At 63.2% G+C, this 109518-nt stretch carries 115 protein-coding genes and 7 tRNA genes (1 of these 122 running past the window's edge); 73 read left to right on the forward strand and 49 right to left on the reverse strand.

Annotated elements, in window-relative coordinates:
- Positions 1 to 639 precede the first annotated feature (639 nt).
- The 6 genes from rpmG to topA all read right to left on the reverse strand — a co-directional run bounded on the left by rpmG (position 640) and on the right by topA (position 8307).
- Complete coding sequence (rpmG, locus tag AKG11_RS04260; RefSeq protein WP_023512792.1) at positions 640 to 807, reverse strand: 50S ribosomal protein L33; 168 nt, start codon at positions 805 to 807, stop codon at positions 640 to 642.
- A 93-nt stretch (positions 808 to 900) separates the two neighbouring features.
- Positions 901 to 2085: an MFS transporter gene (locus tag AKG11_RS04265; protein WP_023512791.1), complete on the reverse strand. Its 1185-nt coding sequence runs from the start codon at positions 2083 to 2085 to the stop codon at positions 901 to 903.
- Between the two features lie 13 nt (positions 2086 to 2098).
- Positions 2099 to 2761 (reverse strand): NUDIX hydrolase, encoded by a 663-nt coding sequence (locus tag AKG11_RS04270; protein WP_023512790.1) that lies wholly within the window; start codon positions 2759 to 2761, stop codon positions 2099 to 2101.
- The gene (locus AKG11_RS04275) at positions 2758 to 3234 is read right to left on the reverse strand and encodes a DUF983 domain-containing protein (RefSeq protein ID WP_023512789.1); all 477 of its coding nucleotides are present in this window, start codon (positions 3232 to 3234) and stop codon (positions 2758 to 2760) included. The genes AKG11_RS04270 and AKG11_RS04275 overlap by 4 nt, the downstream gene beginning before the upstream one ends.
- Positions 3235 to 3302: 68 nt before the next feature.
- Positions 3303 to 5654, reverse strand: a complete 2352-nt coding sequence (gene rnr, locus AKG11_RS04280) for a ribonuclease R (protein ID WP_037408008.1) — start codon at positions 5652 to 5654, stop codon at positions 3303 to 3305.
- A 4-nt stretch (positions 5655 to 5658) separates the two neighbouring features.
- A complete protein-coding gene (gene topA, locus AKG11_RS04285) occupies positions 5659 to 8307 on the reverse strand; it encodes a type I DNA topoisomerase (protein ID WP_023512787.1) in 2649 nt (882 codons plus the stop codon).
- A gap of 260 nt (positions 8308 to 8567) precedes the next feature.
- On the opposite strand from topA, the gene AKG11_RS04290 reads away from it, so the two are divergent.
- Positions 8568 to 8822 (forward strand): hypothetical protein, encoded by a 255-nt coding sequence (locus tag AKG11_RS04290; RefSeq protein ID WP_050743054.1) that lies wholly within the window; start codon positions 8568 to 8570, stop codon positions 8820 to 8822.
- On the opposite strand, the gene dprA is transcribed toward AKG11_RS04290, so the two are convergent.
- The 4 genes from dprA to AKG11_RS04310 form a co-directional block, all read right to left on the reverse strand.
- Entirely contained in the window at positions 8754 to 9905 is a 1152-nt protein-coding gene (dprA, locus tag AKG11_RS04295) for a DNA-processing protein DprA (RefSeq protein ID WP_050743055.1), read from the reverse strand. The genes AKG11_RS04290 and dprA overlap by 69 nt on opposite strands.
- 2 nt (positions 9906 to 9907) lie before the next feature.
- The gene (gene plsY / locus AKG11_RS04300; RefSeq protein ID WP_088016403.1) at positions 9908 to 10513 is read right to left on the reverse strand and encodes a glycerol-3-phosphate 1-O-acyltransferase PlsY; all 606 of its coding nucleotides are present in this window, start codon (positions 10511 to 10513) and stop codon (positions 9908 to 9910) included.
- 105 nt (positions 10514 to 10618) lie between these two features.
- A complete protein-coding gene (locus AKG11_RS04305) occupies positions 10619 to 11911 on the reverse strand; it encodes a dihydroorotase (RefSeq protein WP_050743057.1) in 1293 nt (430 codons plus the stop codon).
- On the reverse strand, positions 11908 to 12849 hold the full coding sequence (locus AKG11_RS04310) for an aspartate carbamoyltransferase catalytic subunit (RefSeq protein ID WP_023512782.1): 942 nt from the start codon (positions 12847 to 12849) through the stop codon (positions 11908 to 11910). Before AKG11_RS04310 ends, AKG11_RS04305 begins: the two co-directional genes overlap by 4 nt.
- Before the next feature lie 171 nt (positions 12850 to 13020).
- Between AKG11_RS04310 and AKG11_RS04315 the strand changes: the two genes are divergently transcribed.
- Positions 13021 to 14673 carry an acyl-CoA dehydrogenase family protein gene (locus AKG11_RS04315; protein WP_023512781.1) on the forward strand — a complete coding sequence of 551 codons (1653 nt, stop codon included), beginning with the start codon at positions 13021 to 13023 and terminating at the stop codon, positions 14671 to 14673.
- On the opposite strand, the gene AKG11_RS04320 is transcribed toward AKG11_RS04315, so the two are convergent.
- Positions 14655 to 15590 carry an AEC family transporter gene (locus tag AKG11_RS04320; protein ID WP_023512780.1) on the reverse strand — a complete coding sequence of 312 codons (936 nt, stop codon included), beginning with the start codon at positions 15588 to 15590 and terminating at the stop codon, positions 14655 to 14657. The two genes, AKG11_RS04315 and AKG11_RS04320, sit on opposite strands and share 19 nt — an antisense overlap.
- 208 nt (positions 15591 to 15798) lie before the next feature.
- Here AKG11_RS04320 and AKG11_RS35660 point away from each other — a divergent pair, with 208 nt between their 5' ends.
- Together AKG11_RS35660 and AKG11_RS04325 are read left to right on the forward strand one after the other, a co-directional pair.
- Positions 15799 to 15930, forward strand: coding sequence for a hypothetical protein (locus AKG11_RS35660; RefSeq protein ID WP_023512779.1), 132 nt, complete (start codon positions 15799 to 15801; stop codon positions 15928 to 15930).
- Entirely contained in the window at positions 15927 to 16253 is a 327-nt protein-coding gene (locus AKG11_RS04325; protein ID WP_050743058.1) for a DUF6105 family protein, read from the forward strand. The genes AKG11_RS35660 and AKG11_RS04325 overlap by 4 nt, the downstream gene beginning before the upstream one ends.
- Here the strand turns inward: AKG11_RS04325 and ruvX are convergent.
- The gene (gene ruvX, locus AKG11_RS04330) at positions 16199 to 16684 is read right to left on the reverse strand and encodes a Holliday junction resolvase RuvX (RefSeq protein ID WP_050743059.1); all 486 of its coding nucleotides are present in this window, start codon (positions 16682 to 16684) and stop codon (positions 16199 to 16201) included. The genes AKG11_RS04325 and ruvX overlap by 55 nt on opposite strands.
- Positions 16685 to 16695: 11 nt before the next feature.
- On the reverse strand, positions 16696 to 16992 hold the full coding sequence (locus tag AKG11_RS04335) for an alkylphosphonate utilization protein (protein ID WP_023512776.1): 297 nt from the start codon (positions 16990 to 16992) through the stop codon (positions 16696 to 16698).
- 117 nt (positions 16993 to 17109) lie between these two features.
- Between AKG11_RS04335 and AKG11_RS04340 the strand changes: the two genes are divergently transcribed.
- From AKG11_RS04340 to AKG11_RS04375, 8 genes are all read left to right on the forward strand, one after another.
- A complete protein-coding gene (locus AKG11_RS04340) occupies positions 17110 to 17814 on the forward strand; it encodes a metal-dependent hydrolase (protein WP_050743060.1) in 705 nt (234 codons plus the stop codon).
- A 104-nt stretch (positions 17815 to 17918) separates the two neighbouring features.
- Entirely contained in the window at positions 17919 to 18206 is a 288-nt protein-coding gene (gene gatC, locus AKG11_RS04345; protein WP_050743061.1) for an Asp-tRNA(Asn)/Glu-tRNA(Gln) amidotransferase subunit GatC, read from the forward strand.
- Between the two features lie 3 nt (positions 18207 to 18209).
- Complete coding sequence (locus AKG11_RS04350) at positions 18210 to 18674, forward strand: GNAT family N-acetyltransferase (protein ID WP_023512773.1); 465 nt, start codon at positions 18210 to 18212, stop codon at positions 18672 to 18674.
- 18 nt (positions 18675 to 18692) lie between these two features.
- Entirely contained in the window at positions 18693 to 20174 is a 1482-nt protein-coding gene (gatA, locus tag AKG11_RS04355; protein ID WP_050743062.1) for an Asp-tRNA(Asn)/Glu-tRNA(Gln) amidotransferase subunit GatA, read from the forward strand.
- A gap of 255 nt (positions 20175 to 20429) precedes the next feature.
- Positions 20430 to 20503 (forward strand) — tRNA-OTHER (locus tag AKG11_RS04360).
- Positions 20498 to 20574 (forward strand) — tRNA-Asn (locus tag AKG11_RS04365). Before AKG11_RS04360 ends, AKG11_RS04365 begins: the two co-directional genes overlap by 6 nt.
- A 442-nt stretch (positions 20575 to 21016) precedes the next feature.
- A complete protein-coding gene (locus AKG11_RS04370) occupies positions 21017 to 22162 on the forward strand; it encodes a slipin family protein (RefSeq protein WP_050743063.1) in 1146 nt (381 codons plus the stop codon).
- Positions 22163 to 22305: 143 nt separating this feature from the next.
- Positions 22306 to 22818 (forward strand): GNAT family N-acetyltransferase, encoded by a 513-nt coding sequence (locus AKG11_RS04375; protein WP_050743064.1) that lies wholly within the window; start codon positions 22306 to 22308, stop codon positions 22816 to 22818.
- Positions 22819 to 22852: 34 nt separating this feature from the next.
- Here the strand turns inward: AKG11_RS04375 and AKG11_RS04380 are convergent, their stop codons facing one another.
- The 4 genes from AKG11_RS04380 to AKG11_RS04395 all read right to left on the reverse strand — a co-directional run bounded on the left by AKG11_RS04380 (position 22853) and on the right by AKG11_RS04395 (position 25097).
- Positions 22853 to 23110, reverse strand: coding sequence for a YjhX family toxin (locus AKG11_RS04380; protein ID WP_050743065.1), 258 nt, complete (start codon positions 23108 to 23110; stop codon positions 22853 to 22855).
- Between the two features lie 193 nt (positions 23111 to 23303).
- The gene (locus AKG11_RS04385; RefSeq protein WP_050743066.1) at positions 23304 to 24206 is read right to left on the reverse strand and encodes an NAD(P)/FAD-dependent oxidoreductase; all 903 of its coding nucleotides are present in this window, start codon (positions 24204 to 24206) and stop codon (positions 23304 to 23306) included.
- 86 nt (positions 24207 to 24292) lie between these two features.
- Positions 24293 to 24736: an RrF2 family transcriptional regulator gene (locus AKG11_RS04390; protein WP_050743067.1), complete on the reverse strand. Its 444-nt coding sequence runs from the start codon at positions 24734 to 24736 to the stop codon at positions 24293 to 24295.
- A 55-nt stretch (positions 24737 to 24791) separates the two neighbouring features.
- Positions 24792 to 25097: a DUF1294 domain-containing protein gene (locus tag AKG11_RS04395; RefSeq protein WP_023514044.1), complete on the reverse strand. Its 306-nt coding sequence runs from the start codon at positions 25095 to 25097 to the stop codon at positions 24792 to 24794.
- A 129-nt stretch (positions 25098 to 25226) separates the two neighbouring features.
- Here AKG11_RS04395 and gatB point away from each other — a divergent pair, with 129 nt between their 5' ends.
- The 4 genes from gatB to AKG11_RS04415 all read left to right on the forward strand — a co-directional run bounded on the left by gatB (position 25227) and on the right by AKG11_RS04415 (position 28382).
- Positions 25227 to 26729, forward strand: coding sequence for an Asp-tRNA(Asn)/Glu-tRNA(Gln) amidotransferase subunit GatB (gene gatB / locus AKG11_RS04400; protein WP_023514045.1), 1503 nt, complete (start codon positions 25227 to 25229; stop codon positions 26727 to 26729).
- A gap of 68 nt (positions 26730 to 26797) precedes the next feature.
- The gene (locus AKG11_RS04405) at positions 26798 to 27298 is read left to right on the forward strand and encodes a GNAT family N-acetyltransferase (protein WP_050743165.1); all 501 of its coding nucleotides are present in this window, start codon (positions 26798 to 26800) and stop codon (positions 27296 to 27298) included.
- Between the two features lie 153 nt (positions 27299 to 27451).
- The gene (locus tag AKG11_RS04410; RefSeq protein ID WP_023514047.1) at positions 27452 to 27850 is read left to right on the forward strand and encodes an NADH:ubiquinone oxidoreductase subunit NDUFA12; all 399 of its coding nucleotides are present in this window, start codon (positions 27452 to 27454) and stop codon (positions 27848 to 27850) included.
- A 76-nt stretch (positions 27851 to 27926) separates the two neighbouring features.
- On the forward strand, positions 27927 to 28382 hold the full coding sequence (locus tag AKG11_RS04415; RefSeq protein ID WP_023514048.1) for a DUF2155 domain-containing protein: 456 nt from the start codon (positions 27927 to 27929) through the stop codon (positions 28380 to 28382).
- Between the two features lie 70 nt (positions 28383 to 28452).
- Here the strand turns inward: AKG11_RS04415 and aat are convergent, their stop codons facing one another.
- The 5 genes from aat to AKG11_RS04440 form a co-directional block, all read right to left on the reverse strand.
- Positions 28453 to 29067, reverse strand: coding sequence for a leucyl/phenylalanyl-tRNA--protein transferase (gene aat / locus AKG11_RS04420; protein WP_050743068.1), 615 nt, complete (start codon positions 29065 to 29067; stop codon positions 28453 to 28455).
- A 12-nt stretch (positions 29068 to 29079) separates the two neighbouring features.
- Positions 29080 to 30426, reverse strand: a complete 1347-nt coding sequence (accC, locus tag AKG11_RS04425) for an acetyl-CoA carboxylase biotin carboxylase subunit (protein ID WP_023514050.1) — start codon at positions 30424 to 30426, stop codon at positions 29080 to 29082.
- Between the two features lie 10 nt (positions 30427 to 30436).
- Complete coding sequence (gene accB, locus AKG11_RS04430) at positions 30437 to 30907, reverse strand: acetyl-CoA carboxylase biotin carboxyl carrier protein (protein WP_023514051.1); 471 nt, start codon at positions 30905 to 30907, stop codon at positions 30437 to 30439.
- A 22-nt stretch (positions 30908 to 30929) separates the two neighbouring features.
- Positions 30930 to 31367, reverse strand: coding sequence for a type II 3-dehydroquinate dehydratase (aroQ, locus tag AKG11_RS04435; protein ID WP_023514052.1), 438 nt, complete (start codon positions 31365 to 31367; stop codon positions 30930 to 30932).
- Positions 31368 to 31518: 151 nt separating this feature from the next.
- Positions 31519 to 32277 carry a DsbA family protein gene (locus tag AKG11_RS04440; protein ID WP_050743069.1) on the reverse strand — a complete coding sequence of 253 codons (759 nt, stop codon included), beginning with the start codon at positions 32275 to 32277 and terminating at the stop codon, positions 31519 to 31521.
- Positions 32278 to 32484: 207 nt separating this feature from the next.
- Here AKG11_RS04440 and AKG11_RS04445 point away from each other — a divergent pair, with 207 nt between their 5' ends.
- Positions 32485 to 33636, forward strand: a complete 1152-nt coding sequence (locus AKG11_RS04445; protein WP_050743070.1) for a pyridoxal phosphate-dependent aminotransferase — start codon at positions 32485 to 32487, stop codon at positions 33634 to 33636.
- Positions 33637 to 33718: 82 nt separating this feature from the next.
- Here the strand turns inward: AKG11_RS04445 and AKG11_RS04450 are convergent, their stop codons facing one another.
- Together AKG11_RS04450 and AKG11_RS04455 are read right to left on the reverse strand one after the other, a co-directional pair.
- Complete coding sequence (locus AKG11_RS04450) at positions 33719 to 34483, reverse strand: SDR family oxidoreductase (RefSeq protein ID WP_050743071.1); 765 nt, start codon at positions 34481 to 34483, stop codon at positions 33719 to 33721.
- A gap of 132 nt (positions 34484 to 34615) precedes the next feature.
- A complete protein-coding gene (locus AKG11_RS04455; protein ID WP_050743072.1) occupies positions 34616 to 37474 on the reverse strand; it encodes an Rne/Rng family ribonuclease in 2859 nt (952 codons plus the stop codon).
- A gap of 634 nt (positions 37475 to 38108) precedes the next feature.
- On the opposite strand from AKG11_RS04455, the gene AKG11_RS04460 reads away from it, so the two are divergent.
- The 3 genes from AKG11_RS04460 (at position 38109) to prfB (ending at position 43292) form a co-directional block, all read left to right on the forward strand.
- On the forward strand, positions 38109 to 39350 hold the full coding sequence (locus AKG11_RS04460) for an N-acetylmuramoyl-L-alanine amidase (RefSeq protein ID WP_023514331.1): 1242 nt from the start codon (positions 38109 to 38111) through the stop codon (positions 39348 to 39350).
- A 261-nt stretch (positions 39351 to 39611) separates the two neighbouring features.
- Positions 39612 to 42059 carry a penicillin-binding protein 1A gene (locus AKG11_RS04465; protein WP_050743073.1) on the forward strand — a complete coding sequence of 816 codons (2448 nt, stop codon included), beginning with the start codon at positions 39612 to 39614 and terminating at the stop codon, positions 42057 to 42059.
- A gap of 101 nt (positions 42060 to 42160) precedes the next feature.
- A protein-coding gene (prfB, locus tag AKG11_RS04475; RefSeq protein ID WP_165909300.1) for a peptide chain release factor 2 occupies positions 42161 to 43292 on the forward strand; the annotation gives its coding sequence in 2 pieces (ribosomal slippage) (positions 42161 to 42229 and positions 42231 to 43292; 1131 coding nt in all).
- 129 nt (positions 43293 to 43421) lie between these two features.
- On the opposite strand, the gene AKG11_RS04480 is transcribed toward prfB, so the two are convergent.
- The 5 genes from AKG11_RS04480 to AKG11_RS04500 form a co-directional block, all read right to left on the reverse strand.
- Positions 43422 to 43928 carry a hypothetical protein gene (locus AKG11_RS04480; RefSeq protein WP_023514328.1) on the reverse strand — a complete coding sequence of 169 codons (507 nt, stop codon included), beginning with the start codon at positions 43926 to 43928 and terminating at the stop codon, positions 43422 to 43424.
- A 34-nt stretch (positions 43929 to 43962) separates the two neighbouring features.
- Entirely contained in the window at positions 43963 to 44736 is a 774-nt protein-coding gene (locus AKG11_RS04485; protein WP_050743166.1) for an NAD kinase, read from the reverse strand.
- 124 nt (positions 44737 to 44860) lie between these two features.
- Positions 44861 to 45055 carry a hypothetical protein gene (locus AKG11_RS04490; RefSeq protein ID WP_023514326.1) on the reverse strand — a complete coding sequence of 65 codons (195 nt, stop codon included), beginning with the start codon at positions 45053 to 45055 and terminating at the stop codon, positions 44861 to 44863.
- A 315-nt stretch (positions 45056 to 45370) separates the two neighbouring features.
- A tRNA-Thr gene (locus tag AKG11_RS04495) sits at positions 45371 to 45446 on the reverse strand.
- Between the two features lie 53 nt (positions 45447 to 45499).
- Entirely contained in the window at positions 45500 to 46447 is a 948-nt protein-coding gene (locus tag AKG11_RS04500; protein WP_023514325.1) for a LysR family transcriptional regulator, read from the reverse strand.
- Positions 46448 to 46578: 131 nt separating this feature from the next.
- Here AKG11_RS04500 and AKG11_RS04505 point away from each other — a divergent pair, with 131 nt between their 5' ends.
- Positions 46579 to 47202 carry an FMN-dependent NADH-azoreductase gene (locus AKG11_RS04505; protein ID WP_023514324.1) on the forward strand — a complete coding sequence of 208 codons (624 nt, stop codon included), beginning with the start codon at positions 46579 to 46581 and terminating at the stop codon, positions 47200 to 47202.
- Positions 47203 to 47273: 71 nt separating this feature from the next.
- Here AKG11_RS04505 and rlmB read toward each other — a convergent pair whose 3' ends face one another.
- Complete coding sequence (gene rlmB, locus AKG11_RS04510; protein ID WP_050743074.1) at positions 47274 to 48149, reverse strand: 23S rRNA (guanosine(2251)-2'-O)-methyltransferase RlmB; 876 nt, start codon at positions 48147 to 48149, stop codon at positions 47274 to 47276.
- Positions 48150 to 48445: 296 nt separating this feature from the next.
- Here rlmB and AKG11_RS04515 point away from each other — a divergent pair.
- Together AKG11_RS04515 and AKG11_RS04520 are read left to right on the forward strand one after the other, a co-directional pair.
- Positions 48446 to 48530: transfer RNA gene (locus tag AKG11_RS04515), tRNA-Tyr, on the forward strand.
- A 25-nt stretch (positions 48531 to 48555) separates the two neighbouring features.
- Positions 48556 to 48629: transfer RNA gene (locus AKG11_RS04520), tRNA-Gly, on the forward strand.
- A 67-nt stretch (positions 48630 to 48696) separates the two neighbouring features.
- Here AKG11_RS04520 and AKG11_RS04525 read toward each other — a convergent pair.
- Both AKG11_RS04525 and AKG11_RS04530 read right to left on the reverse strand, forming a co-directional pair.
- The gene (locus AKG11_RS04525; protein ID WP_050743075.1) at positions 48697 to 49167 is read right to left on the reverse strand and encodes a hypothetical protein; all 471 of its coding nucleotides are present in this window, start codon (positions 49165 to 49167) and stop codon (positions 48697 to 48699) included.
- A gap of 141 nt (positions 49168 to 49308) precedes the next feature.
- Positions 49309 to 49965: a calcium-binding protein gene (locus AKG11_RS04530; RefSeq protein ID WP_050743076.1), complete on the reverse strand. Its 657-nt coding sequence runs from the start codon at positions 49963 to 49965 to the stop codon at positions 49309 to 49311.
- Between the two features lie 432 nt (positions 49966 to 50397).
- On the opposite strand from AKG11_RS04530, the gene tuf (AKG11_RS04535) reads away from it, so the two are divergent.
- The 11 genes from tuf (AKG11_RS04535) to AKG11_RS04585 all read left to right on the forward strand — a co-directional run bounded on the left by tuf (AKG11_RS04535) (position 50398) and on the right by AKG11_RS04585 (position 65550).
- The gene (gene tuf, locus AKG11_RS04535; protein ID WP_024270433.1) at positions 50398 to 51573 is read left to right on the forward strand and encodes an elongation factor Tu; all 1176 of its coding nucleotides are present in this window, start codon (positions 50398 to 50400) and stop codon (positions 51571 to 51573) included.
- Positions 51574 to 51931: 358 nt separating this feature from the next.
- A tRNA-Trp gene (locus tag AKG11_RS04540) sits at positions 51932 to 52007 on the forward strand.
- A gap of 191 nt (positions 52008 to 52198) precedes the next feature.
- Complete coding sequence (gene secE / locus AKG11_RS04545; protein WP_024270434.1) at positions 52199 to 52399, forward strand: preprotein translocase subunit SecE; 201 nt, start codon at positions 52199 to 52201, stop codon at positions 52397 to 52399.
- A gap of 16 nt (positions 52400 to 52415) precedes the next feature.
- Positions 52416 to 52946, forward strand: a complete 531-nt coding sequence (gene nusG / locus AKG11_RS04550; RefSeq protein WP_023517310.1) for a transcription termination/antitermination protein NusG — start codon at positions 52416 to 52418, stop codon at positions 52944 to 52946.
- Positions 52947 to 53146: 200 nt separating this feature from the next.
- Positions 53147 to 53578, forward strand: a complete 432-nt coding sequence (gene rplK / locus AKG11_RS04555) for a 50S ribosomal protein L11 (RefSeq protein WP_023517311.1) — start codon at positions 53147 to 53149, stop codon at positions 53576 to 53578.
- 4 nt (positions 53579 to 53582) lie between these two features.
- The gene (gene rplA, locus AKG11_RS04560; RefSeq protein WP_023517312.1) at positions 53583 to 54275 is read left to right on the forward strand and encodes a 50S ribosomal protein L1; all 693 of its coding nucleotides are present in this window, start codon (positions 53583 to 53585) and stop codon (positions 54273 to 54275) included.
- Between the two features lie 355 nt (positions 54276 to 54630).
- Positions 54631 to 55149 (forward strand): 50S ribosomal protein L10, encoded by a 519-nt coding sequence (rplJ, locus tag AKG11_RS04565; protein WP_024270435.1) that lies wholly within the window; start codon positions 54631 to 54633, stop codon positions 55147 to 55149.
- 60 nt (positions 55150 to 55209) lie between these two features.
- Positions 55210 to 55587 (forward strand): 50S ribosomal protein L7/L12, encoded by a 378-nt coding sequence (rplL, locus tag AKG11_RS04570; protein WP_023515199.1) that lies wholly within the window; start codon positions 55210 to 55212, stop codon positions 55585 to 55587.
- Positions 55588 to 55839: 252 nt separating this feature from the next.
- On the forward strand, positions 55840 to 59979 hold the full coding sequence (rpoB, locus tag AKG11_RS04575) for a DNA-directed RNA polymerase subunit beta (protein ID WP_024270436.1): 4140 nt from the start codon (positions 55840 to 55842) through the stop codon (positions 59977 to 59979).
- A 154-nt stretch (positions 59980 to 60133) separates the two neighbouring features.
- Entirely contained in the window at positions 60134 to 64345 is a 4212-nt protein-coding gene (gene rpoC / locus AKG11_RS04580; RefSeq protein ID WP_050743077.1) for a DNA-directed RNA polymerase subunit beta', read from the forward strand.
- A 155-nt stretch (positions 64346 to 64500) separates the two neighbouring features.
- Positions 64501 to 65550: a cytochrome-c peroxidase gene (locus AKG11_RS04585; RefSeq protein ID WP_050743078.1), complete on the forward strand. Its 1050-nt coding sequence runs from the start codon at positions 64501 to 64503 to the stop codon at positions 65548 to 65550.
- 15 nt (positions 65551 to 65565) lie between these two features.
- Here AKG11_RS04585 and AKG11_RS04590 read toward each other — a convergent pair whose 3' ends face one another.
- Positions 65566 to 65862: a hypothetical protein gene (locus AKG11_RS04590; protein WP_023514254.1), complete on the reverse strand. Its 297-nt coding sequence runs from the start codon at positions 65860 to 65862 to the stop codon at positions 65566 to 65568.
- 551 nt (positions 65863 to 66413) lie between these two features.
- Here AKG11_RS04590 and rpsL point away from each other — a divergent pair.
- From rpsL to AKG11_RS04750, 32 genes are all read left to right on the forward strand, one after another.
- The gene (gene rpsL, locus AKG11_RS04595) at positions 66414 to 66785 is read left to right on the forward strand and encodes a 30S ribosomal protein S12 (protein ID WP_022719193.1); all 372 of its coding nucleotides are present in this window, start codon (positions 66414 to 66416) and stop codon (positions 66783 to 66785) included.
- 57 nt (positions 66786 to 66842) lie between these two features.
- Positions 66843 to 67313 (forward strand): 30S ribosomal protein S7, encoded by a 471-nt coding sequence (gene rpsG, locus AKG11_RS04600; protein WP_023516514.1) that lies wholly within the window; start codon positions 66843 to 66845, stop codon positions 67311 to 67313.
- A gap of 30 nt (positions 67314 to 67343) precedes the next feature.
- Positions 67344 to 69443, forward strand: coding sequence for an elongation factor G (gene fusA / locus AKG11_RS04605; protein ID WP_050743079.1), 2100 nt, complete (start codon positions 67344 to 67346; stop codon positions 69441 to 69443).
- Positions 69444 to 69511: 68 nt separating this feature from the next.
- Entirely contained in the window at positions 69512 to 70687 is a 1176-nt protein-coding gene (tuf, locus tag AKG11_RS04610) for an elongation factor Tu (protein ID WP_024270433.1), read from the forward strand.
- 189 nt (positions 70688 to 70876) lie between these two features.
- On the forward strand, positions 70877 to 71185 hold the full coding sequence (gene rpsJ / locus AKG11_RS04615) for a 30S ribosomal protein S10 (protein WP_003507767.1): 309 nt from the start codon (positions 70877 to 70879) through the stop codon (positions 71183 to 71185).
- A gap of 159 nt (positions 71186 to 71344) precedes the next feature.
- Positions 71345 to 72028 carry a 50S ribosomal protein L3 gene (gene rplC, locus AKG11_RS04620; protein WP_024270438.1) on the forward strand — a complete coding sequence of 228 codons (684 nt, stop codon included), beginning with the start codon at positions 71345 to 71347 and terminating at the stop codon, positions 72026 to 72028.
- A 12-nt stretch (positions 72029 to 72040) separates the two neighbouring features.
- Complete coding sequence (gene rplD, locus AKG11_RS04625) at positions 72041 to 72661, forward strand: 50S ribosomal protein L4 (RefSeq protein WP_024270439.1); 621 nt, start codon at positions 72041 to 72043, stop codon at positions 72659 to 72661.
- Positions 72658 to 72951 (forward strand): 50S ribosomal protein L23, encoded by a 294-nt coding sequence (locus AKG11_RS04630; RefSeq protein WP_023517274.1) that lies wholly within the window; start codon positions 72658 to 72660, stop codon positions 72949 to 72951. The genes rplD and AKG11_RS04630 overlap by 4 nt, the downstream gene beginning before the upstream one ends.
- Positions 72952 to 72982: 31 nt before the next feature.
- Positions 72983 to 73819: a 50S ribosomal protein L2 gene (rplB, locus tag AKG11_RS04635; RefSeq protein ID WP_023517273.1), complete on the forward strand. Its 837-nt coding sequence runs from the start codon at positions 72983 to 72985 to the stop codon at positions 73817 to 73819.
- Between the two features lie 16 nt (positions 73820 to 73835).
- On the forward strand, positions 73836 to 74114 hold the full coding sequence (gene rpsS, locus AKG11_RS04640; protein ID WP_023517272.1) for a 30S ribosomal protein S19: 279 nt from the start codon (positions 73836 to 73838) through the stop codon (positions 74112 to 74114).
- 2 nt (positions 74115 to 74116) lie between these two features.
- Complete coding sequence (gene rplV, locus AKG11_RS04645) at positions 74117 to 74506, forward strand: 50S ribosomal protein L22 (RefSeq protein WP_023514179.1); 390 nt, start codon at positions 74117 to 74119, stop codon at positions 74504 to 74506.
- Positions 74506 to 75234 carry a 30S ribosomal protein S3 gene (gene rpsC, locus AKG11_RS04650; protein WP_023514178.1) on the forward strand — a complete coding sequence of 243 codons (729 nt, stop codon included), beginning with the start codon at positions 74506 to 74508 and terminating at the stop codon, positions 75232 to 75234. The genes rplV and rpsC overlap by 1 nt, the downstream gene beginning before the upstream one ends.
- A 38-nt stretch (positions 75235 to 75272) precedes the next feature.
- Positions 75273 to 75686, forward strand: a complete 414-nt coding sequence (rplP, locus tag AKG11_RS04655; RefSeq protein ID WP_024270440.1) for a 50S ribosomal protein L16 — start codon at positions 75273 to 75275, stop codon at positions 75684 to 75686.
- Between the two features lie 12 nt (positions 75687 to 75698).
- Positions 75699 to 75899 carry a 50S ribosomal protein L29 gene (gene rpmC, locus AKG11_RS04660; protein WP_024270441.1) on the forward strand — a complete coding sequence of 67 codons (201 nt, stop codon included), beginning with the start codon at positions 75699 to 75701 and terminating at the stop codon, positions 75897 to 75899.
- Positions 75900 to 75911: 12 nt separating this feature from the next.
- Entirely contained in the window at positions 75912 to 76148 is a 237-nt protein-coding gene (gene rpsQ, locus AKG11_RS04665; protein ID WP_024270442.1) for a 30S ribosomal protein S17, read from the forward strand.
- Positions 76149 to 76384: 236 nt separating this feature from the next.
- Complete coding sequence (gene rplN / locus AKG11_RS04670) at positions 76385 to 76753, forward strand: 50S ribosomal protein L14 (RefSeq protein WP_018328276.1); 369 nt, start codon at positions 76385 to 76387, stop codon at positions 76751 to 76753.
- Between the two features lie 12 nt (positions 76754 to 76765).
- Positions 76766 to 77077 (forward strand): 50S ribosomal protein L24, encoded by a 312-nt coding sequence (gene rplX, locus AKG11_RS04675; protein WP_024270443.1) that lies wholly within the window; start codon positions 76766 to 76768, stop codon positions 77075 to 77077.
- A complete protein-coding gene (rplE, locus tag AKG11_RS04680) occupies positions 77070 to 77627 on the forward strand; it encodes a 50S ribosomal protein L5 (protein ID WP_023517484.1) in 558 nt (185 codons plus the stop codon). The genes rplX and rplE overlap by 8 nt, the downstream gene beginning before the upstream one ends.
- Positions 77628 to 77663: 36 nt before the next feature.
- On the forward strand, positions 77664 to 77969 hold the full coding sequence (gene rpsN / locus AKG11_RS04685; protein WP_023517483.1) for a 30S ribosomal protein S14: 306 nt from the start codon (positions 77664 to 77666) through the stop codon (positions 77967 to 77969).
- 12 nt (positions 77970 to 77981) lie between these two features.
- Complete coding sequence (rpsH, locus tag AKG11_RS04690; protein ID WP_023517482.1) at positions 77982 to 78380, forward strand: 30S ribosomal protein S8; 399 nt, start codon at positions 77982 to 77984, stop codon at positions 78378 to 78380.
- Positions 78381 to 78422: 42 nt separating this feature from the next.
- The gene (gene rplF / locus AKG11_RS04695) at positions 78423 to 78956 is read left to right on the forward strand and encodes a 50S ribosomal protein L6 (protein ID WP_024270444.1); all 534 of its coding nucleotides are present in this window, start codon (positions 78423 to 78425) and stop codon (positions 78954 to 78956) included.
- Between the two features lie 12 nt (positions 78957 to 78968).
- Positions 78969 to 79331, forward strand: a complete 363-nt coding sequence (rplR, locus tag AKG11_RS04700; RefSeq protein WP_023515493.1) for a 50S ribosomal protein L18 — start codon at positions 78969 to 78971, stop codon at positions 79329 to 79331.
- Between the two features lie 128 nt (positions 79332 to 79459).
- Entirely contained in the window at positions 79460 to 80026 is a 567-nt protein-coding gene (rpsE, locus tag AKG11_RS04705) for a 30S ribosomal protein S5 (protein ID WP_023515494.1), read from the forward strand.
- 13 nt (positions 80027 to 80039) lie between these two features.
- Positions 80040 to 80243 (forward strand): 50S ribosomal protein L30, encoded by a 204-nt coding sequence (gene rpmD / locus AKG11_RS04710; RefSeq protein WP_023515495.1) that lies wholly within the window; start codon positions 80040 to 80042, stop codon positions 80241 to 80243.
- A gap of 11 nt (positions 80244 to 80254) precedes the next feature.
- Positions 80255 to 80734, forward strand: coding sequence for a 50S ribosomal protein L15 (gene rplO, locus AKG11_RS04715; RefSeq protein WP_023515496.1), 480 nt, complete (start codon positions 80255 to 80257; stop codon positions 80732 to 80734).
- A gap of 414 nt (positions 80735 to 81148) precedes the next feature.
- A complete protein-coding gene (secY, locus tag AKG11_RS04720; protein WP_024270445.1) occupies positions 81149 to 82489 on the forward strand; it encodes a preprotein translocase subunit SecY in 1341 nt (446 codons plus the stop codon).
- Positions 82486 to 83070: an adenylate kinase gene (locus tag AKG11_RS04725; protein WP_024270446.1), complete on the forward strand. Its 585-nt coding sequence runs from the start codon at positions 82486 to 82488 to the stop codon at positions 83068 to 83070. The genes secY and AKG11_RS04725 overlap by 4 nt, the downstream gene beginning before the upstream one ends.
- Positions 83071 to 83298: 228 nt before the next feature.
- A complete protein-coding gene (rpsM, locus tag AKG11_RS04730; RefSeq protein ID WP_024270447.1) occupies positions 83299 to 83667 on the forward strand; it encodes a 30S ribosomal protein S13 in 369 nt (122 codons plus the stop codon).
- Between the two features lie 248 nt (positions 83668 to 83915).
- The gene (gene rpsK / locus AKG11_RS04735; RefSeq protein ID WP_023513823.1) at positions 83916 to 84305 is read left to right on the forward strand and encodes a 30S ribosomal protein S11; all 390 of its coding nucleotides are present in this window, start codon (positions 83916 to 83918) and stop codon (positions 84303 to 84305) included.
- A 103-nt stretch (positions 84306 to 84408) separates the two neighbouring features.
- Entirely contained in the window at positions 84409 to 85419 is a 1011-nt protein-coding gene (locus tag AKG11_RS04740) for a DNA-directed RNA polymerase subunit alpha (protein WP_024270448.1), read from the forward strand.
- A 46-nt stretch (positions 85420 to 85465) separates the two neighbouring features.
- On the forward strand, positions 85466 to 85891 hold the full coding sequence (gene rplQ / locus AKG11_RS04745) for a 50S ribosomal protein L17 (protein WP_023517174.1): 426 nt from the start codon (positions 85466 to 85468) through the stop codon (positions 85889 to 85891).
- A gap of 161 nt (positions 85892 to 86052) precedes the next feature.
- Entirely contained in the window at positions 86053 to 87255 is a 1203-nt protein-coding gene (locus tag AKG11_RS04750) for a GGDEF domain-containing protein (protein WP_050743080.1), read from the forward strand.
- Positions 87256 to 87276: 21 nt separating this feature from the next.
- Here the strand turns inward: AKG11_RS04750 and msrQ are convergent, their stop codons facing one another.
- A complete protein-coding gene (gene msrQ, locus AKG11_RS04755; RefSeq protein WP_050743081.1) occupies positions 87277 to 87933 on the reverse strand; it encodes a protein-methionine-sulfoxide reductase heme-binding subunit MsrQ in 657 nt (218 codons plus the stop codon).
- Positions 87933 to 88871: a protein-methionine-sulfoxide reductase catalytic subunit MsrP gene (gene msrP / locus AKG11_RS04760; protein WP_024270449.1), complete on the reverse strand. Its 939-nt coding sequence runs from the start codon at positions 88869 to 88871 to the stop codon at positions 87933 to 87935. The genes msrQ and msrP overlap by 1 nt, the downstream gene beginning before the upstream one ends.
- 205 nt (positions 88872 to 89076) lie before the next feature.
- Here msrP and AKG11_RS04765 point away from each other — a divergent pair, with 205 nt between their 5' ends.
- Both AKG11_RS04765 and AKG11_RS04770 read left to right on the forward strand, forming a co-directional pair.
- Positions 89077 to 90480, forward strand: a complete 1404-nt coding sequence (locus tag AKG11_RS04765; protein WP_050743082.1) for a DegQ family serine endoprotease — start codon at positions 89077 to 89079, stop codon at positions 90478 to 90480.
- Positions 90477 to 91784, forward strand: coding sequence for a replication-associated recombination protein A (locus tag AKG11_RS04770; RefSeq protein ID WP_050743083.1), 1308 nt, complete (start codon positions 90477 to 90479; stop codon positions 91782 to 91784). Before AKG11_RS04765 ends, AKG11_RS04770 begins: the two co-directional genes overlap by 4 nt.
- A 15-nt stretch (positions 91785 to 91799) precedes the next feature.
- Here the strand turns inward: AKG11_RS04770 and AKG11_RS04775 are convergent, their stop codons facing one another.
- Positions 91800 to 92117 (reverse strand): DUF1883 domain-containing protein, encoded by a 318-nt coding sequence (locus tag AKG11_RS04775; RefSeq protein ID WP_050743084.1) that lies wholly within the window; start codon positions 92115 to 92117, stop codon positions 91800 to 91802.
- Between the two features lie 265 nt (positions 92118 to 92382).
- Between AKG11_RS04775 and AKG11_RS04780 the strand changes: the two genes are divergently transcribed.
- Complete coding sequence (locus AKG11_RS04780) at positions 92383 to 93327, forward strand: alpha/beta fold hydrolase (protein WP_050743085.1); 945 nt, start codon at positions 92383 to 92385, stop codon at positions 93325 to 93327.
- A gap of 111 nt (positions 93328 to 93438) precedes the next feature.
- Here the strand turns inward: AKG11_RS04780 and AKG11_RS34395 are convergent, their stop codons facing one another.
- The 7 genes from AKG11_RS34395 to gpt form a co-directional block, all read right to left on the reverse strand.
- Positions 93439 to 93615, reverse strand: coding sequence for a hypothetical protein (locus tag AKG11_RS34395; protein ID WP_023513765.1), 177 nt, complete (start codon positions 93613 to 93615; stop codon positions 93439 to 93441).
- A gap of 99 nt (positions 93616 to 93714) precedes the next feature.
- Complete coding sequence (locus tag AKG11_RS04785; RefSeq protein WP_050743086.1) at positions 93715 to 94353, reverse strand: alpha/beta hydrolase family protein; 639 nt, start codon at positions 94351 to 94353, stop codon at positions 93715 to 93717.
- A 48-nt stretch (positions 94354 to 94401) separates the two neighbouring features.
- The gene (locus AKG11_RS34400; RefSeq protein ID WP_023513763.1) at positions 94402 to 94572 is read right to left on the reverse strand and encodes a hypothetical protein; all 171 of its coding nucleotides are present in this window, start codon (positions 94570 to 94572) and stop codon (positions 94402 to 94404) included.
- Positions 94573 to 94634: 62 nt separating this feature from the next.
- Positions 94635 to 95627 carry an endonuclease/exonuclease/phosphatase family protein gene (locus AKG11_RS04790; RefSeq protein WP_023513762.1) on the reverse strand — a complete coding sequence of 331 codons (993 nt, stop codon included), beginning with the start codon at positions 95625 to 95627 and terminating at the stop codon, positions 94635 to 94637.
- Between the two features lie 795 nt (positions 95628 to 96422).
- Entirely contained in the window at positions 96423 to 100241 is a 3819-nt protein-coding gene (locus tag AKG11_RS04795) for a vitamin B12-dependent ribonucleotide reductase (RefSeq protein ID WP_050743088.1), read from the reverse strand.
- Between the two features lie 625 nt (positions 100242 to 100866).
- On the reverse strand, positions 100867 to 101448 hold the full coding sequence (locus AKG11_RS04800; protein WP_023516880.1) for a cache domain-containing protein: 582 nt from the start codon (positions 101446 to 101448) through the stop codon (positions 100867 to 100869).
- Positions 101449 to 101632: 184 nt separating this feature from the next.
- Positions 101633 to 102130 (reverse strand): xanthine phosphoribosyltransferase, encoded by a 498-nt coding sequence (gpt, locus tag AKG11_RS04805; protein WP_023516881.1) that lies wholly within the window; start codon positions 102128 to 102130, stop codon positions 101633 to 101635.
- Positions 102131 to 102328: 198 nt separating this feature from the next.
- Between gpt and AKG11_RS04810 the strand changes: the two genes are divergently transcribed.
- Entirely contained in the window at positions 102329 to 102940 is a 612-nt protein-coding gene (locus AKG11_RS04810; RefSeq protein WP_050743089.1) for a GNAT family N-acetyltransferase, read from the forward strand.
- Between the two features lie 35 nt (positions 102941 to 102975).
- On the opposite strand, the gene AKG11_RS04815 is transcribed toward AKG11_RS04810, so the two are convergent.
- Together AKG11_RS04815 and AKG11_RS04820 are read right to left on the reverse strand one after the other, a co-directional pair.
- The gene (locus AKG11_RS04815) at positions 102976 to 103818 is read right to left on the reverse strand and encodes a universal stress protein (protein ID WP_050743090.1); all 843 of its coding nucleotides are present in this window, start codon (positions 103816 to 103818) and stop codon (positions 102976 to 102978) included.
- A gap of 65 nt (positions 103819 to 103883) precedes the next feature.
- Positions 103884 to 104639 carry a competence/damage-inducible protein A gene (locus tag AKG11_RS04820; protein WP_023516884.1) on the reverse strand — a complete coding sequence of 252 codons (756 nt, stop codon included), beginning with the start codon at positions 104637 to 104639 and terminating at the stop codon, positions 103884 to 103886.
- Positions 104640 to 104809: 170 nt separating this feature from the next.
- Between AKG11_RS04820 and wrbA the strand changes: the two genes are divergently transcribed.
- Both wrbA and AKG11_RS04830 read left to right on the forward strand, forming a co-directional pair.
- On the forward strand, positions 104810 to 105409 hold the full coding sequence (gene wrbA, locus AKG11_RS04825; protein WP_023516885.1) for an NAD(P)H:quinone oxidoreductase type IV: 600 nt from the start codon (positions 104810 to 104812) through the stop codon (positions 105407 to 105409).
- A 21-nt stretch (positions 105410 to 105430) separates the two neighbouring features.
- Complete coding sequence (locus tag AKG11_RS04830; RefSeq protein ID WP_197283955.1) at positions 105431 to 105979, forward strand: NUDIX hydrolase; 549 nt, start codon at positions 105431 to 105433, stop codon at positions 105977 to 105979.
- A gap of 15 nt (positions 105980 to 105994) precedes the next feature.
- Here the strand turns inward: AKG11_RS04830 and AKG11_RS04835 are convergent.
- A tRNA-Leu gene (locus AKG11_RS04835) sits at positions 105995 to 106079 on the reverse strand.
- A 290-nt stretch (positions 106080 to 106369) separates the two neighbouring features.
- Between AKG11_RS04835 and AKG11_RS04840 the strand changes: the two genes are divergently transcribed.
- Complete coding sequence (locus AKG11_RS04840) at positions 106370 to 107182, forward strand: hypothetical protein (protein WP_050743091.1); 813 nt, start codon at positions 106370 to 106372, stop codon at positions 107180 to 107182.
- A gap of 72 nt (positions 107183 to 107254) precedes the next feature.
- Here AKG11_RS04840 and AKG11_RS04845 read toward each other — a convergent pair whose 3' ends face one another.
- From AKG11_RS04845 to AKG11_RS04855, 3 genes are all read right to left on the reverse strand, one after another.
- A complete protein-coding gene (locus tag AKG11_RS04845) occupies positions 107255 to 108262 on the reverse strand; it encodes an inorganic phosphate transporter (protein ID WP_023516132.1) in 1008 nt (335 codons plus the stop codon).
- Positions 108262 to 108906 (reverse strand): DUF47 domain-containing protein, encoded by a 645-nt coding sequence (locus AKG11_RS04850; RefSeq protein ID WP_023516133.1) that lies wholly within the window; start codon positions 108904 to 108906, stop codon positions 108262 to 108264. The genes AKG11_RS04845 and AKG11_RS04850 overlap by 1 nt, the downstream gene beginning before the upstream one ends.
- 115 nt (positions 108907 to 109021) lie before the next feature.
- On the reverse strand, positions 109022 to 109518 hold the 3' portion of the coding sequence (locus AKG11_RS04855) for a hypothetical protein (protein ID WP_050743092.1). The gene runs 82 nt beyond the window's last position; only the last 497 of its 579 coding nucleotides appear in the window; the start codon falls outside the window, past its right edge; it ends in the stop codon at positions 109022 to 109024.

Here is a 109518-nt window from a genome sequence, read left to right on the forward strand (position 1 = left end):
TTCGGGCATTTGACTTGGAAATCCGCAGGTTGCACGGTTCGTGCCGGTTGCTGACCGTACGTGAACCGTGTCGCCCCCGGAATCCGGTCACGTGGTGAAAATTGGCTATAAGTCGTACTATTCGACTTTGGTGAAGCCTATCAATGGGTTGTATCGTGTATCGCCTTCCCGTACGTCAACCGGGTATTTTGCCATGGTTGCACATTTCTCTTGCTATGGTTGAAATTGATGTTGCCAACCATTGTTGCGATCCATGACGGAACCGCTGCTCAATGGCACACGTCTCCTCGGCGCGGTTAACTATGAGACAAGGCTCCGGCGGGGGAGCGTTAAGAATTCGTTGATTTTTTTTCTTTTTCGCGCGATGCTCAACTCATGCGCGGCAAACGAGGCCGCACAACCGGTTACCCCATGATGCTAGGTCCGCCGCATCTCCTGGGTCGTGGGGTCGGTCGGTCAGCTACGACAAATACGGAATCCTCGTGCCGTCGTCGTGTCTGACCGACCCCCATTCAACGCCGCTCCCTCAGGGGAGCGGCGTTTTTGATTCGGGGCAGGAGACACGAAGGCTGCCGACAAAAAGAAAAGGCGCCGGACGTTTCCGTCCAGCGCCTTTGCGAACCGAAGCGGCTCCCAAGATTACTTGATCTTGGTTTCCTTGAATTCGACGTGCTTCTTGACGACCGGGTCGTACTTCGTCTTGGTCATCTTGTCCGTCATCGTACGGCTGTTCTTCGTGGTCACGTAGAAGAAACCGGTGTCGGCCGTCGACAGCAGCTTGATCTTGATGGTGGTAGCCTTGGCCATGGTCGTCCTGCCTTTATCAAAAACGAAGCCGCGGACAGCCAGTCTGCTCTACGGCTTAAATCTGGGCGGAAACTACAAATCGCGCCCGAAAAGTCAACCCCGTTTCGGCCGGAAAACCATCCGGGCGAGAGAAAGTACGAGGTAAAACCCGAAGAAGCCGACGATCGCCCAGGCAAAACCGTCATTGCCGGAAACATCCATCGCCGCGCCGATGGCCTGCGGACCGACGACGGTGCCGACGGCATAACAGAAGATGAAGGCGGCATTGGCCGCCGCGAGGTCCGCGCCGACGAGGCGCGAGCCGAGGTGGCTGAGGCCGACCGTGTAGAGGCCGGCGACGCAGCCGCCCCACAGGAACAGCACGGTCGCCATCAGCACCCAGCTGTGCGAGATGAGGGGCAGGCAGAGCGCGCCGACGAGGCCGATGACCGCCATGATCGTCAGGAGGCGCCTGCGGTCCTTCATGCGGTCGGAAAGCATGCCGAGCGGGATCTGGAACGCCATGTTGCCGATACCCATCACGGTCAGCAGCAGGGCGGCCTGCGGCTCGCTGAAGCCGGCCCGCGTCGCGTAGATGGGGAAGAGCGAAAGGCCGCCGACCTCCACCGCGCCGAAGATGAAGACCGCCGCTGTCGCCGTCGGTACGAGAAGGATGTAGCGCATGAAATGCAGCTCGGGCTTCTCGTCGATATCAGGGCTTTCGCCGCGGGCGATGAAAATGGGAACGGCGGCCAGAAGGATGATGGCGGCACCCACCGCGAAGGGCAGCACGCCGTCGCTGCCCAGAAGTGAGAAGAGCAGGGGACCGGCGGCGAAGCCGAGCGACAGCACCGTGGCATAGATGCCCAGCACGAGACCGCGCCGGCGGGGCGGGGCAGCGGCGTTGATCCAGAATTCGGAGAGGATGAAGAGCGTGGTGATCGCGCCGTGGAAGACCAGGCGAAGCGGGAACCACAGCCAGAAATTCTGGATGTAGTAGAAGCCGAGGCCGCTGATCGCCGCCAGAATGATGGCGGCGATCATGATCGTCGAGGTGCCCCAGGCATGCGCAAGGCGCGTGGTGAAGGGGGCGGCAGCCATGGCGGCGACGCCGGCCATGGCAGAGTTGATGCCGATCATGGTGGGGGAAATGCCGCGCTTCTCCATGATGATGGAGAGCAGCGGAAGACCGAGGCCGATGGCGATGCCGACGGCGGAAATGGCGGCGACGGCTGCAAAGAGAGACCGCCAGTGGATGCTCTCCACCGGGCCCGAGGTGCCGGATTGCGGCTGCGTCATATGCGATAGATCCTCAAAGAAGGTCCCGAAGGAAGCGCCCGCGCTGGGTGTGATACAGCGGCACGGTTCTTCCGAAGGGCAGAGACTTGTCTTCCTGAAGGCTTTTTTGAAGCTCTTCAAGGATCAATACGGTTATGTCGGGCATCTCGATGCCGCCGCGGTCAAAAATATTCACCCAGCGCAGGTCTTCCAGCTCATGGCTCGCCGTTGCGCCGGCGGGGTCGATGCCCGCCTCGTCGGTAAAGAGCGCGAAGAAGCGCGTATCGAACCGCCGGACCATGCCGGCCGGCGTGATGGCGCGGGCAAGGAAACGCAGGTTGGAAAGGTCGGGGCGGAAGGGCAGGGCGTTTTGTGAGGCAGCCTCGATCGACGTGCCGACGGAAATACCGGCCTCTTCGTAGAGTTCCCGCAACGCGGCAACGCCCAGCGCTCGCAGGCGCGAATCGGAGCAGCGGGTGCCGCTGCGCAGCGCCAGCCGTTCGCAGGCCAGCGGGTTCAATGGATGGGAGACGGGAACGAGGCGGTCCGTCGCATCGCGCCGGCCACCGGGAAAGACATAGACATCCGGCATGAAGACATGCTTGCTGCTGCGCCGGCCGACGAGCACCCGCATGCGCTCGCCCGACCGGTCGAGAAGCAGGATCGAGGCTGCATCGACGGGTCGGACGGGTGTCATGCCGTCCGGTCGCCGTAGGCGGACGCCGTGTCCACTTCCCTCTCTTCCGGCTTGTCGCCGAAGCCGTGCATCTTCAGCGCCCATTGCAGGCCGATGGCGCCGCCCTTGATGGGCTGCAGCAGAAGGAGCGACAGGATGAGCGTGATCGGGGTCCAGATGGCGAGGTGCTGCCAGGTGGTGAGCGGCCAGACGAGGTCCGTCGCCATGTAGCCGCCGACCACGATATGACCGACGATGGTGATGACGAGATAGGGCGGCAGGTCGTCGGCACGCTGGTGCGTGTAGTCCTCGCCGCAGGCGGCACAGTTTTCCACGGGCTTGACGAAGGACTTGAACAGGCGGCCTGAACCGCAGGCGGGGCAGCGGTTCAGCATGCCTCGCTTGATGGCACGGCCGAGCGGGCGCTCCACCGGCCGGGCGGCCGGGCTGTCGCCGAAATGCTGCGTGTTGCCGCTGGTTTCGTTCGCCTGCATGTCCTGTCCTTCCCGCCGGCACTTCGCGCCGGCCATTTCTCTTCGCGCCGGGGGCGGCGCGATACCGCTCAGCGTCTGCCGCGGGGCGGGCGCGTACCCGGCTGGTGCCGCGGCGCGCTGCCCTTGCGCCGGCCCGACTTGTGGAAGGAGCGCACCGCCGTCGGCATCTTGCGTCCCTCGCTGATCATGTCGAACCGGAGCGAACCGGCAAGCGGCACCGCTTCCGCGAGTTTGACGCGCACCTCGTCGCCGAGTCGATAGCCGAGCCCGGTTTTTTCGCCGGACAGGGCCTGATGCGCCTCGTCGTAGATGAAGTAGTCGCGTCCGAGCATAGATATAGGCACGAAACCATCGGCACCATATGCCGGCAGGGTGACAAAAAGTCCCGCCTTGGTGACGCCCGAAACACGCCCGTCGAATTCCTCGCCGATGCGCCCGGCCAGGTGATGGGCGATCAACCGGTCGACCGTGTCGCGCTCGGCCGCCATGGCGCGCCGCTCGAAGGTCGAGATCTCGGCCGCGATATCGTCGAGCACCGCTTCCTCGTCCGGCGTGATGCCGCCCTCGCCAAGGCCGAGCGAGCCCACCAGCGCCCGGTGCACGATGAGGTCCGCATAGCGGCGGATCGGTGAGGTGAAATGGGCATATTTCATCAGGTTGAGGCCGAAGTGGCCGATGTTTTCGGGGCTGTAGATCGCCTGGCTCTGCGAGCGCAGCACCATCTCGCTCACCATCTGCTCGAACGGCTTGTCCTTGGCCTTCGCCAGGATGCCGTTGAAATGGTTGGAGCGCATGTTGCCGCCCTTCACCAGGGATATGTCGAGCGTCTGCAGGAACTCGCGCAGCACCTCCTGCTTGGCGAGCGAAGGCGCGTCGTGCACGCGGTAGATCAGGACCTGCTTCTTCTTTTCCAGCGTCTCTGCGGCCGCGACGTTGGCCTGGATCATCATCTCCTCGATGAGCTTGTGGGCATCGAGCCGCGGCGGCACGACGACGCGGTCGACCGTGCCGTCCTCCTTCAGGAGGATCTTGCGTTCGGGCATGTCGAGTTCGAGCGGCTGGCGGCGGTTCCGGCCGACCGTCATGATGCGGTAGGCTTCCCAGAGCGGCTTCAGGATCGTCTCGAGGATCGGGCCGGTCTTGTCGTCGGGCGCGCCGTCGATGGCGGCCTGCGCCTGCTGGTAGGAGAGCTTTGCCGCGCTCTTCATCATGATGCGGTGGAAGGTGTGGCCCGCCTTGCGGCCCTCATGCGAGAAGACCATGCGCACGGCGAGCGCCGGGCGGTCGACGCCTTCCTTCAGCGAGCAGAGGTCGTTGGAGATGCGCTCCGGCAGCATGGGCACGACGCGATCCGGGAAATAGACCGAGTTACCGCGTTTCAGCGCCTCGCGGTCGAGCGCCGATTTCGGCCGCACATAGTAGCTCACATCGGCGATAGCGACGGTGACGATCACGCCGCCGGGATTGTCGGGCGACGGGTCGGGCTCTGCGAAGACAGCGTCGTCATGGTCCTTGGCGTCGGCCGGGTCGATGGTGATGAGCGGCAGGCTGCGCCAGTCCTCGCGGTGCGCCATGGTGGCGGGGCCGGCGGCCTCCGCCTCGCGGATGACGGCATCGGGGAAGATGTAGGGAATGCCATGCGCATGGATGGCGATCATGGAGATCGCCTTTTCCGAGGCGACGGAGCCGACCACGCCCTTGATCTGCGCGCGTGGCAGGCCGTAGCGGCCCATGCGCACGACGTCGATCTCGACGAGGTCACCGTCCTTGGCGCCCGCCGTGAAGTCCGCGTCGACCTCCATCTCCTCGCCGCGCCGGTCGATCGGCATGATGCGTCCGCCGCCGCCTGCCATGGAGCGGAACACGCCCATGCCGGAATTCTTCTTCTTGTCGAGCACCTTGATGATGCGCGCCGTATAGGCCGGGCCGCCGCGCTCCTTCGCCGGGAAGATCTTGGCCAGCACCCGGTCGCCGAGCCCGGCAACGGGCGCCTTGTCCTTGCGCGCACCGCCCGACTGACGGATCAGGACGGCGGGCGCGACGCCGGCATCGTCGAGCCATTCCGCCGGGCGGCCGATCAGTTCGCCATCGACGTCCCGCGTGGTGATGTCGAGCACGGTGACCGGAGGAAGGGCGCCGGGCCGCACCAGCGACTTGCGGCGCTTTTCCAGAAACCCGTCTTCCTCGAAGGATTTCAGCAGCGCCTTCAGCTCGACGCGCGCCTCGCCCTTCAAGCCGAAGGCCTTGGCGATCTCGCGCTTCGAGGCCTGTTCCGGGTGGTCGGCGATGAAGCGCAGCAGCACGTCGCGCGGCGGGATGGCACCATGGATAATCGGGGTATCGTCTGCCGGCGGCAGGTCATGGCCCGCGCGGCCCGGCCGCATGGATCGTCCTGCCCGGCCGCGTGGTTCTCTCGTCATGCCGTCAGGCCTTCTTTGCCTTGGTTGCGGTCTTGGCCTTGGGCGCTGCCTTCGGCTTTGCGGCCTTGGCATCGTCCGACTTCGCCGCCTTGGTGGTCTTCGTCGCCTTGGCCTTGCCCTTGGCGGGCGTCTTGCCGGCCTTGTCGGCGATCAATACGAGGGCCTCTTCCAGCGTCACGCTGTCAGCGGCCTTGCCCTTGGGCAGTGTGGCGTTGACCTTGCCCCAGTTCACGTAGGGGCCGTACTTGCCGTCCCGCACCGTGATGGGGCCGCCGTCCGGATGGTCGCCGAGCGTCTTCAGGGCCGCAGGCGTGCCGCGCGAGCGGCCGCCGGGGCCCTTCGACTGCTTGTCGGCAATGACCGAAACGGCGCGGTTGAGGCCGATCGAGAACACGTCCTCGACACTTTCAAGGTTCGCATAGCCGCCGTCATGCAGCAGGAACGGGCCGTAGCGACCGATGCCGGCGGAGATCATCTTGCCGGTTTCCGGATGCTGGCCGATATCGCGCGGCAGCGAGAGCAGGGCGAGCGCCTTCTCGTGGTCGATGCTCGCCGGCGTCCAGCCCTTGGGCAGGCTGGCGCGCTTGGCTTCCTTGCCGTCACCGCGCTGCACATACGGCCCGAAGCGGCCGTTACGCAGCGTGATCTCTTCGCCCGTATGCGGATCCTTGCCGAGGCTCTGCGGCTCGTTGGAGGCAGCGGCCTCCGCATCCGAACCGTTGTCGGCGGAAAGCTGACGGGTGAAGTTGCATTCCGGATAGTTCGAGCAGCCGACGAAGGCGCCGAACTTGCCGAGCTTCAGCGAGAGCTTGCCGGTGCCACAGACCTGGCAGATCCGCGGATCGCTGCCGTCCTCGCGCTTGGGGAAGACGAGCGGGGCGAGCTCCTCGTTGAGGGCATCGAGCACGTTGGTGACGCGCAGTTCCTTCGTGTCCTCGATCTGCGCGAAGAAGTCCTTCCAGAAATCGCGGAGAACCTGCTTCCAGTCGAGTTCGCCGGCCGAGATCTTGTCGAGCTTTTCTTCAAGGCCCGCGGTGAAGTCGTATTCGACATAGCGGGTGAAGAAGCTCTCGAGGAAGGCCGTGACGAGGCGGCCCTTGGCCTCCGGGATCAGCTTGCGCTTGTCGATGATGATGTATTCGCGGTCGCGCAGCGTCGCAAGCGTTGCGGCATAGGTCGACGGACGACCGATGCCGAGCTCTTCCATCTTCTTGATGAGCGAGGCTTCCGAGTAGCGCGGCGGCGGCTCGGTGAAGTGCTGGCTGGCATTCACCTTCTGCTTGGCGACCGTCTCGTTGGCGTTGATCTCCGGCAGGCGGCCGTCGTCGTCACCGTCGTCCGACTGTTCGCCATCTTCCTTCTGGTCGGTATAGGCGGCGATGAAGCCGTCGAAGCGGATGACCGAGCCGGTGGCGCGCAGGCCTGCCTTGCGCCCGCCATTGTCCGCCTCGATCTCGACCGTCGTGCGCTCGATCTCGGCCGAGGCCATCTGGCTGGCGATGCCGCGCTTCCAGACGAGATCGTAGAGTTTCAGCTGGTCCGGATCGAGATAGCGCTTCACCTGGTCGGGTGTGCGGTCGAAGGAGGTTGGGCGGATCGCCTCGTGGGCCTCCTGGGCGTTCTTCGCCTTGGTGGAGTAGATGCGGGCCTTTTCCGGTACATAGCGTGCGCCGAACTGCTCGCCAACGGCCTTGCGGGCGGCGTCGATCGCCTCCGGCGCCATCTGCACGCCGTCGGTACGCATATAGGTGATGAGACCGACCGTCTCGCCGCCGATGTCGATGCCCTCATAGAGCTTCTGCGCCACCTGCATGGTGCGGGAGGCGGAGAAGCCGAGCTTGGAGGAGGCGGCCTGCTGCAGGGTGGAGGTGGTGAAGGGTGGCGAGGGATTGCGCTTGGTGGGCTTGGCCTCGACGCTTTCGACGCGGTAGGCCGCACCGTCGAGCAGCGCCTTGAGGCGGTTCGCCTCCTCGCCGTTGCCGATCGCCTTTGGTTGGAGACGCTTTCCTTCGGCCGAAACGAGGCGCGCCTCGAACTCGTCGCCGCGCGGCGTCTTCAGGAGGGCGGAGAGGTTCCAGTATTCCTCCGAGACGAAACGCTCGATTTCGGATTCCCGGTCGCAGACGAGGCGCAGCGCCACCGACTGAACGCGGCCGGCCGAGCGGGCGCCCGGCAGCTTGCGCCAGAGAACCGGCGAGAGGTTGAAGCCGACGAGATAATCGAGGGCACGGCGGGCGAGGTAGGCATCGACCAGCGCGATGTCGATGTCGCGCGGGTTGCGCATGGCATCGAGCACGGCCGACTTGGTGATGGCGTTGAAGACGACGCGCTTGACCGGTTTGTCGCCGATGACACGCTTCTTCTTCAGGACGTCGAGTACGTGCCAGGAGATGGCTTCGCCTTCGCGATCCGGGTCGGTCGCGAGAATGAGGCCGTCGGAGGATTTCACCGCGTCTGCAATGTCCTTCATACGCTTGGCCGAGGCGCTGTCCACTTCCCAGGACATCTCGAAGTCCTCGTCCGGGCGCACGGAGCCGTCCTTGGCGGGCAGATCGCGCACGTGGCCAAAGGAGGCGAGCACCGTGTAGCCGGGGCCGAGATACTTGTTGATCGTCTTGGCCTTGGCAGGCGATTCCACAACTACAACATTCATCGTCATTTTTCTCTGAGTACGGGCGCCGCACCCTTGGACGCACGGCGAAACGGGCGCCTTGCGCCGAAAAGTCGTGTCTCGACATGAACAGACAAAGCGTTCCGGTCAAGAGGTAGGGGTGAAATTAGTGGGATGCAACGCGATGCAACCATTACGAGATTAATCGGAGATTGCAATTATGAATAATCATTGTATCTTTTCCTAGGTCTAGGAATTGCAACCTTTGGGCGATTCCGAAATGTAGATGCAACGGAGGCGCTATGAGCCCGAAACCAGCCAAGTCCGCCCTCCCGCCCCATACCGCAGAGGAGAACCTTGCCTACACCCGGCAGATGCTGGGCGAGCTGCGCACGGTCGTGAACGCCGAGGGGGCGGACATGCTGGGCTATCTGATCGAGATGGCCTATGTGGAGGCGGGGGACATTCTGGCCGGTCTGCGGCCGCTTTCAGTCCGGGGTCATCGAGACCCGGCCATCGGCATGCCGTTGAAGCCGGCCGGCAAGATCAAGCTCTAGAAGAACGAGATAGACGGTTGCCGCGGTGATGCCGGTATGGCGGATGATCTCGTCGATTTCGGCCGGTACCTGGCTCAATGCATTGGTGATGCGTTCCCGTTCGCCGTCGCCCGGCGGCAGACGCAGCGCGGGCGGCGTGTCCCCTGCGGGTTCGCCGGCGCCGGGGCGGGGAGTGAAAAGGTCGGGCTCGGACAGCGGGCGCAGGCTTTCCAGCACATCCTCCGGCGTCGTGGTGATCGTCGCCCCATCCTTCAGGAGGCCGTTCGTGCCCTCGCAGCGCGGATCGAGCGGGGAGCCCGGCACGGCGAAGACCAGCCGGCCGAAATCCGCCGCATTGCGCGCGGTGATCAGCGAGCCGGAGCGCACTGCCGCCTCCACCACCACCAAGCCGAGTGACATGCCGGCGATCAGCCGGTTGCGGCGCGGAAAATCCCGCGCCCGCGGCTCCCAACCGAAGGGCATTTCGCTGATGGCAAGGCCGTGCCCCTCGGTGAGTTCGGCAAGAAGGCCGATATTTTCCGGCGGATAGGGCTTGTCGAGACCGCCTGCCATGGCCGCGACGGTGCCGGTGTCGAGGCTGGCGCGATGGGCGGCCGTATCGATGCCGCGGGCAAGGCCCGAAACGATCGTGTAACCCGCCCGCCCGATCTCGCGTGCCAGCAGGCCGGCGAACTTGGTACCCGAGAGAGACGCGTTCCGCGCTCCGACGATGCCGACGGCCGGTGCCGCCGCGACAGCCCGGTTGCCCTTGACGGCGAGCAGCGGCGGCGCGCCGTCGATCTGGCGCAGGAGAAAGGGATAGTCGGGTTCGCCGATGCCGACAAAGGCGGCGCCGTGCCGGTCGGCAATGGCAAGTTCGCGCTCGGCCTCCGCCTGGCTGGCGACGCGGATGGCGCGCGAAGCGCCGCCACGGCGCGAGAGTTCCGGCACCATCTCCAGCGCCGTTTCGGCGCTGCCGAAGTGATTGATGAGCTCGCGAAAGGTGACCGGCCCGACATTGTCGCTGCGGATGAGGCGCAGCCAGGCGATCCTCTGTCGTTCCGTCAGCGCAATTCCTCGTGTCCTTGCGCTGTGGTCGTCCATCGCTATCCCTTGCTGCCGATCTTGCTTTCCGTGCCGTTCAGGAGACGACTGATGTTGGCACTGTGTTTCCACCAGGTGATGAGCGTCAGCAGCAGGAAGAGGACCGCCACCTTCTCGTGACCGAGGAACCACAATACAACCGGAGATACGGCGGTTGCAACCAGGGCCGAGAGCGACGAATAGCGCGTCAGATAGGCAAGGCCGATCCAGACGACGGCAAAGACCGCGAGCATGACGGGCACGAGGCCGAGCAGCAGCCCGACATAGGTCGCGACCCCCTTGCCGCCCTTGAAGCCGAGCCAGACGGGAAAGAGATGGCCGAGAAAGGCGGCAAAGCCCGCCGCAAGGCCGGCATCCAGCCCCCAGCGCGACGCGATGGCGGTGGCAGCGGTGCCTTTGAGGGCGTCGAGCAGCAGGGTGGCCGCGGCAAGCTTCTTGTTGCCTGTGCGCAGGACGTTCGTCGCGCCGATATTGCCGGAGCCGATCTGGCGCACGTCGCCGAGACCGGCCATGCGGGTGAGGATCAGGCCGAAGGGAATGGAACCGAGAAGGTAGCCGAAGGCGAGGGCGGCGAGCGTCGGCAAGGCGCCGAGCTGCCAGGTGAAGATGTCGGACACGTCAGTTCCCCCGTTCCGTTATTCTGCATCCATGGTGGTGGATCCTCGGGCTTGGCCTGAGCATCCACCCATGGGCTCACAGGACCGACATCCCTTTCAGTCCAGCGAATAGACCCGTTTTCCGGCAACATAGGTGCTAATCGCGCGTCCCGTAAAGCGGGCATCTTCGAAGGGCGTATTCTTCGAGCGCGAGACGAAGCGGTCCTTGGTGGCAAGCCACGGCTCGTCGGGGTCGATCAGCACGATGTCGGCGCGTGCACCGGGCGCAAGCGTGCCGGCGTCGAGGCCGAAGATCTGCGCCGGGCGCGTCGAGAGCGCATCGAGGAGCCGCATCAGCGGAACCTCGCCGCTGTGGTGCAACCGGAGCGCTGCCGCCAGCATGGTCTCGAGGCCGATCGCGCCGTCGGCGGCATCCGCGAAGGGCAGGCGCTTGGTGTCGACGTCCTGCGGATCGTGCGAGGAGACGATGATGTCGATCTCGCCGCGGGCGAGCGCATCGACCATGGCCTTGCGGTCGTCCTCCCCGCGCAGCGGCGGGGAGAGCTTGAAGAAGGTGCGGTATTCGCCGATGTCGTTCTCGTTCAGCGTCAGGTGGTTGATCGAGGCGCCGCAGGTGACGTTTGCACCGCGTTCCCTGGCGGTCTTCACGGCCTCGGCCGATTCCGGCACGGAGATCTGTGCGGCATGGTACTTGCCACGCGTCAGGCCGGCGATGCGCAGGTCCCGTTCGAGCGGGATCAGTTCGGCCTCGCGCGGGCTACCGGAAAGGCCGAGCCAGCTGGCGAGCAGCCCCTCGTTCATCACGCCGCCGGCGCCGAGATGTTTGTCGCGGGTTTCGAGCGCGATGACGCTGCCGAATTCGCGGGCATAGGTCATCGCCCGGCGCAACACCTGCGCATTGTGCAGCGGGTTGCGGCCATTGGTGAAGGCGACGGCGCCGGCATCCTTCAGGAGGCCGAACTCGGTCATCTCTTCACCTGCAAGGCCCTTGGTGAGGGCTGCGGCCGGATGAATGTTGACGATCGCCTTGTCGCGCGCGTTCTTCAGCACGAATTCGACAAGCGCGATGTCGTCGATGACGGGATCGGTGTCCGGCATGGTGATGAAGGTGGTGACGCCACCGGCCGCCGCTGCGCGCGAGGCCGATTCGATCGTCTCGCGGTGCTCGGCGCCCGGCTCGCCGACGAAGACGCGGGCATCGACAAGGCCGGGAGCGGCGATGAGGCCGCGGCCATCGACGATTTCGGCGCCCTCGGGCGCGCCCTGGTTCTGCGCGCCGCTGCCGATGGCGGCGATCTTGCCGTTCTCGAGGACGATGGAGCCCATTTCATCGAGGTTGCGGGAGGGATCGAGGATGCGGAGGTTCTTCAGGACGGTGGTGCGGGTCATGCGCGAACACCCTGGTTCTGCGAAACAAGAAGCGTTTCCATCACGGCCATGCGGACGGCAACGCCCATCTCGACCTGCTGCTCGATGACGCTCTGCGGCCCGTCGGCGATCTCGGAGGCGATCTCCACGCCACGGTTCATCGGTCCGGGATGCATGACGAGCGCATCCTCCTTCGCTGCCTTCAGCTTTTCCGCATCGAGCCCGTAATAGTGGAAATATTCGCGCACCGACGGCACGAAGGCGCCGGACATGCGTTCACGCTGCAGGCGCAGCATCATCACGACGTCGGCATCCTTCAGGCCTTCCGCCATCGAATGGTAGACCTCTGCGCCCATGTCGGCGATGCCCGACGGCAGCAGCGTTGCGGGCGCCACGACGCGCACGCGGGCACCCATGGCGTTGAGCAGCAGGATGTTCGAGCGGGCGACGCGCGAATGCAGTACGTCGCCGCAGATGGCGACGATGATGCGCGAGAGCTTGCCCTTGGCGCGGCGGATGGTCAGCGCGTCGAGCAGGGCCTGCGTCGGATGCTCGTGCTGGCCGTCGCCGGCATTGACCACCGAACAGGAGACTTTTTGCGCGAGAAGCGCGGCGGCGCCGGCGGAGGAATGGCGCACGACCAGCACGTCCGGGTGCATGGCGTTCAGCGTCATCGCCGTGTCGATCAGCGTTTCGCCCTTCTTCACCGAGGAATTGCCGACTGACATGTTCATCACGTCGGCGCCAAGGCGTTTGCCGGCAAGCTCGAAGGAGGATTGCGTGCGGGTGGAGGCTTCGAAGAACAGGTTGATCTGTGTCAGGCCCCGGAGGGTCGACGTTTTCTTCTCCCTTTGCCGGGAGATTTTCACCGCCTCGTCGGCGCGGTCGAGCAGGTGTGTGATCTCCTGCTCGGTCAAACCCTTGATGCCGAGAAGGTGGCGATGCGGAAAGAAGTCCATGAAACTCCGCCTCAACTGTCGTGGATACGCGGGGTCTATAGAGTGTCGGTTCCCCCGCGGCAAGGCGAAGCGGCGGCAAGGCCGCGCATTCCCACGCTTTTGTGAAGCCGAGCGCGCCGGCAACCGCACGGCCCCGTTTCGCCCCGCCGCGACTTGGGCTAGAACCCGCTCATGACTCGCGACAAGACGACCGAACAGAAACTCGCCGATCTCAACCAGCCGCCGCTCTGGTCGGGCATCAATGCCTATCGCTCCGACCCGCTGCTGGTCGATGCAACCGACGCCATGCCCAAGGGGCTGCGCGACGAGTTCGACGCGATCGGCCGCTACGTGACCTCGCCGGAAGCGCAGGAGCTCGCCCGCATGGCGAACGAGGGCGTGCCGCAGCTGCGCACCCACGGCCCGCGTGGCGAGCGCCTCGACGTCGTCGATTATCATCCCGCCTGGCACGCGTTGATGCGCCGCTCCATGGCGAGCGGCCTGCATTCCTCGCTCTGGGAGAATGTGCCGGAGGAGAAGGGCAGGGCGCACAAGGCGCGTGCCGTGCGCTTCTACCTGACCGCTCAGCTCGAATGTGGCCATCTCTGCCCGCTGACCATGACGAGCGCCTCGGTCGCGGCCCTGTCCGTCTCGCCGCAGGTGCAGCGCGAATGGGGCCGGAAGATCCTGTCGCGCAAATATGACAGCACGAACAAGCCCGCCATGCAGAAGAGTGCCGTCACCATCGGCATGGGCATGACGGAAAAGCAGGGCGGCACGGATGTGCGCGCCAACACCTCCACCGCCGAGCGTGTCGGCGAGGGCATCTACCGGCTCTCCGGCCACAAATGGTTCATGTCGGCACCAATGAGCGACGGGTTCGTCATGCTCGCCCAGACCCGCGAGGGCGTCGGCTGTTTCCTCGTGCCGCGCCTGCTGGAGGACGGCTCCAGCAACGGCCTGCGCTTCCAGCGCCTGAAGGACAAGATCGGCAACCGCTCCAACGCCTCCTCGGAGGTCGAGTTCTCCGAAACGTTCGGCTTCCTGCTTGGCACGCCCGATGCCGGCATCCGCACCATCCTCGACATGGTGACCCTGACGCGGCTTGACTGTGCGCTGGCCTCGTCCGGCATCATGCGCGCCTCGCTCGCCGAAGCGGTGCACCATACGCGCGGCCGCAGCGTCTTCGGCAAGCCGCTGGTCGCCCAGCCGATCATGACGCGCGTGCTCGCCGACATGGCGCTCGACGTTGCGGGCGCGACCGCGCTCTCCCTGCGCCTGGCGGAGGCCTTCGACAAGGCGCGCGACAGCGCCGAGGACGCTGCCTACGCCCGTATCATGACGCCCGTGACGAAATACTGGTGCTGCAAGATCGCGCCCGCCCTGATCTACGAAGCGATGGAGTGCATCGGCGGCAGCGGCTATGTCGAGGAGCGGCCGATCGCGCGGCATTATCGCGAGGCGCCCGTCAATGCGATCTGGGAAGGCTCGGGCAACGTCATGGCGCTCGATCTGATGCGCGTCACCAGCCGGGGCAGGGACCTGTTCGAGATGCTGTTTGCCGGGCTTGCCCGCGATCTCGGTCCGGCTGGCAAGAAGACGGTCGACGTGCTGCGTGCTGCGCTCTCGCTCTGCGAGCGCGACGAGGGAGCGGCCCGCATGCTCGTGGAGCAGCTGGCGCTCGCCGCTGCCGCGGCCGAACTCTATCGCGCCGGTGCCGGGCGCATCGCCGATGCCTTCCTCGAAACGCGCCTCGCCTCGGGCTGGCGCTCGACCTACGGCATGCTCGATTCGCGCTTCGATTCGGCCTACATCGTCGACCTGCTCTATCCGCCGGCAAGATAGGCGGTTGCCGCCAATACGACCGGGATCGTGAAGAACGAGGCGATCGTTTGCAGCGTGGCGACGGCGGCATAGAGCGGCGCGTCGCCGCCCATCTGCTTGGCCAGCACGTAACCGTTCATCGCTGTCGGCACGCTCGCCCCCATGGCGATCGTCAGGAGCGGCTCGCCGCGCATGCCGAGCGCATAGGCCGCCGCCGTCATGACCAGCGGCATGAACAGGAGCTTCAGGGCGACCGGCAGCAGCGCCAGCGGCCGGGGTTTCAGCGCATCGGCCAGCTTCAGTCCGGCGCCGACCATGATGAGGCCAAGGCTGAGCGAGGTGTCCGCGACGAGTTCCGTCGCCTGCATCAGCGGCGCGTAGATCGGGATTTCCAGAAGGTTGACGGCGACACCGAGCACCGAGCCGATGATCATCGGGTTGGTGACGATTTTCTGGGCGAAGGTCTTCAGGCTGCGCGTGCCGCCGCCGAACCAGACGAGAACGGCGATATTGTAGAAATTCAGGGGAATGATGATCAGTGTCGCCACGAGGGCGACGAGGGCAAGGCTGCCCGGGCCGTAAAGTTTTTCACCGATGGCGAGTGCGATGAAGGCGTTCCAGCGTGTCGAGGTCTGGAAAACCGAAGTAAACGACGCGCCTGAAACCTGCGCGGCGCGAAAAAGCGGCCAGGAGAGCGCCAGAATCGCTGCGATGAGCGTCACCGAGCCGATGGAGCCGAGCGCCACGCTGCCGGCGGCAATGCCCGAGAATTCCGCCTTGGCGAGCGTCGTGAAGAGCAGGCAGGGAAACAGCACGAAGAAGCCGAGCTGCTCGAGCCCGTTCCACATGTCGCGGTCGATCAGCCGCCAGCGCTTGAGGAAGACCCCGAGCACAACGAGCAGGAAGACGGGGAGAATGCTTTCGAAGATGGCGAGCATGGGAACCGGGCGGGCGAGGAATGGTGGCTGCTCATTCCACGCCTTGCGCAGGCTTGCAAGCCTGCGCTGCCGTGCGGCCCGTGTGGAAATTAACCTTAATGGAGGGTTTACGTTGCGTGCACAGAGTTAACGGGCGAAGGTTCCGTTTACCTGGTGTTAACCATGCGAGCGAGTGCAGCCTATGGCCAGAACGGCCCGGATTTCGGTCATGACGACCCTGTTTTGTTTTGCGGCGGTGGATATCGTCGTCCCGCTCCTCGTCATCGCCACGGGCGTGGCGGTCAGCGAGATCGTCTTTGCAACCGGCGATCTTCTCGCGCCGAAGAGGAGGGTGGCATGAAGTGGTTCCTGATCCTCTGGGCCGGCCCGATCGCGCTGCTCGGCAGCTGGTACGGGCTTTCCTACTACGACATGAGCTTCGGCATCTTCATGCTGACGCGCGATGCGCATGACCTGGTGTTCCAGATCTACGGCCATATCCTCGGCATTCCGCCGGAAGACCTGCCGCCGCTGGTGCTGCGCGCCATCGTCGTGGACAGCTTCCTGGTGCTGGGCCTCATCGCCTTCCGGCGCCGCAAGAGGATTTTTGCCTGGTGGCAGGCGCGCCGTCAGTCCGCGTCCGCCGCCCTTGCCAGGGACGAAAGCCTGTCGAGAGCCCCCTGAAGAATGAAGGAGGCGGCCGCCGAATCGATGCGTTCGGCGCGCTTCTTGCGCGACACGTCCATCTCGATCAGCGTGCGCTCCGCCGCCACCGTCGATAGCCGTTCGTCCCAGAAGACGAAGGGGATGTCCGTCTTGTCGGCCATGGAGCGCACGAAGGCGCGCGTTGCCTGGACGCGCGGCCCGGCACTGCCGTCCATGTTCATGGGCAGGCCGATGACGAAGGCGACGACCTTCTCCTTCGCCGCGAAGGCGAGCAGCAGCTCGGCATCCTGGGTGAACTTCACGCGCTTCAGCACCGGTCGCGGCGTCGCCAGCCGACGGCCGAGATCGGACACCGAAAGTCCGATGGTCTTGGTGCCGAGGTCGAGGCCGGCGATCGGCTGGCCGGGGGCGAGGGTTTCGGCCAGGTCTTCCAGTGTCAGCGTTGCCATGGGGTAACCTCTCAGCGCTTGCGCACGAATTCCGTGCGCAGGACCAGACCCTTGATCGTCTCGTGCCGGCAGTCGATCTCGTCCGGATTGTCGGTGAGGCGGATGGACCGGATTACCGTACCCTGCTTCAGGGTCTGGCCGGCACCCTTCACCTTCAGGTCCTTGATGAGCACGACCGAATCGCCATCCGCAAGCACGGTGCCGCTGGCGTCCCGCACCTGGCTCCGGGCGGCCTTTTCCGCGGCGATTTCCGATGCCGGCCGCCATTCGCCGGTTGCTTCGTCATAGATATAGTCGTCGTCGCTCATGACGGCTCCTTGCATGTTGCTCCATCTCGAAAGCCACGCTTATAACGATCCGGCGATGGATGGAAACGGCCTTCGCCGGTTCTATATTGCGCCAAGGACCCCAACGGGAGAACAAGCATGAAAATCACCTGGCTCGGCCACTCCGCCTTCCGGATCGAAACGGCGAAAGCCAGAATCCTGATCGACCCGTTCTTCACCGGCAATCCCGCGTTCGACGAGGCCACCCGCAAGGACGCGGTGGCGGGCCTCACCCATGTCCTGCTGACCCACGGCCACGGCGACCATGTCGGCGATACGATCCAGATCGCGAAGGAGACCGGCGCGACCGTGCTCGCCAACGCGGACCTTGCCGCCTGGCTCGGCGCCAAGGGCGTGGAGAAGGTCGATATGGGCAACACCGGCGGCACCGTGCATTTCGACGGTTTCTCCACCACCTTCGTCAATGCGCTGCATTCCTCCGCGCAGATCACCGAGGACGGTGTCTCCCATTCGCTCGGCAACGCCAATGGCCTTGTGCTGCATTTCGAAGACGAGCCGGCGCTCTATCACATGGGCGATACCGACATCTTCTCCGACATGGCGCTGATCCACGAATTGCACCAGCCGGAAATCGGCCTTGTGCCGATCGGCGACCGCTTCACCATGGGCGGCGCCGTCGCCGCGCTCGCCTGCCAGCGCTTCTTCAATTTCGATACGGTCATCCCCTGCCACTACGGTTCCTTCGGCATCATCGCGCCGACGGCCGATCTTTTCGTGCAGGCGATGGACGGTGCTTCGGCCAAGATCGAGGTGCCGGGCGCCGGCGGTGTCGTCTCGCGCTGAGCGGCCGGAAAACGGGCGAGGGGGCGTGGAAGGGACCATTCCCCCGTTGCGCCCCTTGGGCTTGGTCAGTATAGCGGGTAGAAATTTCTGAGCGGAGACCACCCATGTCCGTAGATCTAGCCACCGTGAAGCGCGTCGCGCGTCTTGCCCGCATCGCCGTCAGCGAGGAAGAGGCAGACCGCATGACCGGCGAGCTGAACGGCATCCTCGGCTTTGTCGAGCAGCTGTCCGAAGTCAATGTCGACGGCGTCGAGCCGATGACCTCCGTCACGCCGATGGAGATGAAGAAGCGCGAGGATGTCGTCAATGACGGCAACAAGGCGGATGCCATCGTTGCCAATGCGCCGGCCACCGACCGTAATTTCTTCCAGGTTCCGAAGGTGGTGGAGTAATCCTTGGCCGTCACCCTCGCCATCGAGAGCCCGCTTAGCGATGAGGTTCGCGCGCTGGTCGCCGAGCTGAACACCGTGCTGCTCGCGCTCTCGCCGCCGGAGGCCTGCTACCACCTGACCGTCGAGCAGATGGCCGAGCCGGCCGTGACGGTCTGGATCGCCCGTGACGAGGGAACCGTCGTCGGCTGCGGTGCGCTGAAGCGCCATTCCGCGGCGGTGGGCGAGGTGAAGCGCATGTTCACCCGGCCGGACTGGCAGGGGCAGGGCATCGGCCGGCGCATCCTTGGCGAGATCCAGGCTGCCGCCGAACGGGAGAAGCTGGAAACGCTCGTGCTCGAAACAGGCGACCAGCACCCGGCTGCCTGGGCGATCTACGAGAAGGCCGGGTTCACCCGCTGCGGCCCCGTGCTCGACTATCCGGATTCACCCTATTCCATATTCTATCAAAAGCAGCTTCGTGCTGCCTGACCCGAAGTGACCGCACCCATGACCGATCTGACCCGCCTGACCATTGCCGAAGCCCGCGAAAAGCTCGGCGCCAAGGAGATCACCGCCGTTGAGCTGACGGACGCCTATCTTGGCGCGATCGAGGCGGCGAACCCTGTCATCAACGCCTATGTCGCCGTGACGCCGGAAAAGGCGCGCGATATGGCGAAGGCCTCTGATGGCCGCATCGCTGCCGGCAAGGCAGGTGCGCTTGAGGGCATCCCGCTCGGCATCAAGGACCTGTTTGCGACCGAGGGTGTGCATACCCAGGCCTGCAGCCACATCCTCGACGGCTTCAGGCCGGAATACGAATCGACGGTCACCGGGAACCTGTGGGCCGATGGCGCCGTCATGCTCGGCAAGCTGAACATGGACGAGTTCGCGATGGGCTCCTCCAACGAGAGTTCCTATTACGGCGTGGTCAAGAACCCGTGGCGCGCGAACGGATCCAACGCCGATCTCGTCCCGGGCGGTTCGTCCGGTGGTTCGGCCGCGGCCGTTGCCGCGTTCCTGTGCGCCGGTGCGACGGCGACGGACACCGGCGGCTCGATCCGCCAGCCCGCCGCCTTCACCGGCACCGTCGGCATCAAGCCGACCTATGGCCGCTGCTCGCGCTGGGGCATCGTCGCCTTCGCCTCCTCGCTCGACCAGGCCGGCCCGATCGCCCGCGACGTGCGCGATGCGGCGATCCTCTTGAAGTCCATGGCAAGCGTCGATGCCAAGGATACCACCTCCGTCGATCTGCCGGTGCCGGACTACGAAGCCGCGCTCGGCCAGTCGCTGAAGGGCATGCGTATCGGCATACCGCGCGAATACCGCGTCGAGGGCATGCCGGAGGAGATCGAGGCGCTCTGGCAGCAGGGCATCGCCTGGCTGAAGGAGGCCGGTGCCGAGATCGTCGACATTTCCCTGCCGCACACCAAGTACGCGCTGCCGGCCTATTACATCGTCGCGCCCGCCGAAGCCTCGTCGAACCTCGCCCGCTATGACGGCGTGCGCTACGGCCTGCGCGTCGACGGCAAGGACATCGTCGACATGTACGAGAAGACGCGCGCTGCCGGTTTCGGCCAGGAGGTCAAGCGCCGCATCATGATCGGCACCTACGTGCTGTCGGCCGGGTATTACGACGCCTACTACCTCCAGGCGCAGAAGGTTCGCACGCTGATCAAGCGCGACTTCGAGCTCGCCTTCAACGCCGGTGTCGACGCGATCCTGACCCCGGCGACGCCGTCCTCCGCCTTCGGCATCGCCGACGAGGACCTCGCATCCGACCCGGTCAAGATGTACCTGCAGGACATTTTTACCGTCACGGTGAACATGGCCGGCCTGCCGGGCCTTTCCGTGCCCGCCGGTCTCGACCACAAGGGCCTGCCCCTCAGCCTCCAGCTCATTGGCAAGCCCTTCGAGGAGGAGGTCCTCTTCAAGACGGCGCATGTCATCGAAAAGGCCGCCGGCCGCTTCACGCCGGCCAGGTGGTGGTAAGGGGCCTTCAGCCCCTTCTGCCTGCACTGCGGGCGTACGGTTTCAATCGCCAGATCGTGTCGTAGCGGCAACACCTGCCGTTACGACAGGCGTGTCCGCGTCTTTTTTGCTTGATCCCTTCCGAAGTCGAGAATAAACGCGCCTTCCCGGTCGTTCAGCCGGTGCGGATGTCAACGGATGGAGTTTTCCGCTCCTCCCGCGCGAGGCGGCCCTGCCGTCGTCGTGTACGGATGCCGCACCGAGAAGACTGGTATTGCGGACCTAGCTCAGCGGTAGAGCACCGGATGTTCCTCCGGAGGTCGCGGGTTCGATTCCCGTTGTCTGCTCCATTGGATAGCTCAGTGGTAGAGCATCAGATTGTTACTCTGACTGTGGAAGGTTCGAATCCTTCTCCAAAGCGCTGACTCAAAATCAGCGACAGCCTTCCAAGCTGTCTTACCTCCGGTCCGGGGACCGGACTGCGGACGGTAGACCGCAAGTGGGCCGAAAGGCGCGTTTGTGGAAAACCCGACGCCGGACATTCGCGGTCCGGTTCGCGGTGACGGTCAAGCCGCCTTCCGGCCGGCAAGGGTGCCGCGGCATCCAAGCCCGCTTGAAGGCCGCGCGGCCCTCTCCCGAAAACCCGCCGCCGATGGCCGTCAGCCGGTTCCCGGATCATGCCTGTTGAAACATACCCCGCCCGCAGGTTCCCCGGGCGAAAAGGGGCTCACCGGGAACTGGCAAGGGAAACGGAACCGGAACCGTGTTTGTGGTCCGCACCATCCCGCCGCCGATGCCAACAGAAACCAACGACGAAAGGACGATCGGTTCATGACGTAGCGTATGACCGAAGGAGCAGAACGATGACGATATTTCTCGATACGATCCTGGGGCGCACACGCGTCCTCGTGAAGGCAAACGAACGGGTGCTCGCCCTCTACAGGGGAGAAGTCCTCGGCATATTCGGCGCCGGTGAACACAGCCTGCCGAACCGCCGTGGCATGCTGGAGCTGGAACGTCACGACGTGAACCGGCCGACCTTCGTCTCGGCCTACGAGAAGCCGTTGTTCGATGGGCTCCCGGCGGTCGCGCAGCGCGAGCTGACGGTCTTTCGCACGAATGCCCGCGAGGTGGCTGTCGTCGAACGTGACGGTGAGCTTCACGCCGTTCTTGCACCGAACCAGAAGCTTGTGGTCTGGAACGCGGCAGGTCCGTGGACGGAGACGCGTGTCGACCTGGCCGGCGGGCTCGATGTCGATCCGGAGCTGATGCGCCGGTTGACGCGGGCGCGTCGCCTGGAACTCGTCACGGCCTTCCTGGTCAATGACGGGCAGGTCGGCCTGCTTGTCATCGACGGGACGCACCAGCGCATGCTGGAGCCGGGCGTCCACGCCTTCTGGAATGTCGGCCGGACGATCCAGGTGCGCGTGGTCGATCTCAAGCGCCAGTCGCTCGACGTCACCGGTCAGGAGCTGCTCACCCGCGACAAGGTCACGATCCGGGTGAACATCGCTGCCGAATACCGCGTCGTCGAACCGCTGAAGGCCGTCTCGGAGGTCAAGGATTTTGCGGATGCCCTCTACCGGGCGCTGCAGTTCGCCTTCCGCCAGACGCTTGGCACGCTGACGCTCGACCAGATCCTCGAACGCAAGGTGACGGTCCATGCGGAAGCGGCCGAGAAGGTCCGCACCGACATGGCCGCGATCGGGGTCGAGGTCTCGGCCATCGAGCTCAAGGACGTGATCCTGCCGGGCGAGATGCGCGACATCCTCAACCAGGTTGTCGCCGCTGAAAAGCAGGCCGAGGCCAATGTCATTCGCCGCCGCGAGGAGACGAACGCCACCCGTTCGCTCCTCAACACGGCGAAGGTGATGGCGGAGAACCCGGTCATGCTGCGGCTGAAGGAGCTGGAAGCGCTGGAGGCCATCGCCGGCAAGGTCGAGCGCCTGACGATCCACAACGGAACGGCGGGCCTGATGAACGACCTCGTCCAGCTTCGCGACAAGTAGGGGATCGCCCGGCCGGAAGGCCGGGCGGTTCCGTTTCGGCGGGTATTCGCTTCCCTCTCTCCATCATCTCCGTGGATAGTCTTTCGTCTCCCTCGCCAAGCCTTTCCGGCAATGCTTTCATGGTGTCGGAAAGGGCCGCCCGCATGATCGCCGTTCGCAATGCCCGTGAGGACGATGTTCCCGCTCTCGTCGAAATCGGCGTTCGGGCCTGGGAACAGGCCGTCGTCGGCGTCGCCGACCTGCAGGTGCGGCGCGACTATGCCCGCAACGCCTTCCAGCAGTTCCTTGCCCGCCACTGGTTGCGGGTGAGCGTCGCTGAAACCGAGGGCCGGACGGCCGGATGGGCGGCGCGCGAGGCGCTGGACGACGAGATCAGCGACCTCTGGATCGACCCGCCACAGCAGAAGAAGGGGCTCGGCTCCGCCTTGCTCTCCGCCATGGAGGCGGAGATCGTCGCAGCGGGTTTCGAGGCGGCGCGGTTGCAGACGCATGCCCGCAACACGGCCGCCGTCGGCTTCTTCCAGAAGCACGGCTATAGCGTGAACTGGCTGTCTATCGACTATTCCGAACGCCTCGACCGCGATGTCGAGTCGGTCGGCCTGCGCCGGCAGCTCGTTGCGGACGAGCCGCCCGGCTACGGGCCGGGCGGGTTCTGAGGGGAGGCGGGCTTTCGCCGCGCCTCCCGCCGGTTCACTGGTTGTCCAGCTGGGCCCGCACCAGCTCCAGGCCGCGTTGCGTGATGCGGTAGGGCCTGCCGCCGGAGGAGGCGATGCACCGCCGGCGCTTCAGTTTCCGGAAGAGGTCGATGTCGAGGCCGCTCGCTCGCCAGCCGTCCCGCGTGATGCAGGCGACCGTCATGACCTTCCGGTTGTCGTCTTTTTCGATGTCGATCCTGCCGCCCTGGGCGAGCAGATGGAGAATGCGCTGTTCGGCGCGCGAAATGTCCATTGTCTTGAGAATCCGTCCGGCGTTCGAATGAACGCGAAAAAACGTTCCGCCACCTACGAGGTGGCAGGGCTCATCGTTTTTCCAGACCCTGCGCGCAAGCTGTCGCGGGCAGGGTCTTCAGCAGGTCTCAGACGAGTTAGACATCAAAACTCCATTTGCGGATGCCCCGGAATAGCCGGGGCATCCGCAAAGGTCAATGCATCGGCCAGATCAGGGAATGGTGCAGGAAGACGGCAGTCTTCACGCCGTTGGCCGAGGCGAGCGAGATGTTGGCCGCCCCGAGCGCGATGTCGCCGGCTGCATAGAGGCCGGGCAGGGAGGTCTGGCCCGTGTCGTCTGTGTGGAGGATGCTGCCGATCGGCGTTTCCTTCAGCGTCAGGCCGCGCCCGGCCGGGATGGTGCTGCGCACCCGCGCCTCCGGCATCACGAAGAGCGCCTTCACGAGGGTCGGGATGCCCGGCCCGGTTTCGACGGACAAGAGGCCATCCGGCCCGTCGGCGATGGCGGTGACGCGGCCCGGCCGGAGCTTCACATTGCGCTCGGCGAGCACGGCAAGGGCCGCGTCGTCCGGCTCCGGCGCCATGTTGGTAAAGAGCGTGACATTGCCCCAGTCGGCGACCACCGCCGCAAAGCGCGCCGCCTCGGCCGTGCGCGCCAGCACGCCGACCGGTCCACCGCCCACCTCGTAGCCATGGCAATAGGGGCAATGCAGCACCGTCTTGCCCCAGCGCTCGGCAAGGCCCGGGATATCGGGCAACTGGTCCTCGAAGCCGGTGGCAAGCAGCACGCGGCGCGCCGCAATCCGCCCGTCGTCGCCGGTGACGACGGAGAAGGCGTCCTTCTCCCCGTCCAGCCGTTCGGCCGGCACGTCACGGAAGGTGACCGTCGCGTAGGCGGCCAGCTGTCGGCGGGCATCGGCAAGGATGTCGCGGCCCGGCCGGCCGTCCTGGGCGAGGAAGCCGTGCGAATGGGCGGCGAAGCGGTTGCGCGGCTCGCCGGTGTCGAGAATGGTGATGCGGCGCCGGGCGCGGGCAAGCTGCAGGGCGGCGGAAAGGCCGGCAAAGCCCCCGCCGATGATGATGGCATCTTCGGTCATGGTTCATCCTTTCTGTGGAGCGCGCGGCATCGTTCGCCCGATGGGTATCGGTCGTTCGATGCGGAGTATCGGGAAGGCGTTCCCGTTTAGCCGGTATCGGTCCGACGGCGTTTCGCCGCCACCCGGTAATCGGCGGCGAGGTCGGCAAGCGTCGTGCCGGCGAAGCGCGCCATCAGGATCGCCTCGGCGTCCTTCAGCGCGTCACCGATCACCCGGTTGACGGATTGCTCGATCACGCAGCCCGGCATTTCCGTCGCCGGGCCGATCTGGAAGACGATCGGCTCGCCGAGCGCGTTGTAGATGTCGAGCAGCGAGATGTCCGCAAGCGGCCGGGCAAATTGCCAGCCGCCGCCATGGCCGCGGCCGGATTGCACGATACCGGCGTCGCGAAGGCCTGCCATGGTGCGCCGGACGACGACGGCATTGGTGTCGAGGCAGAGTGCAAGGTCGTCCGAGGTCATCGGCGCCTCGCGTTCGGCCATGTGCATGAGTGCGTGGAGCACGGCGGAAAGACGGCTGTTTCTTTTCATGTAACAATAATAGTTACGAATCTTGCTTTCTGTCAACATGCCGGCGATGCAGGTGTCAGCCGGCGCGCAGTGTGCGGACGAGGGCAGGGCCGAAAATCAGCGCCGCCGGCACGAGCGCCGCGTGCAGAATCAGGATCGCCATCAGCTGCGTGCGAAAGGGCTCCTTGCGCGTCTTGTGCCGCAGCAGCTGTTGCGCGGCGACGGCGCCGAGGCTGCCGCCGAAGAGGGCGAACTGCAGCAGCCGCGCTTCGGAAACGCGCCAATGGCCGTCACGCGCGGCCTCCTTGTCCCACCAGTAGAGGCAGAACGTCACGACGTTGAGGAGAAGGAAGATGATGAGAAGCGTTGTCGTCGTACCCATGGCATCAGTTTAGTCGATCATCCTTGCGGCTTGGCTAACGAGGGTCGGCCTCATGCGCTGAAAACCTTGCACCGCCTGCCCATATGTTCTACCGAGACAGCACCGAAGACACCACAGCAAGAGCCGAAAATGACCCTCGTCGACGTCCGTACCCCCGATCCGAAACGCTTCATCCCCGGCGCCACCGGCGATTGGGAAGTCATCATCGGCATGGAGGTGCACGCGCAGGTCCTTTCGAATTCGAAACTGTTCTCCGGCGCCTCCACCGAATTCGGCAAGGCGCCGAATGCCAACGTCTCGCTCGTCGATGCGGCCATGCCCGGCATGCTGCCTGTGATCAACGAGGAATGCGTCCGGCAGGCCGTGCGCACCGGCCTCGGCCTCAAGGCGCAGATCAACCACCGCTCGATCTTCGACCGCAAGAACTACTTCTATCCGGACCTGCCGCAGGGCTACCAGATCTCGCAGTTCAAGGACCCGATCGTCGGCGAGGGCAAGATCGTCATCTCGCTCGGCCCCGACCGCCAGGGCAATTTTGAAGACATCGAGATCGGCATCGAGCGCCTGCACCTGGAGCAGGACGCCGGCAAGTCGATGCACGACCAGCATCCGACCATGTCCTATGTCGACCTCAACCGTTCGGGCGTCGCGCTGATGGAGATCGTCTCCAAGCCGGACATGCGCTCGTCGGACGAGGCCAAGGCCTATATGACGAAGCTGCGCTCCATCGTGCGCTATCTCGGCACCTGCGACGGCAACATGGACGAGGGCTCCATGCGCGCCGACGTCAACGTCTCCGTGCGCCGCCCCGGCGAAGGTTTCGGCACGCGCTGCGAGATCAAGAACGTCAACTCCATCCGCTTCATCGGCCAGGCGATCGAATACGAAGCCCGCCGCCAGATCGGCATTCTGGAGGATGGCGGTTCGATCGACCAGGAAACCCGCCTCTTCGATCCCGGCAAGGGCGAGACGCGCTCCATGCGCTCGAAGGAAGACGCGCACGACTACCGCTACTTCCCCGATCCGGACCTGCTGCCGCTGGAGTTCGACAACGAATTCGTCGGCAAGCTGCTCGCCGACCTGCCGGAACTGCCCGACGACAAGAAGATCCGCTTCGTCAAGGATCTCGGCCTTTCGGTCTACGACGCCTCGGTGCTCGTCTCGGAGAAGGCGATCGCCGACTATTACGAGGCCGTGGCTGCCGGCCGCGACGGCAAGACGGCCGCCAACTGGGTCATCAACGACTTGCTCGGTGCCTTGAACAAGGACGGCAAAGCCATTGAAGAGACTCCGGTTTCGCCCGCCCAGCTCGGCGGCATCATCGATCTCATCAAGGACGGCACCATCTCCGGCAAGATCGCCAAGGACCTCTTTGAAATCGTCTGGACCGAAGGCGGCAACCCGGCCGATATCGTCGAATCCCGCGGCATGAAGCAGGTAACGGACACCGGCGCCATCGAGAAGGCCGTCGATGAAATCATCGCCGCCAATCCCGATCAGGTCGCCAAGGTTCTCGCCAAGCCGACGCTTGCCGGCTGGTTCGTCGGCCAGGTGATGAAGGCGACGGGCGGCAAGGCCAACCCGCAAGCCGTGCAGGCCCTCGTCAAGGCCAAGCTGGGCATCGAGGACTAGGAAGCAATTCCAGGAAAAGTGTGAAGCGGTTTTCCGTCTGGAACTGCTTCAAAACAAAGGAACTTCCCATGTTCTTCGTCCGCACGGCCTCCGAACGCGACCTGGCGAAGGTCAGCGCGCTTCTGGCCGAGACGTGGCACGCCACCTATGACGCGCTCTACGGCGCGGACAAGGTGCGCGAGATTACCGCGCGCTGGCATTCCGTGCCGGCGCTGAAGGCCCGGCTGGAGCGCAAGGACAGCGAGTTCGTCGTCGCCGACAACGGCAAGGAGCTTGCCGGCATGGGCTATGTCGCCATGGCGAAGGATCGGCCGAAGGTGGCGTTCCTGCACCAGCTCTACGTGCTGCCGCGCTATCAGCGCCAGGGCATCGGCCGCGACATGTTCGCGGAACTCGAAACCTGCTTCCCGGATGCCACGACGATGCTGCTGGAGGTCGACCCGCGCAACGATGCGGCGGTCGCCTTCTACTACGCGCACGGCTTTGCCAAGGTCGGCGAGGCGCAGCACACCGCGGACAACATCTCCGGCGTGCCGCTGGATGTCTATGAGAAGCCGCTCGGCGGCTGATCCGCGGCGAAAAGCCGTGGGCGAAGGGGCGGGAATCGCTGGACATTCCAGCGCTGCCGCGCCATAAGCGGAAGAAAGATCGCCCGCTTTCTGCGGGCGGCCCAACAGTCTCGGGCCGCGCTTCCGGCACGGCCCTGCCAAGGACGCCAGCCCATGAACCTTCTCAAGCAGATTTTTACCTGGTGGAACGGTCAGACGATCGGCACCCGTTTTCACACCTGGCGCTTCGGCACCCGGGTCGGCCAGGACGAACTCGGCAATGTCTACTACCAGGGCGGCGCGAAGGATTCCGAAGGGCGCACGCGCCGCTGGGTGATCTACAACGGTTATGCCGAAGCCTCCGCCATCCCGCCGGGCTGGCACGGCTGGATGCACCATCGCACCGATGTTTCCCCGGCCGATGAAAAGTATCAGGCCCGCGACTGGGAAAAGCCGCACCGCCAGAACCCGACCGGCACCGCCCAGGCCTATCGTCCGCCGGGCTCGCTTGCCGCCGCCGGCGAACGTCCGCGCGTGACGGGCGACTACGACGCCTGGACGCCGGGCAACTGATACCGATTTGGCCACATTTCGCCGCTAGCTCCAAGCGACCGGCGAACGCCGGAGCGGTTCGCAGGAGACGGCATTCATGACATCAGGGTTTTTCTCGGCAAACGCCGGACGGCGGCTTCTTGTCGCCGCGCTTGCCGTGGCCGCCGCAGGCGCGGCGCTGTTGCCTGTGGCTGCTGAAGCCGCCCGCGTCGAGAACCCGGTCGCCGTCTTCTCCGGCATCGACAAGATCACTGGCCGCATCACCAATTTCGACGTCTATATCGGCGAGACCGTGCAGTTCGGCGCGCTCCAGGTGACACCGAAGGTCTGCTACAGCCGCGACGACACCGAGGCACAGAAGGTGACGTCCTTCGTCGAGGTCGACGAGATCACTCTCGACCGCAAGATCCGTCGCATCTTCACCGGCTGGATGTTTGCCGACAGCCCCGGTCTCAACGCCGTCGAACACGCCGTCTACGACGTGTGGCTGACCGAGTGCAAGGCGAAGTCTGACGTGCCGCCGCCGGAAGACGCGAAGGCGAAGACCCAGTAAATCGCTCTCCAGGGACGTTTTGCCTGCCCTCGTGGATCCCCGGGCCAAGCCCCGCGCCACATCTTCTCCGTCAAAACGGCAAATGCGGCGACGCCAGCGCGTTGGCCAGCATGTCCTCATATTCGATCTTCGGCACATCGATCGCGCCGAATGTCTTCAGGTGCTCGGTGGTGAACTGCGTGTCGAGCAGGCGGAAACCGTTTTTCTTCAACCGCTCCACCAGATGCACCAGACAGATCTTCGAGGCGTCCGTGCGCCGCGAAAACATGCTCTCGCCGAAAAAGGCCGCGCCGAGCGAGACGCCGTAGAGGCCGCCGACGAGTTTTTCCCCCTCCCATGCTTCCACGGAATGGGCATGGCCCATGCGGTGTAGCGTGCCGTAGAGCGACTTGATCTTCGTGTTGATCCAGGTGGAGGGCCGATCGGGCGCGGCCTCGGCGCAGGCGGCCAGCACCGCGTCGAACGCGGTGTCGAAACGGATGTCGAAGGGCTTTTTGCGGATCGTCTTGGCGAGGCTGCGCGAGACGTGGAACGTATCGAGCGGGATGACGCCCCGCATATCCGGCTCGACCCAGAAGAGTTCCGGGTCGTCGGCCGAATCAGCCATCGGGAAAAGCCCGATGGAGTAGGCGCGTAGAAGCAGGTCCGGGTTGATTTCCGGGTGCCGGCTGCGTCGCCCTGCCATGACCGACGCCCCTCAGGCGTCGGTTTTGCCGGCCAGATAATTCTCCAGCCAGTGGATGTCGTAATCGCCGTTGGCGATGTCCTGATTGGCGATCAGGTCCTGGAAGAGCGGCAGCGTCGTCTTGATGCCGTCGATGACGAACTCGTCCAGAACGCGCCGCAGGCGCATCATGCATTCGACGCGGGTGCGGCCGTGCACAATGAGCTTGCCGATCAGGCTGTCGTAGTAGGGCGGGATGCGGTAGCCCTGATAGGCGCCCGAATCGACGCGCACGCCAAGGCCGCCCGGCGCGTGGAAATGCGTGATCGTACCCGGCGAGGGAACGAAGGTGCGCGGATCCTCGGCATTGATACGGCACTCGATGGCATGGCCGGAGAAGACGATGTCTTCCTGGCTCACCGAAAGGCCGGCGCCGGAGGCGACGCGGATCTGCTCGTGTACGAGGTCGATGCCGGTGATCGCTTCGGTGATCGGGTGCTCCACCTGAAGGCGGGTGTTCATCTCGATGAAATAGAACTCGCCGTTCTCGTAGAGGAACTCGACCGTGCCGGCGCCGCGGTATTTCAGCTTCTTCATGGCGTCGGCGCAGACCTGGCCGATCTTCATGCGCTGCTCGACGTTGAGGGCCGGAGAGTTGGCCTCTTCCCAGACCTTCTGGTGGCGGCGCTGCAACGAGCAGTCGCGCTCGCCGAGATGCACGGCATTGCCCATGCCGTCGCCGACGACCTGGATTTCGATATGGCGCGGCTTGCCGAGGTATTTTTCCATGTAGACGGCGTCGTTGCCGAAGGCAGCGAGCGCCTCGGAGCGGGCCGTCGAGACGGCTTCTTCAAGGTCCGCCTCGGTCTTGGCGACCTTCATGCCGCGGCCACCGCCACCGGCGGTCGCCTTGATGAGCACGGGAAAGCCGATCTGGCGGGCGACTTCGAGCGCGTTTTCCGGCTTCACCTCACCGTCGGAGCCAGGAACGACGGGGATGCCGAGTTCCTGCGCCGTCTGCTTGGCGGTGATCTTGTCGCCCATGATGCGGATGTGCTCCGCCGTCGGGCCGATGAAGGTGATGCCGTGCGCATCGAGGATTTCCGCGAACTTGGCGTTTTCAGACAGGAAGCCGTAGCCGGGATGCACCGCGTCGGCGCCGGTGATCTCGCAGGCGGCGACGATCTGGTGGATGTTCAGATAGCTCTCGCGCGACGGGGGCGGGCCGATGCACACGCTCTCGTCGGCGAGGCGCACATGCATGGCATCGGCATCCGCCGTCGAATGCACGGCGACCGTGGCGATGCCGAGCTCCTTGCACGCCCGAAGGACGCGAAGGGCGATTTCGCCGCGGTTGGCAATGAGGACTTTGGAGATCATGGGGGCCGCCTTATTCGATGATGACAAGCGGTTCGCCGTATTCGACCGGGCTTGCATCCGAGACGAGGATTTCGGTGACCTTGCCGGAGCGCGGCGCCGGGATCTGGTTCATCGTCTTCATGGCTTCGATGATGAGGATGGTCTGGCCTTCCTTGACCGTGGCGCCGACCTCGATAAAAGCACGGGCGCCCGGAGCAGGCGACAGATAGGCCGTACCGACCATCGGCGCCGTGACGGCGTTCTTGTTGTTACGGGCGTCGGCAACGGGGGCTGCGCCAGCCGTGGCTGCGACGGCCGGTGCGGCATAGGCGGCAGCCGGTGCAGCGATCGGTGCCTGGACATATTGCGGCGTGCCGGCGCGCGAGACGCGGATGCGCAGGTCGTCCTGCTCCACTTCGATCTCGGTGAGGTCTGTCTCGTTGAGGATGTTGGCGAGATCGCGGATGAGCGTCTGATCGATGCCGTGTTTCTTGTCAGCCATGGAAATGAGCCTCTTGTTTTTCTTATTTCGTGATGGACGAAAGCGCGTGAAGCGCGAGGATGTAGCTGTGCGCGCCGAAACCGCAGATGACGCCCTTGACGGCGGGCGCGATCATCGACGTGTGGCGGAATTCTTCGCGGGCATGCACATTGGAAAGGTGCAGTTCGACCACCGGCACCTTGATGGCGCGAATGGCGTCGTGCAGGGCGATCGAGGTGTGGGTATAGGCACCGGCATTGATGGCGATGCCAGCGGCGGCATCGCCGCCTTCGTGGATCCAGTCGACCAGATCGCCTTCATGGTTGGACTGGCGGAAATCGACCGCAAAGCCCAGCTTCTCACCCTCCGCCTTGCAGAGCGCCTCGATATCCGCAAGCGTGTGCCCGCCATAGATGCCGGGTTCACGTTTGCCGAGGGCGTTCAGGTTGGGACCGTTGAGCACGAAAAGGGTGGAAGCCATTCACAATTCCGCATGCTGGAAAGACAATTACCTATAGACCGGCGGTTTCCACAGGGAAAGCCCCAAGGGCAGGGGCTTTGCCGGTCGAATGGGGCGATGTCCACAAGCAGCAACGGCTGAACACGGCCAGCGTGGCAGGAAGATGGCGGTTTTAGCAGGTCGCCTTGCCGCACGCCCTGACATTGGCGATCTTTTCGCGAAGGTCGTCCGCGCCCACCGCGCCGAAGATCATCTCCTGGCCGAGCACGTAGGACGGCGTGCCGGTGATGCCGAGCTCGTTGGCCAGCGAATAGGCTTCGCGCACCGCCTCGTCATGCGGCTTGTCGGCCATCGTCTTGCGGAGGTCAGCCTCGGCAAGGCCCATCGTCGCGGCAAGGGCGATCGCGCTTTCTTCCGTCGCGCGGCCCTCGTTGCCGAGCAGCGCGCGGTGGAACTCGCCGTACTTTTCAGGGGCGAGTTCCCGCACGGCTGCGCTCACCTTGTGGGCGGCGAGCGAATCGGGGCCGAGGATCGGCAGTTCCTTCAAAACGAAGCGGATGTTCTTGTCTTCCTTCAGCAGCGCATCCATGTCGGAGAGCGCGCGCTTGCAGTAGCCACAGTTGTAGTCGAAGAATTCGACGATCGTGACGTCGCCCTTCGGATTGCCGAGTGCGATGTCATAGGGCGAGGAGAAGATCGCCTTTTCGTTGTCGGTGATGGCGGACTGGGCTTTCGCCTGCTGCTGTTCTTCCTGCTTCTTCTGCAGGGCCTCCTGCACCTCGATAAGGATTTCCGGGTTCTCGACGAGGTATTCCTTGATGAATTCGCCGATTTCCTTCTTCTGCGCATCATCGAGGGCAAGGGCGGGCAGGGGGGCTGCGACCGAAAGGGCAAGTGCTACCGTGGCCGCGAGCTTCGTCTTGAATGTCATGTCTTTGCTGTCCTCGTCGTGATGCGCCGGAGAAGTGCCATTGGCGGCCCCTCAACGTCAATGCGGGTCGTGGCGCTTTCAACGACCTTATGGTCGGGCAGGCGCAAACGATAGGGTAAAAGCGGCGGATTTTCGGCCCTCGCGGGATTGTGAAGACGGGCATCTTGCGGCAGGAAGACGCGACCCGAAGAACCGGAAGGCAGTCCCATGAAACTCTCCCGCCGCGGCGCCGTCGAACCCTTTCACGCCATGGATGTGCTGGCTGAGGCGACGAAGCGTCGTGCGGCCGGCCGGCCGGTGATTTCCATGGCCGTCGGCCAGCCCGTGCATCCCGCACCGCAAGCGGCGCGAGACGCCGCCCGCCGGGCGCTCGAGATCGGCCGCATCGGCTATACGGATGCGCTCGGCCTCCTTTCGCTGCGCCGCGCCATATCCGATTTCTACAAGCGCCATCACGGCGTCTCCGTCGATCCGGGCCGGATCGCCATCACGACAGGCTCTTCGGCCGGCTTCAACCTCGCTTTTCTCGCGCTGTTCGATGCCGGCGACCGCGTTGCCATCGCGCGTCCCGGCTATCCGGCCTACCGCAATATCCTTGCGGCGCTCGGCATCGAGACGGTGGAAATCGAGGTGAATGCGGAAAACGGCTTCACGCTGACCCCGGCAGCGCTGGAGGCCGCCGTCGCTGCCCATGGCCGCATCGACGGCGTGCTGCTCGCCAGCCCCGCCAACCCGACGGGCACCGTGACCGGTCGCGCCAATCTTGCGGCGCTCTCCGCCTATTGCCGGGACAACGGCATCGCCTTCATCTCCGACGAGATCTACCACGGCCTCACCTTCGTCGGCGAAGAGGCGACGGCGCTGGAGTTCGGCGATGACGCGGTGATCATCAACTCCTTCTCGAAATACTATTGCATGACCGGCTGGCGCATCGGCTGGATGGTGCTGCCGGAGGCGCTGGTGCGCCCCGTCGAGCGCATCGCCCAGAGCCTCTACATTTCCGCGCCGGAGCTTTCGCAGATCGCGGCGGAAGCTGCGCTCGGGGCGGAGGCGGAACTCAACGTCTATCGCGACGCCTACAAAGCGAATCGCGACCTCCTGGTGAAGCGGCTGCCGGAACTTGGCTTTGCCATCGCCTCGCCGATGGACGGCGCCTTCTACGCCTATGTCGATGTCAGCCGATTCACCAATGACAGCATGGCCTTCGCTCGCCGCATGCTCGCGGAAACCGACGTCGCGGCGACGCCGGGTGCCGATTTCGATCCGCAGGACGGGCACCATACGATGCGCTTCTCCTATGCGGGCGCCTACGAGGAGATGAGCGAGGCGGTCGACCGCCTCGCGCGCTGGCTCGCCTGAAACGGGGAAAGCGGTACCGTTTCAGGCGCTTGTGGCGGGAAACGGATTCAATCCCGCAAGCCCCTGAATCGCCTTGTGAGCATCAGACCCGGTTGATCGACACACCGCCGTCGACGAGCATCGCCGTCCCGGTCGTGAAACTTGCGGCATCCGAGCACAGGAAGAGTGCGGCCTCGGCAATCTCCTCCGGCGCGGCGATGCGCTTGAAGGCATTGAGGCCGGCGATGAAGTCGCGCGCCTCCGGCGTGTTTGCCACCGCCCGCCCCATCGGCGTATCCGTCGCGCCCGGCAGTAGCGCGTTCACGCGAATACCTTTCGGCCCGTATTCCGAGGCGAGCACCTGCACGAGGCCGACGAGGCCGGATTTCGAGGCGGCATAGGCTGCGAGCCCCGGAAAGCCGGCCGTGTAGCCGACGAAGGTCGAGGTGAAGACGAGGCTGCCGCCGCCGCGTGCTTCCATGGCCGGCAGCTGGTGTTTGGCGGCGAGAAAGCCGCTGGTCAGGTTGATGGCGACGACGTCCTGCCATTCGGCCAGGGAAAGGGCGGTGAGGGGGCCGACCGGACCTGTTGTTCCGGCATTGTTGAAGGCGATGTCGAGGCCGCCGAATTCGGCCCGCGCCGCCTCGACCAGCGCCTGGTGGTGGGCCTCCTCGCTGACGTCGCCTGGCACCGCGACGGCGACGCCGCCTGTTCCACGGATCTCGTCGGCAAGCTCTTCGAGCTGCTCGCGCCTGCGGGCGGAGAGCACGAGCCGTGCGCCCTGGCGGGCGAAGAGAAGCGCGGCGGCGCGGCCGATGCCGGAACTGGCGCCGGTGACGATGGCGATCTTGTTGTCGAGACGGGGCATGAATTTCTCCCTTGCTGGTTTCCTGCGGCCCGGATGTCGCAGAAGGGAGCGACGGGAGCCACCCGAAACCCGCGCACGAAAAAGGCCCGGACAATGCCGGGCCCTTCTCAATTCCTGGATATTAGCGGCTTCTTAGAAGAAGCCGCGGCGCTGCCACCAGCCGCCCTTCTTGGGCTTTTCCGGTTCGTCGTCCGGCGCTGCTTCTTTCGTCGTCGAAGACTTCACCACCGGCTCGGAGGCAATCTTGGAGATGTCGCGGTTGGCGCGGCCGGGCTTGGCCGGTTCGTCGAGAGCGGCAGAGGCTGCTTCGACTTCCGGCTCGACCGGGGTTGCCTCTTCGGCGGCAGAAGCCGGCTGGGCCTCGATCTCGCTGCGGGCAGCTTCATCGGTGGCGACCTCTTCTACGGCCTTGGCACGGCTGCGGCGAGCGCGCTTCGGCTTGGCCGCCGGCTCTTCAGCCACCACTTCGACCGGCGCTTCCTCGGCCGCGACGATCACTTCGGCGACCTCTACCTCGACGGCGACGGCCTCTTCGGCGTCGTCCGCATCGCTATCGCCGTCCTCGGAGCCTTCGGCGCCAGCCTCGAGCGAGCCGTCCTCGGGACGGTTGCGGCGGCCGCCGCGCTTGCCGCGGCGGCGGCGCTTGCGGCGATCGGACGTGTCGTCAGCCTGCGCCTGGGGTGTGTCTTCCGCACCCTCGTCGCCATCGGCCTCGTCGTCATCGAGCGCGTCGTCATCACCGGCCTGTTCGCCACCGAAGGATGCGGTGTCCGTGCCGTCACCGTTTTCGCGGCGGCCACGACGACGGCGGCGGCGCTTGCGCTTGTTGCGGCCGTTCTCATCGGATGTCGCCGACGAGGACGAAGCCTGCGCGGCCGCGGCCGGACGCGCTTCTTCCTCGTCTTCGTCGATCTCGTCTTCGACTACGATGTCGTCATCTTCCGGTTCGGGTTCGAAGTGCAGAATCTGCTCGATCTTGACCGGGTTCTCGACGGGCTCGCCGCGGTCGATCGCAAAATGCTGCGCGCCGACATGGGCATCCGCCTCGATGATGATCTGGACGCCGAAGCGGGTCTCATAATCGATGATCGTGCCGCGCTTGTGGTTGAGCAGATAGAGCGCGATATCGGGCGTCGTGCGGACGACGATGTTGTGCGTCGTGTTCTTGAGCAGGTATTCCTCGATGCCGCGCAGGACATGCAGCGCCACCGACGACTGCGAGCGGATATGGCCCGTGCCGTTGCAATGCGGGCAGGTCTGCATGGTCGATTCGAGAACTGAAGCGCGGATGCGCTGGCGCGACATTTCCAAGAGGCCGAAATGCGAGATGCGGCCGACCTGGATGCGCGCGCGGTCGTTCTTGAGGTGGTCCTTGAGGCGCTTTTCGACCGACCGGTTGTTGCGCTTCTCCTCCATGTCGATGAAGTCGATGACGACGAGGCCGGCAAGGTCGCGCAGGCGAAGCTGGCGCGCCACTTCCTCGGCGGCTTCCAGGTTCGTCTGGAGCGCGGTCTCCTCGATCGAGTGTTCGCGCGTCGAGCGGCCGGAGTTGACGTCGATCGAGACGAGCGCCTCGGTCTGGTTGATGATGATGTAGCCGCCGGACTTCAGCGTTACCTGCGGCTGCAGCATGCGGTCGAGCTGGGCTTCGATACCCGAGCGCGAGAAGATCGGATGCACGTCGCGATAGGGCTGCACGACCTTGGCATGGCTCGGCATCAGCATCTTCATGAAGCCCTTGGCTTCACGGTAGCCTTCCTCGCCGGCGACGATGATCTCGCTGATGTCCTTGTTGTAGAGGTCGCGGATCGAGCGCTTGATCAGCGAGCCTTCCTCATAGACGAGGCAGGGCGCGGTGGAGGCGAGCGTCAGCGTGCGGACGTTCTCCCACAGGCGCATCAGGTATTCGAAGTCGCGCTTGACCTCGACGCGGGTGCGGTTTGCGCCGGCGGTGCGCAGAATGACGCCCATGCCCTGCGGAACCTCGAGGTCGCGGGCGATTTCCTTCAGGCGCTTGCGGTCCTGCAGGTTGGTGATCTTGCGCGAAATGCCGCCGCCGCGCGCCGTGTTCGGCATCAGCACGGAGTAGCGGCCGGCGAGCGACAGGTAGGTGGTCAGCGCCGCGCCCTTGTTGCCGCGCTCTTCCTTGGCAACCTGCACGAGCAGGATCTGGCGGCGCTTGATGACTTCCTGGATGCGGTACTGCTTGCGCGGCTTGCGCACGACGCGATCCGGAACCTCTTCCATCGCGTCTTCGGCGCCGACGGATTCGATGACTTCCTTTTCCTCGCCGTGATGATCGTCCTCGTCATCATCGTCATCGCGGCGACGGCGGCCGCGCGAGCGTTCGGCGGGCTCGGAAACCTCGTCGGTATCGACGGCCATGGCCATCGCGCCGCCGGGGGTCTCGTCGTCGCTGCTCTCGGCGGGGGCGGCGGCCTCTTCGGCGGCCGGTGCATCCTCGGCTTTCGCCTTGGGCTTGCGCGGGCGGCGCGGCTTCTTCGGCTTTTCGGCCGGTGCCTCTTCCGCAAGGGCGGCCGCGGCTTCGACGACTTCGGCCTCGACAACAGTCTCGGCGGTTTCTGCCTCGACGGGCGCAACGGCCTGCACTTCTTCTTCAACGGCGGCTGTTTCCGGCGTTGCCGCGTCTTCGGAGCGATCGCCCGCGGTCTCGACATGCTCGATGTCGTCGTCGCGGCGGTGCTCCTCGGCCTCGGCCCTCAGCAGGGCCTGTCGGTCGGCAAGCGGGATCTGGTAGTAATCCGGGTGGATTTCGGCGAAGGCCAGGAAGCCGTGGCGGTTGCCGCCGTAATCGACGAAGGCCGCCTGGAGCGACGGTTCGACGCGTGTGACCTTGGCAAGGTAGATATTGCCGCGGATCTGTTTCTTGTGTTCGGATTCGAAGTCGAATTCTTCTATGCGGTTTCCGCGCACGACAACGACGCGCGTCTCTTCAGAGTGAGACGCATCGATAAGCATTTTCTCTGCCATGTAGATTGAGCTCCTCGGCGCAGCCGCGATCCTGGCGGCGAACCGTTCCCATCTAGGGAGGTGCCGGGGGAGGAGGGGGATGCGCCGGATATGTAAGTTCTCGTCGGGCCCCGGTGCGGGGTTAGCGGACGGAGGGTGGCCGGTGCGCGAGCGCCCCGGTGCCTGTTACCCTCTGGTAGTATCCGCTGTGACAACATCAACGTCCAACGAGAATGCCTGTGCCATAGACCTGAGCGGTCCGATGAAATTGCCCTTGGGTAAGGGCGTTTGGTGGAAATCCACCTTGACTGTCCCGGCCACCGCCGGTTTACGCGATCTTATCGGCCGGGAAAAAGCGGTGCGACGGCGGATGAAGGCCCGGTTCGGCGCCAAGCCCCGAAGGAGTGGCTGCCTGCTCTAAGCGATTCTATCCCGTCTATTCTTTTTCCCTGATTTTGCTTTTATGGCGGATATGTCACAATGGCAAGGGAAAAGCCAAAAGCGTCATAATCTTGATCGATTTGCCCCTATGGCTGCGCAAGTGCTGCGGCAACGCCCCTTGGCAAGCTTTGGTTAACCATATGGGGGCATCTATGGACCTCGTCCTGTGCCGCATCGCGCGGTTTCCACGCGTTTGAACGGACTGCCAGTGGTGATGCTACGCCTTCTGACCGAAACCTTTTTCCGCGTTGCCGCCGGTGCGATCGTCGCCGTGCTCAGCCTGTCGCTCGTCACGCCCGCCCTTGCCGTTTCCGCCACGGCTGCACCGCTGCTCGCCTTTTCCGCGCGGATCGCCGGTGACGACGCCCGCACCCGTCTCATCATCGATTTCGACCGCAAGCCGGATTTCAAGGTCCATTACGTCGCCAATCCCTATCGCGTGCTGATCGACCTGCCGGAGACCGCTTTCGGCCTCAAGGCGGAGGAGCTGGAGGCGCGCGGCATCTTTTCCGACATCCGCTACGGCACGATGGCCGCCGGCCGTTCGCGCATCGTCCTGACGGCATCGCGTCCCGTCGGCGTCGTGCTGGCCGAGGTGCAGGAAGAGCAGGGGGCGGCGAGCTACCGGCTGGTCATCGACACGGCGATCGTCACCGACCAGGCCTTCCAGGCGCTCATGGAAAAGCAGAGCTGGCAGGAAGCTGCCGCCCCGGCCAGCGCCGAGCAGACGCCCGTCATGCTGCCCGGCAGCCGGGCGGACGGCCCCTTTGTCATCGCGGTCGATGCCGGGCATGGCGGCATCGACAACGGCGCACGCGGCGGCGTCACCAAGACCGAGGAAAAGCACGTCACGCTCGCCTTCGCCCGCCAGTTGACCGAGGCGCTGAACGCGCTGCCCGGCACGCGCGCCATCCTGACGCGCGACAAGGACGAGTTCCTCTCCCTGTCGCAGCGTGTACAGCTTGCCCGCAACGAGGGAGCGAACCTGCTGATCTCGATCCATGCCGACACGCTGAAACAGAAGGACATTCGCGGCGCGACGGTCTACACCATCTCCGACAAGGCCTCCGACAGTCTGGCCGCGAGCCTTGCCGAGCGTGAAAACCTGTCCGACCAGATCGCCGGCATCTCCTTCGTCGACGAACCGGCGGAAGTTGCCGATATCCTTTTGGACCTGACGCGCCGCGAGACGCAGGCCTTCTCGATCAATCTCGCCCAGAGCATCGTCAGCAATTTCAAGGATCAGGTGCTGCTGATCAACAATCCGCACCGCCATGCCGGCTTCCGCGTGCTGACCGCGCCGGACGTGCCCTCGATCCTGCTCGAACTCGGCTTCATGTCGAACAAGGACGACGAGAAACTGCTGGTCGATCCCGCATGGCAGAAGAAGGTCGCGGGCCTCGTCGCCAAGGCGGTGGAACAGTATCGCTCGACGGTCGTCGCCAACGGCGGCTGAGGTTTCTCGGTGCGCGGACGCGGAACGTGCTAGGCTCGCATGTGCCGGAAAAGTGACAGCAGCCGCCATTGTGCGGTGGCGAAGCCGGGATGCATGCTGTAAGCCCTATTTTCCTCACATTCCGCTCGCTAGACGGGATCGAGAAAATGGATGACTCGTCCTCGACGGGAGAGCGCAGCGGCCGGATGAGCCGGGGCGTGCAAGGCCGGGCAGCAGGTCTGCCTGATGACATGACAAGCATAAGGCATCGGTAACTGGCTCATGATCAGACTGATTGGATATTTCTTCGGGATTGGCGCCGTCTTTTTCCTCGGCGTGGCGGGCGCGGTTGCGCTCTATCTCGGAAGTGTCACCAAGGATCTTCCCGATTATGAGGTCTTGAACAGCTATGCGCCGCCGGTGACGACGCGCGTGCATGCCGGCAACGGCGCGCTGATGGCCGAATATGCCCGCGAGCGCCGCCTCTACCTGCCGATCCAGGCGATTCCCGACCGCGTGAAGGCCGCGTTCCTTTCGGCCGAAGACAAGAACTTCTACCAGCATCCCGGTGTCGACGTGACCGGCCTTTTCCGCGCCATCGTGGTCAACGTCCAGAACATGGGCTCCGGCCGCCGCCCGGTCGGCGCGTCGACCATCACCCAGCAGGTGGCGAAGAACTTCCTGCTCTCCTCGGACCAGACCATCGACCGCAAGGTCAAGGAAGCGATCCTCTCCTTCCGCATCGAGCAGGCCTATTCCAAGGACCGCATTCTCGAACTGTACCTCAACGAAATCTTCTTCGGCCTGAATTCCTACGGCATCGCCGGTGCGGCGCTGACCTATTTCGACAAATCCGTCACCGAGCTGACGATTGCCGAGACCGCCTATCTCGCCGCCCTGCCGAAGGGACCGTCGAACTACCATCCCTTCCGCCGTGCCGAGGCCGCCATCGAGCGCCGCAACTGGGTCATCGACCGCATGGTCGAGAACGGCTACGTCACCCAGAGCGACGGCGCAGAGGCAAAGGCCCAGCCGCTCGGCGTGACGCCGCGCCATCGCGGCTCCTATCTCTTTGCCTCGGAATTCTTCTCCGAAGAGGTTCGCCGGCAGATCATCGAACGTTACGGCGACAATGCGCTTTACGAAGGCGGCCTGTCCGTGCGCACCTCGCTCGACCCGCGCATCCAGGTCGCCGCCCGCAAGTCCTTGCAGAAGGGCCTGCTGAGCTATGACGAGCGTCGCGGGTTCCACGGGCCTATCAAGACCATCGAGATCGGTGGCGACTGGGGCGTGGAGCTGGCCAAGGTCGAAGCGCTCTCGGACGTGCCGGAATGGAAGCTCGCCGTTGTGCTCGCCGTCGATGACGGCGGCGCCGATATCGGCCTGCAGCCGAGCAAGGAGGCCTCTGGCAAGGTCGTCGAGGAGCGCGTGACCGGCCGTATCGAGGCGAAGGCCATGACCTGGGCCTATCGTTCGGCCAAGGGCGACCGTAAGACGGCAAAGTCGCCGGCCGGTGTCTTCACCGTCGGCGATGTCGTCTATGTCGAACCGCTGGAGGGCGGCACCTACCGTCTTCGCCAGCCGCCGAAAGTGCAGGGCGGCCTCGTCGCCATGGACCCGCATACCGGGCGCGTGCTCGCCATGGTCGGCGGCTTCTCCTACGGCCAGTCGGAATTCAACCGCGCCTCGCAGGCCATGCGCCAGCCGGGCTCGTCCTTCAAGCCCTTCGTCTACGCCGCCGCGCTCGACAACGGCTATACGCCGGCCTCCGTCATCATGGACGCGCCGATCGAGATCGTTGCCGGTGGCCAGGTCTGGCGTCCGCAGAACTACGGCGGCGGAGCGGCCGGCCCGTCGACGCTGCGCCTCGGCATTGAGCGCTCGCGCAACCTGATGACCGTGCGCCTTGCCAACGACATGGGCATGAACCTCGTCGCCGAATATGCCGAGCGCTTCGGCATCTACGACAAGATGTATCCGGTGCTCTCCATGTCGCTCGGCTCGGGTGAGACGACCGTGCTGCGCATGGTCTCGGCCTATTCGGTGCTTGCCAACGGCGGCAAGCAGATCAAGCCGTCGCTGATCGACCGTATTCAGGACCGTTACGGCAAGACGATCTTCCGCCACGAGGAGCGTACCTGCGAGAACTGCAATGCGACCGACTGGGAAAACCAGGAGGAGCCTGTTCTCGTCGACAACCGCGAGCAGGTGCTGGATCCGATGACGGCCTACCAGATCACCTCGATGATGGAAGGCGTCGTGACGCGCGGCACCGCGGCCGGCAAGATCAAGCTTGACCGCCCGACCGCCGGCAAGACCGGCACGACCAACGACGAGAAGGACGCCTGGTTCGTCGGCTACACGCCGGATCTCGTCGCCGGCCTCTATATCGGCTTCGACAACCCGGCCCCGCTTGGCCGCGGTGCGACCGGTGGCTCGCTTTCTGCGCCGATCTTCAACGAATTCATGCAGGCGGCGCTCGAAGGTACGCGCCCGACCAAGTTCATCGTGCCGGAAGGCATGCAGTTCATCGCCGTCAACCGCAAGACAGGCATGCAGGCCTCCGAGGGCGAGCCCGACACCATCATGGAAGCCTTCAAGCCCGGCACCGGCCCTGCAGATGTCTTCTCGGTCATCGGCGGCGAGGAATTTGCCAGCCCCGAGGAAATCCTCAAAAGTTCGCCGCAGGCCAATCAGGCGGTGACGGGCGGCAGCGGCGGCCTGTTCTGATCACGGGATGAGAGCGAGCGAGGGCGGGCGCGGGGCTTTACATCCGCGCCCGCCCTCTCTATTTCACGGCCACCGAAATAGCATTGAAGAAGAAGGCGGTTATGCGCGCGGAAATCGAGAACGTCGTCGACGAAATCAAGCAGGCCATAAGCCTGCTGAGGAGGCATCTTTGACTGGGATCAGGCGGTAAGACGACTGGACTGGTTGAACAACAAGGCAGAGGACCCGAACCTCTGGAACGATGCCCAGGAAGCCCAGAAGCTGATGCGCGAGCGCCAGCAGCTGGACGAGGGTATCAATGGCGTCAAGGCCATCGAGCAGCAGCTCAAGGACAATATCGAACTCATCGAGCTTGGTGAGGAAGAGGGCGATGCTGCGATCGTCAAGGAAGCCGAGGACGCCCTGAAGGCTGTCCGCACCGAGGCCACGCGCAAGCAGGTCGAGGCGATGCTGTCAGGCGAAGCCGACGGCAACGATACCTATCTCGAAGTACACTCCGGCGCCGGCGGTACGGAAAGCCAGGACTGGGCCAACATGCTTCTGCGCATGTACACCCGCTGGGCCGAGCGCTCGGGCTACAAGGTGGAACTCCTGGAAGTCCATGACGGCGAAGAAGCGGGCATCAAGTCCGCGACGATGCTCGTCAAGGGCCACAATGCCTATGGCTGGCTGAAGACCGAATCGGGCGTGCACCGCCTGGTCCGTATCTCGCCCTATGACAGCAACGCGCGCCGCCACACCTCGTTCTCGTCCATCTGGGTCTATCCGGTGATCGACGATTCGATCACCATCGACATCAACGAGAGTGATTGCCGCATCGACACCTACCGCTCGTCGGGCGCTGGCGGCCAGCACGTCAACACGACGGATTCGGCGGTGCGCATCACGCACATCCCGACCGGCATCGTGGTTGCCTGCCAGCAGGAACGCTCGCAGCACAAGAACCGTGCCAAGGCCTGGGACATGCTGCGCGCCCGTCTCTACGAGGCGGAGCTGAAGAAGCGCGAGGAAGCTGCCAACGCCGAAGCCGCATCCAAGTCGGATATCGGCTGGGGCCACCAGATCCGCTCCTACGTCCTCCAGCCCTACCAGCTGGTCAAGGACCTGCGCACCGGCGTTGAAAGCACCGCTCCCTCGGATGTGCTCGACGGCGAGCTCAACGAATTCATGGAAGCCGCACTCGCCCACCGTGTCAACGGTGGCGCCGATTCGGTGGTGGATGACTTGAACTAATTCTCATTCAAAGACGAAATGGAAACGGGCGCCGCGGCGCCCGTTTTTCGTTCATCTACCCACAACCTCTCCTCGTCGCACTCGGCGCAAGCTCGAGGATGACGAGGAGAGGGGACAGGGCAGCCGTTCTCAATTGGTCGCACGCTCGATCTTGATCTCGCCGAGATCGTCGATCAGGACCGTCCAGCTCTCGGGTTCCGCCGCCTTCGGATCGGTCTTCAGATAGACGGTCGCGAACAGCCCCGGCTGCGTGGTGATCCCCGACGAGTTTTCCGGTCGGATGTCGGTGACATAGGGTTTCATCGCCGAGAACTCCTCCAGCACGGTGGAGGAGGCGATCTTCGGGCCGTTGGCGGTCGCCTCGATCTGCTGGAGATGGACCTGTGCCGTGCCATCCGGCTGGCGCACTGCGATCAGCTTGTAGTAGCCGCGGCGCAGGGCGGCAGGCGCCTTCGCTTCGGCCGTCTCAGGCTTTGCCGCGGCCGCATCCTCCGCGCCATCCTCTGCCTGCTCTTCCCAGAAACCGGTGCTGACGACGAAGGTGATGGTTTCCGCCACCGGTGGTTCCTGGCCAAGGGCAGGGGATCCGGCGAGGAGAAGCAAGGCGAGGGCGGTGGCAAGTGCGTGCCGCGTCATGGCGAAACTCCTGTCCCTGGTCTGGTGAACCTTGTCAGTAGTCGAACTGTTCGGCGAGAATCCGGTCGGACCAGGAATGATCGGGATCGGAGAGGATGCGGGCCGAAAGCCCGGCCGATTCGGCGATGCGTACCGACGTGACGGATTTGACCTCGGTATTGTCGGCGACCGCGTTGACCGGACGCTTCTCCGCTTCCAGGACCTCGATCTCCACTTTCACCTTGTTCGGCAGCAGCGCACCGCGCCAGCGCCGTGGCCGGAAGGCGCTGACCGGTGTCAGCGCCAGCAGCGGTGCCTCCAGCGGCAGGATCGGCCCATGGGCGGAGAGGTTGTAGGCCGTCGAGCCGGCAGGCGTGGCAAGCAGGAGCCCGTCGCAAATCAGTTCCTCCAGCCGCACGCGCCCGTCGATGCTGACCCTCAGCTTCGCCGCCTGGTAGGATTGGCGAAAGAGATAGACCTCGTTGATGGCAAGCGCCCGGCGCTCCTGGCCGCTCGCATCGCTGGTGACCATTTCCAGCGGCCGGAAAGCGTTCTCTACCGCGCCCTCGACACGATCGGGCAGGTCCGCCGGATCGTAGCGGTTCATCAGGAAACCGATGGAGCCGCGGTTCATGCCGTAGACGCGCTTGCCCGAATTCATCGTGGTGTGCAGCGTCTGCAGCATGAAACCGTCACCGCCGAGCGCGACGATGACGTCGGCCTCTTCCGGATCGGCATTGCCGTAGATCGAAATCAGTTCGTTGCGCGCGTCCTGCGCTTCGGCTGCCTGCGAGGCGACGAAGGAGAGGGAATTGAAATTACGCGCCATGCCACCGATCCGCATCCTCGAAGCAAGCCCTGCTGTGTGCTGCACACAGGGCCGGTCTTTGTCGCATGCCTTTACGGCACGCGCATCTGAAAAATATGACAGAACGTCGTGAGGGCGGAAGCGCTCAGGCCTTCGCCGCTCCCGCCCGCTCTTCCAGCTTTTTCAGCACGGCCTGCCCGTTGGCCGCCGCTTCCATCGGATTGCCGAACGGCCCCTTCACCGGATAGGTGACGCCGCGAAAGGTGAGGGCGTAGAAGTACTTCCCGTCGATCCGCTTTTCGACCACCACCTTCGAAATCGGTCCCTTGTCTTCCGCCACCTTCGTTCCTCCACCATGGGTCTCGCAGGGCAGCCGATGCCGGCCGCCGCCGCAAAACGGGAATGCGGGCGCCCGAGGCGCCCGTCGATCAATCGCCTATAGGCCAGTCCATGCTGGACGGCAATGTGGAAGGTGGCGGAGCGAAGCGTGCGCCGCTGGAATCACAAAAGCGGAGGGCAGGCTGCGAGAACGACATGCGGAAAGTCGCAAAAGGGCGCGGAGAATTTGAGGGCTGCGTTGAACGACGAGCAACCAACCGGTCCGGTTAGCGCAAGAAAACGCTATTCTTTCGTCATGTCTGCGCTTTTGGAAAAATGGTGCCCCCACCAGGACTCGAACCCGGGACCCCCTGATTACAAATCAGGTGCTCTACCAACTGAGCTATAAGGGCACTCAGCGAGGGAGTTAGCATATTCTCCGCCGCTGTAAAGGGAAAAGGCGGCTTCAGATCGACCAGTTGCTGTCGAGGGCGGTTCTGGGGATGATTTCCTGGCAGCGCACCATCGAGCGGGGCAGGTTTTCGGCGAGGTGATCGATGAGGGCGCGCACGGCCGGCAGCATGCCGTGGCGCGAGGTGAAAACGGCGTGCACGGTCGATTCTGCGCTGGTCCATTCCGGCAGGACCGGTGTCAGGAAGCCGCTGCGGAAGCCGCGTTCGACGATCATGTCGGGCAAGAGGGCAAGGCCGATGCCTTCGATCGTCGCCCGCTCCAGCACGCTGAAATCCGAGCAGAGCAGCACGGGGGAATGGGAGACGTCGTGGACCTCGCCGTTCTCGTGAAAGAGTGTCCAGATCGCCCGCGGGCTGTTTTCCTGCATGGAGAGCGTGGGTACGCGGCCGATCGTCTCGAGATCGACCGGGCCGTGCTGCTCCAGAAAGCGCGGGCTTGCAGCAAGATAGCGCCGCGTGCCGGCAAAGCGGCGCACGATCAGCGACTGGTCCGTGTCGTAGCCGTCGCGCACGCGCAGGGCGATATCGATGCGCTCCTCGATGAGATCGACCGCGCGGCCGGTGGTGAGGATGGAGAGGCGGACGCCGGGATAGCGCTTCATGAAACCCGGCAGCACGTCGGCCACCATGGGGGCAAAACCCGGCGGCATCGACAGGCGCACGGTGCCTGCCGGTTCCGCCTTGGCGACTGCGATCACGGCCTCGGCCGCCTCCACGCCGGAGAGCACGGCCTCGCAGCGCTCATAGAAGGACTGGCCGATATCGGTGATGGCGAGCTTGCGGGTGGAGCGCTCGATGAGGCGCACGCCGAGCTGTTCCTCCAGCGCCGCAATGCGCTTGCTGATCTTGGACTTGGGTACGGACAGGGCGTTCGCCGCGGCGGTAAAGCCCTTGTGGCGCACCACGGCGGCGTAGAGCGCGAGATCGTTCAGGTCCTGCATGGGCGTCTCCAGGCGATTTTGCGAATTATTGTTTCCTCAGTGAAACAGTCAATTGGATTTTTGCTGTCTAATCGCGTGATTGTTTTCGGAACATATGTATCGCACCCAAACCGCAACCAAGGTGCTGATCCATGAACATCCTCCATATCGATTCCGGCATTCTCGGCGATCATTCCGTCTCCCGCCGCCTGACGGCCGCCGTTGCCGCCCAGATCAAGGCCGAACAGCCTGCCGCCACCATCACCTACCGCGATCTCGTCGCCAATCCGCTGCCGCACCTGTCCGGTGCGCATCTGATGGCCGCCAATGCCAAGCCGGAAGAGCTCGACGCACAGATCGCCGCCGACGTCGCCGAAAGCAAGATCGTGCTCGACGAGTTCCTCGCGGCCGACACGGTCATTCTCGGCGTGCCCATGTACAACTTCTCCCTGCCCAGCCAGCTGAAGGCCTGGATCGACCGCGTTGCCGTCGCCGGCAAGACCTTCCGCTACACGGCCGAGGGGCCGGAAGGCCTCGCCAAGGGCAAGAAGGTCATCATCGTCTCCACCCGCGGCGGCCACTACTCCGCCGGTCCGGCCGCCGCCATGGACCACCAGGAAAGCTACCTGAAGGTCGTGCTCGGCTTCTTCGGCATCACGGATGTCGAGGTGGTGCGTGCCGAAGGCCTGAACCTCAGCCCCGATTCGAAGATCGAGGCGATTTCCGAAGCCGAGCGCACCATCAACGGTCGCGGCGTGCTGAAGCTTGCCAGCTAGGCGCTGCCCTCCGAAACGCAAAAGGCCCGCCGGTGAAAGCCGGCGGGCCTTTTCGTTTGTCAGCGGCCGGTTCAGCCCAGAAGGTGCCGCTGTGTGGCGTAAAGCGCGATCGCCGCGGCGTTCGAGACGTTGAGCGACTTGATTGCGCCGGGCATATCGAGCCGGGCGAGCGCCTTGCAGGTGGCGCGCGTCTTCTGCCGCAGGCCCTTGCCCTCCGCGCCCATGACGAGGGCGATGCGATCGCCCGAAAGCGTGCCCTCCAGCGGTTCCGGGCCTTCCGAATCGAGGCCGATCGTCAGGAAACCGAGCTTGTGCAGCTCGTCCAGCGCGTCGGCGAGGTTGGTGATCTGGATATAGGGAATGAGCTCCAGCGCGCCCGAGGCCGTCTTGGCGAGCACGCCCGATTCGGTCGGCGAGTGGCGCTGCGTCGTGATGACCGCGCCGGCATTGAAGGCGACGGCCGAACGCATGATGGCGCCGACATTGTGCGGGTCCGTCACCTGGTCGAGCACCAGCAGCAGCGGACTGTCCTTCAGCGCTTCCAGCCGCCGGACGGGCAGGGGGCGCGTCTCCAGCATGACGCCCTGATGGATCGCATCGGGGCCGAGCACCTTGTCGAGGTCGGACGGCAGCACGGTTTCGACCGGATAGGGCAGGGTGGAGATATCGGGCAGCTCCAGCCGCTGGGCGGCGTTCTGGCTCACCGAAAGCTTGATGATCTTCCGTTCCGGATTGTCCAGCGCGGCGCGCACCGTGTGCAGGCCGTAGAGGTAGACCTGGTCGGGTGAAGCCGCCGGGGCCTTCCAGCCCTCCGCCGGCTTGCGACGACGGTCGTCCCGGGGTGTCGGAATCTCGCCGCGCTCGCGCCGCTGGTCGCGATGCGCCCGGCGCAATTTGGCATAGTGGGTGTCTTTTGCGGATTTGCCGCCGGTATCGTCTTTGCTCATGCGGCCTTATAGACCAAGTCGCAGCGAAGTGTGCAGCGGTTTTGCACAAGGGACGGGCGAAAAACAGAAAAACATCGGCCGGAGGGCGGGATGCTCCGCTTCCGGCGGAGTGCCGGCGGCTTGCGAACCGTGCCGGCCCACCGCCGATTGGGGACGATGACGTTTTTCGCAATTTTTTCCGTGGCCTCGTGTTGACAGGACGATTTGTGCCCGTCATATACGCCGCCAGATCGAAGGCGCCGCCCACAAGGCACTGCCCGCCGGTCGACACTGGTCGCTTGATCCCGACGGAATATGGAGGGATGCCCGAGTGGTTAAAGGGGACGGACTGTAAATCCGTTGGCTCAGCCTACGTTGGTTCAAATCCAACTCCCTCCACCATTGCGTTGCACGGATCAAGACCCCCGCGGGTATAGCTCAATGGTAGAGCAGCAGCCTTCCAAGCTGAATACGCGGGTTCGATTCCCGCTACCCGCTCCAAAAAATCCATTACTTTACGGGTTTGCGCAGGTCATCTCTTTTGGTTGGCCGACAAGGCCGATTCGCTCTAGCCGCGTTCCAGATAGATCTGGCAGTTCTGCCGGTTGGCTTTCCCGGTGATCGTATTGCCGTCGATTTTGACCACGTAGTCGTAGGTATCCGGTCGCGCGGTAACGATGGCATAGGTGTTTGGAGTATCCTCCGCCGCCATCGGGCTGATCTGAGCCTCGTCGGTTCCTCTCGCTGCACCGCTATAGGCCCATTTCCCCTTGCCGACCCGGCCGAACTGTTCGTCGACGGAGAAGGTGATTGTGAACTGCCGCCGCCCGCAGGCGACGTTGCCCAGCCACATGCCGATGAGATCGGTTTTGCCGGCCGGTGCCCCCTCTTGCGGTGCCGCGTCGCGCAGGTTCGAAATTTCGGTCTCGAGCTCGCGAATGATGGCGCGCAACCGGTCGATTTCCTGCTGGTCATCGTCGTGACCCGTCCGTGGACCGCTTGGACCGCTTGCATCGAAATCCTGCGTGGAAGCCGGCATCGGTGCTATCCCGACAAGCAGAAGCGCGATGAGGCAGAGAGGCGGGGAGGATGCTCGTTTCAAGGTGGAACACACGCGGATTCGCACGGAGATCCTCCAAGTTAAAGTCGTGGCTTTTCTTTTTTCTCAGGTGCCCTGCTTCTAGAGAAACCAGTCGGCGCTCACGTCGGTCATGTCGGTGCCGCGGAGCGTGATAGTGCCGCCGCCGGAAAGGTTCAGCACAGCGAAGCCGCTCTTGTCTTCGGTGGCGGTGAAGGTTTGCCCGCGCAGATCGATGAGGTCGGTCCCATCCTTGAAGTCGCGGATCGTGTCGTCGCCCTCCGCCTTGCCGAACACGAAGGTGTCGATACCCGTACCACCGGCAAGGGCATCGTCGCCCTGGCCGCCTCTGAGGGCGTCCTTTCCGCTTCCACCCGACAATGTATCCGCTCCTCTGTCGCCGAAGAGCTTGTCGTCCCCGGCGTCGCCGGAGACGGTGTCGTTGCCTGCGCCGCCCTCGACCTTGTCCGCGTCTGCACCGCCGGCCAGTTTGTCGTTTCCGGCGTCGCCCTTGATCTTGTCTTCGCCCTTGCCGCCCTTGATGCTGTCGTTGCCGGCCTCCCCACGCAAGGTATCCGCGCCGCTGCCGCCATCGATGCTGTCGTTTCCTTTTCGGCCTTTCACGACGTCGTCACCGCCAAGGGCGCGGATAATGTCGTCATTGTCGCCGCCGTTCAGCTTGTCCGCACGGTCCGTGCCTTGAATATTCCTGCCCTTCGCCCAGGCAAGGTCCATGGCCTCGCTCCACATCATCGCCATCGTCTCCTCTCGGTGGTTGAGAATGAGCCGCTGAATCTAGAGCACGCGTCCTGGGGGAACGCAGTCAAGCAAAGGGAGTGGCGGCGGCATCCGTTCGGCGTAGGAGCGGCGCGGAGATGCTTGGGAAACGGGATTGTTTGGGTGAAATCCCGCTGTAAGAGGCAAGGCATCGCCCAGGTTGGGGCTGAGGAGCAATGCGGGAGCGAAGCGAACGTGCTTCCCTTCGAGTGGTCAACGCATGCAGCTCCCCTAAGGCCCTGCCTTGAAAAAGCGATTCCGCGTCATGATCTAAGGGCTATCCGGCTTCCCCCAGCCCGTTTCCGGCGGATTTTCCCGTGCATTTAGCGCTTGCGCATTCGTTGCGAAAGCCTTAAACGCCTGCCAAACCGGACGGGCCGGTTAGCCCAACTTTCGTTCAGTAGGAATAAAAACATGGCAAAAGGTAAGTTTGAGCGCAACAAGCCTCACGTAAACATCGGCACGATCGGCCACGTTGACCATGGCAAGACGTCGCTGACGGCAGCGATCACGAAGTATTTCGGCGAGTTCAAGGCGTATGACCAGATCGACGCCGCACCGGAAGAAAAGGCCCGTGGCATCACCATCTCGACGGCGCACGTCGAGTATGAGACGCCGAACCGTCACTACGCGCACGTCGACTGCCCCGGCCACGCCGACTACGTCAAGAACATGATCACCGGTGCTGCCCAGATGGACGGCGCAATCCTGGTCTGCTCTGCCGCTGACGGCCCGATGCCGCAGACCCGCGAGCACATCCTGCTCGCCCGCCAGGTCGGCGTTCCCGCGATCGTGGTGTTCCTGAACAAGGTCGACCAGGTCGACGACGCCGAGCTTCTGGAACTCGTCGAACTGGAAGTTCGCGAACTTCTGTCGTCCTACGACTTCCCGGGCGACGACATTCCGATCGTCAAGGGTTCGGCTCTGGCCGCTCTCGAAGATTCGGACAAGAAGATCGGTGAAGACGCGATCCGCGAGCTGATGGCTCAGGTCGACGCCTACATCCCGACGCCGGAGCGTCCGATCGACCAGCCGTTCCTGATGCCGATCGAAGACGTGTTCTCGATCTCGGGCCGTGGTACGGTTGTGACGGGTCGCGTCGAGCGCGGTATCGTCAAGGTCGGTGAAGAAATCGAAATCGTCGGCATCCGCCCGACGACGAAGACGACCTGCACGGGCGTTGAAATGTTCCGCAAGCTGCTCGACCAGGGCCAGGCCGGCGACAACATCGGCGCGCTTCTGCGCGGCGTCACGCGTGACGGCGTCGAGCGTGGCCAGATCCTGTGCAAGCCGGGTTCGGTCAAGCCGCACAAGAAGTTCATGGCAGAAGCCTACATCCTGACGAAGGAAGAAGGCGGCCGTCATACGCCGTTCTTCACGAACTACCGTCCGCAGTTCTACTTCCGCACGACGGACGTGACCGGTATCGTTTCGCTGCCGGAAGGCACGGAAATGGTCATGCCGGGCGACAACGTCACGGTTGAAGTCGAGCTGATCGTTCCGATCGCGATGGAAGAAAAGCTGCGCTTCGCAATCCGCGAAGGCGGTCGTACCGTCGGCGCCGGCATCGTTGCCTCGATCGTCGAGTAAGCTTCGGGTCTCAGACCTGGTGAGAGCCCCGCGGGAAACCGCGGGGCTTTTTGTTTGTGTCGTATGAGTGGGCGGATTTGCCCCTCACCCTAACCCTCTCCCCGCAGGCGGGGAGAGGGGACACGGCCCGCGAACGCTCGCTGGTTGGGGGGAGCCGGCGCGGCCTGTGTCCTTCGCCCCGTTTGCGGGAAGAAGGTGGCCGGCAGGCCGGATGACGGGCCTGTACTCCTCTCGCCGGGATAAGCACTGATTTGTTGTAAAAAATGCATTTTTCGGGCTTGCCAAGTCGGCCCCCGCGCCGTAAAGACGCCATGCCTTGCCGGTAACGGGCGGTTCGCTTCGGATGCGGCAGGCGTATAGGGGTATAGCTCAGTTGGTAGAGCGGCGGTCTCCAAAACCGCAGGTCGGGGGTTCGAGCCCCTCTGCCCCTGCCATTCTCGCCGGACAGCGCGGACGACTTGCAGCGACGGGGACGGATGGCGTGACGGTGTTTTCCGTCATAATTCGTTAAAAGTCCGGTTGCCTCTTGTTAAAAAGAGAATCGGGCTTTATGTAGGGCAAAACAGACACGCGGTGCGTGGGGCTGATAGTTCAGCTTTACGTGCCGTAATGGCGTGGACATTCAATGGCATCGAAAACGAATCCGATTGCGTTTCTGCAGCAGGTACGCTCCGAGACGGCGAAAGTGACTTGGCCCTCGCGGCGCGAGACGATGATCTCGACCGTCATGGTTTTTGTCATGGTCTTCCTGGCTGCAGTGTTCTTCTTCGCTGCGGACCAGCTGATGGGCTGGCTGATTGGCCTCGTCCTCAGCGCCAGCGCCTGATTGGTTGGAGATGAACATGGCTTCCCGTTGGTACATCGTCCACGCCTATTCGAATTTCGAGAAGAAGGTCGCTGAGGACATCGAGAACAAGGCGCGTCAGAAGGGCCTTGATCATCTGTTCGAAAAGATTCTCGTGCCGACCGAAAAGGTCGTCGAGGTGCGTCGCGGCCGCAAGGTCGATGCCGAACGCAAGTTCTTCCCCGGCTACGTGCTGGTGCGGGCGAACCTGACGGACGAAGCGTATCACCTCATCAAGAATACGCCGAAGGTCACGGGTTTCCTCGGTTCCGACAACAAGCCGGTTCCGATCCCGGACAGTGAGGCCGAGCGCATCCTGTCGCAGGTCCAAGACGGTGTGGATCGTCCCAAGCCTTCGGTCTCGTTCGAGATCGGCGAGCAGGTCCGCGTTTCCGACGGCCCGTTCGCCTCGTTCAACGGCACCGTGCAGGATGTCGACGAGGAGCGGTCGCGCCTCAAGGTGGAAGTGTCGATCTTCGGCCGCGCCACCCCGGTCGAGCTGGAATACGCCCAGGTCGAGAAAATCTGATTTTGGCGGGCGCTTCCGGGCGCCGCCCATTTGAAATCCAATTCTCTCACGAGGATTGGTGGCGGAAGTTTCCGCCAACCGCGTGGAAGGGAAGGCGGCCTTTAGCCGGGCGCCCGGACCGCACCACGCAACCGCAGCCGCCGATCTTGCGATCGGCATCACGGGCCGGGCAACCGGCCGCATTCTGAAAGGCAGAGAAAATGGCTAAGAAAGTTGCAGGCCAGCTCAAGCTTCAGGTCAAGGCAGGATCGGCAAACCCGTCCCCGCCGATCGGCCCGGCGCTTGGTCAGCGTGGTATTAACATCATGGAATTCTGCAAGTCGTTCAACGCAGCGACGCAGGAAATGGAAAAGGGTATGCCGATCCCGGTCGTCATCACCTATTACCAGGACAAGTCCTTCACGTTCGTGATGAAGCAGCCGCCGGTGACCTACTTCCTCAAGAAGGAAGCCAAGATCACCTCGGGCTCGAAGACCCCGGGCAAGGGCGCGACGGTCGGCAAGCTCACCAAGGCTCAGATCAAGTCGATCGCTGAAGCCAAGATGAAGGATCTCAACGCCGCCGATATCGAAGGCGCGATGGCAATGGTCGAGGGTTCTGCCCGCGCCATGGGCCTGGAAGTGGTAGGTTAAGACCATGGCCAAGATTGCAAAGCGTCTCCAGAAGATCCGTGAAGGCATCGACCCGACCAAGCTCGTCGCCCTCTCCGACGCCATCGCTCTCGTCAAGGAGCGTGCCGTTGCCAAGTTCGACGAAACCATCGAAGTCGCCATGAACCTCGGCGTCGACCCGCGTCACGCAGACCAGATGGTCCGCGGCGTGGTCAACCTGCCGAACGGCACGGGCCGTGACGTTCGCGTTGCCGTCTTCGCACGTGGCGCCAAGGCTGACGAAGCCAAGGCTGCCGGTGCAGACATCGTCGGCGCCGAAGACCTCGTCGAAATCGTCCAGGGCGGCAAGATCGAATTCGATCGCTGCATCGCGACCCCGGACATGATGCCGCTCGTCGGCCGCCTCGGTAAGGTTCTCGGCCCGCGCGGCATGATGCCGAACCCGAAGGTCGGCACCGTCACCATGGACGTTGCAGGCGCCGTCAAGGCATCCAAGGGCGGTGCAGTCGAGTTCCGCGTCGAGAAGGCTGGTATCATCCATGCCGGTATCGGCAAGGCCTCCTTCGACGCCAAGGCTCTTGAAGAAAACATCAAGGCTTTCGCCGACGCGGTCATCAAGGCCAAGCCGACGGGTGCCAAGGGCAACTACGTCAAGCGCGTCGCCATCTCTTCGACGATGGGCCCGGGCGTCAAGATCGACCCGTCGACGGTTGCCTGATCTGGGCGTTTAATTCACGGCTCGGCTCAGGCCGAACCGCAACAGAATTCCCGGCCTTGTCTGGCCGGGGATTTCCGGGGCAACCCGGAACTCCTGTCCGAGATTGCAGGTGGTTATCCCTTAATCACTTTAGCCTGCATGAGACGGGGTGAGACCTGGATTTCTTCCGCGTCGGATGACGCCGAAATTCGGTTCGAACCTACCTTACCTTGTGTCGCGGCCATCCGGTCGAGCGCGGGGGGACAGGATCCTCGAGCGTCGCTCGGGATCCCTTTTGAAGCGGATCCCTGGCGGCAAAGGTAAACCCGGCAGGTCCCGTGAGAAGTCACGGTCCTGTCAACTGGAGATAGGCACAGTGGAAAGAGCGGAAAAACGCGAATTCGTCACGGAGCTGAACGAAGTCTTCAAGGCTTCCGGTTCGGTTGTCGTGGCCCGCTACGCCGGTATCACCGTCGCACAGATGAACGATCTTCGTACGAAGATGCGTGCGGCCGGTGGCACCGTCAAGGTCGCGAAGAACCGCCTGGCCAAAATTGCCCTTCAGGGTACGGAGTCGGAAGGGATGTCTGATCTCTTCCAGGGTCAGACGCTCATTGCTTACGCAAATGATCCGATGATTGCTCCCAAGGTAGCCATGGATTTCGCCAAGACCAACGACAAGCTCGTTGTTCTCGGTGGCGCCATGGGTGCGACCACGCTCGACGCTGAAGCAGTCAAGTCGCTTGCGACCCTGCCTTCGCTCGACGAGCTTCGTGCAAAGCTGCTGGGTCTCATTGCAGCCCCGGCCACGCGCGTCGCTACGGTCGTTGCAGCACCGGCAAGCCAGCTTGCCCGCGTGTTCGCAGCCTACGCCAAGAAGGACGAAGCCGCTTGAGGCGGTTTTTCGCTGTAATCAAACAATACCAGTTCGAACCGAATATAAGGAACTATCACAATGGCTGATCTCGCAAAGATCGTTGAAGACCTCTCTGCTCTGACCGTTCTGGAAGCTGCTGAGCTTTCCAAGCTGCTCGAAGAGAAGTGGGGCGTTTCGGCTGCTGCTCCCGTAGCAGTTGCTGCTGCTGGCGGCGCTGCTGCTGCTGGCCCGGTCGAAGAAGAAAAGACCGAATTCGACGTTATCCTGGTTGACGCTGGCGCCAACAAGATCAACGTCATCAAGGAAGTCCGCGCCATCACCGGCCTCGGCCTCAAGGAAGCCAAGGACCTCGTCGAAGGCGCTCCGAAGCCGGTCAAGGAAGCCGTCTCCAAGGGCGAAGCTGCCGACCTCAAGAAGAAGCTTGAGGAAGCCGGCGCCAAGGTCGACGTCAAGTAATACCGGAATGCGATGGGAGAGGGTTTCGACCCTCTCCCATTGATGATTCCCCTGAACTGATTACCCAAAAGCCGCGAAAACCGGCTTTTGGGTAATGGGTTCTTCAAGAGGATGGTCTTCCACCGAGCGACTGGCAATCCGGCCCGTCAACCGGCAGTGAGACGAGATTGAACCAACCCATTGGTCGACGGGATCGACTGGCCAGCGAACCCCGTCCGTTGCAGGCCCGGATGCAAATTTGAAGGAGCGACGATGGCTCAGACCCTTTCGTTTAACGGTCGTAGGCGCGTACGCAAGTTTTTTGGAAAAATCCCCGAAGTAGCAGTCATGCCGAACCTCATCGAGGTTCAGAAGGCATCCTACGACCAATTTCTGATGGTTGAAGAGCCCGCCGGCGGTCGCCCGGACGAGGGCCTTCAGACCGTTTTCAAGTCGGTCTTCCCGATCACCGACTTCTCCGGCGCTTCCATGCTCGAATTCGTTTCCTACGAGTTCGAACAGCCGAAGTTCGACGTCGAGGAATGCCGCCAGCGTGATCTGACCTATGCAGCGCCGCTCAAGGTGACGCTGCGCCTCATCGTGTTCGATATCGACGAGGATACAGGCGCCAAGTCCATCAAGGACATCAAGGAACAGAACGTCTACATGGGCGACATGCCGCTCATGACCGACAACGGCACGTTCATCGTCAACGGCACCGAGCGCGTCATCGTCTCCCAGATGCACCGTTCGCCGGGCGTGTTCTTCGACCACGACAAGGGCAAGAGCCACTCGTCGGGCAAGCTGCTCTTCGCAGCACGCGTCATTCCCTATCGCGGTTCCTGGCTCGACATCGAGTTCGACGCCAAGGACATCGTACATGCGCGTATCGACCGCCGCCGCAAGATCCCCGTCACCTCGCTCCTCATGGCGCTCGGCATGGACGGCGAAGAGATCCTGTCGACCTTCTACACGAAGTCGCTCTACCAGCGCGACGGCGAAGGCTGGCGCGTACCCTTCAATCCGGACGCGCTGAAAGGCCAGAAGGCCGTCTCGGACATGGTGGACGCCGACACCGGCGAAGTCGTGGTGGAGATCGGCAAGAAGCTGACGCCGCGCCTCCTCAAGCAACTGTCCGAAAAGGGCCTCAAGGCCCTCAAGGCGACCGATGACGAACTCTACGGCAACTACCTTGCCGAAGACGTCGTCAACTATTCGACGGGTGAGATCTATCTCGAAGCCGGCGACGAAATCGACGAGAAGACCCTGCCGATCATCCTGGCGGCTGGCTTCGACGAGATCCCGGTCCTCGACATCGACCACATCAATGTCGGCGCCTACATCCGCTCGACGCTTGCCGCAGACAAGAACGAGAACCGCCAGGACGCGCTGTTCGACATCTACCGCGTCATGCGTCCGGGCGAACCGCCGACCATGGATTCGGCCGAAGCCATGTTCAACACGCTGTTCTTCGATGCGGAGCGTTACGACCTCTCCGCCGTCGGCCGCGTGAAGATGAACATGCGCCTCGACCTCGACGTCGCCGACACGGTGCGCACGCTGCGCAAGGACGATATCCTTGCCGTCGTGAAGATGCTGGTCGAACTGCGCGACGGCAAGGGCGAGATCGACGACATCGACAACCTCGGCAACCGTCGTGTGCGTTCGGTCGGCGAGCTGATGGAAAACCAGTACCGCCTCGGCCTCTTGCGCATGGAGCGTGCGATCAAGGAACGCATGTCCTCGATCGAGATCGACACGGTCATGCCGCAGGACCTGATCAACGCGAAGCCGGCGGCTGCCGCGGTTCGTGAATTCTTCGGTTCCTCGCAGCTCTCGCAGTTCATGGACCAGGTGAACCCGCTGTCGGAAATCACCCACAAGCGCCGCCTTTCGGCTCTTGGCCCGGGTGGTCTGACCCGCGAGCGCGCCGGCTTCGAAGTCCGCGACGTTCACCCGACGCACTACGGCCGTATCTGCCCGATCGAGACGCCTGAGGGACCGAACATCGGTCTGATCAACTCGCTCGCCACCTTCGCCCGCGTCAACAAGTACGGCTTCATCGAGAGCCCGTACCGCAAGATCGTCGACGGCAAGGTCACGAGTGACGTGGTCTACCTTTCCGCCATGGAAGAGGCGAAGTACCACGTCGCCCAGGCCAACTCGGTGCTCGAAGCCGACAACTCGTTTGCTGAAGAGTTCGTCGTCTGCCGCCACGCCGGCGAAGTCATGCTCGCCCCGCGCGACCAGATCAACCTGATGGACGTTTCGCCGAAGCAGCTCGTTTCGGTCGCGGCCGCGCTCATTCCGTTCCTCGAGAACGACGACGCGAACCGCGCGCTCATGGGTTCGAACATGCAGCGTCAGGCCGTGCCGCTTCTGCGTGCCGAAGCCCCGTTCGTCGGCACCGGCATGGAGCCGGTCGTCGCCCGTGACTCGGGCGCTGCCATCGCGGCCCGCCGCGGCGGTGTCGTCGACCAGGTCGACGCGACCCGTATCGTTATCCGCGCCACCGAAGACCTCGATCCGTCGAAGTCGGGCGTCGATATCTACCGGCTGCAGAAGTTCCAGCGTTCCAACCAGAACACCTGCGTCAACCAGCGCCCGCTGGTCACCGTCGGCGACGTTCTGAACAAGGGCGACATCATCGCGGACGGTCCGTCGACCGACCTCGGCGACCTCGCGCTCGGCCGCAACGCGCTCGTCGCGTTCATGCCGTGGAACGGCTACAACTACGAAGACTCGATCCTGATGTCCGAACGCATCGTCTCTGAAGATGTGTTCACCTCGATTCATATCGAGGAATTCGAAGTCATGGCTCGCGACACGAAGCTCGGCCCGGAAGAAATCACGCGCGACATTCCGAACGTTTCGGAAGAAGCGCTGAAGAACCTCGACGAAGCCGGTATCGTCTATATCGGTGCTGAGGTTCAGCCGGGCGACATCCTGGTCGGCAAGATCACCCCGAAGGGCGAAAGCCCGATGACGCCGGAAGAAAAGCTCCTGCGCGCCATCTTCGGTGAAAAGGCCTCCGACGTTCGCGACACCTCCATGCGCATGCCGCCCGGCACCTTCGGTACGGTCGTCGAAGTTCGCGTCTTCAACCGCCATGGCGTGGAGAAGGACGAACGTGCGATGGCGATTGAGCGTGAAGAGATCGAGCGTCTCGCCAAGGACCGTGACGACGAGCAGGCGATCCTCGACCGCAACGTCTACGGCCGTCTGGTCGACATGCTGCGCGGCCACGTCGCCGTTGCCGGCCCGAAGTCCTTCAAGAAGGGCACCGAGCTGTCGAACGCCGTCGTCTCCGAATATCCCCGCTCGCAGTGGTGGATGTTCGCCGTCGAGGACGAGAAAGTCCAGGGCGAGATCGAAGCGCTCCGTGGCCAGTACGACGAATCCAAGTCGCGCCTTGAACAGCGCTTCATGGACAAGGTCGAAAAGGTCCAGCGCGGCGACGAAATGCCCCCGGGCGTCATGAAGATGGTCAAGGTCTTCGTTGCTGTGAAGCGCAAGATCCAGCCGGGCGACAAGATGGCCGGCCGTCACGGCAACAAGGGTGTCGTCTCGCGCATCCTGCCGATCGAGGACATGCCGTTCCTCGAAGACGGTACGCATGTCGACATCTGCTTGAACCCGCTGGGCGTGCCCTCGCGCATGAACGTCGGCCAGATCCTCGAAACCCACCTTGCCTGGGCTTGCGCCGGCATGGGCAAGAAGATCGGCGACCTGCTCGACGAGTACCGCAAGACCATGGACATCTCCGACCTGAAGCGCGAGCTGACGGAAGTCTACGAGAGCGAAGCCAAGGATGAAGTCGCGCACTTCAACGACGAAGCCCTGGTTAAGCTGGCCGAGCAGTCCCGCAAGGGCGTCTCGATCGCAACGCCGGTCTTCGACGGTGCGCATGAGCCCGACGTTGCCAGCATGCTGGAACGCGCAGGCCTCAATTCCTCGGGCCAGTCGGTTCTCTACGACGGTCGTACGGGTGAGGCTTTCGACCGCAAGGTCACGGTCGGCTACATGTACATGATCAAGCTGAACCACCTTGTCGACGACAAGATCCACGCGCGCTCGATCGGTCCGTACTCGCTCGTTACCCAGCAGCCGCTGGGCGGCAAGGCGCAGTTCGGCGGCCAGCGCTTCGGGGAAATGGAAGTCTGGGCGCTCGAAGCCTACGGCGCCGCCTACACGCTGCAGGAAATGCTGACCGTGAAGTCGGACGACGTGGCGGGCCGCACCAAGGTGTACGAGGCGATCGTGCGTGGCGACGACACGTTCGAGGCGGGCATTCCGGAGAGCTTCAACGTTCTCGTCAAGGAAATGCGCTCGCTCGGCCTGTCGGTCGAACTCGAGAACTCCAAGGTCGATCCGAACGCGGAAGCTGGCCAGCTTCCCGACGCGGCGGAATAAGCCTGACAAGGTGCGCGCCGGAAAGGCGCGCACCGCTCCCGCTCCCGCCGGAAGGCGAGGGGCGGCTCATCCGTTTCAGGCAGTCGTGCGGCACCCGGGTATCGCCGCATTTGACTGCTAAGCAGAGGGCCACTGGCCCACGAAGGAGATAGGCATGAACCAAGAGGTCATGAACCTTTTCAACCCGCAGGTGCCTGCGCAGACGTTCGACTCCATCCGTATCTCGATCGCGTCGCCGGAAAAGATCCTGTCGTGGTCGTACGGCGAGATCAAGAAGCCGGAAACCATCAACTACCGCACGTTCAAGCCGGAACGCGACGGTCTCTTCTGCGCGCGCATCTTCGGGCCGATCAAGGATTACGAGTGCCTGTGCGGCAAGTACAAGCGCATGAAGTACAAGGGCATCATCTGCGAAAAGTGCGGCGTCGAAGTCACGCTGTCGCGCGTTCGCCGCGAGCGCATGGGCCATATCGAGCTCGCTGCGCCCGTTGCCCACATCTGGTTCCTGAAGTCGCTGCCGTCGCGCATCGCGACGCTCCTCGACATGACGCTGAAGGATGTCGAGCGCGTTCTCTATTTCGAGAACTACATCGTGACGGAGCCGGGCCTCACCGCGCTCAAGGAAAACCAGCTTCTTTCCGAAGAAGAATACATGATCGCCGTCGATGAATATGGTGAAGACCAGTTCACGGCGATGATCGGCGCCGAGGCCATCTACGAGATGCTCGCCTCGATGAACCTCGAAAAGATCGCCGGCGATCTGCGTCAGGATCTGGCCGACACCACGTCGGACCTGAAGCAGAAGAAGCTGATGAAGCGCCTGAAGATCGTCGAGAACTTCATGGAATCCGGCAACCGCCCGGAATGGATGATCATGAAGGTCGTTCCGGTGATCCCGCCGGACCTGCGCCCGCTCGTCCCGCTGGACGGCGGTCGTTTCGCGACGTCGGACCTCAACGATCTCTACCGCCGCGTCATCAACCGCAACAACCGTCTGAAGCGCCTCATCGAGCTGCGCGCACCGGGCATCATCATCCGTAACGAGAAGCGCATGCTTCAGGAATCGGTTGACGCCCTGTTCGACAACGGCCGCCGCGGCCGCGTCATCACCGGCGCCAACAAGCGTCCGCTGAAGTCGCTGTCCGACATGCTCAAGGGCAAGCAGGGCCGCTTCCGCCAGAACCTGCTCGGCAAGCGCGTCGACTATTCCGGCCGTTCGGTCATCGTGACGGGTCCGGAACTCAAGCTGCACCAGTGCGGCCTGCCGAAGAAGATGGCGCTCGAACTGTTCAAGCCGTTCATCTACGCCCGCCTCGACGCCAAGGGTTTCTCCTCGACTGTCAAGCAGGCCAAGAAGCTGGTTGAAAAGGAAAAGCCCGAGGTCTGGGATATCCTCGACGAGGTCATCCGCGAACATCCGGTTCTCCTGAACCGCGCACCGACGCTGCACCGCCTGGGCATCCAGGCCTTCGAACCGATCCTGGTCGAAGGCAAGGCGATCCAGCTGCACCCGCTCGTCTGCACGGCCTTCAACGCCGACTTCGACGGCGACCAGATGGCCGTTCACGTTCCGCTTTCGCTGGAAGCCCAGCTGGAAGCGCGCGTGCTGATGATGTCGACGAACAACATCCTGCATCCGGCGAACGGCGCACCGATCATCGTTCCGTCGCAGGACATGGTTCTTGGCCTCTACTATCTGGCGATCATGAACCAGAACGAGCCGGGCGAGGGCATGGCCTTCTCCGACATGGGCGAACTGCACCATGCGCTCGAGAACAAGGTCGTCACCCTGCACGCCAAGATCCGTGGCCGCTTCAAGACCATGGATGCCGACGGCAAGCTGGTCTCGAAGATCTATGAGACGACTCCCGGCCGCATGATCATCGGCGAACTTCTGCCGAAGAACGTCAACGTGCCGTTCGAGACCTGCAACCAGGAAATGACCAAGAAGAACATCTCCAAGATGATCGACACGGTCTACCGTCACTGCGGTCAGAAGGACACGGTCATCTTCTGCGACCGCATCATGCAGCTCGGCTTTGCCCATGCCTGCCGCGCCGGCATTTCGTTCGGCAAGGACGACATGATCATTCCGGAAACCAAGGCGAAGATCGTCGGTGATACCGAAAACCTCGTCAAGGAATACGAGCAGCAGTACAATGACGGCCTGATCACCCAGGGCGAAAAGTACAACAAGGTCGTCGATGCCTGGGGCAAGGCCACCGAAAAGGTTGCCGAGGACATGATGGCCCGAATCAAGGCCGTCGAGTTCGACCCGGAAACCGGTCGCCAGAAGCCGATGAACGCGATCTACATGATGTCCCACTCGGGCGCCCGTGGTTCTCCGAACCAGATGCGCCAGCTGGGCGGCATGCGCGGCCTCATGGCCAAGCCGTCGGGCGAGATCATCGAAACGCCGATCATCTCGAACTTCAAGGAAGGCCTGACCGTGAACGAGTACTTCAACTCGACGCACGGCGCCCGCAAGGGTCTGGCAGACACCGCCCTGAAGACCGCGAACTCCGGTTACCTGACCCGTCGTCTCGTCGACGTCGCGCAGGACTGCATCGTCACGCATGTCGATTGCGGCACCGAAACCGGCCTCACCATGACCGCCATCGTCGATGCCGGTCAGGTCGTGGCGTCGATCGGCACCCGCGTGCTCGGCCGTACCGCGCTCGACGATATCGACCATCCGGTCACCGGCGCGCGCATTGTCGATGCCGGCAAGATGATCCTCGAGCCCGACGTCGTCGAGATCGAGAAGGCCGGTATCCAGTCGATCCGCATCCGCTCGGCACTGACCTGCGAAATCCAGACCGGGGTCTGCGGCGTCTGCTACGGTCGCGACCTTGCACGCGGCACGCCCGTCAACATGGGCGAAGCCGTGGGCGTCATCGCGGCACAGTCGATCGGCGAGCCGGGCACCCAGCTCACCATGCGTACCTTCCACCTTGGCGGCACGGCGACCGTGGTCGACCAGTCGTTCCTGGAAGCATCGTATGAAGGCACGGTGCAGATGAAGAACCGCAACATGCTGCGCAACTCCGACGGTAACCTCGTCGCGATGGGCCGCAACATGGCGGTCACCATTCTCGACGAGCGCGGCGTGGAACGGTCCTCGCAGCGCGTCGCCTACGGTTCGAAGATCTTCGTCGATGATGGCGACAAGGTGAAGCGCGGCCAGCGTCTCGCCGAGTGGGACCCCTACACCCGTCCGATGATGACGGAAGTGGAAGGTACGGTTCACTTCGAAGACGTGGTCGACGGTATCTCGGTTCTGGAAACGACCGACGAATCCACCGGCATCACCAAGCGTTCGGTCATCGACTGGCGTTCGACGCCGCGCGGTACGGATCTGAAGCCGGCCATCGTCATCAAGGACAAGAACGGCGCTGTCGCCAAGCTGTCCCGCGGTGGTGAAGCTCGCTTCATGCTCTCGGTCGACGCGATCCTCTCGGTCGAACCCGGTCAGAAGGTCTCCCAGGGTGACGTTCTTGCCCGCTCGCCGCTGGAAAGCGCCAAGACCAAGGACATCACCGGTGGTCTGCCGCGCGTTGCCGAACTGTTCGAAGCCCGCCGTCCGAAGGACCACGCCGTCATCGCAGAGATCGATGGCACGGTTCGCTTCGGCCGCGACTACAAGAACAAGCGTCGCGTGATGATCGAGCCGGCGGAAGACGGTGTCGAGCCGGTCGAGTACTTGATCCCGAAGGGCAAGCCCTTCCACCTTCAGGACGGCGACTACATCGAAAAGGGTGACTACATCCTCGACGGCAATCCGGCGCCGCACGACATCCTGGCGATCAAGGGCGTGGAAGCACTCGCTTCCTACCTCGTGAACGAAATCCAGGAAGTCTACCGACTGCAGGGCGTTGTGATCAACGACAAGCACATCGAGGTGATCGTTCGCCAGATGCTGCAGAAGGTCGAGATCACGGATGCCGGCGACTCGACCTACATCGTCGGCGACAATGTCGACCGTATCGAGCTGGAAGACGTCAACGACAGCCTGATCGAGGAAGGCAAGAAGCCGGCATACGGCGATCCGGTCCTCCTCGGCATCACCAAGGCGTCGCTGCAGACCCCGTCGTTCATCTCGGCCGCGTCCTTCCAGGAGACCACCAAGGTTCTCACGGAGGCTGCGATCGCCGGCAAGACCGACGGCCTGCAGGGTCTCAAGGAAAACGTCATCGTCGGCCGCCTCATCCCGGCCGGCACGGGCGGCACCATGACCCAGATCCGCCGCATCGCGACGGCCCGCGATGAGATGATCCTCGACGAGCGCCGCAAGTCGACCGGCGCCGGCGTTGCAACCCCGATGCTGGCGGACCTCGCCGGCGGCGAGAATGCGGCGGCCGAGTAATCGCCCGCATTTTGACGAATGAAAAAGCCGCCCGGATTATTTCGGGCGGCTTTTTGTTTATGCGCAAGGACAGGGCGGGGCCGCTTGATCTGGCGCAACTGGCCAGATTGGAGCGGTTCTAAAGTCCATTCGTGTCCCAACGAATGGAGGTAGCCATGAAAATTCTGCTGGCGACGGTCGCCCTGTCGCTCCTTGCGACTGCGGCTCTTGCCGCCGATCCCGTTCCTGCCGATCTGCGCGCGACGGCGCTCGATATCTTCAAGCCCTTGCCGTCCACCTATCCTGCGGTCAGCGACAACCCCATCACGCCGGAGAAGATCGATCTCGGTAAGGCGCTGTTCTTCGATCCGCGCCTGTCGGCCTCGGGCGTCTTCTCCTGCAATTCTTGTCACAACCTGGCGACCGGGGGCGATGACAATCTCGAAACCTCGATCGGCCATGGTTGGCAAAAGGGGCCGCGCAACTCGCCGACGGCCCTGAATGCCGTCTTCAACGATGCGCAGTTCTGGGATGGTCGCGCGGAAGACCTCAAGGCGCAGGCCAAGGGGCCGATCCAGGCGGGTGTCGAAATGGCGAACACGCCGAACCAGGTCGTCGCGACGCTGAAATCGATGCCGAACTATGTCGAATGGTTCACGGCGGCCTTTCCAGACGAGGCCGATCCGGTGACGTTCGACAACATGGCGAAGGCGATCGAGGCCTTCGAGGCGACCCTGATCACGCCGGCGCCCTTCGACGCCTATCTCAATGGCGACGACGGGGCGATGACGGCGGAAGAGCAGGCGGGGCTGGCGCTCTTCATCGACAAGGGCTGCGCTTCGTGCCACAGCGGCGTCAATCTTGGCGGCAACGGCTACTATCCGTTCGGCCTTATCGAGAAGCCGGGGGCCGAGGTTCTGCCGGAGAACGACAAGGGCCGCTTTGCCGTGACGGCGACGGCGGACGACTCCTACGTCTTCCGCGCTGCGCCGCTGCGCAACGTCACGCTGACGGCGCCGTACTTCCATTCGGGCAAGGTGTGGAACCTGAAGCAGGCGGTTGCGATCATGGGCACCTCGCAGCTCGGCGAGGATCTTGCGGATACCGACGTGGACCGGATTGTGGCCTTCCTCGGCTCACTGGAAGGCCGGATGCCCGACGTGGTCTATCCGGTGCTGCCGGCAGAGACGGATGATACGCCTCTGCCGAGCGGCGAAATCAAGTAAGGGAGAGGGCGGTCATCAGGCGAACCGGATGATCGCCACCTCGCCCTCCAGGGCACCCTTGTAGGCGGAGGCATGCGGCTCGTCCTCCGGCACGCCGGTCAGCGTACCGATCTGGTCGAGGTCGGCTTCGAGGAAACCCTCTTCGGAAAGCGCGTTCAGCGCCTCGCGCACGGCGGTGTCGTCGTCGGGCGCACGCAGCATGACATGGATGTCGATGCCCTCGTCGCCCTCGCGCTCATAGGCCTTGCCGATGATGATGAAGACCATCGGATCGTCGAGCGTGTTGTTGTCGTTATCGGCATTGGCCGCCATGGCGGGCTCCTTTCGGGTCTGTGATGCCGGTTCTATAAAGGGTAGGGCGGCAAGGCCCAAATGCAAAATGGGCGGGCGCAGCAAAAGGTGATTCCCGATTCTGTTGGATGTACCCGGTCACGCACCGACTCTCAGGGTTGATTCCATCTTTACGCTTCCTTAATGTTCTCCAGCGATGGCTGGTGAGCCCGGATGCTTCCCGAAAGGGGCAGGGGAGGCCGCCGAAAGCCCCGCTTTTCAGGCAGGCCAGCCATTCCGCACCGGGATTCTTTCGCCTCGCCCCTTGACCTTTTGCCCTTAAGTCAGTAGACCGCACGCCATCAGAGCCTATGTGAGGCTGGCTGGTTCGGAATGACTCGTTCTGAAGTTCGCCTCAAACAGGGCTCGACGCACGTTGAGAACATGAATGCTGCACGCATGACGCGGTTATATCGCGTCCTCTGCCTATCAAAGGTCATCCGCTCAGGCGGATCGGCCTTTTATTGCGCATGAACACGCGTGTGGCCACCTATCGCCCGCAAGGGTAATGAGACACGATAAGGGATGGGTCTATGCCTACCGTAAACCAGTTGATCCGCAAGCCGCGCCAGGCGTCGGTTAAGCGCAACAAGGTTCCTGCCCTGCAGGAAAACCCCCAGAAGCGCGGCGTTTGCACCCGCGTCTACACGACGACCCCGAAGAAGCCGAACTCGGCTCTGCGTAAGGTCGCCAAGATCCGCCTGACCAATGGCTTCGAAGTCATCGGTTACATCCCGGGCGAAGGTCACAACCTGCAGGAACACTCTGTCGTCATGATCCGTGGCGGCCGCGTGAAGGACTTGCCGGGCGTGCGTTACCACATCATCCGCGGCGTTCTCGACACCCAGGGCGTCAAGAACCGCAAGCAGCGTCGTTCCAAGTACGGCGCGAAGCGTCCGAAGTAATACAGTAACCAGCGCCATTTCGCTGGCCAGATCATTCAAGATTGAGAGACAAAAAGTATGTCCCGTCGCCATAGAGCAGAAAAGCGCGAGATCAACCCGGACCCGAAGTTCGGCGACCTCGTTGTCACCAAGTTCATGAACGCCATCATGCTGGACGGCAAGAAGTCCGTCGCCGAAACGATCGTTTACGGCGCCTTCGATGTCGTTCAGGGCAAGGCAAAGGCCGATCCGCTCGGTGTTTTCCATTCGGCTCTCGACAACGTCGCTCCGCACGTCGAAGTGCGTTCGCGTCGCGTCGGTGGTGCGACCTACCAGGTTCCGGTCGACGTTCGCCCGGAGCGCCGTCAGGCTCTCGCAATCCGTTGGCTGATCGCAGCTGCCCGCAAGCGTAACGAAACGACCATGGTCGAGCGCCTTTCCGGCGAACTCATGGACGCAGCGAACAATCGCGGCAGCGCAGTGAAGAAGCGCGAAGACACGCACAAGATGGCTGACGCCAACCGTGCATTCTCGCACTACCGCTGGTAACCGAAACTAACGTCTCGAAAGGAGTCCGAAATGGCTCGCGAATACAAAATCGAAGACTACCGTAATTTCGGTATCATGGCGCATATCGACGCCGGCAAGACGACGACGACCGAACGCATCCTCTACTACACCGGCAAGTCCCACAAGATCGGCGAAGTCCATGACGGCGCCGCCACCATGGACTGGATGGAGCAGGAACAGGAACGCGGCATCACGATCACGTCGGCTGCCACCACGACCTTCTGGAAGGGCCGTGACGGCAAGACCCGCCGCTTCAACATCATCGACACCCCCGGCCACGTCGACTTCACCATCGAAGTCGAGCGTTCGCTGCGCGTACTCGACGGTGCGATCGCCCTTCTCGATGCCAACGCCGGCGTAGAGCCGCAGACGGAAACCGTCTGGCGTCAGGCTGAGAAGTACAACGTTCCGCGCATGATCTTCTGCAACAAGATGGACAAGACCGGCGCGGACTTCTACCGCTCGGTGTCCATGATCAAGTCGCGTCTCGGTGCGACCGCCGTCGTCATGCAGCTGCCGATCGGCGCTGAAAGCGACTTCAAGGGCGTCATCGACCTCGTCGAGATGAACGCTCTCGTCTGGCGCGACGAATCGCTCGGCGCCCAGTGGGACGTCGTCGAGATCCCGGAAGACATGAAGGCCAAGGCCGAGGAATACCGCGAGAAGCTCATCGAGACCGTCGTCGAGATCGACGAAGCCGCGATGGAAGCCTATCTCGAAGGCAATTACCCGGACAACGACCAGATCCGTGCGCTCGTTCGCCGCGGCACCATCGACGTGAAGTTCCACCCGATGTTCTGCGGTACGGCATTCAAGAACAAGGGCGTTCAGCCGCTGCTCGACGCCGTCGTCGACTACCTGCCGTCCCCGGCAGATATCCCTGCGATCAAGGGCATCGACGTCAAGACGGAAGCCGAAATCGAGCGTCATGCCGATGACGCCGAGCCGCTTTCCATGCTCGCGTTCAAGATCATGAACGACCCCTTCGTCGGTTCGCTCACCTTCGCCCGCATCTATTCCGGCAAGCTCGAAAAGGGCACGTCGGTCATGAACACGGTCAAGGAAAAGCGCGAGCGCGTCGGCCGTATGCTGCAGATGCACTCCAACTCGCGTGAAGACATCGAAGAAGCCTTTGCCGGCGACATCGTTGCTCTCGCTGGCCTCAAGGATACGACGACGGGCGATACGCTCTGCGATCCGCTGAAGCCGGTTATCCTGGAGCGCATGGAATTCCCCGAGCCGGTCATCCAGATCGCGATCGAGCCGAAGACCAAGAACGACCAGGAAAAGATGGGCCTCGCGCTCAACCGTCTGGCTGCCGAAGACCCGTCCTTCCGCGTCAAGACCGACGAAGAGTCCGGCCAGACGATCATCGCAGGCATGGGCGAACTTCACCTCGACATCATCGTCGACCGCATGCGTCGCGAGTTCAAGGTCGAAGCCAATGTCGGCGCGCCGCAGGTTGCTTACCGTGAGACGATCACGCGCAAGACCGAAAAGGACTACACGCACAAGAAGCAGACCGGTGGTACCGGCCAGTTCGCCCGCGTGAAGCTCGTGTTCGAACCGAACCCGGATGGCGAAGATTTCCTCTTCGAATCCAAGATCGTCGGCGGTGCTGTTCCGAAGGAATACATCCCGGGCGTTCAGAAGGGTATCGAAAGCGTTCTGTCCTCGGGTCCGCTCGCAGGCTTCCCGATGCTCGGCGTCAAGGCGACGCTCATCGACGGCGCCTTCCACGACGTCGACTCCTCGGTCCTCGCCTTCGAAATCGCATCGCGTGCCTGCTTCCGTGAAGCCTCGCGTGAAGCCGGCGCCCAGCTGCTGGAGCCGATGATGAAGGTCGAAGTCGTGACGCCGGAAGACTATGTCGGCGACGTCATCGGCGACCTGAACTCCCGCCGTGGCCAGATCCAGGGCCAGGAATCGCGCGGCGTCGCCGTCGTGATCTCCGCCAACGTGCCGCTGGCGAACATGTTCAAGTACGTGGACAACCTGCGCTCGATGTCGCAGGGTCGCGCCCAGTACTCGATGGTCTTCGACCACTATGCGCCGGTTCCGTCGAACGTCGCGCAGGAAATCCAGGCAAAGTACTCCGGTCAGAAGTGACCGGGGTACGCCCCCAAAAGCAATTTGTATGAATTTCCCCTTACGGGATCAGGAACGGAGAGCCGGAAATGGCAAAAGGTAAGTTTGAGCGCAACAAGCCTCACGTAAACATCGGCACGATCGGCCACGTTGACCATGGCAAGACGTCGCTGACGGCAGCGATCACGAAGTATTTCGGCGAGTTCAAGGCGTATGACCAGATCGACGCCGCACCGGAAGAAAAGGCCCGTGGCATCACCATCTCGACGGCGCACGTCGAGTATGAGACGCCGAACCGTCACTATGCGCACGTCGACTGCCCCGGCCACGCCGACTACGTCAAGAACATGATCACCGGTGCTGCCCAGATGGACGGCGCGATCCTGGTCTGCTCCGCCGCTGACGGCCCGATGCCGCAGACCCGCGAGCACATCCTGCTCGCCCGCCAGGTCGGCGTTCCCGCGATCGTGGTGTTCCTGAACAAGGTCGACCAGGTTGACGACGCCGAGCTTCTGGAACTCGTCGAACTGGAAGTTCGCGAACTTCTGTCGTCCTACGACTTCCCGGGCGACGACATTCCGATCGTCAAGGGTTCGGCTCTGGCCGCTCTCGAAGATTCGGACAAGAAGATCGGTGAAGACGCGATCCGCGAGCTGATGGCTCAGGTCGACGCCTACATCCCGACGCCGGAGCGTCCGATCGACCAGCCGTTCCTGATGCCGATCGAAGACGTGTTCTCGATCTCGGGCCGTGGTACGGTTGTGACGGGTCGCGTCGAGCGCGGTATCGTCAAGGTCGGTGAAGAAATCGAAATCGTCGGCATCCGCCCGACGACGAAGACGACCTGCACGGGCGTTGAAATGTTCCGCAAGCTGCTCGACCAGGGCCAGGCCGGCGACAACATCGGCGCGCTTCTGCGCGGCGTCACGCGTGACGGCGTCGAGCGTGGCCAGATCCTGTGCAAGCCGGGTTCGGTCAAGCCGCACAAGAAGTTCATGGCAGAAGCCTACATCCTGACGAAGGAAGAAGGCGGCCGTCATACGCCGTTCTTCACGAACTACCGTCCGCAGTTCTACTTCCGCACGACGGACGTGACCGGTATCGTTTCGCTGCCGGAAGGCACGGAAATGGTCATGCCGGGCGACAACGTCACGGTTGAAGTCGAGCTGATCGTTCCGATCGCGATGGAAGAAAAGCTGCGCTTCGCAATCCGCGAAGGCGGCCGTACCGTCGGCGCCGGCATCGTTGCCTCGATCGTCGAGTAAGACTTAAGGCTTCAGGCCGCTGAAATAGGAAGGGCAGGATGTCATCCTGCCCCTCCGGTCTTTGAAAATTTAGCGGACTGGCCTTTCGGCAATTGTATTTTCGCGTGCGTTCCGTTATGGGAACCGCCAGAATCAAAAACGCGCATTTCCCAAGAGAATCGCGCGAGTAACGAACTAAGGAAAAGTCGTATGAACGGCCAGAACATCCGCATCCGCCTCAAGGCGTTTGACCACCGGATCCTTGATGCCTCCACGCGTGAAATCGTGTCGACGGCAAAGCGCACCGGCGCAAGCGTCCGCGGCCCCGTTCCGCTCCCGACCCGTATTGAAAAGTTCACTGTCAACCGTTCGCCCCACGTGGACAAGAAGAGCCGTGAACAGTTCGAGATGCGCACGCACAAGCGCCTGCTCGACATCGTAGATCCGACGCCGCAGACCGTTGATGCTCTCATGAAGCTCGACCTCGCGGCCGGTGTAGACGTAGAGATCAAGCTCTAAGTCCGGCGCAAGCCGAAATAACAAGGAAGGTACGTGGCATTAAGCCGACGTCTTCTAAAAACGGGAAACCCGACGGCCGTAAGGCCCGAGTGGAATCCTTAAACCAAGAGGCATGACGGGACGTCACGATCCCGCCAGGACTTCTAAGAGGATTGAACCATGCGTTCAGGTGTGATTGCACAGAAAGTAGGGATGACTCGCGTCTATAATGACGCAGGTGAGCACATCCCTGTAACAGTATTGCGACTGGACAACGTCCAGGTCGTTGCCCAGCGTACGCAGGACAAGAACGGCTACACGGCCGTCCAGCTCGGCGCCGGCTCTTCCAAGGTGAAGAACACGGCAAAGGCGCTCCGCGGCCAGTTCGCCGCTGCAAGCGTCGAGCCGAAGGCCAAGCTCGTCGAATTCCGCGTTTCGGAAGACAACCTCATCGAAATCGGCGCGGAACTGACCGCGAGCCATTTCGTCGCCGGCCAGCTCGTCGACGTTACCGGCACCACGATCGGTAAGGGTTTTGCCGGTGCCATGAAGCGCCATAACTTCGGCGGTCTTCGTGCAACGCACGGCGTTTCCGTTTCGCACCGTTCGCACGGTTCGACTGGTAACAACCAGGACCCGGGCAAGGTCTGGAAGGGCAAGCGCATGGCTGGTCACATGGGCCAGACGCGCGTCACCACTCAGAACCTCGAAGTCGTCTCCACCGACGAAGAACGCGGTCTCATCCTCGTCAAGGGCGCTGTCCCGGGCTCCAAGGGCGCCTGGATCGTCGTTCGTGACGCCGTCAAGTCCGGCACCCCGTCCGACGCACCGCGTCCGGCCGCCGTGCGCGCCGCAGCCAAGTAAGGGAGCCTGATCATGGATCTCAAAGTCACGACCCTCGACGGGAAGGACGCCGGCAAGGTCTCTCTTTCCGACGCGATCTTCGGCCTCGAGCCGCGCGAAGACATCATTGCCCGCGTCATCCGCTGGCAGCTCGCCAAGAAGCAGCAGGGCACGCACCAGTCGCTGACGCGCGGCGAAGTGTCCCGCACCGGCTCCAAGATGTACAAGCAGAAGGGTACGGGCCGCGCTCGTCACCATTCGGCGCGCGCTCCGCAGTTCCGCGGCGGTGCCAAGGCTCACGGCCCGGTATCCCGCAGCCACGCTCACGACCTGCCCAAGCAGGTTCGCGCGCTCGGCCTGCGTCACGCCCTCTCGGCCAAGATCAAGGCTGACGACGTCATCATCGTTGACGACCTCGTTGCCGCAGAAGCAAAGACGAAGGCTCTGGCCGGCGCGTTCGCTTCGCTCGGCCTCACCAATGCCCTCTTCATCGGCGGCGCAGAACTTGACGGCAACTTCAAGCTCGCAGCCCGCAACATCCCGAACGTGGATGTGCTTCCGATCCAGGGTATCAATGTTTACGACATCCTGCGCCGCGGCAAGCTCGTGCTCTCCAAGGCTGCTGTAGAAGCCCTCGAGGAGCGGTTCAAATGACGGATCTTCGCCACTACGATGTGATCGTATCCCCCTCGATCACCGAAAAGTCGACGCTGGTCTCCGAAAACAACCAGATCGTCTTCAACGTTGCCAAGCGCGCTTCCAAGCCTGAAATCAAGGCTGCCGTGGAAGCTCTCTTCGGCGTCAAGGTCACGGCTGTGAACACGCTCGTCCGCAAGGGCAAGATCAAGCGTTTCCGCGGCTTCGCCGGCCGGCAGGGAGATGTCAAGAAGGCTATCGTCACGCTCGCTGACGGTCAGTCCATCGACGTCTCCACCGGGCTCTAATCGGGCAGTCGGCTAAAGAGGAAACAAGAAAATGGCATTGAAACACTTCAATCCGACCACTCCGAGCCAGCGCCAGCTGGTCATCGTCGACCGGTCGGGCCTTTACAAGGGCAAGCCCGTCAAGGCTCTGACCGAAGGTCTCTCCAAGAGCGGCGGTCGTAACAACCTTGGTCGCATCACGGCCCGCTTCATCGGCGGTGGTCACAAGCGCACCTACCGTCTCATCGACTTCAAGCGTCGCAAGTTCGACGTCGAAGGCACGGTCGAGCGTCTGGAATACGACCCGAACCGTACGGCGTTCATCGCTCTGGTGAGCTATGCCGACGGCGAGCAGGCCTATATCCTGGCCCCGCAGCGCCTGGCAGCCGGCGACAAGGTCATCGCTTCCAACAAGGCTGTTGACGTAAAGCCCGGCAACACCATGCCGCTGCAGTACGTTCCGGTTGGTTCGATCGTTCACAACGTCGAAATGAAGCCGGGCAAGGGCGGCCAGATCGCCCGCTCCGCCGGCACCTTCGTTCAGCTGGTCGGCCGCGATCAGGGCATGGCGATCCTTCGCCTGAACTCGGGCGAACAGCGCCTGGTTCACTCGTCCTGCCTCGCAACGGTCGGCGCCGTCTCCAACCCGGATCACGGCAACATCAACGACGGTAAGGCTGGTCGTACGCGCTGGCGTGGCAAGACCCCGCACAACCGCGGTGTCGTCATGAACCCCGTCGACCACCCGCACGGTGGTGGTGAAGGCCGCACCTCTGGTGGTCGTCACCCGGTTTCCCCGTGGGGCAAGCCCACCAAGGGCAAGCGTACCCGCTCGAACAAGTCGACCGACAAGTTCATCATGCGCTCGCGCCACTTGAAGAAGAAGTAAGAGAGGTTAGTCAGAAATGGCTCGTTCAGTATGGAAAGGCCCGTTTGTTGACGGCTATCTTCTCAAGAAGGCTGAGAAGGTTCGTGAAGGCGGTCGCAGCGAAGTTATCAAGATCTGGAGCCGTCGCTCCACGATCCTGCCGCAGTTCGTTGGTCTGACTTTCGGCGTCTACAACGGCAGCAAGCACATCCCGGTGGCCGTCAACGAAGACATGGTTGGCCACAAGTTTGGTGAATTCGCTCCGACCCGGACCTACTACGGTCACGGCGCGGACAAGAAGGCGAAGAGGAAGTAACGATGGGTAAGGCTAAAGCCGAACGTCGGCTGAAGGATAACGAGGCGCAGGCTATCGCGCGCACGATCCGCGTCAGCCCCCAGAAGCTCAACCTGCTTGCTGCGCTCATCCGCGGCAAGAAGGTCGACCGGGCTCTCGCCGAGCTTGAGTTCTCGCGCAAGCGTAGCGCCGAGACCGTCAAGAAGACGCTCGAGTCTGCGATCGCCAACGCAGAAAACAACCACGACCTCGACGTTGACTCGCTCATCGTCGCTGAGGCGTATGTCGGCAAGTCGATTGTCATGAAGCGCTTTGCCGCTCGTGGCCGCGGCCGTGCATCGCGGATCGAGAAGCCTTTCTCGCATCTGACGATCGTCGTCCGTGAAGTCGAAGCCAAAGGGGAGGCCGCATAATGGGCCAGAAGATTAATCCGATCGGTTTCCGCCTCGGCATTAACCGTACCTGGGACAGCCGTTGGTTCGCCGACAACGCCGAATACGGCCAGCTGCTCCACGAAGACCTGAAGATCCGCGCTTTCGTCATGGAAGAGCTGAAGCAGGCCGGTATCGCCAAGGTGGTCATCGAGCGCCCGCACAAGAAGTGCCGCGTCACGATCCACTCGGCTCGCCCGGGTCTGATCATCGGCAAGAAGGGTGCGGACATCGAGAAGCTTCGCAAGAAGCTCGCTTCGATGACGAACTCCGAAACGCACCTCAACATCGTTGAAGTGCGGAAGCCCGAAGTCGACGCAACCCTCGTTGCCCAGTCGATCGCCCAGCAGCTCGAGCGCCGCGTGGCTTTCCGCCGTGCGATGAAGCGCGCTGTTCAGTCGGCCATGCGTCTTGGCGCCGAAGGCATCAAGATCACCTGCGCTGGCCGTCTCGGCGGTGCGGAAATCGCCCGTACGGAATGGTACCGCGAAGGTCGCGTTCCGCTTCACACGCTGCGTGCAGACATCGACTACGGTACGGCTGAAGCCGAAACCGCATTCGGCATCTGCGGCATCAAGGTCTGGATCTTCAAGGGTGAAATCCTTGAGCACGACCCGATGGCCTCTGAGCGTCGCGCCAGCGAAAGTGACAGCCAGGGCCCCGCAAGCCGCGATCGCGATCGTGGCGACCGCCGTCGTGAAAACGCGTAACAGTCGCGTTTGGCAGCCAATATCGGAGAAGTAAAAAAATGTTGCAGCCAAAGCGTACCAAGTACCGCAAGCAGTTCAAGGGACGCATCAAGGGCGTCGCCAAGGGCGGCTCCGAGCTCGCCTTCGGCGAGTTCGGCTTGAAGGCTCAGGAACCGAACCGCGTGAACGCACGCGAGATCGAAGCGGCCCGCCGCGCGATCACCCGCTACATGAAGCGTGCCGGCCGCGTGTGGATCCGCGTGTTCCCCGACGTTCCGGTCACCGCGAAGCCCACGGAAGTCCGCATGGGTAAGGGTAAGGGTTCGGTCGAATACTGGGCAGCCAAGGTCAAGCCTGGCCGTATGATGTTCGAGATCGACGGTGTTTCCGAGGAAATCGCGCGTGAAGCGCTTCGCCTCGGCTCGGCCAAGCTCTCGGTCAAGACGCGCTTCGTACAGCGCATTGCAGAGTAAGGAGCGAGCGCCATGAAAGCCGCAGACGTCAAGGCGCTGAGCGCCGATCAGCTCAACGAAGAGCTTGCCAAGCTGAAGAAAGAGCAGTTCAACCTGCGCTTCCAGAAGGCCACCGGCCAGCTCGAGAAGACCTCGCGCATCAACGAAGTCCGCAAGGATATCGCGCGCGTCAAGACCATTGCCCGCCAGAAGGCGGCAGAAGCCAAGGCCTAAGGACCAAAAAATATGCCGAAACGCATTCTGCAGGGCACTGTTGTCAGCGACAAGAACGACAAGACCGTTGTCGTGCGCGTCGAACGCCGCTTTGCCCATCCCCTGCTTCAGAAGACCGTTCGCCGGTCCAAGAAGTACAAGGCGCATGACGAAACCAACCAGTACAAGGTCGGCGACGTCGTTTCCATCCAGGAATGCGCCCCGATTTCCAAGGACAAGCGCTGGACCGTCGTATCGGCCCACGCTTAATAATACCGGATTTTGCGCCGAGCCCTTGTGTTTGGCGCAAAACTCTGTATGAAGCAGCGCAAGGACGCTCGGAATCACGAGCGTTCTTTTGCTTTGAGCGCACGGAAGGTCCATCGGTTCGCCGACGTGGAAACCACCCTGGCAAACGACCATCCCGCGCGAAAACATGAATTTCCATAAGCTGGAACAGGGGGCTAACACCCAACCGGTCCGGTAAAACAAGAAGGCGACCTGACATGATTCAGATGCAGACTAACCTCGACGTCGCGGATAATTCCGGCGCACGTCGTGTCATGTGCATCAAGGTGCTGGGCGGCTCCAAGCGCAAGTACGCTTCGGTCGGCGACATTATCGTCGTCTCGATCAAGGAAGCGATCCCGCGCGGCCGCGTGAAGAAGGGTGACGTGATGAAGGCGGTCGTCGTGCGCACCGCCAAGGACATCCGCCGCCCCGATGGCAGCGTCATTCGTTTTGACAACAACGCAGCCGTCCTGATCGACAACAAGAAAGAGCCGATCGGCACCCGTATCTTCGGACCGGTTCCGCGCGAACTTCGCGCCAAGAACCACATGAAGATCATCTCGCTGGCTCCGGAAGTACTGTAAGGAGCGATGGCTATGCAGAAGATTCGTAAGGGCGACAAGGTCGTCGTGCTCACCGGCAAGGACAAGGGCCGTACCGGTGAAGTTGTACAGGTCATGCCGAAGGAAGACCGTGCGGTCGTCAAGGGTATCAACCTGGTGAAGCGTCACCAGCGCCAGACCCAGACCCAGGAAGCCGGCATCATCACCAAGGAAGCTTCGATCCATCTGTCGAACATCGCGATCGCCGATCCCAAGGACGGCAAGCCGACCCGCGTCGGTTTCAAGGTCGAAGGCGACAAGAAGGTTCGTGTAGCAAAGCGTTCGGGAGTGTCGATCGATGGCTGACACCAAGTATGAGCCGCGCCTCAAGAAGGAATACGTCGAGCGTATCCGCAAGGCGCTTCAGGAGCAGTTCTCCTTCGCCAACGAGATGCAGATCCCGCGCCTCGACAAGGTCGTCATCAACATGGGTGTTGGCGAATCTACGGGCGACTCGAAGAAGCCGACCGTAGCGGCCGGCGACCTCGCAGCGATTGCCGGCCAGAAGCCGGTCATCACGCGCGCCCGCAACTCCATCGCCGGCTTCAAGCTGCGCGAAGGCATGCCGATCGGCGCGAAGGTCACCCTGCGCGGCGCCCGCATGTATGAATTTCTGGATCGCCTCGTGAACATCGCGCTGCCCCGCGTACGCGACTTCCGTGGTCTGAACCCGAAGTCCTTCGATGGCCGTGGCAACTTCGCCATGGGTATCAAGGAGCACATTGTGTTCCCGGAGATCAACTACGACAAGGTTGATCAGATGTGGGGCATGGACATCATCGTTTGCACGACGGCAAAGACGGACGACGAAGCACGGGCTCTTCTGAAAGAGTTCAACTTCCCGTTCCGCGCCTGACCGTAACGACAAGCGTAAAGAAGGATAACAACTGTTATGGCTAAAACCAGCGCAGTCGAGAAGAACAACCGCCGCCGCAAGCTGGTCGCCGCCCAGGCGTCCAAGCGTGCCGCTCTCAAGGCGATCATCCAGAACCAGTCTCTTCCCATCGAAGAGCGCTTCAAGGCGACCCTGAAGCTTGCCGAACTGCCGCGCAATGGCTCCAAGACCCGTATCCGCAACCGGTGCGAAGTCACGGGCCGTCCGCGCGCTTTCTATCGCAAACTCAAGATGTCGCGTATTGCGCTTCGCGAACTGGGCAATCTCGGCAAGGTGCCGGGCATCGTCAAGTCGAGCTGGTAAGGAGACGGGCACATGGCAATGACTGATCCCTTGGGCGATATGCTCACCCGTATCCGCAACGGCGCCGCACGCCGCAAGTCCAGCGTTTCGACGCCGGCTTCCAAGCTGCGCGCCCGCGTTCTGGACGTCCTTCAGTCCGAAGGTTACATCCGCGGATATTCGGAAGTCGAATTCGGCAACGGCAAGTCCGAGCTGAACATCGAACTCAAGTACTACGAAGGCGCGTCCGTGATCCGCAAGATCGACCGCGTCTCCAAGCCGGGCCGCCGGGTCTATGTCTCGGTAAAGTCCATTCCGCAGGTCGCGAACGGCCTCGGCATCACCATCCTTTCGACCCCGAAGGGCGTGATGGCCGATCACCAGGCACGCGAACAGAACGTTGGTGGCGAGATCCTTTGCTCGGTCTTCTAAGACTGGGCAAGGAACTCCATAACGAACAGACAGGATAAAACAATGTCTCGTATCGGTAAGAAGCCCGTTCAGGTTCCCGCTGGTGTCACCGCGACCGTCGATGGTCAGAAGGTCACCGCAAAGGGCCCGAAGGGCGAACTGTTCTTCGTCGCAAACGACGAAGTTTCGGTAAAGCTCGAAGACAACGCCGTTGTCGTTCAGCCGGTCAACGATAGCAAGGATGCTCGCTCCAAGTGGGGCATGTCCCGCACGATGGTCGAGAACATCTTCAAGGGCGTCAAGGACGGCTACGAGCGCAAGCTCGAAATCAACGGCGTCGGTTACCGCGCGTCGCTGCAGGGCAAGAACCTGCAGTTGGCACTCGGCTTCAGCCATGACGTCGTCTACCAGACGCCGGAAGGCATCTCGATCGCTGTTCCGAAGCCGACGGAAATCATCATTTCCGGCATCAACAAGCAGCAGGTCGGTCAGGTCGCCGCGGAAATCCGCGAATACCGTGGCCCCGAGCCCTACAAGGGCAAGGGCGTCAAGTATGCCGAAGAGCGGATTGTCCGCAAAGAAGGCAAGAAGAAGTAAGGATCACGCGAAATGGCTAGCAGGAAAGAAGCTCTCCAGCGCCGCGCCAACCGCGTGCGCCGTTCCATCAAGGCGGTCGCCAATGGCCGTCCGCGCCTGTCTGTTCATCGCTCGTCGAAGAACATCTACGTACAGGTCATCGACGACGTGGCCGGCACGACGCTTGCGTCCGCCTCCACGCTCGACACCGATCTGCGCTCGTCCTTGAAGACGGGCGCCGACACGGCAGCTGCCGCTGCCGTCGGCAAGCTCATTGCTGAGCGCGCCGTCAAGGCAGGCGTCAAGGAAGTCGTTTTCGACCGTGGCGCCTTCATCTATCACGGCCGCATCAAGGCTCTCGCCGAAGCGGCCCGTGAAGGTGGTCTGAACTTCTGATCATTCGGCCGGGCGCGTCCAAGCGCCCCGCCGATCCTCAGCAGGGTATCGGTCGCTTCCATTGCTGAAATGGAGGCGACTTTCGTCAATCTGCCGATTGCACCCGGAAAAGAAAAAGGAAAAGGACAATGGCACAGGAAAAGCGCGGTCGCGATGACCGCCAGAACCGCGAAGAGCGCGACAGCGAGTTTGTCGACAAGCTCGTCGCGATCAACCGCGTCGCGAAGGTCGTCAAGGGCGGCCGTCGTTTCGGTTTCGCAGCTCTCGTCGTCGTCGGCGACCAGAAGGGCCGCGTCGGCTTCGGCCACGGCAAGGCACGTGAAGTTCCGGAAGCAATCCGGAAGGCCACCGAAGCCGCCAAGCGCGACCTCATCTTCGTTCCGCTGCGCTCCGGCCGCACGCTGCACCACGACGTGCACGGCCGCCACGGCGCCGGCAAGGTTCTGCTTCGTTCGGCCAAGGCCGGTACCGGTATCATCGCCGGTGGTCCGATGCGCGCCGTTTTCGAAACGCTTGGCGTCCATGACGTCGTAGCGAAGTCGACCGGCTCCTCGAACCCGTACAACATGATCCGTGCGACGTTCGACGCTCTCAAGAGCCAGATGCACCCGAAGGACATCGCGGCACAGCGCGGCATGAAGTATGCCACGCTGCAGGCCCGTCGTGCGTCCGCCGGCGTCGCTTCCGAAGAATAAGGAGCTCTGAGCCATGGCTAAGAAAGAAACCGCAAAGAAGACGGTGACTGTCGAGCAGATCGGCAGCCCCATCCGCCGTCCGGCCGTTCAGCGCGCAACGCTGGTCGGTCTGGGCCTCAACAAGATGCACCGGGTTCGCACGCTGGAAGACACTCCGTCTGTCCGCGGCATGATCCGTGCCGTCCAGCACCTCGTTCGCGTCGTCGAAGAGAAGTGAGGGGATAGATCATGAAACTCAACGAAATCAAGGACAACGAAGGCTCTTCGAAGAACCGCAAGCGCGTCGGTCGCGGTATCGGTTCCGGCAAGGGCAAGACCGGTGGTCGCGGTGTCAAGGGTCAGAAGGCTCGTTCGGGCGTCGCCATCAACGGCTTCGAAGGCGGTCAGATGCCCATCTACCGTCGCCTGCCGAAGCGCGGCTTCAACAACATCTTCGCATCCGACTTCGTCATCGTTTCCCTGGAGCGCATCCAGAAGGCAATCGATGCCGGCAAGCTCGATGCCAAGGCGACCGTTGATGCAGCGGCCCTCAAGGCTGCCGGCGTCATCCGCCGCGAAAAGGACGGCGTGCGCATCCTCGCCGACGGCGAATTCAAGGCCAAGGTGGCCTTCGAAGTCGCCGGTGCCTCCAAGCCGGCGATCGAGAAGATCGAAAAGGCTGGCGGCTCGATCAAGCTGCTCTCGGCCGCTGCGGAAGCCGCCGAATAATTCGACAAAATTATCGCCCGGTGTGCTTCACACCGGGCGATTTTGCTCCCATATGTGAGCCTCACGACGATGGCCGGGATTCTCTTCCCCGCCGTTGCCCGAAAAGAAGCTGGAGCGCCGCGTATCGTCTCAAGGTGCGCAAAGGTCGCGATAGTCTTTTGAATCTGCCACATAATTCCTGAGTTCACTTTCGATCTCAGGAATTATGTGGTGCGGTGAGGCCGGGATTGCTTGACAATCCGCGTTTCAACCGGTTTAGGCTCCATCCGCCCGCTTTGCTGCACCGGCAGAGGGGCAAGACGAATTTCAGCATGTGCCGTCGGTCCGAGGAGGGGCGAGGGGACGTGCCAACGGATCAGCCAATCCGGACCTGGCCGGGCTTACCGCCGCCGGATCGGCTTCGCGGAGAAATGCATGGCTTCGGCAGCGGAACAACTTGCCTCTAATCTCAACTTCTCGACCTTCTCGAAAGCAGAAGATCTGAAGAAGCGTCTCTGGTTCACGCTGGGCGCGCTGCTCGTCTATCGCCTCGGCACCTATATCCCGTTGCCGGGTCTCAACCCCGAAGCCTTCGCGCAGGCCTTCCGCGGCCAGGCGAGCGGCATTCTCGGCCTCTTCAACATGTTCTCCGGCGGCGCCGTCGAGCGCATGGCGATCTTCGCGCTCGGCATCATGCCGTATATTTCCGCCTCGATCATCGTGCAGCTGATGACCTCGGTCGTTCCGTCGCTGGAGCAGCTGAAGAAGGAAGGCGAGCAGGGCCGCAAGATCATCAATCAGTACACGCGCTACGGCACGGTGCTGCTCGGCACGCTGCAGGCCTACGGCATCGCCGTTGGCCTTGAGAGCGGGGCAGGGCTCGTCAACGATCCGGGCTGGTTCTTCCGCATCTCCACCGTCATCTCGCTGCTCGGTGGCACCATGTTCCTGATGTGGCTGGGTGAACAGATCACCTCGCGCGGCATCGGCAACGGCATTTCGCTGATCATCTTCGCCGGTATCGTTGCGGCCCTTCCGGGCGCGCTGGCTGGCACGCTCGAGCTCAGCCGCACCGGTGCGCTCTCGATCGGCGTCGTTATCGCCGTCGTGGTCATGGCCGTCGGCGTCATCGCGCTCATCGTCTTCGTCGAACGTGCCCAGCGCCGGCTTCTGATCCAGTATCCGAAGCGACAGGTCGGCAACCGCATGTTCCAGGGCGATACCTCGCACCTGCCGCTGAAGCTCAACACCGCGGGCGTCATTCCGGCGATCTTCGCCTCCTCGCTGCTGCTGTTGCCGGCAACGCTGGCCGGGTTCTCGAACACGTCCGAGCTGCCGTCCTGGGCAACGACGGTCATCGCCGCCCTCGGCCACGGCCAGCCGCTCTACATGCTGCTCTATGCGGGCATGATTGCATTCTTCGCCTTCTTCTACACGGCCATCGTCTTCAATCCGAAGGACACGGCCGACAATCTGAAGAAGCATGGCGGCTTCATTCCGGGTATCCGCCCGGGCGAACGCACCGCCGAATATATCGATTACGTGCTGACCCGCATCACGGTCATCGGCGCGCTCTATCTTGTCTTCGTTTGTATCCTTCCCGAAATTCTCATCGCGCAGACCGGGGTCCCATTCTACCTTGGTGGTACGTCGCTTTTGATTGTTGTCAGCGTGACCTTGGATACTGTAGCACAGATACAGGGCCACCTGATTGCTCAGCAGTATGAGGGGCTGATCAAGAAGTCGAAGCTGCGTGGAGGTAAGAGGGGACGATGAGACTGATTTTTCTGGGACCGCCGGGCGCTGGCAAGGGGACACAGGCCAAGCTTCTGACGGAGAAGCACGGTATTCCGCAGCTCTCCACGGGTGATATGTTGCGGGCGGCTGTCGCCGCCGGCACGGATGTCGGCAAGCGCGCCAAGGCCGTCATGGATGCCGGCCAGCTCGTCTCCGACGCCATCGTCAACGAGATCGTGTCCGACCGAATCGATTCGGCCGACTGTGCCAAGGGCTTCATCCTTGATGGCTATCCGCGCACGGTTCCGCAGGCTGAGGCTCTCGACCAGATTCTCGCCGGCAAGGGCCTCTCGCTCGACGCCGTGATCGAGCTGAAGGTCGACGAGGATGCGCTGGTCAAGCGCATGGAGAATCGCGTGGCCGAGACGATCGCCGCGGGCGGCACGGTCCGTTCCGACGACAATCCGGAAGCCTTCAAGCGCCGCTTGACGGAATACCGCGAAAAGACTGCGCCGCTGTCGACCTACTACGCGTCGACCGGCAAGCTCCAGACGGTCGACGGCATGGCCAATGTCGACAAGGTGACGGCGGAGATCGCCGGAATCCTGGAGAACGCCTGAGATCAGGCGAAAAAGGACCGGCCGGGAGTTGACTTTTTCGGCCGATTCCCCTTATGACAGCGCCAACTCGCGACATACCATTGCGATCGGCGCGGATTTCACAAGAACGAAGTCCGGGTGCGGTCGTTTTCGACATGTCCCGAACCTCAATTGAACAGCGGCCTTCCCGGTCGTATCGAATGAAGAAAACCACTTGCCGGATGGCAACTGGAAGCAAGGAGAACAGGCGTGGCACGTATCGCTGGCGTCAACATCCCGACCGCGAAGCGCGTAGTCATCGCGCTGACCTATATCCACGGGATCGGCCCGAAGTTTGCACAGGAAATCATCGAGAAGGTCGGTATTCCGTCCGATCGTCGCGTACACCAGCTGACGGACGCAGAAATCCTGCAGATCCGCGAAGCCATCGACCGTGACTACCAGGTCGAAGGTGACCTGCGTCGCGAAACCTCGATGAACATCAAGCGCCTCATGGACCTCGGTTGCTACCGCGGTCTGCGTCACCGTCGTGGCCTTCCGGTCCGCGGTCAGCGCACGCACACCAATGCCCGCACCCGCAAGGGCCCGGCAAAGGCCATCGCAGGCAAGAAGAAGTAATTTCCCGGAAACGGGGAGTGGGAGGCTGGCGCTTCGCGCCGGCCTCTTTTGAGTTTCGAGCGGGACCTTGCTTTTCATTGAGGTCGAGGCCCCGGTCGGTGGAGCTGCTGGTATTACGGCAGTGACGATATCGCCGCACGCGATGCCTTCGGGCCGGGTGCAAATTTTATTCAGGGCCAAGGGTTTCGACCCGGCCCGGTGGAGCCGCTGGAACTACGGCGGTGTCGAGATCAACGAAAGGACTATCCATGGCCAAGGAAGCCGCACGCGTCCGCCGTCGCGAACGCAAGAACATCACCTCGGGTGTTGCTCACGTCAATTCTTCGTTCAACAACACGATGATCACCATCACCGACGCACAGGGCAACGCCATTGCCTGGTCGTCGGCCGGTGCAAAGGGCTTCAAGGGTTCGCGCAAGTCGACCCCGTTTGCCGCCCAGATCGCTGCTGAAGACTGCGCCAAGAAGGCCCAGGAACACGGCATGAAGTCGCTGGAAGTCGAAGTCTGCGGTCCGGGTTCCGGCCGCGAATCGGCTCTGCGCGCCCTCCAGGCTGCCGGCTTCATGATCACGTCCATCCGCGACGTGACCCCGATCCCGCACAACGGTTGCCGCCCGCGCAAGAAGCGTCGCGTCTGATCACCGCATTCGAATTGCCGCGGAAGCCGGGTGACGGCTTCCGTGGATCTTCAGGGCTCGGCCGCCACGATTGGATGGTGGCGGCGAACGGAAGGCAAAACATATGATCCAGAAAAACTGGCAGGAACTGATCAAGCCGAACAAGGTGGAGTTCTCCTCCTCCGGCCGCACCAAGGCAAGCCTTGTTGCCGAGCCGCTGGAGCGTGGCTTCGGCCTGACGCTCGGCAACGCGCTGCGTCGCGTTCTCCTGTCGTCGCTGCGCGGTGCGGCTGTTACCGCCGTGCAGATCGACGGCGTGCTGCACGAGTTCTCGTCGATCCCGGGCGTCCGGGAAGACGTGACCGATATCGTGCTGAACATCAAGGAAATCGCCATCAAGATGGATGGCGACGATTCCAAGCGTATGGTCGTGCGCAAGCAGGGTCCGGGCGTCGTGACGGCTGGTGACATCCAGACGGTCGGCGACATCGAGATCCTGAACCCGAACCATGTCATCTGCACCCTCGACGAGGGCGCGGAAATCCGCATGGAGTTCACGGTCAACAACGGCAAGGGTTATGTCCCGGCCGACCGCAACCGTTCCGAAGACGCGCCGATCGGCCTCATCCCGGTCGACAGCCTTTATTCGCCGGTCAAGAAAGTGTCCTACAAGGTGGAAAACACCCGTGAAGGCCAGGTTCTCGACTACGACAAGCTGACGATGACCATCGAGACCGATGGTTCCGTCACGGGCGAAGATGCGATCGCGTTTGCGGCCCGCATCCTCCAGGACCAGCTCTCGGTCTTCGTCAATTTCGACGAGCCGCAGAAGGAAGCCGAAGAGGAATCGGTCACCGAACTGGCGTTCAACCCGGCACTCCTCAAGAAGGTCGACGAACTGGAACTTTCCGTCCGTTCGGCGAACTGCCTGAAGAACGACAACATCGTCTATATCGGCGATCTCATTCAGAAGACCGAAGCCGAAATGCTTCGTACTCCGAATTTTGGTCGCAAGTCGCTGAACGAAATCAAGGAAGTTCTCGCTTCCATGGGCCTGCACCTCGGCATGGAAGTGCCGGCATGGCCGCCCGAGAACATCGAAGATCTCGCCAAGCGCTACGAAGACCAGTATTAACACCATCAAACGGCAGGCAACTGCCTGCATGTGAAGGAGAATAGAGATGCGCCACCAGAATTCCGGTCGCAAACTCAACCGTACCGCCAGCCACCGCAAGGCGATGTTCGCCAACATGGCTGCTTCGCTCATCCAGCATGAGCAGATCGTCACCACTCTGCCGAAGGCGAAGGAAATTCGCCCGATCGTCGAGAAGCTCGTCACCCTCGGCAAGCGCGGCGACCTGCACGCTCGCCGTCAGGCGATCTCGCAGATCCGCGACGTCGCCGTCGTTTCGAAGCTGTTCGACGCGATCGCAACGCGCTACGCCAGCCGTAACGGTGGCTACCTGCGCATCATGAAGGCCGGCTACCGTCATGGCGACAACGCCCCGCTTGCCGTCATCGAGTTCGTTGACCGCGACGTCGACGCCAAGGGCGCAGCCGACAAGGCTCGCGTTGCTGCTGAAGCAGACGCTGCCGAAGCCGCCTGATCGAAAAAGCGTCCTCACCGGACGTCTTGAAGCCGGACGCGAAAGCGCCCGGCTTTTTCTTTGCGCAAATGCTGCCTGCAAGGTTCCGGAAACCATGTCCCTAGGCATTGTCTTCAGCCCTCGGCTCTAAACTTTTCGCGAAGTTTAATCGAGTTCGAGTGATGGCCGAGAATTTCGCATTCCTGCTGCCGGTGGTTCTTACCCTGTTCGGCGTGGCGTTTTTCATCGTCGCGCGTTTCGGCAACCGCGCCGCCCTGTTCTGGGCCGGCGGTTATCTCTGTGCGGCCCTCGGTTTCCTTGCGCCGCTTCTGCAGGCTGTCGCGCCCGTGCCCATGGTCGCGATGACGGCAGATGCTGCGTTCCTCAGCGCCTTCCTCTTCTACAGCCATGGCCTGACCACCCATTTCGACGCGCCCCGTCATCTCGTTCTCCGCCTCGGCATTGCCGCCGCCGCCTACGGCGCCATCGCCTACGCCGTGTTCGTCGCGCAAAGCCTGCGTGTCGAACTCTTCGTCAGCGACATCGCCTGCAGCCTTCTGCTCGCAACAGCCTTGCTGTCCTCCTGGCGCCGGGCGGCCACATGGGTGGACCGCGCGCTGCTCGGCGCCGTTGTCTTCGTCATGCTTGAGACGACGGTGCGCACGATCGTTTTCTTCGTCATGGCGGGCAGTCTTGCCATGGATGCCTTTATCGGCTCGCCCTACGCCTTCGTCATGCAGGTCACGGCGACGATCGGCGCATTGCTTCTGGCTCTGACGGCGCTTGCCTCGGTGGCGTTGCGGATCGTCGAGCGGTACCGCAAGGCGTCGGAGGAGGATCCGTTGACCGGTCTCCTCAACCGTCGCGGCTTCGAGCAGCTTCTTGGCGCAAACGGGCACGCGGGCAAAAACGAGGCCGCCATCGTCGTCGCCGATATCGACTGGTTCAAGTCGATCAACGACCGGTTCGGACACGCAGCCGGGGACGAGGCGATCCGCGAGGTGGCCGACCTCCTGCGCGCGCTCGCCTGGCCGGGCGTGGCGGTCGCCCGCTTCGGCGGAGAGGAGTTCATCGCCCATCTGCCGAACTGCCGCCTGCAAGACGCCCATATGCTTGCAAACACGGTGCGTCTGGCCTTGTCGGAGCGCGATCTCGGCCGTATCGGTATCGACCGCTCGATCACCGCGAGTTTTGGCGTTGCGGTCACGGCTGCCGGCGATCATACGATCCATGATGCGATCAGCCGCGCCGACCGCTTGCTCTATCTTGCCAAGAGCAATGGCCGGAACCGCGTCGTCAGCAGTCCGGCGGATGTCCCGCAGCAGGCTGGACCGAAGCTCTTCGTGATCAGGGACGAGGCGAGCGGCCCGGGGCGCGCGTCCTAAGGCAATGTCACACGGCAAGCCTCAAGCCGAGCGCTCCTGCCCGCGAAATGCGGAGGCGCGTGCCTTTCCGCCTCTGCCGCCGCGGATCATCGGCCGCACCAGCCGATAGAGGAGAAGCAGCGCCACAAGTCCGATATAGGTCCAGGGCTCCAGCCCCACGACCTTCACCGACATGGCGAAATGCAGCGCACCGGCGGCGGCGATGACATAGACCAGCCTGTGCAGCTTCACCCAGCGCATGCCGAGCCGACGGATTGACCAGTTGTTGGACGTCAACGCCAGTGGAATGAGCAGCACGAAGGCGGCCATGCCGATGGTGATGAAGGGCCGCTTGGCGATGTCGACGAGGATCGCCGGGAAATTCAGATACTGGTCGAGCAGCATGTAGGTGAGGAAGTGCATCAGCACGTACCAGAACGCCAGGAGCCCGAGCGCCCGGCGGTAGCGCACCCAATTGATGGCGAAGAGATCGCGGATAGGCGTGATGGCGAGCGTGGCGATGAAGAAGCGCAGCGCCCAGAGGCCGAGCAGGTGCTCGAATTCCTTGACCGGATTGCCGGGCAGGCGCCCCGTTGCGCCGAGCCAGAAGCCCCAGGCCGCCGGCATGAGACCGACGGCGTACAGCAGCCAGATCGAGGCCGCGTGGTATTTGCGGGGCAGGGTGGGCAGGCTCGCCATCAGTAGTTCGCCCTGAGATCCATACCGCTGTAAAGACCGGAAACCTCCTCGGCATAGCCGTTGAAGGGCAGGGTCGGCCGCCGGTTGGCGCCGAAGAAGCCGCCTTCGCCGATGCGGTTTTCGCTTGCCTGGCTCCAGCGTGGATGATCGACCTCCGGGTTCACATTGGCATAGAAGCCATATTCACTCGGCGCGGCGAGGTTCCAGGTGGAGGGCGGCTGCTTGTCGGTGAGCGTGATCTTGACGATCGACTTGATGCCCTTGAAGCCGTACTTCCACGGCACGACGAGGCGGATCGGCGCGCCGTTCTGATTCGGCAACGTCTTGCCGTAGACGCCGACGGAGAGGATCGCCAGCGGGTGGCGTGCCTCGTCCAGTCTCAACCCCTCGACATAGGGCCAGGGCAGCGACTGGAAATAGCCGGATTGGCCGGGCATTTCCTCCGGCCGGACGATTGTTTCGAAGGCGACGTATTTTGCGTCGCCAAGCGGCTCCACCTTGTCGAGCAGCGCGGAGAGCGGAAAGCCGACCCAGGGAATGACCATCGACCATGCCTCCACGCAGCGCATGCGGTAGACCCGATCTTCCAGCGGCAGGGAAAGCAGCTCTTCCAACCCGAATTCCTTCGGCTTGCCGACGAGCCCGTCGACCTTCACCGTCCAGGGCGTCGGTTTGAACTTTTCCGAGTTGGCGAGCGGGTCGCCCTTGCCCAAGCCGAACTCATAGAAGTTGTTGTAGCTGGTCACATCCTTTTCGGGCGTCAGCGCCTCGTCCACCGCATAGGGCGACTTCGACGCCTTCAGCGCTTCCGCGAAAGCGGGGGCGCCGGATGCCAGGAGCGCTCCGCCCGCCGCCGCCAGAAACGAGCGGCGCCCGAGGAAACAGTGTTCCGGCGTGATCTGCGACGCGGGGATGCGGGGCGGGCGGTAGAGAGACATGGCGGGGCTCGATCTGTTGCGTTGTTTTCCCTGGTACCTACGTAAACGCGGTCCGTGTTGTTTCAACGGCGGCGAAAGATTTGCAGTGACCACATTTTCGTGCGCGCTGCGTGAGATCGCCGCGATCGACGCGCCGCCACGCGGTTTGCCTTTTTTCCCGCGAAATCCTATCTGATCGTGACGCAGAAACGAAGGAGACTCGTCCATGCCGAACGTCCGCATCCTGCTTGCCGCCCCGCTTGCCTTTGCTCTCGCCCTTGCGGCGCCCGCAAGGGCCGAGGAGCGCGCCGTGCCGCAATCGCGCACGGAAATGCAGCTCTCCTTCGCGCCGCTGGTCAAGCAGGTCGAAAACGCGGTGGTCAATGTCTACGCCGAGCGCGTCGTCGAGCGCCGCTCGATCTTCGACGGCGATCCCTTCTTCGAGGAATTCTTCGGCCAGCGCATGCCGAATCGCAGCGAAAAGCAATCCTCGCTCGGGTCGGGCGTCATCGTCGGGGCCAAGGGCATCGTCGTGACGAACAACCATGTCATCGAGGGGGCGAGCGATATCAAGATCGCGCTCGCGGACGGCCGTGAATATGAGAGCACCGTGGTGCTGAAGGACGAGCGCGTCGACCTTGCCGTCCTGAAGATCAAGGCGGATGTGGATTTCACCGCGCTGCCGCTCGGCGACAGCGACGCGGTGCAGGTCGGCGACCTGGTGCTTGCCATAGGCAATCCGTTCGGCGTCGGCCAGACGGTGACGAGCGGCATCGTCTCGGCGCTCGCCCGCAACCAGGTCCGTTCCGGCGATTTCGGCTTCTTCATCCAGACGGACGCTTCGATCAATCCCGGCAATTCCGGCGGCGGCCTCATCAACATGAACGGCGAGCTGATCGGCATCAACACCGCGATCTTCTCGCGCGGCGGCGGCTCGAACGGCGTCGGTTTCGCCATTCCGGCCAACCTGGTGAAGACCTTCATCGCCAGTGCCGAAAACGGCAGCGCCACCTTCGACCGCCCCTTCATCGGGGCCACCTTCGATCCCGTGACCTCCGAGGTGGCCGAGGCGCTTGGCCTCGATCGTGCCCGTGGTGCGCTGGTTTCGCAGGTGCAGGCCGGCAGCCCGGCGGAGAAGGCGGGCATGAAGCCGGGGCAGGTCGTCACCGCCGTCAATGGTGTTCCCGTCGAACATCCCGACGCCCTCGGCTATCGCCTCACCACGGTCGGCATTGGCGGCACGGCGCGCATCACGGTCGTCGCCAATGGCAAGGAGGAGGAGCTGACGCTCTCGCTCGACCGTGCGCCCGAGACGACGCCGCGCGACGAGCGGCTGATCGAGGGGCGCAACCCCTTCTCCGGCGCGATCGTCGCCAACCTTTCGCCGCGCGTGGCCGAAGACCTGCGCATGCCGACCAACCGGACCACGACGGGCGTCGTCGTTACCGAGGTCAATCGCGGCTCGCCGGCAGCGCGCATCGGTCTCCAGCCGCGCGACATCATCATTGCGCTCAACGGCACCGAAGTCGGCTCCACCGAAATCCTCGCCTCGCTCGTCACCGAGGACCCGTCCATCTGGCGCGTCGAGATCGAGCGTGACGGCCAGCGCATCCGCCAGTTCTTCCGATGAGCGACCTCTTCGCCCCGCGTGAACCCGAGGAGATGGCGGCAAAACGGCCGCTGGCCGATCGGCTGCGTCCCCGCACGCTGGGCGAAGTCTCCGGGCAGGACCATCTGACGGGGCCCGACGGCGTGCTGTCGCGCATGATCGAGGCCGGCTCGCTCGGCTCGATGATCTTCTGGGGGCCGCCCGGCACCGGCAAGACGACGGTGGCGCGGCTGCTTTCCGGCGAGACCGGTCTCGCCTTCGAGCAGATCTCCGCCATCTTCTCCGGCGTCGCCGATCTCAAGAAGGTTTTCGAATCCGCCCGGCAACGCCGTATGGGCGGGCGCCAGACCCTGCTCTTCGTTGACGAGATCCATCGCTTCAACCGTGCCCAGCAGGACAGCTTCCTGCCGGTCATGGAGGACGGCACGATCGTGCTCGTCGGCGCGACGACGGAGAATCCGTCCTTCGAACTCAACGCCGCGCTTCTCTCCCGCGCCCGCGTGCTCACCTTCAAGCCGCATGACGAGGAGAGCCTCGAAGAGCTGCTGAAGCGCGCCGAGGTGGTCGAGGAGAAGCCGCTGCCACTCGACGGGGAAGCGCGTGCCTCGCTGCTGCGCATGGCCGACGGCGACGGGCGGGCGGTGCTGACGCTTGCCGAGGAGGTATGGCGCGCCGCGCGTTCCGGCGAGACCTTCGGGCAGGACGATCTCTTCCGTATCGTCCAGCGCCGCGCCCCGGTCTATGACAAGTCGCAGGACGGCCACTACAATCTCATCTCCGCGCTGCATAAGGCGGTGCGTGGTTCTGATCCGGATGCGGCGCTCTATTATCTGACCCGCATGCTGGATGCCGGCGAAGATCCATTGTTCCTGTGCCGCCGCATGGTGCGCATGGCGGTGGAGGATATCGGCCTTGCCGATCCGCAGGCACTCGCCGTCTGCAATGCCGCCAAGGATGCCTATGATTTCCTCGGCTCGCCGGAGGGAGAGCTGGCGCTGGCGCAGGCCTGTATCTACCTCGCCACCGCGCCGAAATCGAATGCGGTCTATGTCGCCTACAAATCGGCGATGCGTGCGGCAAAGGAGAACGGCTCGCTGCTGCCGCCCAAACACATCCTCAACGCGCCCACCAAGCTGATGAAGGGCGAAGGGTATGGCGATGGCTATCGCTACGATCACGATGAACCGGATGCCTTTTCCGGGCAGGACTATTTCCCGGAGAAGATGGGCCGGAAAACCTTCTACGACCCGCCCGAGCGCGGCTTCGAACGCGAGCTGAAGAAGCGGCTGGAATGGTGGGCGAAGTTGCGCCGGGAGCGGGGCTGACGACCGCAGCGCCCGTCAGGAGGCGGCGCTGAAGCGCTGCACGGGCTTTTGCGGTGCGGCCGGCACGACCTTGATCGACGATTCGGCCTTGCCGGGATGCCCCTCCATGTCGACCACCACATGCCAGTGGCCGTTGTCCGGAATTTTCAGCCGGACCGGGGACTGCTTGGCGACGCCACCCAGGAACTTGTGCTGGCGGGCATTCTTGAACAGGTCGAAATTGCCGTGGCTCATCAGTCGCACATTGGCGATGGCCGAAAGCGTGATCTCGATCACCGTCCCGGCACGCTGCATGTCGAGATCGTAGTGCGTGTAGGAGAAGCTGTGTGCCATGGTCTGCCCGGGTGTATCTGGTTTGGCGCTAATGTTTGCATGCCCGGGTTAACGTTCCCTTCCGCGGCAACCCGGTACCTCTTCCAAAAATAAAGAAGCTTTTTCAAATCGTTGACGCCGAAAGCGGATTCAATCCGGCAGGCACTTGAATCATCCTCTCAGGCATCTTCCGAAATTTTTTTTGTGCTGTCGGGGTGAAGCATCCCGCCGCGTCCTTGGTGCATGACGCCGGCGGGGCCGCCGGCGGGAACCCGAGGAGACAGACATGCCGAAGATGACCATCATCACCCTTCTGACCGCCGCCCTTGCCGCCTTCGCCCCCCTTGCGGCGCAGGCGGAGACGCTATCCGAAAACCCGCTGCAGGGCGAAGCCGGCAAACCGGACAAGGCCGGCCACCTGACCGTGAACGGCATCGACTACTATTACGAGATCCGCGGCGAGGGCGAGCCGCTGCTCCTGCTGCATGGCGGCCTCGGTCAGATCGAGATGTTCGGCGCCAACCTCAAGACGCTGCAGGAGAAGCGCCAGGTGATCGGCGTCGATCTGCAGGGCCATGGCCGCACGCCGCTCGGCACGCGGCCGATCGATCTTCCTGCCATCGGCGCCGACATGGCCGAGCTTGTCGAAAAGCTCGGCTACGACAAGGTCGATGTGCTCGGCTATTCCTTTGGCGGCGGCGTCGCGCTGCACATGGCCGCCGTCGCGCCGGACAGAGTGCGCCGTCTCGTCATCGCCTCCGCACCCTTCGCCAGGAACGGCTTCTTCCCGGAAATGCTGCCGCAGCAGGCGGCGGTGTCCGGGGTCATGGCCGAGATGATGAAGGAGACGCCGATGTACAAGTCCTATGCCGCCGTTGCGCCCGATGTTTCCGCGTTCCCGAAACTGCTCGATGCCATGGGGGCGGCGATGCGGGTGGACTACGACGCATCGGATGCGGTGGCCAAGCTCGCCGTGCCCGTCATGCTGGTCTTCGGCGACAGCGACATGATCCGCCCGGAACACATCGTCGAATTCTACCAGAAACTCGGCGGCGGGCTGAAGGATGCGGGCTGGATGCGGGAGCACATGTCAAAGAACCGTCTCGCCATCCTGCCGGGGCTGACGCATTACGAGATCTTTGCAGCACCCGCACTCGTCAGCACGGCCCTGCCTTTCCTCGACGGTCAGAGTAACACGCAAAGCTGGGCCGGGCAGGTGAACGGCGAATAATCGAAGACGAGAAGCCCGGATGCATGGGAACGCATCCGGGCTTCTTCGCGTCCGTGAGGCCGTCTGCCAGCGGCGGCCGCACATCGATCGACCCCAGATCGGGGGCGCCGGCTAGTGGCAGACGCGGACGCGTTTGATGATCAGGTTGCCGTAGTAGTCGTAGGTCTTGATCTTCTTGATGAAGCAGGTCGGCTGGTAGTCGTAGCCGTAGTAACCGGCCTGCGACGGAGCTGCGAAGCTTGCGACGGCGGTAAAGGCGATGGCGGCGGCGAGGAGGAGGTTGCGCATATCGGTGTCCCTTCTGGTTCGGTTGGGATGGTTCGTTCCATCCAGTGACCGAACCTTCGCATGGGACGGTTCTGCGCGCTGTTCCATGCGGAACAGGACCTATGCCAGCGTCTCCGTGAAGGCCTTCACGGTCTTCGCCATGGTGGCGAGGTGGTCGGCGGCGGAAAAGCCGGAAACGCTCTTGCGCGGCTTCAGGTCGTGGTCGCCGTCCTCCAGCCAGAAAAGGCGGATGCGCTCCGGAAGATCGTAGGCGGCAACCTCGTCCCGGGTGCCGAAGGGATCGCGCGTGCCCTGGCAGATCAGCGCCGGCGTTGCCAGCGTCATCAGATGCGCCGTGCGCAGTTGCGCAGGTTTTTCCGGCGGGTGGAACGGATAACCGAGGCAAACGAGGCCGGCGATTCGGCCCCCGGCGAAAAGATCATCCGCCACCATGCTGGCGATGCGTCCGCCCATCGATTTGCCGCCGATGACCAGCCGTCCCTTTGCCGCCAGATCGGCGACGGCGGCGCGAAATTCCGGGTTCAGCGTTTCTGCCTTCGGTGGCGGCCGGCGGCTGCCCTGGCTGCGGCGCGCCGCCATGTAGGAAAATTCGAAGCGCGCGACGCGCAGGCCCTCGGCGGCGAGGGCATCGGCTGCCGCATTCATTGCCGCCGAATCCATCGGCGCGCCGCTGCCATGGGCAAGAAGCAGGGTAACAGCAGCGTCTTCCGGGCCCGTGAAGAGAAAGGGTGTGCTCATTGCTGTTCGGGTCTTCCTGGTCGGGGCGGGGCATGGACGCCACGCCGTTCACTTGGCGTGGTCCCTTGCGTCGCCCGGAGCGATGGGATCGCTGGCGGGAAAGGTCTCTTCCAGCGCCTCTTCCAGATAGTCGTCCTGCTCGGCTTCGGCCGTCTTCCGCTTCTGCCGGGCGCGCTCTTCCTCGAGCGATGCTCTGGGACTGTCCTTTTCCGTCGGCATGGTTGGTCTCCCTCAAAGTGGCCTGCGCCTAAGATAGGGTGTTTTTCCACCCGGGCGAGGGGTCAGTTTTCCGGTAGCGCCAGTTCGGCGATGACGGGCAGGTGGTTGGACCCGAAGTTAGGGCCGACGCGGCGCGCCCGCACCGAGATATCCGGGGAGACGGCGATATGGTCGATCGACGCCCCGATATAGGCGACCGTCTCGATTCTCTGGCTGAACCGCGTGGCGGGCTGCAGCCAGCCGCCCGCGGTGGAGGCAAGGCCGGCCTGCTTGAGGAAGGTGCGGAAGAAGGGCGACCAGGTCGGCGTGTTCCAGTCGCCAGCGACGATGACCGGCGCTCTTTCGAGATCGCCGCGCACCGCATCGGCAGCGGCCGAAAGATAGGCATTGCGATCGCGCCACTGCCAGAGCCGGCGCGGTGTTTCGGGATGGAAGGCATAGAGGAAGAGCGGCTTGCCGCGCATGTCCAGTTCCATTCGCAGCGGCTGCTTGTAGGCGCGCTCCTCGGTAAAGGCACGTTTCAGCTCGGTCTCCGCGCGGATCGGCAGGCTGGAGAAGACCTTGATGGCATCGCGCTCGCGCGCATCCGAGCTGCTTTCGTAGGGATAGAGGCCGGCCGCGGACAGGGCCTGCTCCCAGCGCGCGGTCGTCTCTTCCAGAACGACGATATCGGGCTTTTCCGCGCGCAGCAGTGCGATGAAGACGGCCGGATCCTCTTCGTTCTCCACGAAGAGATTGGCGGTCAGCACCTTCAGGCCGCCGGTGGCGGCAGAGGTGCGGGCGGTCGGCACGTCGGCGGCGGGGATCAGCGCCACCGCAAGGCCGACCCCGGCGATCACGATCGCCTTCATACGGCGCGTCACCAGCGCCGCAACGACAAGCAGGCTGCCGGCGGCGATGATATAGGGCCAGGCGAAGGTGAGGAGATCGACGAGCCAGAACCGGTCGGCGGCCAGCACGACGATGCTGACGGCGAAGAGATAGGCAATGACGCCCGGCAGGACGAGCACGCGGTACGTCAGGGCAATCGGCCCACGGCGCGGTGCTATCGGCATCGACTGTTCCTTCTGCATCACGGGATTCGGGTCAGGTCGATTCCCGTAACGGGAGGATTGCATGTACCCTGCGCATCCCGTGACGGCAATGATATCGTGGAAGGCGGCGCGTACAGGCGCGGAAAAGTTTGCGTCGGCGGCCAGCGCTCGCGCGAAAACGCACGTCGGCATTCCCGCGCATGGGAGCCGGGTTTTGCCTGGTGTTTCGGACGGGGCGCTGGAAGGTGCCGCATCTGAAAGTATGTGTATGGCGCCTTTCAGCGCCCCGTTCAGCGGTTTTTGCCCGCAACTCCGGTCCCTCTGCAAAGGCCGGGATGGTGGATGGTGCTCGTCGGTTTCCGGAAGGAGGCTGTTTCCGTTCTGTCATCCGCCATCGCGCGCCATGGCGATGGCGGACGGAAGGTTTTGCCTTCCGGGCGGTCTCATCCCGGCGGACGATGCCGACGCATCCGCCAGACCGGCCCCCTTGTGTGCCGCACAGGCACGCCCGGCGCGCCGTTCGGGGCATGAAGCGGAAGGCTCGGTCCGACGCCCGCCGCTTCCCCCGTGTCGCCGGAGGGAGACCATTTTCCGCAGGCCCCTTGGGCGACGGCCTACGTCCGTCCCTCGCCAAAAGCGCCGACCCCGCCTCGCCACGACGCCTCGCGGTGTATCCGTGGCGGGATCGGGGATTGTAGGCACGAATGAAGGAGGCGGGGAAAATGCGGGGGCGGGTTTTCTGCGAAGGTCGGGCAAAAAAATACCCCGGCAAACTGCCGGGGTACCGTGTTTCGTTATTGGCCTGTGCCGGCAGCCTTAGCTGCAGCCGCTTGTCGCGCCGCAGGTGTCGCACTTCTCGCAGGTGCCGTTGCGCACCATCGTGAAGTTCTGGCACTCCGAGCACATGTTGCCGGTGTAGCCCTGCGCGATGGAGCGCATGCGGCGTTCGTTTTCCAGCTTCTTGGCATCGGCCTTGGCGCTGGCGGCTTCGGCGGCGGCCTTGTCGGAGAAGAGGGCGGTGACGCTCTGGGCGCCTTCATCCGCGACCTCTTCTGCGATTTCTTCCGCAAGCTCAGTCGCGCGCTCCTCGTAATCGCGCTTGAAGGCGACGATTTCGTGGGTGGAGATCGCCGTCGTCGGCTCGATCTTGCGGGCGGCATTGCCGGCGAACGAGGTGACGTTGCTGCCGGAAGACGCCTTGGCGGGGGCGGCGGTGGCCGCGCCCTTCGGCTCGGAGAGCTGGCGCTCGCCGCCCTGGCCGCCCTGGATCAGCGTCGGCTTGTGGCCGCGCGTCCAGCCGGTCGAGAACGGGTTGGTCTTGCCTTCCTGGATGCCCTTGCCGAGCGCCGTGTTCGAGAAGTCCGACTGGTCGACATGCGCGAGGTCGTGACGGCCGAGATAGGAAACGGCGAGTTCGCGGAAGACGTAGTCGAGGATCGACGTCGCGTTCTTGATCGCGTCGTTGCCCTGGACCATGCCGGCCGGCTCGAACTTGGTGAAGGTGAAGGCCTCCACATATTCCTCGAGCGGCACGCCATACTGGAGACCCAGCGAGATGGCGATGGCAAAATTGTTCATCATCGCACGGAAGGCGGCGCCTTCCTTGTGCATATCGATGAAGATCTCGCCGAGGCGGCCATCGCCGAATTCGCCGGTGCGCAGATAGACCTTGTGTCCGCCGACGACGGCCTTCTGGGTGTAGCCTTGGCGACGGTTCGGCAGTTTTTCCCGGTCGCGCACGACGCGTTCGATGATCTTCTCGACGATCTTTTCCGTGACCGTGACAGCCTGGGCAGCCGCCGGAGCGGCGACCAGGGCTTCCACTGCATCGTCCTCGTCGTTCTCGTCCTCGATCAGCGAGGCGTTGAGCGGCTGGGAGAGCTTGGAACCGTCGCGGTAGAGGGCGTTGGCCTTCAGCGCGAGCTTCCAGGACAGCATGTAGGCGTTTTTGCAATCCTCGACGGTCGCCTCGTTCGGCATGTTGATCGTCTTGGAGATGGCGCCCGAGATGAACGGCTGGGCGGCCGCCATCATGCGGATGTGGCTTTCGACCGAGAGGTAGCGTTTGCCGATCTTGCCGCAGGGATTGGCGCAATCGAAGACCGGCAGGTGCTCCTTCTTGAGGAAGGGTGCGCCTTCGAGGGTCATCGCACCGCAAACGTGGATGTTGGCGGCTTCGATGTCCTTCTTCGAGAAGCCGATATGCTCCAGGAGGTTGAAGGACATGTCGGAAAGCTGCTCGTCCGAGACCTTCAGCACGTCCTTCAGGAAGTCGGCGCCGAGCGTCCACTGGTTGAAGGCGAACTTGATGTCGAAGGCGGACTTCAGGCCGGCATTGACGGCTTCGATCTTGTCATCCGGAAAACCCTTGGCCTTCAGAGAGCCGGGGTTGACGGCGGGCGCCTGATTGAAGTTGCCATGGCCGACCGCATAGGCCTCGATCTCGGCGATCTGGCTTTCCGAATAGCCGAGCGTGCGCAGCGCTTCCGGAACGGCGCGGTTGATGATCTTGAAGTAACCGCCGCCGGCGAGCTTCTTGAATTTCACCAGCGCGAAGTCGGGCTCGATGCCGGTCGTGTCGCAGTCCATGACGAGGCCGATCGTGCCGGTCGGCGCGATGACGGTCGTCTGGGCGTTGCGGTAGCCGTGCTTTTCGCCGAGGTCGACGGCCTTGTCCCAGGCAGCCTTGGCGTGGACGATCAGGGTCTGGTCCGGGCACTCGCCATGAATGAGGGCGACCGGGTTGACCGAGAGGGCCTCATAGCCGGTGGTTTCGCCATAGGCGGCACGACGGTGGTTGCGCATGACGCGCAGCATGTTGTCGCGGTTCGGCTCGAAGTTCGGGAACGGGCCGAGCTCGCTCGCCATTTCGGCGGAGGTCGCATAGGAGACGCCCGTCATGATGGCGGTCAGCGCACCGGCAATGGCGCGGCCTTCCGTCGAATCGTACGGAATGCCCGAGGACATCAGGAGGCCGCCGATATTGGCGTAGCCGAGGCCGAGCGTGCGGTACTCGTAGGAGCGCTCGGCGATCTGGCGCGAGGGAAACTGCGCCATCATGACCGAGACTTCGAGCACGATGGTCCAGAGGCGGACGGCGTGTTCGTAGTCGGCGATGTTGATGTTCTTGGTGGCCGCATCCTTGAACTGAAGCAGGTTCAGTGAGGCGAGGTTGCAGGCGGTGTCGTCGAGGAACATGTATTCCGAGCACGGGTTCGAGGCGCGGATCGGGCCCGCGGCCGGCGAGGTGTGCCAGTCGTTCATCGTCGTGTTGAAGTGCAGGCCCGGATCGGCCGATGCCCAGGCGGCGTAGGAGATCTGCTCCCAGAGGTCGCGGGCCTTCAGCGTCTTCATGACCTTGCCGTCCTTGCGGGCGGTGAGGTTCCAGTCGCCGTCATTCTCCACGGCGCGCAGGAAGTCGTCCTTCAGCGAAACCGAGTTGTTGGAGTTCTGGCCGGAGACGGTGAGGTAGGCTTCCGAATCCCAGTCCGTATCGTAGGTCTTGAACTCGAGGTCCTTGTAGCCCTGCTTGGCGAACTGGATGACGCGCTTGATGTAGTTTTCCGGAACCTGGCTCTTCTTGGCAGCGCGGATTTCGCGCTTGAGGGCCGGGTTTTCCGCCGGGTCGTAGCAACGGTCGCCCTCGGCCGAGCAGTTGACGCAGGCCTTCATGATGGCCTTGAGGTGGCCGGCGACGATCTTGGAGCCGGTGACGAGGGCCGCCACCTTCTGCTCTTCCTTGACCTTCCAGTTGATGTAGGCCTCGATATCCGGGTGGTCGATATCGACCACGACCATCTTGGCCGCACGGCGCGTCGTGCCGCCGGACTTGATGGCGCCCGCCGCACGGTCGCCGATCTTCAGGAAGCTCATCAGGCCGGAGGAGCGGCCGCCGCCCGACAGCTTTTCGCCTTCGCCGCGCAGATGGGAGAAGTTGGAGCCGGTGCCCGAGCCGTACTTGAACAGGCGGGCTTCACGCACCCACAGGTCCATGATGCCGTTTTCGTTGACGAGGTCGTCCTCGACCGACTGGATGAAGCAGGCATGCGGCTGGGGATGCTCGTAGGCGGACTTGGACTTGACGAGCTTGCCCGTGAAGGGGTCGACATAGAAATGGCCCTGGCCGGGTCCGTCGATGCCATAGGCCCAGTGCAGGCCGGTGTTGAACCACTGCGGCGAGTTCGGGGCGACGCGCTGCGTGGCGAGCATATAGGCGAGTTCGTCCTTGAAGGCGGCAGCGTCTTCTTCGGAAGCGAAATACTTGCCCTTCCAGCCCCAGTAGGTCCAGGTGCCGGCGAGACGGTCAAAAACCTGGCGCGCGTCGGTTTCCGAGCCGAAGCGCTCACCCTCGGGGAGCGCCTTCAAGGCTTCGGTATCCGGCACGGAGCGCCACAGGAACGAGGGAACGTCGTTTTCCTCGACCTTCTTCAGGCGCGCAGGCACGCCCGCCTTGCGGAAGTATTTCTGCGCGAGGATATCGGCGGCGACCTGGGAGAACTGGGCCGGCACGTCGATATCCGCGAGGCGGAAGACGATGGAACCATCCGGGTTCTTGATTTCGCTGGTGGCCTTGCGGAATTCGATCTCCGCATAGGCCGACTGGCCAGGTTTGGTGAAACGACGTTCTATGCGCATTGTCCGTTGTCCTTCGCTGCCGCATCCTGCCTCAAAACAGGGCGCAAATTATCCCCGTCCGGCCGCAACTGCTTGCAGCCAGCCCAAATCGTCCAGTCCGTGCGGGAAAGCCGATCGATCTCGGCCTCCTGTATCTTGTGCTGAGTATGGCTGCAAATACTAAATATAGTATCAACAGGTTCTTTTTTCCAGCCCAGTCGGCTGCGTTGGCGTCTCAGGAAAACGAGCGCGAAAAAACCCGTGCAGCGAGCGGATCATCCACCCGGCCACATGCGCATGATACGCGATTTCATGATGAGAACCGACCTCGTAACACTACGGTCCAGTCGCCGCCGCAACTTGGATTTCATTAACCTCATCTGGCCGATTCCCGTCAAGGGCTGGTTTATGAAGGAAGTTTGAACGCTACATCTTGTGCCTGCCGGCTGTGGAAAACGGGGACGATGCCGGACGCCTGAAAAATCAGCGGGTTCGGGGCAAAAGCATAGGCGGCGCTGCACGCGACTGTGGAAAAGCGAGAAAAATTACAGGTAAATTTAGAGGGTCTTTTCCATCCCACGACTTCAGGGAATAGCCATCCGGGCGGAGTTGTGATCCGTGGATAAAGTGATTCCCTTCCGTAACGTCAAAGCGCGTCGAGATTGACCCCGACGGTGATGGCGCCGATGACGGTGCCGGTCGCCGGATCGCGGATCGGCAGGCTCGCCTGGGACTGCATGAGCTGGGTGGAGTCGTCCCGGTCCGGCTCATCGATGTGAAGATGGCCGGTGCGGAAGCTCTTCTGCCACTTCGCCTCGTCGCCCTGCCAGTAGTCGGAGGTGATGTCGCTCTGGCCGACATTCAGGCCGCGGTTGTCCATCACGAAGATTTCGGTGATGAGGCCTTCCGCCGCGCGCTGGCGGCCCTTGAGATAGAGCGAGAGGGGATTGGAGAGCTGCGCCTCGATCATCGGGCGGTCGGCGCGTGAGAGCTCGCTGCGCCAGCGGGCGTCGAGATCGTCGATCTCCGCCTGGCTGAGCCCGGCATGGGCGGCATTCTGGGCGATGATGGCATTGAGGATCGCCGGCTCGTCCAGCCAGGGGCGGACGCTCTCGTCGATGAATTCGGCGACCGCGGTGGTCCGCACGTCCTGCTGCGCGACGGCCTTTGCGCCGAAGACGAGCGCGCCGGTGAGAACTGCCGCGAATGCCGGCCTTGCGTAGCGCATCCGTGCCATGCCTCCCGTCACCGCGCCGATGCGGTGAACATAAGCACTATCTTTGGCAGGAATTGCGGAAAGATTAAGCCGGCGGGTACGCTTGCGCATCCACCGGCCATCGACGAAAAAAATGCCAAATCAGTATGTTGTGTCGCAACCTGAAGGACGTTTCACGCTGCCGCGGATAGAGGGCTCAGCCGCGCGTGCCCTTGGCGATCGGCTCCTGGTAGGTGAAGCCCATGTCCCAGGGGAAATAGATCCAGGTGTCCTGGCTGACCTCGGTGACGAAGGTGTCGACCAGCGGGCGGCCCTTCGGCTTGGCATAGACGGCGGCAAAATGCGCCTTCGGCAGCATGGCACGCACCTGCGCCGCGGTCTTGCCGGTATCCGTCAGGTCGTCGACGATGAGAATGCCTTCGCCGCCTTCCTTGGTCAGTTCCGGCGAGATGCCCTTCAGCACATGCATGTCGCCCTGCGAGACATAGTCGTGATAGGAGGCGACGCAAACGGTCTCGATGAGGCGAATATTGAGTTCGCGCGAGATGACGGCGGCCGGCACGAGGCCGCCGCGGGTGATGCAGACGATCGCCCGCCATTCCCGTCCGCCGTCCGCCAGCCGCCAGGCAAGCGCGCGCGCGTCACGATGAAACTGATCCCAGGATACGGGGAAGGCTTTGTCGGGCAGCGACATGGCGGGCTCCTGATAGGCAGAAAAAGAAGATTCATCCTCTGTACTGCAACTCGCTGCCCAAGAAAATCGCCATGGCGGCAACGGGACCGGGGCATCCACAAGGAAGTCGGGCAGGGTGGCCGCCAAAAAGGGGCGCTCTGGAATTGCACTGTCACTATGCCACTCCCATCTGTTTGCTGCATGACACAGGAGAACGACATGGAGCGCGACAGTGAGGATGGCGGCCAATTCCGCATCGAGCCGGGGCTGAGGCCGGAGCATCGCGGGATCGCCGCTTCAGGATATTGGGAGGCCTTTTCCCGCAAGCTGCGTTATCCCCTCGGCCCACGGCAAAAAGCGGTAGCCTTCATCGAGCGGATGCTCAATCCCAGCCATGCGCTGAGCGCCGTTTCGGTGGATGGCGGTTTTCTGGGCGTTGCCGGGTTCAAGACGCCGGACGGCGCCTTTGTCGGCGGCGGCCTGTCGGATATGGCGAAGGTCTACGGCTGGCTCGGGGGATCTGCCCGGGCGCTGCTGATCAGCCTGCTGGAGCGGCCCTGCGAACCGGATACGCTTCTCATGGACGGCATCTTCGTGCGGCCGGAGGCGCGCAGCCTCGGTGTCGGCTCGGCCCTGCTGGATGCGCTGGAGCATCGCGCGGCAGAGGCGGGATTGAAACGGGTGCGGCTCGATGTCATCGACGAGAACCCGCGGGCCCAGGCGCTTTACGCCCGGCGCGGGTTCGAGGCCGTCTCGACCGTCTCGCTCGGATTCCTGAAACCGGTCTTCGGATTCGGAGCGGCGACGACGATGGTCAAACCGGTCGTTTGAGAGGCGGCAAGGAAGGCAGGCCCGCCTCCTTCGTCTCAGCGTGACATCAGCGTCGGCACGCGGGCATAGCGCATCATGGCGCTGGTGACGCCGCCGAAAAGGCGCTGGCGCAGCCTCGAATGGCTGTAAGCCCCCATGACGATGAGGCCGGCATCGATTTCCGTCGCGCGCCGGTTCAGCGCCTCGGCCACCGAGTGGCCATCGGAAGCACCCGACGTGACCGTGGTCTTGATGCCGTGACGGGCAAGCGTTGCCGCAAGCTCGGCGCCGCAGAAGTCGCGCGACTGCATGACGTTCTCCGGCGGATCGACGGTAAAAATCTCGACCTCCTTCGCGCCCGTCAGGAAGGGCAGGGCGTCGAAGGCGGCGCGCGCCGATTCGCGCGAGCCGTTCCAGGCAAGCAGCACGCGGTCGATCGGCGCCGGGCCGGCCGGGGCATTGGAGACGAGGTAAACCGGGCGGCCGCTCTCGTAGAGCAGGTCCTCGATGTCCTCGCGCGCCGGGCCGTCGAGATCGGGGTCGAACTGGCCGGCAATGACGATGTCGGCGCCGCGCGCGCTGTCGATGATCCCGGCGGAGGCATAGCCGGCGGTGCCGGTGAAGAGGCGCCACTCATAGGAGATGTCGTCGCGCTCGCAGCGCGACTTGAAGGCCTGTTCGACCTCCCGGGACTGTTGCTGCGCCCGCTCCTGCAGGTCGAGAACGGCGTTCGGGTCGGGATATTCCATCGGCGCGATCAGCGTGACCACGACCGGCGTTTCCGCATGGATGCCGATGACGTGAGCGCCGGTCTTGCGCGCAAGGGCAAGCGCATGATCCGTCACCTTGCCGGCGTCCTCGGCGGCGCTCAGCACCGCCACGATGGTCTTGTAGGTCATTTCGGCCTCCTGTTCTGGGTCGATGGAAGCATGCGCCTGCCGCTTTCGTCAAACCTTGATCGGGATCAAGACGCGGCCTTGGCCGCGGCGATTTCGGCAATCATCTGAAGTATATCACGTTCGGCGGCTTCCGCCGGGGCTTCTTCGCGGCTGCGGATGACGATTTCCGTCGAGAAGCGGTTTTCGCTGAAGCGCGGATAGGAGCCGATGCTGGTTTCGGGATGCTTCTTCTGGATGCCGGCCAGCGCGCTGCCGATGTCGCCTTCGCCGAAGGGCGAAGCGACCGAGCGCGAGAGCATCGGAACGCCGCCCTCAAGGGTCGGCACCACGGTGCCGAGCATGGCGGTGAAGACCTGCGGCACGCCGGCCATGACATAGACATTGCCGATGTGGAAGCCCGGCGCCGTCGAGACGGCATTCTCGATATGGACAGCGCCTTCCGGCATGCGCGCCATGCGCTGGCGCGCCTCATTGAACTCGACGCCGCGGCGCTCGTACATGGCGCCGAGCAGCTGCATGGCGAGCGGGTCGTGCAGGCAGGGCACGCCGAAGGCCTTGGAAATGGCGTCCGCCGTGATGTCGTCATGGGTCGGGCCGATGCCGCCGGACGTGAAGACATAGGTATAGCGGGCGCGCAGCGCATTCAGCGCCTCGACGATCGCGTCCTCGTCGTCGCCGACGATGCGCACCTCCTTCAGGTCGATGCCGGCGAGGAAGAGCATGTCGGCGAGCTGGCCGATATTCTTGTCCTTGGTGCGCCCGGAGAGCAGTTCGTCGCCGATGGCGAGCATGGCGGCGGTGGCGATAGGACGGGAACTCATGGGCGCTCTCTGTAGTTCGGACAGAAATGCCGACCGAAGGCGCGGCATTGTCAATGGTGGGTGAACAGTCTGTCGACCGGGCAACCGCTGGGGCATTGCCACCCCGAAGTGCTACATCCAACGCGACGCCGCGATCAAGCGGAAAGGCATCATCGAAACAGGAGACGACGATGGCAAAAGTACTGGTTCTCTACTACTCGGCCTACGGCCATATCGAAGCCATGGCCTATGCGGTCGCGGAAGGTGCGAAATCGGCCGGTGCCGAGGTGACCGTCAAGCGCGTTCCGGAACTGGTGCCGGAAGACGTGGCGAAGGCTTCGCATTTCAAGCTCGACCAGAAGGCCGAGATCGCCACGGTGGCGGAACTTGCCGACTATGACGCGATCATCGTCGGAGCCGGCACGCGCTTCGGCACGGTCGCCTCGCAGATGCGCAATTTCTGGGATCAGACCGGCGGCCTCTGGGCGCAGGGCAAGCTCGTCGGCAAGGTCGGCTCGGTCTTCACCTCCTCGGCCACGCAGCACGGCGGCCAGGAATCGACCATCCTCGGCTTCATCCCGACGCTGCTGCATCATGGCCTCGTCGTCGCCGGCCTGCCTTACGCTTTCCAGGGCCAGATGGGCGTGGAAGCCGTCAAGGGCGGCTCGCCTTACGGTTCCTCGACGATCACCGACGGCGACGGCTCGCGCCAGCCTTCGGAAATCGAACTGGACGCCGCCCGCTTCCAGGGCGCCCATGTCGCCAAGATCGCGGCAAAACTCTCGGCCTGATGTTCTCCTGAAACATCGCCGATGAAGAAGGGTGCGGCCCACATCAGGTCCGCGCCCTTTTTTGCGCGCCGCGATATGCTCGCCTCAGAAACCACGCGAATCGGCGGTACCGATTTGCGGCAGGACGAGGGGGGCCTGGTCAGAATGGAGCCGGCTGATTTCAAGGGTGCGAAGATCGCCCTTATTTGCGACGGTCACCTTATCGCCTATCAGCGCGACGACAAGGCCGACATCCCGTTTCCCGACATGTGGGACCTGCCCGGCGGCGGCCGGGAAATGGATGAGACGCCGATGGACTGCGCCCTTCGCGAAACCTGGGAGGAGTTCGGCATCAGGGTCGATCGTTCGTCGGTCGTATGGGAGCGCTATTATCCGGCCGAGCGACCTGACGCGCCCGGCAGCTACTTTCATGTCGCTCATCTCGACGGTGGTTTCGGTACGGTCGCTTTCGGCGACGAGGGTCAGCGCTGGGAGATCATGTCGATAGCCCGTTTTCTCGACCATCCCCATGTCGTCGGACACCTGAAGGTCCGGCTGCGCCACTATCTATCCGAGATGGAGGCCAATTGAGAAGCCGGAGCCGTTTGGTGCGGGCGGCGGGGATCGAACCCGCACAGCCAAGGCCGAGGGATTTTAAGTCCCTTGCGTCTACCAGTTTCGCCACGCCCGCGTAGCTCGCTTTTCGGAAAGTCGGGCCGCTTCGTCAATAGGGTGAAGTGGAGAGTCTTAGCCAAAATGATTCGCACCTTGCCAGGGAGGGAAAGACAATGCCGATTCCCGTTTCGGTCGCCTGCTGCGCCTTTTCCGGCAAGCGTTCTCGGGAATGTGCCGGCCCTGCAACACATCGTCGTTTCCGGTCACGCCCGCGAGGCGCAATCTAGGGGCGATCTCTTGCCTTGTAGAAAAACTTTCGCTTTTTTAGCGTCCAATGTTTCAACGCGGGGCACATTGGGGGCGTAAATGAAATTTCCAAAATATCTGACGAAGGCCTATCTGCAGAAGACCTACGGTTCGCTGAACGGCATCGGTGATTTCACCGTCAAGCTGACCAAGTACAGCCTGACGTCCACGACGCTGAAGGCGACCGTCGAGATCGACAGCAGCTTCGGCGACAGCACGACCGATATCCTGATGAAGATCGGCAAGACGACGACGAGCCTTTCGGTGAAGGTGCAGGGTGAAGGCTACAGCAGCACGCTGGCCTACTCCACTGCGCAGACGAAGGCCGGCTTCACCATCAAGGGCACCTATACCGACAGCTTCAACACCAAGATGAACTACAGCCTCAACCTCGAGAAGGATGGGGATTTCAGCAAGTTCAAGCTGGTCTATGCACTCGGCACTGAGAAGATGACCATCACCTCGACGAAGGTTTCCGGCGACGTGGTGACGTTCAAGGCGGTGGACGGCGACGGCGACGTGATCGGCACGGCCAAGCTGAACCTCAAGTCCTATGGCGATTACTACGACAAGAGCGACAAGTACTTCTTCGAATCGGCCAAGACCGCCGAACTCTTCGCCAAGCTCCAGCTCAAGTTCACCGGCGTGAAGAAGGCTGGCGAGCCGGCGGACGAGGATCACGGGGGTGGCGATGCCTTCGTGTTCAAGAAGGCGGCGGCAGCCGGCAACGATCACGCCGATGCGGGTTTTGCCGCCCGGCCTTTTGCCATCGATGACGCTTCGGCGACGTCGGGTTCCGACGATTTCGATTTTGCGGCGTCCGACTTCGGGCAGCCGGTCCATGCGCTCAAGCACGCGCCGGATCTCTTCTGATCCGGATTTGAAACGGCAGGAACAGGAACGGCGGAAGCGGCAACGCTTCCGCCGTTTTCGTTTGGAGCGGCCTCAGCCGGTGATCGCGTCGATCGTGAGGTAGAAGAGGGCGGAGATCGCGGCGGCCGACGGCAGTGTGACGATCCAGGCGATGACGATGTTGCCGGCAATGCCCCAGCGCACCGCGGTGACGCGGCGGGCGGCGCCGACACCGATGATCGCGCCGGTGATCGTGTGTGTCGTCGAGACCGGGATGCCGAGCCAGGTGGCGGCGAAAAGGGTGATCGCGCCACCGGTTTCCGCGCAGAAACCCTGCATCGGGTTGAGGCGGGTGATCTTGGAGCCCATCGTGTGCACGATGCGCCAGCCGCCCATCAGCGTGCCGAGCGCCATGGCGGCCTGGCAGGTGATGACCACCCAGAACGGCACATGGAACTCGCTGCCGAGATAGCCCTGCGAGAAGAGCAGCACGGCGATGATGCCCATGGTCTTCTGCGCGTCGTTGCCGCCATGGCCGAGCGAATAGAGTGAGGCCGAGATGAACTGCATGACGCGGAAGGTGCGGTCGACGGCGAACGGCGTCTGGCGCACGAAGAGCCAGGAGACCGCGAGCACGAGGATGAGGGCGAGGAGGAAGCCGATGGCGGGCGACAGGAAGATGGCGCTCGCCGTCTTGATGAGGCCGCTCCACACGACGGCGTCGAAGCCGGTCTTGGCAAGACCCGCGCCCACCAGGCCGCCGATGAGGGCGTGCGAGGAGGAGGAGGGGATGCCGAAGATCCAGGTGACGACGTTCCAGATGATCGCGCCCATCAGCGCCGCGAAGATGACGAGCGGGCTGACGATGCCGGGATCGATGATGCCCTTGCCCAGCGTTTCGGCGACATGCAGGCCGAAGAACAGGAAGGCGATGAAGTTGAAGAAGGCCGCCCACATGACGGCATATTGCGGACGCAGCACGCGCGTCGAGACGATCGTGGCGATGGAATTCGCCGCATCGTGCAGGCCGTTCAGGAAGTCGAACAGCAGCGCGATGCCGACGAGGCCGACGAGCAGCGGGAAGGCGAGGGTGGCGTCCATCAGACGTTCTCGATCACGATACCGCTGATTTCATTGGCGACGTCCTCGAAGCGGTCGACGACCTTTTCGAGCTCGCCGTAGATCTCGCTGCCGATGATATAGGCCATCGGATCGGTCTTGCCGTATTGCTTGAAGAGGTCTTTCAGCCCCTGGTCGTGCAACTCGTCCGAGCGGCCCTCGACGCGGGTGACTTCCTCGGCGATCGCGCTGAGGCGGCCGGCATGCACGCCCACCTTGTCGAGCAGCGGAATGGCCTCGGCGACGAGATGGGCAGCCTTGACGACGGCTTCGCCCATTTCCTGCATGCCGGGCTGGAAGCTCGTCTGCTCGTAGAGGCGGATGGTCTTGACCGTCTTGTGCATCATGTCGATGGCATCGTCCATCGACTGGATCAGGTCCTTGATGTCGCCGCGGTCGAACGGCGTGATGAAGCTGCGGCGCACGGCAAGAAGCACTTCGCGCGTGATGTCGTCGGCCTTGTCTTCCAGTTCGACGATGCGGTTGCAGTGTTTTTCCATGTCCGGCCCGCCGGCCAGGAGCAACTGGAGGGCTTCGGCAGCGCCGACGACGGTGCGGGAATGCTGCTCGAAGAGGTCGAAGAAACGGTCCTCGCGCGGCATGAGTTTGCGAAACAGCGAAAGCATGGGTGCCCCTTACGTGGCTGGGGTTGTCATGCCGCTGTCATAATTGACCGCCAACCCGCTGGAAAGCGCGGATTCCGGCTTGTCACAATTCTCTGCGTGCCTGTGGAAAAGTCGGTCAGGGAACGATCTTGAACGGCTGCTCGCTGATCGCCACGGCACCGCTTGCAGCATCGCGGAAGCGATAGCGCAGCACATAGTCGCCCACCGGCGGGCCGCTGAGATTGAGCGTCAGCTTGGCGAAGACCTCCTGGTTGCGCACGCTGCCCTTGAAGTCGAAGGAGCCGAAGGCCTTCTGCTCGGCAAGCACCGTACCCTTCGGGTCGAGCAGCTCCAGGTCGACGGTGAAGTGCGATTCGAGCAGGCCCCCGTCGCCCGGCCGCCAGGTGAGGCCGACCGGCTCGACATAGGAGATCAGCGCCTCGCCGACCTTGAAGCTCGCCTCAGGCCGAACAGCATACATGCCGTAGCCTTCCGGGGCGGCCGAAACGAAGACGGCTTTGCCGATCGAGAAGGGCAGCGTGGCGGCAAAGGCGCCGAAGGCATCGCGGATCGTATTGTGCGCACCGACCGTGTCGCCGGCAGCCGCCTGCTCCTCGGCCTTCCTGGCCGCAT

This window comes from Shinella sp. SUS2 (assembly GCF_001262505.1).
Classification (GTDB): Bacteria; Pseudomonadota; Alphaproteobacteria; order Rhizobiales; family Rhizobiaceae; genus Shinella.

Bases quoted from the DNA above. Each gene is read 5' to 3' on its own strand.
- rpsQ (WP_024270442.1), top strand. From the start codon at position 75,912: ATGCCGAAACGCATTCTGCAGGGCACTGTTGTCAGCGACAAGAACGAC.
- AKG11_RS04765 (WP_050743082.1), top strand. From the start codon at position 89,077: ATGCCGAACGTCCGCATCCTGCTTGCCGCCCCGCTTGCCTTTGCTCTC.
- AKG11_RS35660 (WP_023512779.1), top strand. From the start codon at position 15,799: ATGACGACCCTGTTTTGTTTTGCGGCGGTGGATATCGTCGTCCCGCTC.
- rnr (WP_037408008.1), bottom strand. From the start codon at position 5,654: ATGACGAGAGAACCACGCGGCCGGGCAGGACGATCCATGCGGCCGGGC.
- rpsE (WP_023515494.1), top strand. From the start codon at position 79,460: ATGGCACAGGAAAAGCGCGGTCGCGATGACCGCCAGAACCGCGAAGAG.
- AKG11_RS34395 (WP_023513765.1), bottom strand. From the start codon at position 93,615: ATGCGCAACCTCCTCCTCGCCGCCGCCATCGCCTTTACCGCCGTCGCA.
- rpmG (WP_023512792.1), bottom strand. From the start codon at position 807: ATGGCCAAGGCTACCACCATCAAGATCAAGCTGCTGTCGACGGCCGAC.
- rplL (WP_023515199.1), top strand. From the start codon at position 55,210: ATGGCTGATCTCGCAAAGATCGTTGAAGACCTCTCTGCTCTGACCGTT.
- AKG11_RS04840 (WP_050743091.1), top strand. From the start codon at position 106,370: ATGAAATTTCCAAAATATCTGACGAAGGCCTATCTGCAGAAGACCTAC.
- rpsL (WP_022719193.1), top strand. From the start codon at position 66,414: ATGCCTACCGTAAACCAGTTGATCCGCAAGCCGCGCCAGGCGTCGGTT.
- AKG11_RS04820 (WP_023516884.1), bottom strand. From the start codon at position 104,639: ATGAGTTCCCGTCCTATCGCCACCGCCGCCATGCTCGCCATCGGCGAC.
- secE (WP_024270434.1), top strand. From the start codon at position 52,199: ATGGCATCGAAAACGAATCCGATTGCGTTTCTGCAGCAGGTACGCTCC.
- rplX (WP_024270443.1), top strand. From the start codon at position 76,766: ATGCAGAAGATTCGTAAGGGCGACAAGGTCGTCGTGCTCACCGGCAAG.
- rplC (WP_024270438.1), top strand. From the start codon at position 71,345: ATGCGTTCAGGTGTGATTGCACAGAAAGTAGGGATGACTCGCGTCTAT.
- AKG11_RS04505 (WP_023514324.1), top strand. From the start codon at position 46,579: ATGAACATCCTCCATATCGATTCCGGCATTCTCGGCGATCATTCCGTC.
- AKG11_RS04395 (WP_023514044.1), bottom strand. From the start codon at position 25,097: ATGGGTACGACGACAACGCTTCTCATCATCTTCCTTCTCCTCAACGTC.
- AKG11_RS04275 (WP_023512789.1), bottom strand. From the start codon at position 3,234: ATGCAGGCGAACGAAACCAGCGGCAACACGCAGCATTTCGGCGACAGC.
- gpt (WP_023516881.1), bottom strand. From the start codon at position 102,130: ATGTCGCTGCCCGACAAAGCCTTCCCCGTATCCTGGGATCAGTTTCAT.
- nusG (WP_023517310.1), top strand. From the start codon at position 52,416: ATGGCTTCCCGTTGGTACATCGTCCACGCCTATTCGAATTTCGAGAAG.
- AKG11_RS04265 (WP_023512791.1), bottom strand. From the start codon at position 2,085: ATGACGCAGCCGCAATCCGGCACCTCGGGCCCGGTGGAGAGCATCCAC.
- AKG11_RS04320 (WP_023512780.1), bottom strand. From the start codon at position 15,590: ATGCTCGCCATCTTCGAAAGCATTCTCCCCGTCTTCCTGCTCGTTGTG.
- rplE (WP_023517484.1), top strand. From the start codon at position 77,070: ATGGCTGACACCAAGTATGAGCCGCGCCTCAAGAAGGAATACGTCGAG.
- AKG11_RS34400 (WP_023513763.1), bottom strand. From the start codon at position 94,572: ATGCCGACGGAAAAGGACAGTCCCAGAGCATCGCTCGAGGAAGAGCGC.
- aat (WP_050743068.1), bottom strand. From the start codon at position 29,067: ATGGCAGGGCGACGCAGCCGGCACCCGGAAATCAACCCGGACCTGCTT.
- AKG11_RS04375 (WP_050743064.1), top strand. From the start codon at position 22,306: ATGATCGCCGTTCGCAATGCCCGTGAGGACGATGTTCCCGCTCTCGTC.
- AKG11_RS04440 (WP_050743069.1), bottom strand. From the start codon at position 32,277: ATGACATTCAAGACGAAGCTCGCGGCCACGGTAGCACTTGCCCTTTCG.
- rplA (WP_023517312.1), top strand. From the start codon at position 53,583: ATGGCCAAGATTGCAAAGCGTCTCCAGAAGATCCGTGAAGGCATCGAC.
- AKG11_RS04450 (WP_050743071.1), bottom strand. From the start codon at position 34,483: ATGCCCCGTCTCGACAACAAGATCGCCATCGTCACCGGCGCCAGTTCC.
- AKG11_RS04390 (WP_050743067.1), bottom strand. From the start codon at position 24,736: ATGAAAAGAAACAGCCGTCTTTCCGCCGTGCTCCACGCACTCATGCAC.
- dprA (WP_050743055.1), bottom strand. From the start codon at position 9,905: ATGGACGACCACAGCGCAAGGACACGAGGAATTGCGCTGACGGAACGA.
- AKG11_RS04770 (WP_050743083.1), top strand. From the start codon at position 90,477: ATGAGCGACCTCTTCGCCCCGCGTGAACCCGAGGAGATGGCGGCAAAA.
- AKG11_RS04270 (WP_023512790.1), bottom strand. From the start codon at position 2,761: ATGACACCCGTCCGACCCGTCGATGCAGCCTCGATCCTGCTTCTCGAC.
- msrQ (WP_050743081.1), bottom strand. From the start codon at position 87,933: ATGGCGAGCCTGCCCACCCTGCCCCGCAAATACCACGCGGCCTCGATC.
- AKG11_RS04485 (WP_050743166.1), bottom strand. From the start codon at position 44,736: ATGGCGCGTAATTTCAATTCCCTCTCCTTCGTCGCCTCGCAGGCAGCC.
- AKG11_RS04460 (WP_023514331.1), top strand. From the start codon at position 38,109: ATGCTACGCCTTCTGACCGAAACCTTTTTCCGCGTTGCCGCCGGTGCG.
- wrbA (WP_023516885.1), top strand. From the start codon at position 104,810: ATGGCAAAAGTACTGGTTCTCTACTACTCGGCCTACGGCCATATCGAA.
- AKG11_RS04380 (WP_050743065.1), bottom strand. From the start codon at position 23,110: ATGGACATTTCGCGCGCCGAACAGCGCATTCTCCATCTGCTCGCCCAG.
- rplK (WP_023517311.1), top strand. From the start codon at position 53,147: ATGGCTAAGAAAGTTGCAGGCCAGCTCAAGCTTCAGGTCAAGGCAGGA.
- AKG11_RS04385 (WP_050743066.1), bottom strand. From the start codon at position 24,206: ATGACCGAAGATGCCATCATCATCGGCGGGGGCTTTGCCGGCCTTTCC.
- rplN (WP_018328276.1), top strand. From the start codon at position 76,385: ATGATTCAGATGCAGACTAACCTCGACGTCGCGGATAATTCCGGCGCA.
- aroQ (WP_023514052.1), bottom strand. From the start codon at position 31,367: ATGGCTTCCACCCTTTTCGTGCTCAACGGTCCCAACCTGAACGCCCTC.
- rplF (WP_024270444.1), top strand. From the start codon at position 78,423: ATGTCTCGTATCGGTAAGAAGCCCGTTCAGGTTCCCGCTGGTGTCACC.
- AKG11_RS04310 (WP_023512782.1), bottom strand. From the start codon at position 12,849: ATGGACTTCTTTCCGCATCGCCACCTTCTCGGCATCAAGGGTTTGACC.
- AKG11_RS04480 (WP_023514328.1), bottom strand. From the start codon at position 43,928: ATGACGCGGCACGCACTTGCCACCGCCCTCGCCTTGCTTCTCCTCGCC.
- rplD (WP_024270439.1), top strand. From the start codon at position 72,041: ATGGATCTCAAAGTCACGACCCTCGACGGGAAGGACGCCGGCAAGGTC.
- AKG11_RS04780 (WP_050743085.1), top strand. From the start codon at position 92,383: ATGCCGAAGATGACCATCATCACCCTTCTGACCGCCGCCCTTGCCGCC.
- ruvX (WP_050743059.1), bottom strand. From the start codon at position 16,684: ATGGCAACGCTGACACTGGAAGACCTGGCCGAAACCCTCGCCCCCGGC.
- rpoB (WP_024270436.1), top strand. From the start codon at position 55,840: ATGGCTCAGACCCTTTCGTTTAACGGTCGTAGGCGCGTACGCAAGTTT.
- gatC (WP_050743061.1), top strand. From the start codon at position 17,919: ATGTCCGTAGATCTAGCCACCGTGAAGCGCGTCGCGCGTCTTGCCCGC.
- AKG11_RS04850 (WP_023516133.1), bottom strand. From the start codon at position 108,906: ATGCTTTCGCTGTTTCGCAAACTCATGCCGCGCGAGGACCGTTTCTTC.
- AKG11_RS04530 (WP_050743076.1), bottom strand. From the start codon at position 49,965: ATGGCGATGATGTGGAGCGAGGCCATGGACCTTGCCTGGGCGAAGGGC.
- AKG11_RS04810 (WP_050743089.1), top strand. From the start codon at position 102,329: ATGGAGCGCGACAGTGAGGATGGCGGCCAATTCCGCATCGAGCCGGGG.
- AKG11_RS04325 (WP_050743058.1), top strand. From the start codon at position 15,927: ATGAAGTGGTTCCTGATCCTCTGGGCCGGCCCGATCGCGCTGCTCGGC.
- secY (WP_024270445.1), top strand. From the start codon at position 81,149: ATGGCTTCGGCAGCGGAACAACTTGCCTCTAATCTCAACTTCTCGACC.
- AKG11_RS04845 (WP_023516132.1), bottom strand. From the start codon at position 108,262: ATGGACGCCACCCTCGCCTTCCCGCTGCTCGTCGGCCTCGTCGGCATC.
- AKG11_RS04740 (WP_024270448.1), top strand. From the start codon at position 84,409: ATGATCCAGAAAAACTGGCAGGAACTGATCAAGCCGAACAAGGTGGAG.
- AKG11_RS04455 (WP_050743072.1), bottom strand. From the start codon at position 37,474: ATGGCAGAGAAAATGCTTATCGATGCGTCTCACTCTGAAGAGACGCGC.
- AKG11_RS04410 (WP_023514047.1), top strand. From the start codon at position 27,452: ATGAACCTTCTCAAGCAGATTTTTACCTGGTGGAACGGTCAGACGATC.
- rpsK (WP_023513823.1), top strand. From the start codon at position 83,916: ATGGCCAAGGAAGCCGCACGCGTCCGCCGTCGCGAACGCAAGAACATC.
- rplO (WP_023515496.1), top strand. From the start codon at position 80,255: ATGAAACTCAACGAAATCAAGGACAACGAAGGCTCTTCGAAGAACCGC.
- tuf (WP_024270433.1), top strand. From the start codon at position 69,512: ATGGCAAAAGGTAAGTTTGAGCGCAACAAGCCTCACGTAAACATCGGC.
- rpsN (WP_023517483.1), top strand. From the start codon at position 77,664: ATGGCTAAAACCAGCGCAGTCGAGAAGAACAACCGCCGCCGCAAGCTG.
- topA (WP_023512787.1), bottom strand. From the start codon at position 8,307: ATGAATGTTGTAGTTGTGGAATCGCCTGCCAAGGCCAAGACGATCAAC.
- rlmB (WP_050743074.1), bottom strand. From the start codon at position 48,149: ATGAGCAAAGACGATACCGGCGGCAAATCCGCAAAAGACACCCACTAT.
- AKG11_RS04725 (WP_024270446.1), top strand. From the start codon at position 82,486: ATGAGACTGATTTTTCTGGGACCGCCGGGCGCTGGCAAGGGGACACAG.
- AKG11_RS04335 (WP_023512776.1), bottom strand. From the start codon at position 16,992: ATGAGCGACGACGACTATATCTATGACGAAGCAACCGGCGAATGGCGG.
- AKG11_RS04445 (WP_050743070.1), top strand. From the start codon at position 32,485: ATGAAACTCTCCCGCCGCGGCGCCGTCGAACCCTTTCACGCCATGGAT.
- rplB (WP_023517273.1), top strand. From the start codon at position 72,983: ATGGCATTGAAACACTTCAATCCGACCACTCCGAGCCAGCGCCAGCTG.
- rpsG (WP_023516514.1), top strand. From the start codon at position 66,843: ATGTCCCGTCGCCATAGAGCAGAAAAGCGCGAGATCAACCCGGACCCG.
- AKG11_RS04315 (WP_023512781.1), top strand. From the start codon at position 13,021: ATGACTCGCGACAAGACGACCGAACAGAAACTCGCCGATCTCAACCAG.
- AKG11_RS04815 (WP_050743090.1), bottom strand. From the start codon at position 103,818: ATGACCTACAAGACCATCGTGGCGGTGCTGAGCGCCGCCGAGGACGCC.
- gatB (WP_023514045.1), top strand. From the start codon at position 25,227: ATGACCCTCGTCGACGTCCGTACCCCCGATCCGAAACGCTTCATCCCC.
- rplP (WP_024270440.1), top strand. From the start codon at position 75,273: ATGTTGCAGCCAAAGCGTACCAAGTACCGCAAGCAGTTCAAGGGACGC.
- rpmD (WP_023515495.1), top strand. From the start codon at position 80,040: ATGGCTAAGAAAGAAACCGCAAAGAAGACGGTGACTGTCGAGCAGATC.
- AKG11_RS04795 (WP_050743088.1), bottom strand. From the start codon at position 100,241: ATGCGCATAGAACGTCGTTTCACCAAACCTGGCCAGTCGGCCTATGCG.
- AKG11_RS04775 (WP_050743084.1), bottom strand. From the start codon at position 92,117: ATGGCACACAGCTTCTCCTACACGCACTACGATCTCGACATGCAGCGT.
- AKG11_RS04590 (WP_023514254.1), bottom strand. From the start codon at position 65,862: ATGGCGGCCAATGCCGATAACGACAACAACACGCTCGACGATCCGATG.
- AKG11_RS04585 (WP_050743078.1), top strand. From the start codon at position 64,501: ATGAAAATTCTGCTGGCGACGGTCGCCCTGTCGCTCCTTGCGACTGCG.
- rpsS (WP_023517272.1), top strand. From the start codon at position 73,836: ATGGCTCGTTCAGTATGGAAAGGCCCGTTTGTTGACGGCTATCTTCTC.
- AKG11_RS04415 (WP_023514048.1), top strand. From the start codon at position 27,927: ATGACATCAGGGTTTTTCTCGGCAAACGCCGGACGGCGGCTTCTTGTC.
- AKG11_RS04340 (WP_050743060.1), top strand. From the start codon at position 17,110: ATGAAAATCACCTGGCTCGGCCACTCCGCCTTCCGGATCGAAACGGCG.
- msrP (WP_024270449.1), bottom strand. From the start codon at position 88,871: ATGTCTCTCTACCGCCCGCCCCGCATCCCCGCGTCGCAGATCACGCCG.
- accC (WP_023514050.1), bottom strand. From the start codon at position 30,426: ATGATCTCCAAAGTCCTCATTGCCAACCGCGGCGAAATCGCCCTTCGC.
- rplV (WP_023514179.1), top strand. From the start codon at position 74,117: ATGGGTAAGGCTAAAGCCGAACGTCGGCTGAAGGATAACGAGGCGCAG.
- AKG11_RS04830 (WP_197283955.1), top strand. From the start codon at position 105,431: ATGAAGAAGGGTGCGGCCCACATCAGGTCCGCGCCCTTTTTTGCGCGC.
- AKG11_RS04305 (WP_050743057.1), bottom strand. From the start codon at position 11,911: ATGACCCGCACCACCGTCCTGAAGAACCTCCGCATCCTCGATCCCTCC.
- rpoC (WP_050743077.1), top strand. From the start codon at position 60,134: ATGAACCAAGAGGTCATGAACCTTTTCAACCCGCAGGTGCCTGCGCAG.
- rpsJ (WP_003507767.1), top strand. From the start codon at position 70,877: ATGAACGGCCAGAACATCCGCATCCGCCTCAAGGCGTTTGACCACCGG.
- AKG11_RS04750 (WP_050743080.1), top strand. From the start codon at position 86,053: ATGGCCGAGAATTTCGCATTCCTGCTGCCGGTGGTTCTTACCCTGTTC.
- rplR (WP_023515493.1), top strand. From the start codon at position 78,969: ATGGCTAGCAGGAAAGAAGCTCTCCAGCGCCGCGCCAACCGCGTGCGC.
- rpsH (WP_023517482.1), top strand. From the start codon at position 77,982: ATGGCAATGACTGATCCCTTGGGCGATATGCTCACCCGTATCCGCAAC.
- fusA (WP_050743079.1), top strand. From the start codon at position 67,344: ATGGCTCGCGAATACAAAATCGAAGACTACCGTAATTTCGGTATCATG.
- AKG11_RS04500 (WP_023514325.1), bottom strand. From the start codon at position 46,447: ATGCAGGACCTGAACGATCTCGCGCTCTACGCCGCCGTGGTGCGCCAC.
- tuf (WP_024270433.1), top strand. From the start codon at position 50,398: ATGGCAAAAGGTAAGTTTGAGCGCAACAAGCCTCACGTAAACATCGGC.
- AKG11_RS04790 (WP_023513762.1), bottom strand. From the start codon at position 95,627: ATGCCGATAGCACCGCGCCGTGGGCCGATTGCCCTGACGTACCGCGTG.
- AKG11_RS04465 (WP_050743073.1), top strand. From the start codon at position 39,612: ATGATCAGACTGATTGGATATTTCTTCGGGATTGGCGCCGTCTTTTTC.
- rpsC (WP_023514178.1), top strand. From the start codon at position 74,506: ATGGGCCAGAAGATTAATCCGATCGGTTTCCGCCTCGGCATTAACCGT.
- AKG11_RS04405 (WP_050743165.1), top strand. From the start codon at position 26,798: ATGTTCTTCGTCCGCACGGCCTCCGAACGCGACCTGGCGAAGGTCAGC.
- AKG11_RS04800 (WP_023516880.1), bottom strand. From the start codon at position 101,448: ATGCGCTACGCAAGGCCGGCATTCGCGGCAGTTCTCACCGGCGCGCTC.
- AKG11_RS04370 (WP_050743063.1), top strand. From the start codon at position 21,017: ATGACGATATTTCTCGATACGATCCTGGGGCGCACACGCGTCCTCGTG.
- AKG11_RS04785 (WP_050743086.1), bottom strand. From the start codon at position 94,353: ATGAGCACACCCTTTCTCTTCACGGGCCCGGAAGACGCTGCTGTTACC.
- AKG11_RS04525 (WP_050743075.1), bottom strand. From the start codon at position 49,167: ATGCCGGCTTCCACGCAGGATTTCGATGCAAGCGGTCCAAGCGGTCCA.
- rpmC (WP_024270441.1), top strand. From the start codon at position 75,699: ATGAAAGCCGCAGACGTCAAGGCGCTGAGCGCCGATCAGCTCAACGAA.
- AKG11_RS04630 (WP_023517274.1), top strand. From the start codon at position 72,658: ATGACGGATCTTCGCCACTACGATGTGATCGTATCCCCCTCGATCACC.
- gatA (WP_050743062.1), top strand. From the start codon at position 18,693: ATGACCGATCTGACCCGCCTGACCATTGCCGAAGCCCGCGAAAAGCTC.
- AKG11_RS04290 (WP_050743054.1), top strand. From the start codon at position 8,568: ATGAGCCCGAAACCAGCCAAGTCCGCCCTCCCGCCCCATACCGCAGAG.
- accB (WP_023514051.1), bottom strand. From the start codon at position 30,907: ATGGCTGACAAGAAACACGGCATCGATCAGACGCTCATCCGCGATCTC.
- rplQ (WP_023517174.1), top strand. From the start codon at position 85,466: ATGCGCCACCAGAATTCCGGTCGCAAACTCAACCGTACCGCCAGCCAC.